This is a genomic window from Streptomyces sp. NC-S4, assembly GCF_054353315.1.
The window spans coordinates 6,166,993-6,282,335 of record NZ_CM135937.1; the positions used below are offsets into that span (position 1 = coordinate 6,166,993).

General features: G+C 71.7%; 86 protein-coding genes, 1 tRNA gene and 3 rRNA genes (2 of these 90 only partly in view). 62 read left to right on the top strand and 28 right to left on the bottom strand.

Annotated elements, in window-relative coordinates:
* From ACXNSR_RS27980 to ACXNSR_RS28030, 11 genes are all read left to right on the top strand, one after another.
* Positions 1–1,861 carry the 3' portion of an ATP/GTP-binding protein gene (locus ACXNSR_RS27980; RefSeq protein WP_458638140.1) on the top strand. Its footprint begins 488 nt before the window's first position, so 1,861 of the gene's 2,349 nt are visible here — the last part of the coding sequence; its start codon lies off the left edge, out of view; its stop codon occupies positions 1,859–1,861.
* 127 nt (positions 1,862–1,988) lie between these two features.
* On the top strand, positions 1,989–3,569 hold the full coding sequence (locus ACXNSR_RS27985) for a PucR family transcriptional regulator (RefSeq protein ID WP_458638141.1): 1,581 nt from the start codon (positions 1,989–1,991) through the stop codon (positions 3,567–3,569).
* A 152-nt stretch (positions 3,570–3,721) separates the two neighbouring features.
* Positions 3,722–5,167 (top strand): aldehyde dehydrogenase family protein, encoded by a 1,446-nt coding sequence (locus ACXNSR_RS27990; protein WP_458638142.1) that lies wholly within the window; start codon positions 3,722–3,724, stop codon positions 5,165–5,167.
* A 339-nt stretch (positions 5,168–5,506) separates the two neighbouring features.
* A complete protein-coding gene (locus ACXNSR_RS27995; RefSeq protein WP_458638143.1) occupies positions 5,507–7,438 on the top strand; it encodes an acyl-CoA dehydrogenase family protein in 1,932 nt (643 codons plus the stop codon).
* Between the two features lie 38 nt (positions 7,439–7,476).
* The gene (locus ACXNSR_RS28000) at positions 7,477–8,859 is read left to right on the top strand and encodes a hypothetical protein (RefSeq protein WP_458638144.1); all 1,383 of its coding nucleotides are present in this window, start codon (positions 7,477–7,479) and stop codon (positions 8,857–8,859) included.
* 21 nt (positions 8,860–8,880) lie between these two features.
* On the top strand, positions 8,881–10,134 hold the full coding sequence (gene dxr / locus ACXNSR_RS28005; RefSeq protein ID WP_458638145.1) for a 1-deoxy-D-xylulose-5-phosphate reductoisomerase: 1,254 nt from the start codon (positions 8,881–8,883) through the stop codon (positions 10,132–10,134).
* On the top strand, positions 10,131–11,432 hold the full coding sequence (locus tag ACXNSR_RS28010; RefSeq protein ID WP_458638146.1) for a M50 family metallopeptidase: 1,302 nt from the start codon (positions 10,131–10,133) through the stop codon (positions 11,430–11,432). The genes dxr and ACXNSR_RS28010 overlap by 4 nt, the downstream gene beginning before the upstream one ends.
* Positions 11,433–11,607: 175 nt before the next feature.
* Positions 11,608–12,765, top strand: a complete 1,158-nt coding sequence (ispG, locus tag ACXNSR_RS28015; RefSeq protein WP_030651122.1) for a flavodoxin-dependent (E)-4-hydroxy-3-methylbut-2-enyl-diphosphate synthase — start codon at positions 11,608–11,610, stop codon at positions 12,763–12,765.
* Positions 12,766–12,966: 201 nt separating this feature from the next.
* Complete coding sequence (locus ACXNSR_RS28020) at positions 12,967–13,809, top strand: GNAT family N-acetyltransferase (protein WP_458643414.1); 843 nt, start codon at positions 12,967–12,969, stop codon at positions 13,807–13,809.
* A 111-nt stretch (positions 13,810–13,920) separates the two neighbouring features.
* Positions 13,921–14,463, top strand: a complete 543-nt coding sequence (locus ACXNSR_RS28025; RefSeq protein WP_458638147.1) for a GNAT family N-acetyltransferase — start codon at positions 13,921–13,923, stop codon at positions 14,461–14,463.
* Positions 14,464–14,505: 42 nt separating this feature from the next.
* The gene (locus ACXNSR_RS28030; protein WP_458638148.1) at positions 14,506–16,209 is read left to right on the top strand and encodes a proline--tRNA ligase; all 1,704 of its coding nucleotides are present in this window, start codon (positions 14,506–14,508) and stop codon (positions 16,207–16,209) included.
* Between the two features lie 208 nt (positions 16,210–16,417).
* On the opposite strand, the gene ACXNSR_RS28035 is transcribed toward ACXNSR_RS28030, so the two are convergent.
* From ACXNSR_RS28035 to ACXNSR_RS28050, 4 genes are read right to left on the bottom strand one after another with little or no spacing between them, the layout of a single operon-like run.
* Positions 16,418–17,377, bottom strand: a complete 960-nt coding sequence (locus ACXNSR_RS28035; RefSeq protein WP_458638149.1) for a slipin family protein — start codon at positions 17,375–17,377, stop codon at positions 16,418–16,420.
* Between the two features lie 42 nt (positions 17,378–17,419).
* Complete coding sequence (locus tag ACXNSR_RS28040; protein ID WP_458638150.1) at positions 17,420–18,322, bottom strand: aminoglycoside phosphotransferase family protein; 903 nt, start codon at positions 18,320–18,322, stop codon at positions 17,420–17,422.
* Positions 18,323–18,338: 16 nt separating this feature from the next.
* On the bottom strand, positions 18,339–18,806 hold the full coding sequence (locus ACXNSR_RS28045) for a ferritin-like domain-containing protein (RefSeq protein WP_458638151.1): 468 nt from the start codon (positions 18,804–18,806) through the stop codon (positions 18,339–18,341).
* Positions 18,803–19,345, bottom strand: coding sequence for a hypothetical protein (locus ACXNSR_RS28050; protein ID WP_458638152.1), 543 nt, complete (start codon positions 19,343–19,345; stop codon positions 18,803–18,805). The genes ACXNSR_RS28045 and ACXNSR_RS28050 overlap by 4 nt, the downstream gene beginning before the upstream one ends.
* Positions 19,346–19,512: 167 nt before the next feature.
* Between ACXNSR_RS28050 and rimP the strand changes: the two genes are divergently transcribed.
* The 10 genes from rimP (at position 19,513) to ACXNSR_RS28100 (ending at position 31,770) form a co-directional block, all read left to right on the top strand.
* Positions 19,513–20,025 (top strand): ribosome maturation factor RimP, encoded by a 513-nt coding sequence (rimP, locus tag ACXNSR_RS28055; RefSeq protein WP_458638153.1) that lies wholly within the window; start codon positions 19,513–19,515, stop codon positions 20,023–20,025.
* Between the two features lie 2 nt (positions 20,026–20,027).
* Positions 20,028–21,038 carry a transcription termination factor NusA gene (gene nusA, locus ACXNSR_RS28060; RefSeq protein ID WP_458638154.1) on the top strand — a complete coding sequence of 337 codons (1,011 nt, stop codon included), beginning with the start codon at positions 20,028–20,030 and terminating at the stop codon, positions 21,036–21,038.
* Between the two features lie 145 nt (positions 21,039–21,183).
* Positions 21,184–21,471 carry a YlxR family protein gene (locus tag ACXNSR_RS28065; protein ID WP_329098775.1) on the top strand — a complete coding sequence of 96 codons (288 nt, stop codon included), beginning with the start codon at positions 21,184–21,186 and terminating at the stop codon, positions 21,469–21,471.
* 149 nt (positions 21,472–21,620) lie between these two features.
* Positions 21,621–24,743: a translation initiation factor IF-2 gene (gene infB, locus ACXNSR_RS28070; RefSeq protein ID WP_458638155.1), complete on the top strand. Its 3,123-nt coding sequence runs from the start codon at positions 21,621–21,623 to the stop codon at positions 24,741–24,743.
* A 160-nt stretch (positions 24,744–24,903) separates the two neighbouring features.
* Positions 24,904–25,197, top strand: a complete 294-nt coding sequence (locus ACXNSR_RS28075; protein WP_030651158.1) for a DUF503 domain-containing protein — start codon at positions 24,904–24,906, stop codon at positions 25,195–25,197.
* Between the two features lie 28 nt (positions 25,198–25,225).
* Positions 25,226–25,672, top strand: a complete 447-nt coding sequence (rbfA, locus tag ACXNSR_RS28080) for a 30S ribosome-binding factor RbfA (protein ID WP_189745718.1) — start codon at positions 25,226–25,228, stop codon at positions 25,670–25,672.
* Positions 25,669–26,574 carry a tRNA pseudouridine(55) synthase TruB gene (gene truB / locus ACXNSR_RS28085; RefSeq protein ID WP_458638156.1) on the top strand — a complete coding sequence of 302 codons (906 nt, stop codon included), beginning with the start codon at positions 25,669–25,671 and terminating at the stop codon, positions 26,572–26,574. Before rbfA ends, truB begins: the two co-directional genes overlap by 4 nt.
* Before the next feature lie 233 nt (positions 26,575–26,807).
* Positions 26,808–29,984 (top strand): hypothetical protein, encoded by a 3,177-nt coding sequence (locus tag ACXNSR_RS28090; RefSeq protein WP_458638157.1) that lies wholly within the window; start codon positions 26,808–26,810, stop codon positions 29,982–29,984.
* On the top strand, positions 29,941–30,687 hold the full coding sequence (locus tag ACXNSR_RS28095; protein WP_458638158.1) for a hypothetical protein: 747 nt from the start codon (positions 29,941–29,943) through the stop codon (positions 30,685–30,687). Before ACXNSR_RS28090 ends, ACXNSR_RS28095 begins: the two co-directional genes overlap by 44 nt.
* A gap of 126 nt (positions 30,688–30,813) precedes the next feature.
* Positions 30,814–31,770, top strand: a complete 957-nt coding sequence (locus ACXNSR_RS28100; RefSeq protein WP_458638159.1) for a bifunctional riboflavin kinase/FAD synthetase — start codon at positions 30,814–30,816, stop codon at positions 31,768–31,770.
* 63 nt (positions 31,771–31,833) lie between these two features.
* Here ACXNSR_RS28100 and ACXNSR_RS28105 read toward each other — a convergent pair whose 3' ends face one another.
* The 3 genes from ACXNSR_RS28105 to eccE all read right to left on the bottom strand — a co-directional run bounded on the left by ACXNSR_RS28105 (position 31,834) and on the right by eccE (position 36,303).
* On the bottom strand, positions 31,834–34,227 hold the full coding sequence (locus tag ACXNSR_RS28105) for an SCO5717 family growth-regulating ATPase (protein ID WP_458638160.1): 2,394 nt from the start codon (positions 34,225–34,227) through the stop codon (positions 31,834–31,836).
* A gap of 106 nt (positions 34,228–34,333) precedes the next feature.
* Positions 34,334–35,032, bottom strand: coding sequence for a hypothetical protein (locus ACXNSR_RS28110; protein ID WP_458638161.1), 699 nt, complete (start codon positions 35,030–35,032; stop codon positions 34,334–34,336).
* Positions 35,029–36,303: a type VII secretion protein EccE gene (gene eccE / locus ACXNSR_RS28115; RefSeq protein ID WP_458638162.1), complete on the bottom strand. Its 1,275-nt coding sequence runs from the start codon at positions 36,301–36,303 to the stop codon at positions 35,029–35,031. The genes ACXNSR_RS28110 and eccE overlap by 4 nt, the downstream gene beginning before the upstream one ends.
* Before the next feature lie 258 nt (positions 36,304–36,561).
* Here eccE and eccB point away from each other — a divergent pair, with 258 nt between their 5' ends.
* From eccB to ACXNSR_RS28135, 4 genes are all read left to right on the top strand, one after another.
* Positions 36,562–38,139, top strand: a complete 1,578-nt coding sequence (gene eccB / locus ACXNSR_RS28120; protein ID WP_458638163.1) for a type VII secretion protein EccB — start codon at positions 36,562–36,564, stop codon at positions 38,137–38,139.
* 11 nt (positions 38,140–38,150) lie between these two features.
* Entirely contained in the window at positions 38,151–39,416 is a 1,266-nt protein-coding gene (gene mycP / locus ACXNSR_RS28125) for a type VII secretion-associated serine protease mycosin (RefSeq protein ID WP_458638164.1), read from the top strand.
* A gap of 218 nt (positions 39,417–39,634) precedes the next feature.
* Positions 39,635–39,955 (top strand): WXG100 family type VII secretion target, encoded by a 321-nt coding sequence (locus ACXNSR_RS28130; protein ID WP_458638165.1) that lies wholly within the window; start codon positions 39,635–39,637, stop codon positions 39,953–39,955.
* 45 nt (positions 39,956–40,000) lie between these two features.
* Positions 40,001–40,309 carry a WXG100 family type VII secretion target gene (locus tag ACXNSR_RS28135; protein WP_458638166.1) on the top strand — a complete coding sequence of 103 codons (309 nt, stop codon included), beginning with the start codon at positions 40,001–40,003 and terminating at the stop codon, positions 40,307–40,309.
* Between the two features lie 88 nt (positions 40,310–40,397).
* On the opposite strand, the gene ACXNSR_RS28140 is transcribed toward ACXNSR_RS28135, so the two are convergent.
* Entirely contained in the window at positions 40,398–40,643 is a 246-nt protein-coding gene (locus tag ACXNSR_RS28140; protein WP_458638167.1) for a DUF397 domain-containing protein, read from the bottom strand.
* Positions 40,644–40,773: 130 nt separating this feature from the next.
* The gene (gene eccCa / locus ACXNSR_RS28145) at positions 40,774–44,730 is read right to left on the bottom strand and encodes a type VII secretion protein EccCa (protein WP_458638168.1); all 3,957 of its coding nucleotides are present in this window, start codon (positions 44,728–44,730) and stop codon (positions 40,774–40,776) included.
* A 196-nt stretch (positions 44,731–44,926) separates the two neighbouring features.
* On the opposite strand from eccCa, the gene eccD reads away from it, so the two are divergent.
* The 6 genes from eccD to ACXNSR_RS28175 all read left to right on the top strand — a co-directional run bounded on the left by eccD (position 44,927) and on the right by ACXNSR_RS28175 (position 52,070).
* A complete protein-coding gene (gene eccD, locus ACXNSR_RS28150) occupies positions 44,927–46,447 on the top strand; it encodes a type VII secretion integral membrane protein EccD (RefSeq protein WP_458638169.1) in 1,521 nt (506 codons plus the stop codon).
* Positions 46,448–46,632: 185 nt separating this feature from the next.
* Positions 46,633–46,920: a 30S ribosomal protein S15 gene (gene rpsO, locus ACXNSR_RS28155; protein WP_030011220.1), complete on the top strand. Its 288-nt coding sequence runs from the start codon at positions 46,633–46,635 to the stop codon at positions 46,918–46,920.
* A 304-nt stretch (positions 46,921–47,224) separates the two neighbouring features.
* Positions 47,225–49,447, top strand: a complete 2,223-nt coding sequence (locus tag ACXNSR_RS28160; protein WP_458643415.1) for a polyribonucleotide nucleotidyltransferase — start codon at positions 47,225–47,227, stop codon at positions 49,445–49,447.
* Positions 49,444–50,823 (top strand): M16 family metallopeptidase, encoded by a 1,380-nt coding sequence (locus ACXNSR_RS28165; RefSeq protein WP_458638170.1) that lies wholly within the window; start codon positions 49,444–49,446, stop codon positions 50,821–50,823. Before ACXNSR_RS28160 ends, ACXNSR_RS28165 begins: the two co-directional genes overlap by 4 nt.
* A 25-nt stretch (positions 50,824–50,848) precedes the next feature.
* Positions 50,849–51,601 (top strand): 4-hydroxy-tetrahydrodipicolinate reductase, encoded by a 753-nt coding sequence (dapB, locus tag ACXNSR_RS28170; RefSeq protein ID WP_458638171.1) that lies wholly within the window; start codon positions 50,849–50,851, stop codon positions 51,599–51,601.
* Between the two features lie 16 nt (positions 51,602–51,617).
* The gene (locus ACXNSR_RS28175) at positions 51,618–52,070 is read left to right on the top strand and encodes a hypothetical protein (RefSeq protein ID WP_458638172.1); all 453 of its coding nucleotides are present in this window, start codon (positions 51,618–51,620) and stop codon (positions 52,068–52,070) included.
* Positions 52,071–52,103: 33 nt separating this feature from the next.
* Here ACXNSR_RS28175 and ACXNSR_RS28180 read toward each other — a convergent pair whose 3' ends face one another.
* Entirely contained in the window at positions 52,104–52,664 is a 561-nt protein-coding gene (locus tag ACXNSR_RS28180; protein ID WP_458638173.1) for a hypothetical protein, read from the bottom strand.
* 48 nt (positions 52,665–52,712) lie between these two features.
* Positions 52,713–52,952, bottom strand: coding sequence for a hypothetical protein (locus ACXNSR_RS28185; protein ID WP_382591080.1), 240 nt, complete (start codon positions 52,950–52,952; stop codon positions 52,713–52,715).
* Positions 52,953–53,197: 245 nt separating this feature from the next.
* Here ACXNSR_RS28185 and thyX point away from each other — a divergent pair, with 245 nt between their 5' ends.
* The 8 genes from thyX to ACXNSR_RS28225 all read left to right on the top strand — a co-directional run bounded on the left by thyX (position 53,198) and on the right by ACXNSR_RS28225 (position 63,466).
* Positions 53,198–53,938: an FAD-dependent thymidylate synthase gene (gene thyX, locus ACXNSR_RS28190; RefSeq protein WP_030011069.1), complete on the top strand. Its 741-nt coding sequence runs from the start codon at positions 53,198–53,200 to the stop codon at positions 53,936–53,938.
* A 200-nt stretch (positions 53,939–54,138) separates the two neighbouring features.
* Entirely contained in the window at positions 54,139–55,038 is a 900-nt protein-coding gene (dapA, locus tag ACXNSR_RS28195; protein WP_458638174.1) for a 4-hydroxy-tetrahydrodipicolinate synthase, read from the top strand.
* 124 nt (positions 55,039–55,162) lie between these two features.
* Positions 55,163–56,848, top strand: coding sequence for a ribonuclease J (locus ACXNSR_RS28200; RefSeq protein WP_458638175.1), 1,686 nt, complete (start codon positions 55,163–55,165; stop codon positions 56,846–56,848).
* A 615-nt stretch (positions 56,849–57,463) separates the two neighbouring features.
* Positions 57,464–58,987, top strand: a 16S ribosomal RNA gene (locus tag ACXNSR_RS28205).
* 282 nt (positions 58,988–59,269) lie between these two features.
* Positions 59,270–62,393 (top strand): 23S ribosomal RNA (locus ACXNSR_RS28210).
* 77 nt (positions 62,394–62,470) lie between these two features.
* Positions 62,471–62,587 (top strand): 5S ribosomal RNA (rrf, locus tag ACXNSR_RS28215).
* Together the 16S, 23S and 5S rRNA genes with 1 tRNA gene alongside form the textbook arrangement of a ribosomal RNA operon.
* A gap of 5 nt (positions 62,588–62,592) precedes the next feature.
* A tRNA-Thr gene (locus ACXNSR_RS28220) sits at positions 62,593–62,668 on the top strand.
* Positions 62,669–62,857: 189 nt separating this feature from the next.
* On the top strand, positions 62,858–63,466 hold the full coding sequence (locus tag ACXNSR_RS28225; protein ID WP_458638176.1) for an HdeD family acid-resistance protein: 609 nt from the start codon (positions 62,858–62,860) through the stop codon (positions 63,464–63,466).
* Positions 63,467–63,592: 126 nt separating this feature from the next.
* Here ACXNSR_RS28225 and ACXNSR_RS28230 read toward each other — a convergent pair whose 3' ends face one another.
* Positions 63,593–66,178, bottom strand: a complete 2,586-nt coding sequence (locus tag ACXNSR_RS28230; RefSeq protein WP_458638177.1) for a SpoIIE family protein phosphatase — start codon at positions 66,176–66,178, stop codon at positions 63,593–63,595.
* Between the two features lie 168 nt (positions 66,179–66,346).
* Here ACXNSR_RS28230 and ACXNSR_RS28235 point away from each other — a divergent pair, with 168 nt between their 5' ends.
* The 8 genes from ACXNSR_RS28235 to ACXNSR_RS28270 all read left to right on the top strand — a co-directional run bounded on the left by ACXNSR_RS28235 (position 66,347) and on the right by ACXNSR_RS28270 (position 80,215).
* The gene (locus tag ACXNSR_RS28235) at positions 66,347–71,884 is read left to right on the top strand and encodes a HAMP domain-containing protein (protein ID WP_458638178.1); all 5,538 of its coding nucleotides are present in this window, start codon (positions 66,347–66,349) and stop codon (positions 71,882–71,884) included.
* Between the two features lie 275 nt (positions 71,885–72,159).
* The gene (locus ACXNSR_RS28240) at positions 72,160–72,843 is read left to right on the top strand and encodes a response regulator (RefSeq protein WP_266605578.1); all 684 of its coding nucleotides are present in this window, start codon (positions 72,160–72,162) and stop codon (positions 72,841–72,843) included.
* Positions 72,844–72,958: 115 nt separating this feature from the next.
* A complete protein-coding gene (locus tag ACXNSR_RS28245) occupies positions 72,959–75,739 on the top strand; it encodes an FtsK/SpoIIIE family DNA translocase (RefSeq protein ID WP_458638179.1) in 2,781 nt (926 codons plus the stop codon).
* Positions 75,740–75,959: 220 nt separating this feature from the next.
* A complete protein-coding gene (locus ACXNSR_RS28250; RefSeq protein ID WP_458638180.1) occupies positions 75,960–76,856 on the top strand; it encodes a helix-turn-helix domain-containing protein in 897 nt (298 codons plus the stop codon).
* Positions 76,857–76,982: 126 nt separating this feature from the next.
* A complete protein-coding gene (rimO, locus tag ACXNSR_RS28255; RefSeq protein WP_458638181.1) occupies positions 76,983–78,485 on the top strand; it encodes a 30S ribosomal protein S12 methylthiotransferase RimO in 1,503 nt (500 codons plus the stop codon).
* Positions 78,482–79,162: a CDP-diacylglycerol--glycerol-3-phosphate 3-phosphatidyltransferase gene (gene pgsA / locus ACXNSR_RS28260; RefSeq protein ID WP_458638182.1), complete on the top strand. Its 681-nt coding sequence runs from the start codon at positions 78,482–78,484 to the stop codon at positions 79,160–79,162. Before rimO ends, pgsA begins: the two co-directional genes overlap by 4 nt.
* A 47-nt stretch (positions 79,163–79,209) precedes the next feature.
* Positions 79,210–79,725 carry a CinA family protein gene (locus ACXNSR_RS28265; RefSeq protein ID WP_458643416.1) on the top strand — a complete coding sequence of 172 codons (516 nt, stop codon included), beginning with the start codon at positions 79,210–79,212 and terminating at the stop codon, positions 79,723–79,725.
* Positions 79,726–79,834: 109 nt separating this feature from the next.
* Entirely contained in the window at positions 79,835–80,215 is a 381-nt protein-coding gene (locus ACXNSR_RS28270) for a helix-turn-helix domain-containing protein (RefSeq protein WP_030012484.1), read from the top strand.
* Between the two features lie 375 nt (positions 80,216–80,590).
* Here the strand turns inward: ACXNSR_RS28270 and ACXNSR_RS28275 are convergent, their stop codons facing one another.
* From ACXNSR_RS28275 to ACXNSR_RS28290, 4 genes are all read right to left on the bottom strand, one after another.
* A complete protein-coding gene (locus tag ACXNSR_RS28275; RefSeq protein WP_458638183.1) occupies positions 80,591–81,361 on the bottom strand; it encodes an SDR family NAD(P)-dependent oxidoreductase in 771 nt (256 codons plus the stop codon).
* A 76-nt stretch (positions 81,362–81,437) separates the two neighbouring features.
* Entirely contained in the window at positions 81,438–82,232 is a 795-nt protein-coding gene (locus ACXNSR_RS28280; protein ID WP_458638184.1) for an Fpg/Nei family DNA glycosylase, read from the bottom strand.
* Positions 82,233–82,967: 735 nt separating this feature from the next.
* Positions 82,968–83,639 carry a hypothetical protein gene (locus ACXNSR_RS28285; RefSeq protein WP_458638185.1) on the bottom strand — a complete coding sequence of 224 codons (672 nt, stop codon included), beginning with the start codon at positions 83,637–83,639 and terminating at the stop codon, positions 82,968–82,970.
* Between the two features lie 155 nt (positions 83,640–83,794).
* Positions 83,795–88,384: an ATP-dependent helicase gene (locus ACXNSR_RS28290; RefSeq protein WP_458638186.1), complete on the bottom strand. Its 4,590-nt coding sequence runs from the start codon at positions 88,382–88,384 to the stop codon at positions 83,795–83,797.
* 80 nt (positions 88,385–88,464) lie between these two features.
* On the opposite strand from ACXNSR_RS28290, the gene ACXNSR_RS28295 reads away from it, so the two are divergent.
* From ACXNSR_RS28295 to ACXNSR_RS28305, 3 genes are all read left to right on the top strand, one after another.
* On the top strand, positions 88,465–89,307 hold the full coding sequence (locus ACXNSR_RS28295) for an AraC family transcriptional regulator (protein WP_458638187.1): 843 nt from the start codon (positions 88,465–88,467) through the stop codon (positions 89,305–89,307).
* 119 nt (positions 89,308–89,426) lie between these two features.
* Entirely contained in the window at positions 89,427–90,116 is a 690-nt protein-coding gene (locus ACXNSR_RS28300) for an AzlC family ABC transporter permease (RefSeq protein WP_458643417.1), read from the top strand.
* Entirely contained in the window at positions 90,113–90,421 is a 309-nt protein-coding gene (locus ACXNSR_RS28305; protein WP_030010743.1) for an AzlD domain-containing protein, read from the top strand. The genes ACXNSR_RS28300 and ACXNSR_RS28305 overlap by 4 nt, the downstream gene beginning before the upstream one ends.
* Here the strand turns inward: ACXNSR_RS28305 and ACXNSR_RS28310 are convergent.
* Positions 90,390–91,436, bottom strand: coding sequence for a hypothetical protein (locus ACXNSR_RS28310; protein ID WP_458638188.1), 1,047 nt, complete (start codon positions 91,434–91,436; stop codon positions 90,390–90,392). The genes ACXNSR_RS28305 and ACXNSR_RS28310 overlap by 32 nt on opposite strands.
* 81 nt (positions 91,437–91,517) lie before the next feature.
* Between ACXNSR_RS28310 and ACXNSR_RS28315 the strand changes: the two genes are divergently transcribed.
* Both ACXNSR_RS28315 and ACXNSR_RS28320 read left to right on the top strand, forming a co-directional pair.
* Positions 91,518–91,712, top strand: coding sequence for a DUF3046 domain-containing protein (locus ACXNSR_RS28315; RefSeq protein ID WP_030729208.1), 195 nt, complete (start codon positions 91,518–91,520; stop codon positions 91,710–91,712).
* A 225-nt stretch (positions 91,713–91,937) separates the two neighbouring features.
* Positions 91,938–93,026 carry an AI-2E family transporter gene (locus tag ACXNSR_RS28320; protein WP_458638189.1) on the top strand — a complete coding sequence of 363 codons (1,089 nt, stop codon included), beginning with the start codon at positions 91,938–91,940 and terminating at the stop codon, positions 93,024–93,026.
* Here the strand turns inward: ACXNSR_RS28320 and ACXNSR_RS28325 are convergent.
* Positions 92,980–93,735, bottom strand: a complete 756-nt coding sequence (locus ACXNSR_RS28325; protein WP_458638190.1) for a Clp protease N-terminal domain-containing protein — start codon at positions 93,733–93,735, stop codon at positions 92,980–92,982. The genes ACXNSR_RS28320 and ACXNSR_RS28325 overlap by 47 nt on opposite strands.
* A gap of 123 nt (positions 93,736–93,858) precedes the next feature.
* Here ACXNSR_RS28325 and ACXNSR_RS28330 point away from each other — a divergent pair, with 123 nt between their 5' ends.
* From ACXNSR_RS28330 to ACXNSR_RS28355, 6 genes are all read left to right on the top strand, one after another.
* Positions 93,859–94,536 (top strand): class I SAM-dependent methyltransferase, encoded by a 678-nt coding sequence (locus ACXNSR_RS28330; protein WP_458638191.1) that lies wholly within the window; start codon positions 93,859–93,861, stop codon positions 94,534–94,536.
* Between the two features lie 39 nt (positions 94,537–94,575).
* Positions 94,576–95,046, top strand: a complete 471-nt coding sequence (locus ACXNSR_RS28335; RefSeq protein WP_458638192.1) for a hypothetical protein — start codon at positions 94,576–94,578, stop codon at positions 95,044–95,046.
* Positions 95,047–95,190: 144 nt separating this feature from the next.
* Positions 95,191–95,907 (top strand): hypothetical protein, encoded by a 717-nt coding sequence (locus tag ACXNSR_RS28340; protein ID WP_458638193.1) that lies wholly within the window; start codon positions 95,191–95,193, stop codon positions 95,905–95,907.
* A 188-nt stretch (positions 95,908–96,095) separates the two neighbouring features.
* A complete protein-coding gene (gene recA / locus ACXNSR_RS28345; RefSeq protein ID WP_458638194.1) occupies positions 96,096–97,211 on the top strand; it encodes a recombinase RecA in 1,116 nt (371 codons plus the stop codon).
* Positions 97,212–97,214: 3 nt separating this feature from the next.
* Entirely contained in the window at positions 97,215–97,781 is a 567-nt protein-coding gene (gene recX, locus ACXNSR_RS28350) for a recombination regulator RecX (RefSeq protein WP_458638195.1), read from the top strand.
* Between the two features lie 90 nt (positions 97,782–97,871).
* Positions 97,872–100,424, top strand: a complete 2,553-nt coding sequence (locus ACXNSR_RS28355; RefSeq protein ID WP_458638196.1) for an ABC transporter permease — start codon at positions 97,872–97,874, stop codon at positions 100,422–100,424.
* Between the two features lie 110 nt (positions 100,425–100,534).
* Here ACXNSR_RS28355 and ACXNSR_RS28360 read toward each other — a convergent pair whose 3' ends face one another.
* The 8 genes from ACXNSR_RS28360 to ACXNSR_RS28395 all read right to left on the bottom strand — a co-directional run bounded on the left by ACXNSR_RS28360 (position 100,535) and on the right by ACXNSR_RS28395 (position 107,176).
* On the bottom strand, positions 100,535–100,924 hold the full coding sequence (locus tag ACXNSR_RS28360) for a rhodanese-like domain-containing protein (RefSeq protein ID WP_458638197.1): 390 nt from the start codon (positions 100,922–100,924) through the stop codon (positions 100,535–100,537).
* Positions 100,921–101,469 carry a cupin domain-containing protein gene (locus ACXNSR_RS28365; protein ID WP_458638198.1) on the bottom strand — a complete coding sequence of 183 codons (549 nt, stop codon included), beginning with the start codon at positions 101,467–101,469 and terminating at the stop codon, positions 100,921–100,923. The genes ACXNSR_RS28360 and ACXNSR_RS28365 overlap by 4 nt, the downstream gene beginning before the upstream one ends.
* A gap of 78 nt (positions 101,470–101,547) precedes the next feature.
* Entirely contained in the window at positions 101,548–101,634 is an 87-nt protein-coding gene (locus ACXNSR_RS28370; RefSeq protein ID WP_311318651.1) for a putative leader peptide, read from the bottom strand.
* Positions 101,635–101,666: 32 nt separating this feature from the next.
* Positions 101,667–103,280: an FAD-dependent monooxygenase gene (locus ACXNSR_RS28375; protein WP_458638199.1), complete on the bottom strand. Its 1,614-nt coding sequence runs from the start codon at positions 103,278–103,280 to the stop codon at positions 101,667–101,669.
* 495 nt (positions 103,281–103,775) lie between these two features.
* The gene (locus ACXNSR_RS28380; protein WP_458638200.1) at positions 103,776–104,666 is read right to left on the bottom strand and encodes an amino acid ABC transporter permease; all 891 of its coding nucleotides are present in this window, start codon (positions 104,664–104,666) and stop codon (positions 103,776–103,778) included.
* Positions 104,663–105,337 carry an amino acid ABC transporter permease gene (locus ACXNSR_RS28385; RefSeq protein WP_458638201.1) on the bottom strand — a complete coding sequence of 225 codons (675 nt, stop codon included), beginning with the start codon at positions 105,335–105,337 and terminating at the stop codon, positions 104,663–104,665. Before ACXNSR_RS28385 ends, ACXNSR_RS28380 begins: the two co-directional genes overlap by 4 nt.
* Positions 105,338–105,420: 83 nt before the next feature.
* The gene (locus ACXNSR_RS28390; RefSeq protein ID WP_458638202.1) at positions 105,421–106,272 is read right to left on the bottom strand and encodes a glutamate ABC transporter substrate-binding protein; all 852 of its coding nucleotides are present in this window, start codon (positions 106,270–106,272) and stop codon (positions 105,421–105,423) included.
* A 118-nt stretch (positions 106,273–106,390) separates the two neighbouring features.
* Complete coding sequence (locus ACXNSR_RS28395; RefSeq protein WP_327737762.1) at positions 106,391–107,176, bottom strand: amino acid ABC transporter ATP-binding protein; 786 nt, start codon at positions 107,174–107,176, stop codon at positions 106,391–106,393.
* Between the two features lie 299 nt (positions 107,177–107,475).
* Between ACXNSR_RS28395 and ACXNSR_RS28400 the strand changes: the two genes are divergently transcribed.
* Together ACXNSR_RS28400 and ACXNSR_RS28405 are read left to right on the top strand one after the other, a co-directional pair.
* Positions 107,476–108,192: a response regulator transcription factor gene (locus ACXNSR_RS28400; RefSeq protein ID WP_458638203.1), complete on the top strand. Its 717-nt coding sequence runs from the start codon at positions 107,476–107,478 to the stop codon at positions 108,190–108,192.
* Between the two features lie 12 nt (positions 108,193–108,204).
* A complete protein-coding gene (locus tag ACXNSR_RS28405; RefSeq protein WP_458638204.1) occupies positions 108,205–109,617 on the top strand; it encodes a sensor histidine kinase in 1,413 nt (470 codons plus the stop codon).
* Positions 109,618–109,640: 23 nt separating this feature from the next.
* Here ACXNSR_RS28405 and ACXNSR_RS28410 read toward each other — a convergent pair whose 3' ends face one another.
* Positions 109,641–111,815 carry an endo-beta-N-acetylglucosaminidase gene (locus ACXNSR_RS28410; protein ID WP_458638205.1) on the bottom strand — a complete coding sequence of 725 codons (2,175 nt, stop codon included), beginning with the start codon at positions 111,813–111,815 and terminating at the stop codon, positions 109,641–109,643.
* A 77-nt stretch (positions 111,816–111,892) separates the two neighbouring features.
* On the bottom strand, positions 111,893–113,146 hold the full coding sequence (locus tag ACXNSR_RS28415; protein ID WP_458638206.1) for a glycoside hydrolase 5 family protein: 1,254 nt from the start codon (positions 113,144–113,146) through the stop codon (positions 111,893–111,895).
* Between the two features lie 386 nt (positions 113,147–113,532).
* Here ACXNSR_RS28415 and ACXNSR_RS28420 point away from each other — a divergent pair, with 386 nt between their 5' ends.
* On the top strand, positions 113,533–114,621 hold the full coding sequence (locus ACXNSR_RS28420) for a LacI family DNA-binding transcriptional regulator (protein ID WP_458638207.1): 1,089 nt from the start codon (positions 113,533–113,535) through the stop codon (positions 114,619–114,621).
* Between the two features lie 33 nt (positions 114,622–114,654).
* On the top strand, positions 114,655–115,343 hold the 5' portion of the coding sequence (locus ACXNSR_RS28425; protein ID WP_458643418.1) for an ROK family protein. 361 nt of this gene lie beyond the right edge of the window; the window shows 689 of its 1,050 coding nt (coding positions 1–689); its start codon is at positions 114,655–114,657; the stop codon falls past the right edge of the window.

The window sequence follows — 115,343 nt, forward strand, 5'->3', positions numbered from 1 at the left end:
CGCGCGCGGGCCCTGGGTTCCGGCCCTCGCCGTCGTGCCGTTGGCCTGGGTCACGCTGCTCCTCGTCGACAACTACCAGCTACCGCTCCGCCAGCTGGTCCTCTCATTCCTGCCGTACGCCACGGACCGCGACAACTTCGCGATGGTCAGTGCGGCGAAGACCGCGATCGACGTGGCCGTCGTCCTGGCCTTCGCCTGGCTCGGCGGCGCAGGCCGCCTGCTGCGCCGCTTCCTGTCGACCTCGACCCCGGCGGGCTCGGACCGCCCCCGGACGACACCGGCCGACGAGCAGGAGGAAGACCCCGCCCGGTGGCCCCAGTTGCGGGACGCCGGGTTGGGGGATGCTGCCGAGCGGTTGGAGGCCGAGGCCGGGGGCGGGCGGATGAACGATGTGGACTACGCCCGGATCCGGCGGGCGTGGGACTCCGTGCGCGTCGACCCCTCGCGGATGCGGGCCTTCGCCGACGCCGTGCGCGACAAGGGCGCCGGGGCCTGTGTGCACCCGTCCGGGGCGCGGGACCTGCCCGTGCGGGCCGCCCGGCACGATCTGCTGGCCCGGCAGGTGCTGCTGGGCACCGTGGACGACGGCGCCCGCAACCCGTACTCCCGCCGCGGTACCGCGCTCGCCCTCGACCCCGACGTGCTCGGCACCTCCCTGCTCGCCGTCGGGCCCTCCGGCACCGGCAAGACCCGGCGGCTGGTGCGGCCCGTCGTCGAGTCGCTCTCGCTCCAGGCCCTCGCCGGACAGGCCGCCGTCGTCGCCGTCGGCGCGGCCGGCGCCCAGCTCGGGCCGGACGACGCCTTCGACGTCGTCGTCCGGGTCGGCGACCCCGCCTCCGTCTACGACCTCGACCTCTACGGCGGCACCACCGACCCCGACGAGGCCGCCACCCTCCTCGCCGAGTCCTTCGTCGGGGACGTCCCCGGGATCGACGTACGCCGGGCCGCGACCGCTCTCGCCCAGCTCCTCGGGCCGTTCCGGGCGGCGTACGACCGCTTCCCGACCGTGCCCGAACTGCGCGAGCTGCTCGACCAGGTCCCCACCGCCTTCGACACGCTGCGCCGCGACCTCGCCGGGCAGCACGCCATGCTCCGCGAGCTCGACGCCCGGGCCCGCCAGCACGGGGCCCACGCGGACCCCGGTCCGGCCCTCGCCGACCGGGTGGCCCTGCTGGACCGGCCCGCCTTCGCCGGCTTCTTCGACACCACCGGCCAGGGCCGGCCGTTCTCGCTGCGCGCCCTGGAGCACCCGATCCGGGTCCGCGTGGACCTGCCCGAACGCGGGCACGCCGACGCCTCCCGGATGCTGGCCCGGCTGCTGCTCGCCCAGTTCAACGCCGCTGCGGCCGCCCGCACCGACCGCTCCCTCTTCGCCTTCCTCGCCTTCGACGACGCCTCCCACACCCTGACCGCCGAGACCGTGCGCGGCGTTCAGCGGCTGCGCTCGGCGCATGCGGGCGTCCTGCTCACGCTGCGCACGCTGGACGACGTACCGGAGGCGCTGCGGACACCGCTGCTCGGGGCGGTCGGCTGCCGGATGGCCTTCTCCGGGGTCACCACCTGGGACGGCAAGCGCTTCGCCGAAGCCTGGGGCACGGAATGGGTGGAAACGCGGGACGTCACCCACCGCACCGTCTTCGCCGACCAGCCGCTCACCCGCCTGATGCACTCCTTCCGCAAGCTCGTCACCGGCAAGGCCGTCACCACGGACGCCGTGACCGTGCGCCAGGTGGAGCGGGAACGGTGGTCCGCCTCGGACCTGGCGCACGCCGTGCCGCCGGGGCACGCGGTGCTGTCGCTGACCTCGGTGCGCGGGGAGCGGGCGGCTCCACTGCTGGTCCGCCTGGCCGGAACGTCCTGACCCGCACCCGGACCCGTACGAGGTGGCAGAATCGAGGGGAGTCGTTCGTACGACACGGCGAAAACCGTCGGCGGTCTGCCTCCTGACCCTTCCCCTCGCCCCCTCCCGCTAAGGCCACTGGTAACCGATGCCGCTCACCCTCGCCTCACTCGTCCAGCACTCGGCGCTCAAGCTCAGCGTCCGGGCCGGGGAGGGCCGCCTCGACACCCCGGTGCGCTGGGCCCACGTCAGCGAGCTCGCCGACCCCGTCCCCTATATGGAGGGCGGGGAGCTGCTCCTGATCACCGCGATGAAGCTCGACGCGGGGGACCCCGAGGAGATGCGCGCCTACGTGCGCCGCCTCGCCGCGGCCGGGGTCGTCGGCATCGGCTTCGCGATCGGCGTCAACTACGAGGAGATCCCCGAGGCGCTGGTCGAGGCCGCGCGCAGCGAGGACATGCCGCTGCTGGAGGTACCCCGGCGGACCCCCTTCCTGGCGATCAGCAAGGCGGTCTCCGCGGCCCTCGCGGCGGACCAGTACCGGGCCGTCACCGCCGGTTTCGAGGCCCAGCGGGAGCTGACGCGCGCCGCGCTCTCCGTCGACGGCCCCACCGAGCTGCTGGTGAAGCTGGCCGCGCACGTGCACGGCTGGGCCGCGCTGTACGACACCTCGGGCGCGGTCGTCGCGGCCGCCCCCGACTGGGCCGCGCGCCGCGCCGCCCGGCTCACCCCCGACGTGGAACGGCTGCGGGAGCGCCCGGCACCCGCGAGCGCCGTGGTCGGCGGCTCCGAGGACCGCGTGGAACTCCAGTCCCTGGGCACGGGCCGGCGGGCGCGCGGCGCGCTCGCCGTCGGCACCGCGGCCCCGCTGGGCACGGCCGAGCGGTACGCCGTCCACTCCGCGGTCGCACTGCTCACCCTCACCACCGAGCGCTCGCGCTCGCTGCACGACGCGGAGTCCCGGCTGGGGGCGGCGGTGCTGCGCATGCTGCTCGCGGGAGAGGCGGACCATGCCCGGTCCGTGGCCGGCGACCTGTACGGGGCCCTGCTGGAGGCACCGTTCCGGATCGTCGTGGCCGAGCCGGCCCTGGCGGGGACCGCCCAGCCGGAAGGCCTGGCGCTGCTGTCCGACACGGTGGAGTCGGCGGCCGCCCGGACCGGGGAGGCGCTGCTCGTCGTCCCGGAGGCGGGCCGGCTCGTGATCCTGGCCTCCGACGGGGGCGCAGCCGTCCAGGCGTGCGTGGACCACGCGGAGGTACTGGAGGCCCGGCGGGGCCGGGACGCGGCCGGGCCCGAGCCGGACGAACTGGTCGTCGGCCTGTCCGCGCCGGCCGGGGCGGGCGGTGTGGCGGCGGCCCTCAAGCAGGCCGACCAGGCCCTGGCCGTGGCCCGGCGCCGCGGCCGGCCGATGGTGGAGCACGAGGACATGGCGGCGGGCTCGGTCCTGCCGCTGCTGGCCGACGACGCCGTACGGGCCTTCGCGGACGGCACCCTGCGCGCCCTGCGGGAGCACGACGCGACCGGGCGCGGCGACCTGGTGGCCTCGCTCCAGGCCTGGCTCTCCCGCCACGGCCAGTGGGACGCGGCCGCCGCCGACCTCGGCGTGCACCGGCACACCCTGCGCTACCGGATGAAGCGGGTCGAGGAGATCCTCGGCCGCTCCCTGGAGGACCCCGACGTCCGCATGGAACTGTGGCTCGCCCTCAAGGCGACCTCGACCCCCGCCTAGGCCAGCAACGCTCACCCGGTCGGCCGGACAGTGACAAAGCGGCGAAGCGCGACGACCCGCCGCTCCATCAGGGACAAACGCCGAAAGGCCGACGGAGTTCTACGGTGGAGGGGTCAGGACCCACCGCACACTTCCGAAGGGCCGGGATTCGCATGACTTCCACCCACGCCTTCTGGCTCGCCGGCCGCCAGGCCACCGGCGAGGACAGCTTCGACGTCCACTCCCCGTGGGACGGCCGCCTGGTCGGCACCGTCAGCGTGCCCACCGACGAGCAGGTCGAAGAGGCCGTGGCCGCGGCGTACGCCGTGACGGCGGAGTTCTCCGCGACCCCCGCCCACGTACGGGCCGCCGCCCTGGACCACGTGTCCAAGCGACTCGTCGAGCGCACCGAGGAGATCGCCCAGCTGATCTCCGCCGAGAACGGCAAGCCCGTCAAGTGGGCCCGCGGTGAGGTCGGCCGTGCGGTGTCCGTGTTCCGCTTCGCCGCCGAAGAGGCCCGCCGCTTCAACGGCGGAGAGGCCCAGCGCCTCGACACCGACGCCGGTGGTGTCGGCCGTCTCGCGCTGACCCGCCGCTTCGTCAAGGGCCCGGTCCTCGGCATCGCGCCGTTCAACTTCCCGCTGAACCTGTGCGCCCACAAGGTGGCCCCGGCCATCGCCGTCGGCGCGCCGATCATCCTCAAGCCGGCCCCGGCCACGCCGCTGTCCGGCCTGATCCTCGGCGAGCTGCTCGCCGAGACCGACCTTCCGGCCGGCTCCTGGTCGGTCCTGCCGGTCGCCAACGACAAGATGCCGGCCCTGGTGAAGGACGAGCGCCTGCCCGTCATCTCCTTCACCGGCTCCGACACCGTCGGCTACGCCATCCAGCAGTCGGTGCCGCACAAGCACTGCACCCTGGAGCTCGGCGGCAACGCCGCGGCCGTCGTCCTGGACGACTGGTCCTCCGAGGCCGACCTCGACTGGGCCGCGACCCGTATCGCGACCTTCTCGAACTACCAGGCCGGCCAGTCCTGCATCTCCGTGCAGCGCGTGATCGCCGACGCCTCCGTCTACGACCGCCTCGTCGAGAAGGTCGTCGAGAAGGTCCAGGCCCAGGTCACCGGTGACCCGTCCGACTCGGCCACCGACGTCGGCCCGCTCGTCTCCGAGGCCGCCGCCCAGCGCGTCGAGTCCTGGGTCGACGAGGCCGTGGCCGGCGGAGCCAAGCTCCTCACCGGTGGCAAGCGTGCGGGTGCCTCGTACGAGCCCACCGTCCTGGCCCACGTGCCGGACGGCGTCAAGCTCGCCACCGAGGAGGTCTTCGGACCGGTCCTGACGCTGAAGAAGGTCGAGAACACCGACGAGGCCTTCGCCGCCGTCAACGACTCGAAGTTCGGTCTGCAGACCGGCGTCTTCACCCGCAACGTCCAGACCGCGTTCCGCGCCCACCGCGAGCTCGAGGTCGGCGGTGTGATCATCGGCGACGCGCCGTCCTACCGCGCCGACCAGATGCCGTACGGCGGCGTCAAGCAGTCCGGTGTGGGCCGCGAGGGCGTCCGCTACGCGATGGACGACTACACGTACGAGCGGGTCCTGGTCCTGACCGGCCTCGACATCTGATCTCGTACGGCCCAGAGCCGACGGCCGGAGCCTACTGTGCGGGGGCTCCGGCCGTCCCCTTTTTTCGGCGGGCTCGGTTCGCCTCCGGGGCGCCGGTGCCGGCTCCAGGGCGCCGTGCGTCCTCGGCACCGCTCGTTCCTCGCGCTTCCTGCGGGCGCCCGCCGTCCTTCGCCGCCGCGCCCCTTCGGCTCACTCGCCCGGCGCAGTCGCGCTGTCGGGCCGGAATTCCCCCGCTCGGCCCGCCCGGCTTTTCCCGGCGGGCAGGAGGGGGTACGACTCACAGGTAGCACCGGCCAGTAGGCCGGTACCACCGACTCCGGCGGCGAGGTGAGTCCCCTCATGTCCGCAACACAGCCCAAGGTGACCGAGCGCGAGGCACGGCAGGTCGCGGAGGCGGCCCGGGAACAGGACTGGCGCAAACCCAGTTTCGCCAAGGAACTGTTCCTCGGACGCTTCCGGCTCGACCTGATCCACCCCCATCCGCTCCCCGCCGACGAGGACGTCCGGCGGGGCGAGGCCTTCCTGGCCCGGCTGCGGGAGTTCTGCGAGACCCGCATCGACGGGGCCCGCATCGAGCGCGAGGCGAAGATCCCCGACGAGACCGTGCGCGGCCTCAAGGAGCTCGGCGCCCTCGGCATGAAGATCGACCCCAAGTACGGCGGCCTCGGTCTCACCCAGGTCTACTACAACAAGGCGCTGGCCCTCGTCGGCTCGGTGAGCCCGGCCATCGGGGCCCTGCTCTCCGCCCACCAGTCGATCGGCGTGCCCCAGCCGCTGAAGATGTTCGGCACCCAGGAGCAGAAGGACGCCTACCTGCCCCGCTGCGCCACCACCGCCATCAGCGCCTTCCTGCTCACCGAGCCCGACGTGGGGTCCGACCCGGCGCGCCTGGCCACCACGGCGGTCCCGGACGGCGACGACTACGTCCTCGACGGAGTGAAGCTGTGGACGACCAACGGGGTCGTCGCGGACCTGCTCGTCGTGATGGCCCGCGTCCCGAAGTCCGACGGCCACCGCGGCGGCATCACCGCCTTCGTGGTGGAGGCCGATTCGCCCGGCATCACCGTCGAGCACCGCAACGCCTTCATGGGCCTGCGCGGCCTGGAGAACGGCGTGACCCGCTTCCACCGGGTACGGGTCCCCGCGGCCCAGCGCATCGGCGCCGAGGGCGCCGGGCTCAAGATCGCCCTGACCACGCTCAACACCGGCCGGCTGTCCCTGCCCGCCATGTGCGTCGGCGCCGGCAAGTGGTGCCTGAAGATCGCCCGCGAGTGGTCCGGCGTCCGCGAGCAGTGGGGCCGGCCGGTCGCGCGGCACGAGGCGGTCGGCGCGAAGATCTCCTTCATCGCAGCCACCACCTTCGCCCTCGAAGCGGTGGTCGACCTCGCCTCCCAGATGGCCGACGAGGACCGCAACGACATCCGCATCGAGGCCGCCCTCGCCAAGCTCTACGGCTCCGAGATGGCCTGCCTGATGGCCGACGAACTGGTCCAGATCCGCGGCGGGCGCGGCTTCGAGACCGCCGAGTCCCTGGCCGCCCGCGGCGAACGCGCCGTCCCCGCCGAGCAGATGCTCCGCGACCTGCGCATCAACCGGATCTTCGAGGGCTCCACCGAGATCATGCACCTGCTGATCGCCCGCGAGGCCGTCGACGCCCACCTCTCGGTGGCGGGCGACCTCATCGACCCCGAGAAGGCACTCGGCGACAAGGCCAAGGCCACGGCCCGCGCCGCCGGGTTCTACGCCCGCTGGCTGCCCAAGCTCGCCACCGGCCCCGGCCAGGTGCCCGGCACCTACCGTGCCTTCCACCCCGGTGGCCATCCCGACCTCTCCACCCACCTGCGCTACGTGGAGCGCAGCGCCCGCAAACTCGCCCGCTCGACCTTCTACGCCATGTCCCGCTGGCAGGGCCGGATGGAGACCAAACAGGGCTTCCTCGGCCGCATCGTCGACATCGGCGCCGAGCTCTTCGCCATGAGCGCGGCCTGCGTCCGCGCCGAGCACCTGCGCGCCACCGGCGCCCACGGCCGCGAGGCCTACCAGCTGGCCGACGCCTTCTGCGAGCAGTCCCGGCTGCGCGTGGAGGAGCTCTTCGGCCGGCTCTGGTCCAACACCGACGGCCTCGACCGCAAGGTGGTCGCGGGCGTCCTGTCCGGCACCTACGCATGGCTGGAGGAGGGCGTCCTCGACCCCTCCGGCGAGGGCCCCTGGATCGCGGACGCGGCGCCCGGACCCTCGACCCGGAAAAACGTGCACCGCCCCATCCGCTGACCTGCGATCATCGCCGGACGTCGGACAGACGTACGAGGATGAGTTACGAGTACGGGTACTCGTACGAGCACAGCGCGAGGCGGACGAGAACGATGCCGACGGCCGAGGAAGACCGCACCAGCCGACGGCTGGCCTGGTGCGTGGCGCACCTGCTGCGCCACGCACCGGACCACGTCGTCACCGACATGATCGGCAGGCTGGACGAGCCCACCCGCAAGTACCTGTGCCGGGACGAGTGGCTGTCCGCCTCGACCGTCACCCTGCTGCTGCGCCACGGCGGCGCGGCCGACCGGACCTTCATCGCGCGCAACCCCCGCGTCGTGGGCCGGCCACTGCCCGGCCTGCCCGGACCGGCCCGCTACGCCCTGCGCCGCACACCGCCCGAACTCCTGCCGGTACTCCGCGCCGAACTCGGCCGGGACCCCGGTGAGGGACCGCTCGACGCGGCCGAACTGGCCGGCCTGCTGCGCCGGCACGGCAGGCGCGGGCCACGGGTCCCGCTGGACGTCCTGGCGCTGCACCACACGCCGGACCCGGAGCCGCTGCTCGCCGAGCACCTGCGCGAGCCGCTGCCGGCCGGCGCGGTCGAGGCCCTGCTGCTCGCCCTGGACCTGCCCCCGCGGACCGTCCACGCGTTCCTGGCCGTCCCCGCCGCGCCGCCGGACGGGCGCCGCTGGTACCGGCCCGCCGTCCGCGCCGTGCGGATGGGGGCGGTCACGCACGAGGAACTCGTCACCCACGTCGCCCCCGCGCACCGCACCCTGGTGCTCGCCCGCCTCCCCGACACCGACGGCCTGCGCTGGACCCTGCCCGAACAGGCCGGCATGCAGACGGCGGTCCTGCGGGCCCTGCGCCCGCTCGGCGACGACCCCCGCCAGTGGGCGGAGCTGCTCAGGCACGCCCCCGGCTACCGGGGCCCGCTGCCCGCGCTGGTCGCCGCCCTGGCCGACGGCACCGTGCCCGAAGCGGCAGACGCCGGTCCGCCCGGCCCCGACCTCGTCCGCGCGGTGCGCCACTTGGCCCCGACGGCCGCCGAGCCCTACGGGGGCGTGGAGCGCGAGCTGGCCCTGGCGAGCCTCGCCGTGCCGATGGACAGCGTCCAGGAGGACATCCGCTGGGTGCGCGACTGCATCGACCGGGGCCTGCTCACCGGACATGACGTGATCCGGCACAAGCTGCCGGCCTGCTGGGCCCTCGACCAGGACCACTGGCTCGGCGACGTGGACCATCCCGACCGGCACGACCGCCCCGCGGCCGTCCTCGCGTCCCACGCCGAGGCCGACCAGCTCCTGGCCCTCGCCCTCGACGAGGACCCCGAGGCCTGGTGGAGCGTCGCCAGGACGCTCCCGGAGTTCGCCGGAACGCTCCCGCACCTGCTCCTGCGGGTAACGGAAGGGGGCTCCGTGTCCGGCCGCTCATGACTTGCGGCAACAATGGGGGGCATGAGCGACCGCCCAGCCCCCCTCGCCGATCCGCACCTCCTCTTCGACCCCGCGGCCGGCCTCCGGGACATCGTCATCCTCGGGTCCACCGGGTCCATCGGGACCCAGGCCATCGACCTCGCCCTGCGCAACCCGGACCGGTTCCGGGTCACCGCCCTGTCCGCCGCCGGCGGGCGGGTGGAGCTGCTGGCCGAGCAGGCCCGGCTGCTGCGGGTCAAGACCGTGGCCGTCGCCCGCGAGGACGTCGTACCGGCCCTGAAAGAGGCGCTGAGCGCCCAGTACGGGCCGTCCGAGCCACTGCCCGAGATCCTGGCCGGTCCGGACGCCGCGGCCGAACTCGCCGCCTCCGAGTGCCACACGGTCCTCAACGGCATCACCGGTTCCATCGGCCTCGCGCCGACCCTCGCCGCACTGCGGGCGGGCCGGACCCTGGCCCTGGCCAACAAGGAGTCGCTGATCGTCGGCGGCCCGCTGGTCAAGGCCCTCGCGAAGCCCGGCCAGATCATTCCCGTGGACTCCGAGCACGCCGCGCTCTTCCAGGCACTGGCCGCCGGCACCCGGGCCGACGTCCGCAAGCTCGTGGTGACCGCCTCCGGCGGGCCCTTCCGCGGCCGCACCCGCGCCGAGCTCGCGACCGTGACCGTCCAGGACGCGCTCGCGCACCCCACCTGGGCCATGGGCCCGGTGATCACCGTGAACTCCGCGACCCTGGTCAACAAGGGGCTGGAGGTCATCGAGGCCCACCTGCTCTACGACATCCCCTTCGACCGCATCGAGGTCGTGGTCCATCCGCAGTCCTACGTGCACTCGATGGTGGAGTTCACCGACGGCTCCACGCTCGCCCAGGCCACCCCGCCGGACATGCGCGGCCCGATCGCGATCGGCCTCGGCTGGCCCGAGCGGATCCCGGACGCCGCCCCCGCCTTCGACTGGTCCAAGGCCTCCACCTGGGAGTTCTTCCCGCTGGACACCGAGGCCTTCCCGTCGGTGGGCCTCGCCCGGCACGTGGGCACCCTCGGCGGAACCGCCCCGGCCGTGTTCAACGCGGCCAACGAGGAGTGCGTGGAAGCATTCCTGGCAGGTCGGCTGCCGTTCACAGCAATCATGGATACGGTCTCTGCCGTGGTCGACGAGCACGGGACGCCTGAGTCGGGAACCTCCCTGACGGTCCAGGACGTCCTTGAAGCAGAGGCCTGGGCCAGGGCCCGGGCGCGGGAGATGGCGGCACGGGCCGCCGTGGAGGCGCGCGCATGACACTACTGATGACGGTGCTCGGGGTCGTGGTCTTCGCGGTCGGCCTGCTGGTCTCCATCGCCTGGCACGAGCTGGGGCACCTCTCCACGGCCAAGATCTTCGGCATTCGCGTGCCGCAGTACATGGTGGGCTTCGGGCCGACCATCTGGTCGCGGAGGAAGGGCGAGACCGAGTACGGGATCAAGGCCATCCCGATGGGCGGCTACATCCGCATGATCGGGATGTTCCCGCCCGGCGAGGACGGCAAGGTCACCGCCCGCTCCACCTCGCCGTTCCGGTCGATGATCGAGGACGCGCGCTCGGCCGCGTACGAGGAGCTCCAGCCCGGGGACGAGAGCCGGCTCTTCTACACGCGCAAGCCGTGGAAGCGCGTGATCGTGATGTTCGCCGGTCCGTTCATGAACCTGATCCTGGCCGTGGCGATCTTCCTCACGACCTTGATGACCTTCGGGCTCAACACCCAGACCACCTCGGTCGCCACCGTCTCGGACTGCGTCATCCAGCAGAGCGAGAAGCGCGACAAGTGCGCCCCCGGCGACCCGGCCGCCCCCGCCAAGGCCGCGGGCCTCAAGGCGGGTGACAAGATCGTCGCCTTCAACGGCCGGTCGGTCGGCGACTGGTCCGCCCTGCAGAAGGACATCCGCGCCACCGTCGGCCCCGCCACGATCACGGTGGAGCGGGCCGGACAGCGCGTGGACCTCAAGGCGAACCTGATCGAGAACAAGGTCGCCAAGACGGACGGCAGCGGCCGGTACGTCAAGGACGAGTATGTCACCGCGGGTTTCCTCGGCTTCGCACCCGCCTCCGGCTACGTCCCGCAGTCCTTCGGCCAGTCCGTCGAGCGCATGGGCGAGATGATGGAGGCCGGCGTGCAGTCGCTGGTCGCCCTGCCCTCCAAGGTCCCGGACCTGTGGAACGCGGCGTTCAACGGGGCCGAGCGCAAGCAGGACAGCCCGATGGGCGTCGTCGGCGCGGCGCGCGTCAGCGGTGAGATCTTCACCCTCGACATCCCCGCCCAGCACCAGCTGGTCTTCTTCCTCAACCTGCTGGCCGGCTTCAACCTCTCGCTGTTCCTCTTCAACATGCTGCCGCTGCTCCCGCTCGACGGCGGGCACATCGCCGGCGCCCTGTGGGAATCGCTCCGGCGCACCGTCGCACGGGTCTTCCGGCGCCCCGACCCCGGCCCGTTCGACGTGGCGAAGCTGATGCCCGTCGCGTACGTGGTCGCGGGCCTGTTCATCTGCTTCACCCTGCTGGTGATGGTCGCGGACGTGGTCAACCCGATCAAGATCACCTAGTTTGCGGGGGCCGTACCCCATGCGTACCGGAGCCGGGCACGGATCGTGCCCGGCTCCCTACGTTCGGGTGCCACACCCCCTCGGATGCACGGCCCGCCCCCGGGTTGGCGTAATCTCGAAGCCTGGAGCCCGCCGATCTCGGGACCTTGATCCACACCTTGGGGTTGCACAGCAGATGACTGCCATCTCTCTCGGAATGCCGGCCGTGCCGACGAAGCTTGCCGACCGCAGGGTCAGCCGCAAGATCCAGGTCGGCAAGGTGGCCGTCGGCGGCGACTCGCAGATCTCCGTCCAGTCGATGACCACCACCAGGACCTCCGACATCGGGGCGACGCTCCAGCAGATCGCCGAGCTCACCGCCTCCGGCTGCGACATCGTCCGCGTGGCGTGCCCGACCCAGGACGACGCCGACGCGCTCGCCGTGATCGCCAAGAAGTCGCAGATTCCGGTCATCGCCGACATCCACTTCCAGCCGAAGTACGTGTTCGCCGCGATCGACGCCGGCTGCGCCGCGGTCCGCGTGAACCCGGGCAACATCAAGCAGTTCGACGACAAGGTCAAGGAGATCGCGAAGGCCGCGAACGAGACCCGCACGCCGATCCGCATCGGTGTGAACGCCGGCTCCCTCGACGCCCGACTGCTGAAGAAGTACGGCAAGGCCACCCCCGAGGCGCTGGTCGAGTCCGCGCTGTGGGAGGCCTCCCTCTTCGAGGAGCACGGCTTCGGCGACATCAAGATCTCGGTCAAGCACAACGACCCGGTCGTCATGGTCAACGCCTACCGCCAGCTCGCCGCCGCCTGCGACTACCCGCTGCACCTGGGCGTCACCGAGGCCGGACCCGCCTTCCAGGGCACCATCAAGTCCGCGGTCGCCTTCGGCGCGCTGCTCTCCGAGGGCATCGGCGACACCATCCGCGTCTCCCTCTCCGCCCCGCCGGCGGAGGAGGTCAAGGTCGGCATCCAGATCCTGGAGTCCCTGAACCTCAAGCCGCGCCGCCTGGAGATCGTCTCCTGCCCGTCCTGCGGCCGCGCCCAGGTCGACGTCTACAAGCTGGCCGAGGAGGTCACGGCGGGCCTGGAGGGCATGGAGGTCCCGCTGCGCGTCGCGGTCATGGGCTGCGTCGTCAACGGCCCCGGCGAGGCCCGTGAGGCCGACCTCGGCGTCGCCTCCGGCAACGGCAAGGGCCAGATCTTCGTGAAGGGCGAGGTCATCAAGACCGTCCCCGAGTCGAAGATCGTGGAGACCCTCATCGAAGAGGCCATGAAGATCGCGGCGCAGATGGAGGCGGACGGCATCACCAGCGGCGAGCCCACCGTCGCCATCGGCGTCTGAGTCTCCGGTCTCGGCTCGCCTCCGGGGCGCCCGTTGCCGGCTCTTCGGCTCGCTCGCCCGGCACGCTCCGTCAGTGGCCCCGGCACCGTTCCCGCAGTTCGGGGGCGGTCCGGGGCCCTTTCGTGACCTCGGACGCGGCATCCCCGGGCCCCGCCGGGTACAGTGCGGAGATCAGTAGACCTGCATGGTGAGGCCCCAGTGTTGACGCAGACCACCACCCGGGTCCTTGAGCCCAGTGATCTCGACGCCGCGATGGAAATCCTCGGACGCGAGCCGGTCGAGAACGCCTTCGTCACCTCCCGGGTCCAGGTCGCCGGGCTCGACCCCTGGCGTCTGGGCGGCGAGATGTGGGGCTGGTACGCCGACGGCGAGCTCCGCTCGCTCTGCTACGCGGGCGCCAACCTGGTCCCCGTCTGCGCCGGACCCGACGCCGTACGCGCCTTCGCCGAGCGGGCCCGCCGCACCGGCCGCCGCTGCTCCTCCATCGTCGGCCCCGCCGAGGCCACCCGGCTGCTGTGGCAGCTCCTGGAGCCCAGCTGGGGTCCGGCCCGCGAGATCCGCTCCCACCAGCCGCTCATGGTCATCGAACGCCCGTCCACCACGGTCGAGGCCGACCCGCGGGTCCGCCGGATCCGCAAGGACGAGATGGACCTGATCATGCCCGCCTGCGTGGCCATGTTCACCGAAGAGGTCGGCATCTCGCCGATGGCCGGGGACGGCGGGCTGCTCTACCAGGCACGCGTCGCCGAGCTCGTCGCCGGCGGCCGTTCCTTCGCCCGCGTCGACGACGGCAAGGTCGTCTTCAAGGCCGAGATCGGCGCCGCCACCCCCCGCGCCTGCCAGATCCAGGGCGTGTGGGTGGACCCCGAGTTCCGCGGCCTCGGCCACTCGGAGACCGGGATGGCCGCCGTCGTCGAGTACGCCCTGAGGGACGTGGCCCCCGTGGTCAGCCTGTACGTCAACGATTTCAACACCGCAGCGCGGGCGGCCTACCGCCGCGTGGGCTTCCGCGAGGTCGGCGCGTTCATGAGCGTCCTCTTCTGACCCGGTTCCGGCGCCCCGTTCCCGCACGCGGCCACACCTGATCCGAAAGGCGGGCCACGGACCCCTGCTGCGGCATTCCGGCAGCCCCGTACCGCGAAGTAAGGTCGCCGCATGCTGCCTTCCGGAGTCCGAATCGGTCCCCTCGACCTCGCCGCCCGCGTGGACGAGGCCCTGCGCGTGCAGGCCGTCGCCTTCGGCCTCAGCGAGGAGGAGGTCGGCATCCGGCGCTACATCGTCCAGCGCCACATGACCTGCCGCGGCGCCCGCGCCCTCGGGGCGTTCGCCGAGGACGGCGCGCTCACCGGATTCGTGTACGGGATGCCGAACGACCGCACCCACTGGTGGTCCACCATCGTCGAGCCCTACCTGCGGGCCGGCGGGTACGACGACTGGCTCGACGGGTCCTTCGTGATCACCGAGCTGCACGTCCACCCCGGCTTCCAGGGCCACGGCGTCGGCCGCGCCCTCATCACCGGCATCACCGACGAGGCCGCCGAGCCCCGCTCGATCCTCTCCGCCATCGACACCGAGAGCCCCGCCCGCGGCCTCTACCGCACCCTCGGTTACACCGACCTCGCCCGCCAGGTCCACTTCCCGAGCGCGAGCATGCCGTACGCCGTCATGGGCGCCACCCTGCCGCTGAACAGGCCCTGAAACCGGTACCGCGGGCCGTCGGGCCCCCGGTAATCTCCCGACATGTCTACGCAACACGTGCAGCGCATGTCCCGCCTCATGGCCAAGACCCTCCGCGAGGACCCGGCCGACGCCGAAACCCTCAGCCACCGGCTCCTGGTCCGCGCCGGCTACGTCCGGCGCAGTTCGGCCGGGGTGTGGACGTGGCTGCCGCTCGGCAAGCGGGTCCTGGACAACGTCTCACGCGTCGTCCGCGAGGAGATGGACGCGATCGGGGCCCAGGAGGTGCTGCTCCCGGCCCTGCTGCCCAAGGAGCCGTACGAGGTCAGCGGGCGCTGGTCGGAGTACGGCGACCTGCTCTTCCGGCTCAAGGACCGCAAGGGCGCGGACTACCTGCTGGGCCCGACGCACGAGGAGATCTTCACCCTCGTGGTGAAGGACCAGTGCACCTCCTACAAGGACCTGCCGGTCATGCTGTACCAGATCCAGACCAAGTACCGCGACGAGGCGCGGCCCCGGTCCGGGGTGCTGCGCGGGCGCGAGTTCCAGATGAAGGACTCGTACTCCTTCGACGTGTCCGAGGAGGGACTGGAGGAGTCCTACCGGCTCCACCGCGAGGCGTACGTCCGCATCTTCGAGCGGCTCGGCCTGGACCACCGGATCGTGTCGGCAGTGTCGGGCGCGATGGGCGGCTCGGCGTCGGAGGAGTTCCTGGCCCCTGCCGGGGCGGGCGAGGACACCTTCGTGGACTGCCCCTCGTGCGACTACGCGGCGAACACGGAGGCCGTGACCTTCGCCCTCGCCCCCGTCCCCGTCTCCGCGGAGCACCCGGCGCTGGAGGAGGTGGACACCCCGGACACCCCGACGATCGAGACCCTGGCCGCCCACCTGGGCGTACCCGCCTCGGCGACGCTGAAGAACCTCCTCGTCAAGGTCGACGGCGAGATCACGGCCGTGGGCGTGCCGGGGGACCGGGAGGTGGACCTCGGCAAGCTGGGCGAGCACCTGGCCCCGGCGGTGGTGGAACTGGTGACGGCCGAGGACTTCGAGGGCCGCCCGGACCTCGTGCGCGGCTACGTCGGCCCGCAGGGTCTGGAGAAGGTCCGCTACCTGGCCGACCCGCGGGTCGCGCCCGGCACCTCGTGGGTGACGGGGGCCAACCGGGCGGACACGCACGCCCGGAACGTGGTCTGCGGGCGGGACTTCGAGGTCGACCGCTACCTGGACGTGGTGGTCGTGGAGCCGGGCGACCCCTGCCCGTCCTGCGGAGCGGGCCTGAAGCTCGACCGGGCCATCGAGATCGGGCACATCTTCCAGCTGGGCCGCAAGTACGCGGACGCCTTCGGGCTGGACGTCCTGGGCCGCGAGGGCAAGCCGGTCCGGGTCACGATGGGCTCCTACGGCATCGGCGTCTCCCGCGCGGTGGCGGCGCTGGCCGAGCAGACGGCGGACGAGCGCGGCCTGTGCTGGCCCGCGGCGGTGGCCCCGGCCGACGTCCACGTGGTGGCGGCGGGCAAGGCGGTGCCGCTCGCGCTCGCGGAGGAGGCGGCGACGGCCCTGGCCGCGGCGGGTCTGCGGGTGCTGCTGGACGACCGTCCCGGCATGTCGCCCGGCGTGAAGCTCACGGACGCGGAACTGATCGGCGTGCCGTGGATCCTGGTGGCGGGCCGCCGCTCCGCCGACGGGATCGTCGAACTCCAGCACCGTGCGTCGGGCACCCGCGAGGAACTTCCGCTGGCGGAAGCCCTCGCCCGCCTGACCCGGTAGCCCGGCGGAGCCCCGGCTTCCCGGGGCTCCGCTCCGGACCCCGTGCCTCGAACGCCGGCGGGGCCGGATATGCCCGGCCGGATCGGCACGGAGCCGGCCGGCTGGGTTGCCCGACCGCAATCCCAGCCCCGCGGGCGATTGAGGCGCGGGTCCGGGCGGAGCCCGGGGAACGGGGGAAGGACGGGTCGGGGACGGCTCCGCGCAGCGGCTACTCGCGCAGCCCGTCCCGCTCCTCCTGCGGCGGCGGCGCGTCCAGCATCAGCCCGTCCACCGGCCCACCGAGCGCGTCCGGCACCGGAGCTCCGTCGAGCGCGTCGGCAGCCGCGTCGGCGACCTCGGCCGGCCCGGGGCCTTCGGAAGCCGGGCCGGCCGGGGCCGGTTCCTCCCGCGCCGAAGCCGCCGCGGGCGGCGGAACCGCGCGCTCGAGGAAGCGCAGCAGCTCCACCGGGAACGGCAGCACCAGCGTGGAGTTCTTCTCGGCGGCGACCGCCACGATCGTGTGCAGCAGGCGCAGCTGCAACGCCGCCGGCTGCTCCGACATGACCTCCGCCGCCTCGGCGAGCTTGTGCGAGGCCTGCAGCTCCGCGTCCGCGTTGATCACACGGGCCCGGCGCTCCCGGTCCGCCTCGGCCTGCCGGGCCATCGACCGCTTCATCGTCTCCGGCAGCGAGACGTCCTTGATCTCGACCCGGTCGATCTGCACGCCCCAGCCCACCGCCGGGCTGTCGATCATCAGCTCCAGGCCCTGGTTGAGCATCTCCCGGTTGGACAGCAGATCGTCCAGGTCGGACTTTCCGATGATCGACCTGAGTGAGGTCTGCGCCATCTGCGACACCGCGAAGCGGTAGTCCTCCACCGCCACGATCGCGCTCGCCGGGTCGACGACCTTGAAGTACACGACCGCGTCCACCCGCACCGTGACGTTGTCCCGGGTGATGCCCTCCTGCGCGGGCACCGGCAGCGTCACGATCTGCATGTTCACCTTGCGGAGCCGTTCCACGAAGGGAACGATCGTCGTGAAACCGGGCTGGCGGATCTCCTCGCGCAGCCTGCCGAAGCGGAAGACCAGGCCCCGCTCGTACTGCTTCACCACCCGGGCCGCGGCGCCCACGTAGACCACGGCGGCCACACCCGTGGCGATGGCCGCTGTCAGCAGTTCTTCGACCATGACGGCCCCCTGCCGGACATACCTCGATATCTACGGTATGCCCTACAACCAGGCCGCGAACTCCAGCAGCAGCTCCGCGTCGCGGCGCCGACCGGCAGCCAGTGCGCGGTTGCCCGACTCCACCGCCCGGAACAGCGTCCAGCCCCGCAGCCGCTCCCGGTCCACGTCCAGCGCGTCCGCCAGCTTGTTCACCCGGCGCCGGGCCCCCGCCGCGCCCGCGGAGGACGCCACCTGGTCCTCCAGCCGGTCCCGGACCAGCCGGGCCAGGTCGTACGCCCGCTCGCCGACCAGCGGGTCGGGGCCCACCGTCAGCCACGGGGCCCGCTCGCCCGCCAGGACCTTGCCCTGCCGGAAGTTCCCGTGCAGCAGCAGTTCCTCCGGGGGCGCCGCCACCAGCTCCGCCCGCATCGCCAGCGCCGTGTCCGCCAGGGCCCGGGCCTCCGCCGGGGCCGCCCGCAGGGCCGCCGACTGCCATTCGGTGCGCTCCGCCACCGTCTCCCACCCGTGCCCGGCCGGCGGCGCCACCCACAGCCTGCGCAGCGTGCCGCTCGCCTCCAGCAGGGCCTTCGCCTCCGGCAGCGACCGCAGCGAGACCTCTGGGTGCAGCCGCTCCAGCAGCAGCGCCCCGTCGTCGTCGTGATGCCGCGTGTCGAGGACCCGTACGGCCCCGAAACCGCCCCAGTGGGCCAGCGCGGCCAGCTCGCGGTCGGGCCGGGCGTGCGGCGGCGCCAGCTTCAGCGCGGCCGGGGTCCCGTCGGCGTACGTGACGAGGACCACCAGGCTGCTGCGGCCGCCCGGGGCCTGCACCCGCCGGGCCTCCACCCCGCGCCGGGACAGCGCGGCCTCGGTGAGTCGGGGCAGCTGCCCCAGCCAGTCCTTGTCCTGCGCCGTCTCCGGCATCTCGCCGAGCGCCCGTACAAGCCGCTGCGGCGGTTCGAAAGCCATGCGTGCGTGGTCCCTTTCAGCTGTGCTGGGCCCGTTGCGCCTCGTCAGCGCGTTCCGTGAGCCCAGGGAAGGCTACGCCGACACCACGCCAGCGTGCCGCGCGCACTGCCGCCGCGCTCAGCGCGTCGGCCGCCTCGCGGCGCAGCGGACCCTCCGCCGCGCGCACCAGATCGGAGTACGCGCCGGCCACCCGGTCCTCGATCTCGGCAGCCAGCCGCTCGGCGTCGGCCTGGGTGCGCACCTCGAACGGCAGGGCGTACGCGGCCTCCGCGGGCCGGGGCGCGCCGCCCAGCTCCCGCACGGTCCGGGCGAGCGCGTCGCGTCGCGCGAGGTGGCCGCCGTACGACTCCCGGGCCTGCGTGGCGCGGGCGCCGGCGGACCGGGCGCCGATCACCCCGTAGCCGTACGCGGCCGCGTGTTCGGCGGCGAGCGCGGCCTGGGCGGCCTCCAGGGCCCGGCCGGCGGAGGAGGGTTCGGGCTTCACGAGGTGGCTCCGGGGTTCGAGGTCAGCAGGTACGCGTGCACGGCGCCGCAGGCGGCCACGGAGGCCAGCAGCCGGGCCAGCTCCCCGGGGGCCCCGGCCAGGTCGATGGTCCGCGATTCGGACAGGCTCCGCTCGGCGTCCGCGAGCGCGGTCAGCGCCTCGTCGGGCTTCGGCGGCACCGGCTCGCCGCTCGCCGCGGGCGCGGCGGCCCCCGTACCGCCGGACCGGGACGGGGAGGGGGACGGCGGGGCCGAAGGAGTGGGGGACAGGGCCGCGGTGTGGGCGGCGACGGCGGCGCGCAGCGGAGCGAGCCGCGAGGCCAGCGCCGGATGGGCGGCCGCCGTGCTGTCGTAACGTTCCAGCAGACGCGCACTGTCACGAACGGCCGCCTCCCGCATCCGCCGTTCGAGTGGAACCGTGAGGGCGGCGTCCGTCGCGGGGCCGTCGGAGCACCCGGTCAGCAGCGCGGCGCCGGCCGCGCCGGCCGCACCGGCGAGCAGGCTCCTGCGCGAGGGTCTCGAAGGCAGAGTCCAGGACACGGCGACGTCCTCCGGGTGATGACGGGGCTGATGGCGGGGCAGGGTGTGATCACGGTACCCGGGGCCTTGTCCACAGGGCGGACGGCAACACCCTCCGACACCGGATACCCTTTGACCTGACACACGACGGAAACCACAACAGCACACGCGGCCGAGGAGTCACCCGGATGAGCACCACCCAGAGCGACAGGCTGCGCGGACTGCTGGAGCCGCTCGTCGCCGCCAGGGGCCTGGACCTCGAAGAGATCGAGATGACGCGGGCGGGCAAGCGCCGGATGCTGCGGATCATCGTGGACTCCGACGAGGGCGTGGAGCTGGACGCGTGTGCCGAGCTGAGTCGCGAGGTCTCCGACAAGCTCGACGAAACCGATGTGATGGGTGAGGACGAGTACGTCCTCGAAGTCAGCTCGCCGGGCGCCGACCGCCCGCTGACCGAGCACCGCCACTACGTACGGGCCGTCGGCCGCCTCGTGAAGTTCCAGCTGTCCGCCGAGGGCGAGAAGGGGACCGGGGAACTGGTCGCCCGGATCCTGGGCGTCGACGACGAGGGCATGGACCTCGAAGTACCGGGCGTGAAGGGCCGCAAGGCGACCGCCCGGCGTATCGCATTCACCGACATCGCCAAGGCGCGTGTCGAGATCGAGTTCAACCGCAAGGACAAGAAGGAAGAGGAGGCGTAGCCGTGGACATCGACATGAGTGCCCTGCGGGGTCTGGTCCGGGAGAAGGAGATCTCCTTCGACCTGCTCGTCGAGGCGATCGAGTCGGCCCTCCTCATCGCGTACCACCGGACCGAGGGGAGCTTCCGCCGCGCTCGCGTCGTGCTGGACCGCACCAATGGTCACGTGGTCGTGTGGGCGACGGAAGACCCGAGGGATCTCGAAGAGGGCCAGGAGCCCAAGGAGTTCGACGACACCCCGTCGGACTTCGGCCGGATCGCCGCGACGACCGCCAAGCAGGTGATCCTCCAGCGTCTGCGCGACGCCGAGGACGACCTGACCTTCGGCGAGTTCGCCGGCCGTGAGGGCGACGTCATCACCGGCGTCGTCCAGCAGGGCAAGGACCCCAAGAACGTCCTCGTCGACATCGGCAAGCTGGAGGCCATCCTGCCCGTGCAGGAGCAGGTCCCCGGTGAGGAGTACACGCACGGTCTGCGTCTGAAGGCGTACGTCGTGCGGGTGGCGAAGGGTGTCCGCGGTCCGTCCGTGACCCTCTCGCGCACCCACCCCAACCTCGTGAAGAAGCTCTTCTCGCTGGAGGTCCCGGAGATCGCCGACGGCAGCGTCGAGATCTCGGCGATCGCCCGTGAGGCCGGTCACCGCACCAAGATCGCCGTCCGGTCCACCCGTTCGGGCCTGAACCCGAAGGGTGCCTGCATCGGCCCGATGGGCAGCCGCGTGCGCAACGTGATGGCCGAACTGCACGGCGAGAAGATCGACATCGTCGACTGGTCGGACGACCCGGCGGAGATGGTCGCGAACGCGCTGTCACCCGCCCGGGTGAGCAAGGTCGAGGTCGTCGACTGGGACTCCCGCTCCGCACGGGTGACCGTGCCGGACTACCAGCTGTCGCTGGCCATCGGCAAGGAGGGCCAGAACGCCCGCCTCGCCGCGCGCCTCACCGGCTGGCGCATCGACATCCGTCCCGACACCGAGGCGTCCCCGGACGCCGACCGGGAGCGGGGCGGGGAATAAACCGGTACCGTCCGGGCTTCCCCGGACGGTAGACAGGGTGCACGACCGCCGCTCGGGCGGCGGATACAAGACAACACGACAACCGTTCGATCTTTCCCCCGTGACTTGTCGGGGGAGAGGTCGGTGCGGGGAGGTAGACTTAGGCGTGTCTGGCCGGACGCAAGCCCGCGCATGCCCCGAACGCACCTGTGTGGGGTGTCGGGAGCGAGCGGCCAAGAACGATCTGCTGCGCGTCGTGGCGGATGGGGACGCATGCGTCCCCGATCCACGCGGTACGCGGCCGGGACGGGGTGCTTATGTGCACCCCGCCGTGGTCTGCCTCGACCAGGCGATCCGCCGCCGTGCGTTCCCCCGGGCCCTTCGGTCCGCCGGAGCGCTCGACACGGAGAACCTGCGCAATGCCGTGGCCCGTGAGGCCGGGGCCACACCGTAAAGAAGTAGTACGGCACGGATACCCCGTGCGGTCAGGTACCTCGCGAGTTGGAAGTAGGTCGAGATTGCGATGAGCACTCGATGAGTACGCGATGAGTACGCCCATGAAGTAGCGACGGTCCGGCGTAACCCGGACCTAAAAGGAGCGAAGTGGCTAAGGTCCGGGTATACGAACTCGCCAAGGAGTTCGGGGTGGAGAGCAAGGTCGTCATGGCCAAGCTCCAAGAACTCGGTGAATTCGTCCGTTCGGCGTCCTCGACGATCGAGGCGCCGGTTGTACGCAAGTTGACTGACGCACTGCAGGGGCCCGGTGGCAACGCCGGCAAGTCCGCTGCAAAGCCCGGCGCGCCCCGCAAGGCCGCGCCCGCCAAGCCCGCAGCGCCCTCCCCGGCCGCTGCGGCACGTCCTGCTGCCCCGAAGCCCGGCGCACCGGCCCCCAAGCCGGCCGCCGCCGAGGCCCCGGCCGCAGCACCCGTGACGCCGGCCGCCCCCGGCCCGCGTCCCGGCCCGAAGGCTCCGGCCGCCCCGAAGCCCGCTCCGGCGGCGCCCGTGGCGACCGAGTTCTCCGCGCCTCCGGCGGCCCCGGCCGCCCCGGCGCGCACCGAGCGTCCCGCCGCGGCTCCCGGCCCCCGTCCGACGCAGCAGCGTCCGGGCCAGGGTCAGGGTGGCCAGGGCGGTGCCCGTCCCGGCGCCCCGCGCCCGGCCGGCGCCACCCCCGGTGCCCAGGCGCCGCGTCCCGCCGGAGCCCCCGGCTCCCAGGCGCCGCGTCCCCAGGGTGCCCGTCCGGCGGGTCCCCGTCCGGGCAACAACCCGTTCACCTCCGGCGGCTCCACCGGCATGGCGCGCCCGCAGGCGCCCCGTCCGGCCGGCGCCCCGCGTCCCGGTGCCCCCGGCGCCGGCGGCGGCCAGGGTGCTCCCCGCCCGCAGGGTGGTCCCGGCGGCGCTCCGCGTCCGCAGGGTCCCGGCGGCGCCCGTCCGACCCCGGGCGGCATGCCGCGTCCGCAGGGCGGCGCCCCGCGTCCCGGTGGTGCTCCCGGCGGTAACCGTCCGAACCCGGGCATGATGCCGCAGCGTCCCGCTGCCGGTGGTCCCGGTCCCCGTCCCGGTGGCGGCCCCGGTGGCCGTGGTCCCGGTGCCGGTGGCCCGCGTCCCGGTGGCGCTGGTCGTCCGGGTGGCGGCGGCTTCGCCGGCCGTCCGGCCGGTCCCGGCTCGCGTCCCGCGGGCGGCGGCGGCTTCGGCGGCCCGCGTCCCGGTGGCGGCGGCTTCGGCGGCGGTCCGGCCGGTGCCGGTGGCGGCGGTCGTCCCGGCTTCGGTGGTCGTCCCGGTGGTCCCGGTGCCCGTGGTGGCACGCAGGGCGCCTTCGGCCGTCCCGGTGGTCCGGCCCGTCGTGGTCGCAAGTCCAAGCGTCAGAGGCGCCAGGAGTACGAGGCCATGCAGGCCCCGTCCGTCGGCGGCGTGATGCTGCCGCGCGGTGGCGGCGAGACCGTGCGCCTGTCGCGCGGTGCCTCCCTCACCGACTTCGCGGAGAAGATCAACGCCAACCCGGCGTCGCTCGTCGCCGTGATGATGAACCTCGGCGAGATGGTCACGGCCACGCAGTCCGTCTCCGACGAGACCCTCCAGCTCCTCGCCGACGAGATGAACTACGTCGTTCAGATCGTCAGCCCGGAGGAGGAGGACCGCGAGCTCCTCGAGGGCTTCGACATCGAGTTCGGCGAGGACGAGGGCGGCGAGGAGTTCCTCCTGCCGCGTCCGCCGGTCGTCACCGTCATGGGTCACGTCGACCACGGTAAGACCCGCCTGCTCGACGCCATCCGCAAGACGAACGTCGTCGCGGGCGAGGCCGGCGGCATCACCCAGGGCATCGGCGCCTACCAGGTGGGCACCGAGGTCAACGGTGAGGACCGCAAGATCACCTTCATCGACACCCCGGGTCACGAGGCGTTCACCGCCATGCGTGCCCGCGGTGCGAAGTCGACCGACATCGCGATCCTCGTGGTCGCGGCCAACGACGGCGTCATGCCGCAGACGATCGAGGCGCTGAACCACGCCAAGGCCGCCGGCGTCCCGATCGTCGTCGCGGTCAACAAGATCGACGTCGAAGGTGCCGACCCGACCAAGGTCCGCGGCCAGCTCACCGAGTTCGGTCTCGTCGCCGAGGAGTACGGCGGCGACACGATGTTCGTCGACATCTCCGCCAAGCAGGGTCTGCACATCGACTCCCTGCTGGAGGCCGTCGTCCTCACCGCCGACGCCTCGCTCGACCTGCGCGCCAACCCCGAGCAGGACGCTCAGGGTATTGCGATCGAGTCCCACCTCGACCGCGGCCGCGGTGCCGTCGCCACCGTCCTCGTCCAGCGCGGTACCCTCCGCGTCGGCGACACGATGGTCGTGGGCGACGCCTACGGCCGAGTGCGCGCCATGCTCGACGACAAGGGCAACAACATCGAGGAAGCGGGTCCGTCGACCCCCGTCCTGGTCCTGGGTCTCACCAACGTCCCCGGCGCCGGCGACAACTTCCTCGTCGTCGACGAGGACCGCACCGCCCGTCAGATCGCCGAGAAGCGTGCTGCGCGCGAGCGCAACGCCAACTTCGCCAAGCGCGTCCGCCGGGTGTCCCTGGAGGACCTCGACTCGGTCCTCAAGGCCGGTCTGGTCCAGGAACTCAACCTCATCATCAAGGGCGACTCGTCCGGTGCGGTCGAGGCCCTCGAGTCCTCGCTGCTCCAGCTCGACGTCGGCGAAGAGGTCGACATCCGCGTCCTGCACCGCGGTGTGGGTGCGGTCACCGAGTCCGACATCTCGCTGGCGATGGGCTCCGACGCCATCGTCATCGGCTACAACGTCCGCGCTGTCGGCCGTGCCGCGCAGATGGCGGACCGCGAGGGCGTCGACGTCCGCTACTACTCGGTGATCTACCAGGCCATCGAGGAGATCGAGGCGGCCCTGAAGGGTCTGCTCAAGCCGGAGTACGAAGAGGTCGAGCTCGGTACGGCGGAGGTCCGCGAGATCTTCCGCTCGTCCAAGCTGGGCAACATCGCGGGTGTCCTCATCCGCTCCGGCGAGGTCAAGCGCAACACGAAGGCGCGGCTCCTGCGCGATGGCAAGGTCATCGCCGAGAACCTCACCATCTCGGGTCTGCGCCGCTTCAAGGACGACGTCACCGAGATCCGCGAGGGCTTCGAGGGTGGTATCAACCTCGGTTCCTTCAACGACATCAAGATCGACGACGTCATCGCGACGTACGAGATGCGCGAGAAGCCGCGCGCGTAAGCGCGAGGCACATCGCACCGTGTCGTAGCTCGTCACACCGGGGCCGGTCGGCGGAATATCCGTCGATCGGCCCCGGCCGTTGCGTGTACGGTTCTGGTGATCCTGCCGAGCGACGGCCGGCAGGCCACCGAACCCGCACCGGCGGGATATCCGGAACTGCATGTACGTGGGGACTCTGTCCTTCGATCTGCTCCTCGGCGACGTCCACTCGCTGAAGGAGAAGCGCTCCGTGGTCCGGCCCATCGTGGCCGAGCTCCAACGCAAGTTCTCCGTGAGCGCGGCTGAAGTGGGCGACCAGGACCTGCACCGCAGGGCCCGTATAGGGGTCGCCCTGGTGAGTGGGGACGCGGGGTTCCTCTCGGACGTACTGGACCGCTGCGAGCGGCTGGTCGCTGCGCGTCCGGAAGTGGAGCTGCTGTCCGTACGACGGCGCCTCCACGGTGATGAAGACTGATAGCAAGACATAAGAAGGAGACGGACCAGTGGCCGACAATGCGCGGGCGAAGAAGCTGGCGGACCTCATCCGGGAGGTGGTGGCCGAGAAGCTGCAGCGCGGAGTCAAGGACCCCCGCCTCGGTACGCACGTGACCATCACGGACACCCGGGTCACCGGCGACCTGCGGGAGGCCACGGTCTTCTACACGGTCTACGGCGACGACGAGGACCGCGCCAGCGCGGCAGCGGGCCTGGAGAGCGCCAAGGGCGTACTGCGCTCCGCGGTCGGCCGGGCGGCGGGCACCAAGTTCACGCCCACCCTGACCTTCGTCGCGGACGCCCTCCCGGAGAACGCCAAGACCATCGAGGACCTCCTCGAGAAGGCTCGGACCTCCGACGCCCAGGTGCGCGAGGTGTCCTCCGGCGCCCAGTACGCCGGCGACGCCGACCCGTACAAGAAGCCGGGCGACGACGAGGACGCAGCTGCCGAATGAGCAACGCAGGGAAGACGCCGGACGGCCTTGTCATCGTCGACAAGCCGTCCGGCTTCACTTCGCACGACGTGGTCGCCAAGATGCGCGGGATGGCCAAGACCCGCCGCGTCGGCCACGCGGGAACACTGGACCCGATGGCGACGGGCGTCCTCGTCCTCGGCGTCGAGAAGGCCACCAAGCTCCTCGGCCACCTCGCGCTCACCGAGAAGGAGTACCTCGGCACTATCCGCCTGGGCCAGGACACCCTGACGGACGACGCCGAAGGCGAGATCACCTCGTCCGCGGACGCCTCCGGGGTCACCCGGGAAGCCGTGGGCGCGGGCATCGCCAAGCTGACCGGCGAGATCATGCAGGTCCCGTCCAAGGTCAGCGCCATCAAGATCAAGGGTGTGCGCTCCTACAAGCGCGCCCGCGACGGCGAGGACTTCGAGATCCCGGCCCGCCCGGTCACGATCTCCTCCTTCCAGGTGTACGACATGCGCGAGGCGGAGGCCGAGGACGGCACGAAGGTCGTCGACCTCGTCGTCTCCGTCGTCTGCTCCAGCGGTACGTACATCCGCGCCCTCGCCCGTGACCTGGGCGCCGACCTCGGCGTCGGCGGGCACCTGACCGCGCTGCGCCGCACCCGGGTGGGCCCGTACAAGCTGGACAAGGCACGGACCCTGGACCAGCTCCAGGAGGAGCTGACCGTCATGCCCATCGGCGAGGCGGCCGCGGCGGCCTTTCCGCGCTGGGACCTGGACGCCCGGCGGGCGTCGCTGCTCGCCAACGGCGTGCGCATCGACATGCCGCAGGAGTACGAGGCCGGTCGCACGGTCGCGGTCTTCGGGCCGCAGGGGCAGCTGCTCGGGCTCGTCGAGAGCAAGAACGGAAAGGCGAAGTCCCTCGCGGTCTTCGTCTGACGAGCGGGGTGTCGACGTGGAGCGGTGAGCGCACTTGGACTGCCGCTCACCGCTCCACGACCCCCCTCGGGTAGGTCTCTATCCACCCCGACCCCCGTATTCACCCGTCCGAGCAGGCGCTCGGAGTGAATGGAGGGAGCGCATGGGGGCGCTTTCGCCTCGCGTGCTTTTCGTGCTGATCTTCGCCTGCCTACCGTCGTGAGTACGGGGCCTTGCGGGGGAGTGGTGCGGTCATGGCGGAGCTCATCAGGATCTGCGATCCCGAGGGGCGGACGCGCGGCAGCGGATTCGTCGCCGACGACTACGGGACGGTGATCACCGGTCACGAGGCCGTCGACGGGCTGACGCGGGTGGTGCTGCACGCGCCGGGCCCCGCCGGGCGGACCTGGCTGGCCGACGCGGCGGACGTGACCGCCCTGCCGGAGCTGGCGCTGGCACTGGTGCGGACCGACGGACTCGGGATGCGGCCGCTCCCGGTGGCGCCGCGCGAGGCGATCGATCCCGGGACCTACGTAGTGCTGCCCGCGCGGGGATGGCGGCAGGCGCGGGTGCTGGGGGCCGCGGAGGTCGACTACCGGGCGGTGGACCGCTCCCACGCGGTGCCCGAGGGCGTGGCCCTGGAGCTGGCGATCGGCACCGACGGCCGGGACGCGCTGCTGCTGGGCGGAGAGGCCTGCGGGGGCCCGGTGCTCGATGCCGGGACGGGAGCGGTGCTCGCGGTGGTGGGCACCGCACTGCGGGCGGAGCACCGCTCCGGAGGCTTCGCGGTGGCCCTGCGGGCGGCGGCCGACGCCGATCCGGACGGCCCGCTGGCCGCACTGCTGGAGCGCAACGCCGCCACCGTGCCGGGCCACGGCGCCGACCTGAACCTCGCCGGGGCGCTGGAACTGACCGCGACCACGCTCGGCGCCCCCTTCCCGGAACCCGTGGAGCGTCCCGGCATCGCCGCCGAACTGGCCGCCTTCACCACCGGGGACCGCCCGGTCCTGGGCCTCGTCGGAGACCCGGGCACGGGCCGCACCACGGCGCTGGCCGCCCTGGCCGTACGCCGCGCACGCGGCGCCCGCCCGGCGCCGACCCTGTGGCTGCGCGGCGCCGACCTGCGCGCGACCGACACCTCCCTGGCCGACGCCGCAACCCGCGCCCTGACCGCAGCCGCCCGCGCCGCCGCCGAGGCCGACCCGCACACTGGTACCGCGGGGGCCGGGTGCGTGCCGGGACGACCCCCGCGCCCCGCCGCCAGGGCCGACGGGGTGTCGGGGCCATTCATCCAGCCCGACGCGGGCCCGCGCCCTGGTTCCGGCGGGGCCGGGTGTGTGCCGGGGCGATCCCCGCAGGGCGCCGAACGCACTGCCGCCGCGCTTTCCGACCCCTCGCCACGTTCGGCGCCCGAGCAGACGCCCCGGCGCGCGCCCGGCCCCGCCGGAACCCCGCCCGAGCGCCGCAGCCAGCCGGAGTCGGGCCCCGGTGGGACGCCCCCGCCCGTGCGGTGCGCGCAGCCGGAGCCGGGTCCCGGCGGAACGACCCCGCGCGTGCGGCGCAGCCAACCGGAGTCGGGCCCCGGTGGGACGCCCCCGCCCGTGCGGTGCGCGCAGCCGGAGCCGGGTCCCGGCGGAACGACCTCGCGCGTGCGGCGCAGCCAACCGGAGTCGGGTCCCGGTGGGACGCCCCCGCCCGTGTGGTGCGCGCAGCCGGAGCCGGGCCCCGGCGGAACGACCCCGCCCGAGCGGCGCAGCCAACCGGCCGCACACCTCGCGCACGTCGTCGCCCGCGTCGGCCGCCGCCTGCTCGTCGTGCTCGACGCCCCGGAGGAGATGCCGCCGGAGCTCGCCCACCGCCTCGGCCCCTGGACCACCGCCACCGCCGAATGGCTGGACGCGACCGGGGCCCGGCTGGTCGTCGCCGCCCGGCCGGAGTACTGGGAAGGGGCCGGCGCCCTCTACCCGCCCGAGGCGCTGCACACCCCGGCCCGCCCCGCCCGGCGGCTGCCGCCCGCCCTCCCGATCGCGGACCTCGACGCCGCCGAGGCCGAGACCGCCCGGGCCCGCCTCGGCATCCCCGCCGACGCCGTCCGCGAGGCCGACGCCCGGCACCCGCTCACCCTGCACCTGCTCGCCGGGATCCGGGCCGCCGGGGTCACCGCCGGCCGCCCCGGCCGCGACGAGGTCTTCGCCGCGCACCTGGACCTGCTGTGCCTGCGCAGCGCCGTCCGCATCGCCGCGGCCTGCGCCGACGCCGGGGGCGCCACGGTGCACGGGCCCGGCGTCAGGCGGCTCGCGGCCCGCGTGGCGGGCCGGGTCCACGAAGCCGCGCGGCGTGCGCTGGGACCCGGGCAGGGACAGCTGGACCGGGCCTCCTTCGAGGAACTGTTCCCCTGGCGCACCGGATGGGCCTCCGCCGTGCTCACCGAGGGACTGCTGGTGCCCGCCGGGCCCGGCTACCGCTTCGCCCACGAGGAGCTGTCCGACTGGATCCAGGCCGGCCACCTGGACGTTCCGACTGCCCTCGGCCTGCTCGTGCACGGCTCCGCCGAGCCCGGGCCGCCCGTGCCCCGGCACCGGATCGGGCCCGTCCTGGAGGCCCTGCGCAGACTCGCCCCCGACCGGCTGCGCGGCGAGCTCACCGGGCTGGTCCACCGGCTCAACCACTTCACCGAGGGGCCGGAGCGGGCCGCCCCGGACGGCGCCTGGTGGGCCGCCCGGCTGCTGCGCGAAACCCTGCTCCGGGTCCCCGACGCCCGGCCCCACCTCCCCGTCCTGCACGCCCTCGCCGAGCACGTGGCCCGCGCCGGCCCGGGGGACTTCGGCGGCCGGTTCTGGAACCGGCTCCGGCTGCCCGAGCCCGACCGCCTCGACCTGTTGCGCCGGCTGCTGCCCGCCGACCCCGCCGAGGCGGTCCCCGGCGACCGCTACCTCGACGCCGCGGCCCGCCGCCTCGCCCGGGACCCGCAGCGCGCGCAGCCGCTGCTCTGCGCCTGGTTCACCGACGGGCGCCGGCTGCGCGGCCGCCCCGGGGCCACCGTCGCCACCGCCGCGCAGGCCCTGCTGCACACGCACCGCGGCCTCGCCGTGGACGACCTCGCCGAGGCGCTCGTCACGGCCGCGCACCCGCGTGCCGACGAGCTGCTCGCCGTACTCGCCGAGGAGGAGCCCTCCGCCCTGTGCCGGGCCGTCGACCGCTGGGCGCGCGACGAACGGCCCGGGCGGCGGGTCGCGGCCGCCGCCTACGGCCTCGCCACCGCCCCGTACGTGCGCGTCCCCGCCGACCGGGAGCTGCTGCGCCGCGCCGCGAGGGCGCTGCTCGCCCGCCCCGCCGACGCCACCCTGCACGGCAGCGCCCTCGCGATCCTGCTCCGCGACCCCGCAGGTGCGCGGCCGCTACCTGCCCGACGCCCTCGCCCGCTTCCGTGATCCCGGGTTCGGCTCCGGGCCGCCCGCGGCGGCGCTGGTCGCGGCCCTGCCGGTGCTGCCCGATCCGGACGAGGTGTTCGCCGCCCTGCGCGCCCGGGCCGACGGGGAAGTGGTGCGCGCCCTGGCCGAGCTGACCACGCCGGGGCTGGCCCGGCGCGCTGCCGACCTCGTACGCGAGCACCTCGCGCGCAGCCCCGCGGACGCGCCGCACGCCGCCTTCTTCGTCGACCGGCGGCTCGACCAGGGCCCGGCCGCCGCCTCGGTGGTGCGGCCCCTGGTCCTGGACCTGCTCCTCGGCGCCCCGGCCGTGGTGCGGGCCGCGCTGGCCGTCGTCCTGGCCGCGCCGGGCGGCGAAGCCTCGTACCCGCTGCGCGGGGAGCTGGCCGACACCCTGCTGCGCGAGGAGGCCGATCCGCAGGTGCTCGACGTGTTCCTGGGGGCCGTCGCGGCCGGGGCCGCCGGACGCCCGGAGGACCGTACGCGGGAGCTGCTGCGGCGCACCGGGCGGCAGCTGCTGCGGGCCCCGGGCGGGGCGGCGGTCTTCGAGCGGCGGACGGTGGAGCTGTCCCGGGCCGAACCGGCCTTCGGGGCGCTGGTGGCCCGCTGGCAGGCGGCGGCGGTGGCGGAGGCCGCTGCCCTGCTCGGGCCGAGCGCCCGGCGGACGGTGGAGACCCTGAGCAGGGCGGCCGCGGATGTGACGTGACGACAGACACGGTGGCGCATCCAGTCAGATGCCGATGCGGGGCACCGGCCACCGGCATGGCAGTCTTAGACCTGCAATCGGCAATCAGTTCAAGGACCAACCGGGTTCGGGCGAGGAGCGGTCACAGTGCAGCGCTGGCGTGGCTTGGAGGACATCCCCCAGGACTGGGGACGCAGCGTCGTCACCATCGGCTCCTACGACGGCGTGCACCGGGGACATCAGCTGATCATCGGCCGGGCGGTGGCCACGGCGCGTGAGCTCGGTGTCCCCTCCGTGGTGGTCACCTTCGACCCGCACCCGAGCGAGGTGGTCCGCCCCGGCAGCCACCCGCCGATCCTGGCCCCGTACGACCGGCGTGCCGAGCTGATGGCCGGGCTGGGCGTGGACGCGCTGCTGATCCTGCCGTTCACGGCGGCGTTCTCCCAGCTGTCCCCGGCCGACTTCATCGTGAAGGTCCTCGTCGACAAGCTGCACGCGCGCGCCGTCATCGAGGGCCCGAACTTCCGCTTCGGCCACCGGGCCGCGGGGAACGTCGACTTCCTGCGCGAGCTGGGCTCCACGTACGACTACGAGGTGGACGTCGTGGACCTGGTCGAGCGGGGCGAGGCGGGCGGCGGGGTGCCGTTCTCCTCGACGCTGGCACGCAGGCTGGTCTCGGAGGGCGACATGGACGGCGCGGCCGAGATCCTGGGGCGTCCGCACCGGGTCGAGGGCGTGGTGGTGCGCGGTGCGCAGCGCGGACGCGAACTCGGTTACCCGACGGCGAACGTCGAGACGCAGCCGCACACCGCGATCCCGGCGGACGGGGTCTACGCGGGCTGGCTGACGGCGGACGGCGAGCGGATGCCGGCGGCGATCTCGGTGGGGACGAACGTGCAGTTCGACGCGACCGAGCGGACCGTGGAGGCGTACGCGATCGACCGCGTGGGGCTGGACCTGTACGGGATGCACGTCGCCGTCGACTTCCTCGCGTACGTGCGGGGCATGGCGAAGTTCGATTCGCTGGACGGGCTGCTGGAAGCGATCGCGGACGACGTGAAGCGGGCGCGGGTGCTGACGGACGCGTACGACCTGAAGCGCTGACGAACGAAGCGGAAGGGCCCGTACCACCCCCGGGGTGGTACGGGCCCTTCGCTGTGCCGCCGGTCAGCCGAGGCGCGGATCGCGCGGGGGCTGCTGGGGCTGGGGCGGCTGCTGCTGCGGGGCCGGCGGCTGCTGCCAGGGCTGGCCGGGCTGGGGGTACGGCTGGCCGTAGGGCTGCGGCTGGGGCTGCGGCGGCTGCTGGTACGGGGGCTGGCCCTGGGGCTGACCGTACGGCTGCGGCTGCTGAGGGGGCTGCTGCCCGTAGGGCTGCTGAGGAGCCTGGGGCTGCTGCGGCGCACCCCAGTGCCCCTGGGGGGCCTGCTGCTGGGCCCGCAGGAAGTCCTCGGCCACGAGCGCGGAGAGGTTGAAGTACGCCTCGCGCGTCTTGGGCCGCATCATGTCGAGATCGACCTCGGCGCCGGCCGCGAGGTGCTCGTCGAACGGCACCACGACGACACCGCGGCAGCGGGTCTCGAAGTGCTGCACGATGTCCTCGATCTTGATCATCTTGCTGGTCTCGCGGACCCCCGAGATGACGGTGAGGGAGCGCGAGACGAGGTCGGCGTACCCGTGCGCGGAGAGCCAGTCGAGAGTGGTGCTGGCGCTGCTGGCGCCGTCCACGGACGGGGTCGAGATGATGATCAGCTGATCGGCCAGGTCCAGGACGCCGCGCATGGCGGAGTAGAGGAGGCCGGTCCCCGAGTCGGTGAGGATGATCGGGTACTGGCGGCCCAGCGTCTCGATGACGCGACGGTAGTCCTCGTCGTTGAAGGTCGTGGAGACGGCCGGGTCCACGTCGTTGGCGATGATCTCCAGACCGGAGGGGGCCTGCGAGGTGAACCGGCGGATGTCCATGTACGAGTGCAGGTACGGGATCGCCTGGACCAGGTCACGGATGGTGGCACCGGTCTCGCGGCGGACCCGGCGGCCGAGCGTACCGGCGTCGGGGTTCGCGTCGATGGCCAGGATCTTGTCCTGGCGCTCGGTGGCGAGGGTGGCGCCGAGGGCGGTGGTGGTGGTGGTCTTGCCGACGCCGCCCTTGAGGCTGATGACGGCGATCCGGTAGCAGGACATGACCGGGGTGCGGATCAGCTCCAGCTTGCGCTGGCGCTCCGCTTCGGCAGCCTTGCCGCCGAAGCGGAACAGGCCGCCGACGCCGTTGTTGTTGTTCTTCGGCTTCTGCTTGCTGCGCAGCAGGCGGTCCGACGACAGCTCGACGGCGGCGGTGTAGCCGAGGGGTGCCCCGCTGCCGGTCTGGCCGGCCGAGTAGCGCGGGTCGTGCGGCTGGGGCTGGGGCTGCGGGTACGGGTGCGGCTGCTGCTGCGGGGGTTGCTGCTGCCCGGGCCCGGCCGACCACTGGCCGGCGGTGCGCGGGTCGTAGGGCTGGGGCTGCTGGGGCTGCGGCGGCGCGGGAGCCGGCGGGGGGAACGGGTAGCCCTCAGGGGTCCCGAAGGCGGGCGGCTGCGAAGGCAGTTCGCCGCCGGCTCCCCCGAACGGGGCCTCCACGGCGGCCGGCGGCGCGGGCGCCGGCGCGGCCGCGGGCTGCTCGGCGGGCGGCAGTACGGGCGTTCCCTCGGCGGGGGTCTGCTGCGGTCCGGACCGGGGCGCGGGCGGATCCTCGGCCACCGGCTCGGCGACCGGCTCGGCGACCGGCTCGGCCACCGGCTCCGCGACCGGGGCCGACGGCAGGGCCGGGTACGGCGTGACCGCATCGACGGGCGGCAGCGCGGGGAAGGGCGTCACGGGCGGGGGGTCGACAGGAGCCGGCTCGGGTGCGACCTCTTCGGCTGCGACCGGGGTTTCGAGCGCCGCCGGGGCGTCCTCGCCGGGAGCCGGCGCCGGCGCCGGTGCCGGTGCCGGAGCCTCGACCGGAGTCGGAGCGTGGGCCGGGGTCGCGTACGGCAGGGCCGGTTCGAAGGGAGCCGGCGCCGCGGCCGCGTCCGGAGCGGGGGCCGGAGGTTCGACGGGGGCGGGAGCGGGGGCCGGGGTCGCGTGCGGCGGGGACGGTTCGAAGGGGGCCGGTGCCGGAGCCTCGACCGGAGCCGGAGGGGTGGCAGGAGCCGGTGCCGGAGCCTCGGCCTGCGCCGGGGCCGGAACCTCGGCAGGAGTCGAGTACGGCAGTGCCGGAGCCCGGTACGCCGGGGCCGCTTCGGCCGGGGCCGCGGGCGCGGGCGGGAACGGAACCGGCAGGCCCGTGCCTTCGGACGGGGTCCGCGGAACCGGCGGAGCGATCCGCCGCGTCGAGGGCGATTCCAGCTCCGACGGGCGGTGGGGCTCGAAGCCGCTGCCCTCGGGGAGTCCCGGTACCTGCGCGGCCGGGGCCCCGCCCTGCATGTACCAGGCAGGCGGGGTGTAGTCGATGGTGAACTCGCCCGTCACTTCGGGCTCCGCGTCGGACTGATCGTCCGTCGGGACGTCCCACGTCCCGCCGCGCCTCTCGTTCCGATCGCCGCTCACTGGTCCTCCTGGTCTGTCGAACACTGGTCCGGCGCCCACCTCGCCGCGCCCGGACCCAGCCTAATCGCGCCCCGATGCCACTGTCCGCCGCCCTCGGAGGGCCGGGTCAGTCGATGCGCCGGGCCCCGCCCAGCAGGCCCGTCTCCGCGTCCGTCCCCTGGGTCATCACGAACTGCCGGTCCCGCGGCGTGCACCACAGGGTCACCCCGTCGCCCAGCGTGGGCAGGGACTCCACCGCCTGCCGCGGGAGCCGCATCAGGCGGCCGATCTGGTCCGCCTCGTCGGGGGACACCCGCTGCACCCCCACCAGGGAAGACTGCTGGAGCAGGCGCGGCGCCGTCGGGCTCAGGTACGGCAGCAGGGTCAGCACCGACTGCCACGGACCGGCCACCACGCGCCCGCGCGGCGGCCGCATCCCGCAGTCGCGGATCACCAGCACCGGGCTGCCCGCCGAGGCTCCCTGCGGCGGGACCCGTCCCACCTCGTGCAGGGTCACGCACTGCTGCCCGCCGCCCGCCGCCTGGGCGAGCCCGGACCACACCTGCCCGCGCCCGGTCTCCACCGCCACGCGCGCACCCGTGGCCGCCGCGCGCAGCGCCAGCACCTGTGCCGTCCAGAGGCCGCCGATCAGCGTCACCTCGTACGGAGTCGGCCGGTTGATGCCGAGCACCGCCGACCGGCCCTCGGCGTCCACACCGATGACGACCCCGTCGTCCCCGACGGGCAGCGCCAGCAGGTCCAGGTCCGCGACGGGTACCACGTGCCGCTCCCGACGCGGGCCGACCAGCCCGAATCCGCCCCTCATCGTGCCCCTCCCAGCGGCAGCGAAGCCAGCAGCCCCGGCACCTGTTCACGGTCGAGCCGGACCAGCCCGGTCTTCACGCCTCGCGCCGTCCTCTCCAACTCCCGTCGCGCCGAGACCAGTTCCTCGTCGCTGCGGCCCGTCACCCGTACGTGTCCGCTCAGGGTGACGCCCTGTCGCTCCGCCGGGGCCATCGTCAGGCTGAAGTTCGTCGCGAGCGCGGGCAGCGAGGTGAGGAGCGCCACGAACTGCGGCAGCGCCGCCGCACCGGCGCCCCCCAACTGCGGCCAGCGTCCTATCCAGTACGTCGTGTGCCGCCGGTCGTCGCAGCGCCAGGTCCGCGAGGTCTCCTCGGTCCGCCGCCCGGTGCTGTTCGACCGGCCGGCCTGGGTGATCGCCATCGGGTTCGCGCACGAGGAGGTGGCCAGTGCCGCCGTCAGCTCCTGCTCCGTCAGTACCGTGGCCGTGAACCCGGCCCCGGCCAGCCGGCTCGCCAACTGGTCGGCCGCACGCACCAGACAGCGCTGTGCACCCGTCAGCCCGCCACCGCGCGCGGTGACCGCCTCCGGGCACAGCTCCGGGTCGAGCTTGAGGGCGATCCACGTCAGCCGGACCGCCGGGGTCCCCGTCCGGGCCTGCAGCGGCGCGTAGTTGCGGGTCGCCATGGACTGGGCGGGCAGGTGCGGGGCCGGCGCCGGCTGGGTGTGCTGCACGAGCTGCGCGGACTCCAGCCGGATGCCGTCCACTTCGAGGACGTCCCGTACGGCGGTCAGCGGCAGCGGCCGCGCCGACCGGTCGGGCCGCAGCGCGGTGGCATCCGTGTCCACCTGGACGACGACGGTCAGGAAGGTCCCGTCGCCGATCATCCCGACCGGGCGCCGGTCACGGTCGCTGAAGGTGAGGGTGCGCAGCGCCGGATCGGCCTCGACCAGCGGGGCGAGTCCCGGCTCCGTACCCGCGGGCACGGTGAAGGACGCGGCCCGGCGTCGGCGTGAACGCAGCGCGAGCGCGCTGCCGATCCACTCCGGCAGGGAGCGCTGGTGGCGGCGTACGACCGCGAGCAGCACCAGGACGAGCGCCAGCACACCGGTGGGAAGCAGCAGCAGCGGTTCGACCACCCAGGCCACCAGCAGGGCGGCTGCGGCGACTTGGAGCAGCACGAGCTGTTGCAGTCGGAACGGGCCGAAGCGGCCGGGGCTCGACTTCGGATGCGGCGTCACCCCGACACGTGCCGGTGCGGGCGCGCCGGTCTGCTGCTCCGTCGCGGTGGCCATCACTCGCGCACTTCCCCTCTCCGGGGCCAGACCCCATGAGTCCCGGCACTGCGCGACGCCTGCCGCACGGCCCCGGAATCTCCCCAATCCACCCCAACAAGCCCTGATCGACCCGGTGCGGAAGGGGCTGGGCGGCAGCCTCACCCTACCCGGCCCCTTCATACCGTCCGTCAAGAGGCATAGTAGGTGCCCGGTCCGACTATCGAGGCCCGGGGACCGTACTCACCGGCCGGGCCGTGCGGGGAGAAGCAGGCGGTCATGGCATCACGACGTGATGAGCTCAACGCGTACACCTTTGCGAAGCGGCGCACGGTGGCCGCGTTCCTCCAGCCATCCGCCACGGGTACCGAGGAAGGCGCGCCGCGCCCGCTGCGCGCGGTCCTTCCCGGGCTGATCGTCGGCGCGCTCGTGCTCGCCGGGTTCGGCGCCTGGGGCATGTTCAAGCCGACGGCCCCCAAGGGCTGGGCGGAACCCGGGACCAGGGTCATCGTCGGCAAGGACTCGACGACCCGGTACGTGGTCCTGACGACGAAGGTGGGCGGCAAGGACCAGACCCGGCTGCACCCGGTGCTGAACCTCGCCTCCGCCCGACTCCTGCTGGATCCGGCGAAGTTCAAGGTGATCCAGGTCCAGGACAAGGTCCTCGACGCGGGCGACCCGCCGCGCGGCCCCATCATCGGCATCCCGTACGCCCCGGACCGGCTCCCCTCCAAGGACGAGGCGGGCAAGGCCAAGCGCTGGGCCGTCTGCCAGCAGCCGGGGGGCAACGGCCGGGGCGTGCAGACCGCCACCTTCGTGCTCGCCGACCGCGAGGCGGCCAAGACGGACGACGCCCGCAGGCTCACCGACACCCAGTCCCTGTACGTGCAGAGCACGGCCGCGGGCCAGGAGCGCTACCTGGTCGACGCCGCCGGTACGAAGTACAAGTTCCCGGAGGGCACCCCGGCCGCCGGGACGATGACCAACGCGATGGTCGGTACCGGCGCCGCCCCCCAGCAGGTCAGCCCCGAATGGCTGGGGACCCTCAACTCCGGCGACGACCTGTCCTTCCCGCCGCTGCCCGGCAAGGCCGGTACCGACGCCGGGGTGAAGGGGCTGGGCACCGCCGACAACAAGGTCGGGATGGTCCTCAAGGCGCAGACCGGCTCCGGCGCTCAGCACTACGTGGTGCTGCCCGGGAAGGTCGCGCCGGTCTCCGACTTCGTCGCCTGGCTGCTGATCTCGGCTCCCGCGACCGACGGCCTCAACATGCACGGCAAGCCCCGCGAGGTCGACCTCCAGTCGATCAACCCGGAGGCCGCCCCGTTCGCGGGCGACATCAAGTGGCCCCAGAAGAAGACCGAGCGGATCAACCAGACGACGCCGCCCGCCGGCACCGCGACCGGCGGGGCCAACAACCGCGACACGGTCTGCAGCGTGCTGCGCTCGGTCGACGGCCAGGGCAACCAGACCCTGAGCACCTGGGCCGGCACCGGCTTCCCGATCGACATCACCGCCAGCGGCACCAGCGCGTACGTCACCCCCGGCTCCGGTCTGCTGTACACCCAGGTCCAGGGCAAGCAGACCACGGCCGGCGGCTCCCTCTTCCTCGTCACCGACACCGGTCTGCGCTACGCCGTCCAGGCCAACGGCGACAGCGACACCGAGCAGTCGAAGATCGGCGCCCCCGACCAGTCGAAGGCCGGTACGGACGGCCGCCCCGAGGCCAGCCAGGCGCAGGTCCGGCTCGGCTACGGCAGCGTCAACCCCGCCATGGTGCCCATCGCCTGGTCGGAGTTCCTCTCCAAGGGGCCGCGCCTGGACACCAACTCCGCCCGCCAGCCCCAGGGTTCGTGAGGAAGCCGCCGATGACCCAGACCCACGCGTCCCGGCGGGCCCTCCTGGCCGCCGTCTTCACCCTCGCCCTGGCCTCGGGCGGCACGGGTACGGCCGCCGCAGCCCCCGCGGCCGCAGCCGCCGCGCCGCAGCCCCCGTACGCGCTGGGCCTCGACGGCGCGGGGGAGTGCACCTTCCCGATGAAGAAGCAGATCGAGGACCGGCCCTGGTCCCTCCAGCGGCTGCTGCTCGACGAACTGTGGGCGCAGACCAAGGGCAAGGACAAGAACGGCAACAGCGTCCGCGTCGCGGTCATCGACACCGGCGTCGACCGGGCGAACCCGCAGCTCAGCGCGGCCATCGACACCGGAGCGGGCAAGGACTTCGTCGACGCCAAGGGCGGCGACGGCACGGTCGACACCGTCGGCCACGGCACCAAGGTCGCCGGGCTGATCGCTGCCCGCCCCCAGCAGGGCACCGGGTTCGTCGGGCTGGCCCCGGACTCCACGATCATCCCGATCCGGCAGAACGACGGGCAGGGCAAGGGCAACGCCGCGAACCTGAGCCAGGCCATCGACCACGCGGTGGCCAAGGGCGCCCAGGTGATCAACATCTCCCAGGACACCGACGCGCAGCTGTCCGCCGACTCCGATCTCGGCAAGTCGGTCCAGAAGGCCGTCGCCGCCAACGTCGTGGTGGTGGCCTCGGCCGGCAACGACGGCCTGAGCGGTCAGAAGCGCAAGACCTACCCGGCGGCCTTCCCCGGCGTACTGGCCGTGGGGGCCTCGGACCGCAACAACGAGCGCGCCGGATTCTCCCAGCCCGGTGACTTCATCGGGGTGGCGGCGCCCGGCGTCGACATGGTCTCCACCGTCCCCGGCTTCGGCCAGTGCATCGACAACGGAACCAGTTTCTCCGCGCCGTACGTCGCAGGCGTCGCCGCCCTGCTGCGCGCCAAGCACCCGGACTGGTCCGCGCAGCAGGTCGTCTGGCAGATCCAGAACACTGCCGAACGCGCGGTCAACGGCCGTGACGACTACGTGGGTTGGGGGGTGGTCGACCCGGTGCGGGCGCTCTCCCACGACCAGCAGGCCCCGAAGGCCCCGGTCCCCGACCCCGGCCCGCCCCCGGCGGCCGCCCCGCAGGCGGCGCCGCTGCGACTCGCCGAGACGGCCCAGGAGCGCGAGGAGCGGCTGGGCACGTACGCTCTCGGCATCGGGGCGATCCTGATCGCCGTCATCGCCGGTACCGCGACGGTCGTCCGTGACGCCCGCAGCCGCAGGCGCCGTTTGCAGTGAACGGTCACAGTTCATCTACGGAAGCGTCCCACCGGTGTTGGGGCACAACGGTGAACTGGCTAGAGTGACACCAGGCTTCACGAGTGTGATCGGGGGATCGCGTGAAGCGGAGGGGGACGACCGGGGGCGCGTGGCTGACAACCGCGCCCGGAAAGGTCCGCCGCTCCGCCCGCGCAATCCGCCGGTTCTGCCGGCGAATTGAGAAGTGAGGAGCTTCGATGAGCACGAACACCTTCGGACTTGCAGACGATCCCGTAGTCCAGGCGAAGAACAAGATTGAAGAGACTGCCGAGGCCGTCACCAAGCAGGCCCGCGAGCTGGCCGACATCCTCGCCACGGTGAGCGCCGGCTGGACCGGTGTCGGTGCCCAGGGGTTCATCGACGCCCAGACGGCGGTGAACACCGACCACGACGAGATCCGTCGCCTGCTCGGCGTCCTGCACAACGCGGTGGCTCAGACCAAGAACCTGACCAACGCCCAGGACGACGAGGTGCGCACGGCGTTCAGGTCCATCCAGTCCGGTCTCAACAACGTCTGACCCACGTCGGTCTCACATAACCCACCCAGCGCGAAGGAGAAGCACATGGCTGCCGACGACGGCCACACCAAGGTCCGGTACGAGAGCGTCCAGCTGATGGCCAACCGCATCCGCCAGGTCTCCAAGAACATCATGGACGACCTGGCCGCGATGGAGCAGGCGGTGAAGGTCGTCACGGACACCTGGGACGGTGAGGCGCACGGCAAGTACGTCGTCCTCCAGGGCCAGTACAAGGGCAAGGCCGAGCACATGAAGGGCGTCCTGGAGAACGTGGCCCAGCTCATCGAGCGCGGCAAGGACGACTACCGCGCCACCGACAAGCGGGCGTCGGCCCTGTTCACCGAGGCCTACTGAGCCCGGTCGCCACTCAGGTCCGTACACGCCGAAGGGGCGTGCCCACACCGGGCACGCCCCTTCGGCGTTGTTTCCCGCGTCCGCCCCGTCAGGGACGGTGGTGGTCGAGGTCGAACTCGCCGTCCCTGGCACCGAGCACGAAGGCCTCCCACTCGGCGGCCGTGTAACGCAGCACCGTGTCGCGGTCCAGCGAGGACCTCATGGCCACCGCCCCCTCGGGAAGGCGGGCGATCTCGACCCGCTCCTCGTCCGGGCTGGTTCCGGGCGGCCCCTCCCACTCGACACCGCTGATGTCGAGCGCGTACAGCTCGTCCTTCTCCTGCTGAGTGCCCATGGGCGGCCTTTCCCTCGGTGGAGCGTCTTCACCGCCGATTATCGGTGCCGCGTCGGCCCGACGGGGAGGTTTCGCCCCGATCCTCCCCGCCGGCCGACCCTGGTCAGGTGTCCGGCCGGCGGGGAGGAGGTCACATACCGCCCGGCATCCGGCCGAGCTGCACCAGCGACGTCCCCCGCCTGCGCGAGACGAAGTTGGCCCGGCCCGGCGGCATCGGACGCGGCCGCACCGTGCCCACCAGATCGCCCTCGGACGGGTCGCCGGACAGGACCAGGCCCTGCGCGCCCAGCTCCTTGATCCGCTGCATGAACGGCTCGTACATGGAACGCGAGGCACCCGCCGAGTTGCGCGCGATGATGAAGCGGACACCCGTGTCACGGGCGAACGGCAAGTACTCCACCAGCGGTGCCAGCGGATTGCCCTGACTCGTGGCGACCAGGTCGAAGTCGTCGATGATGATGAACACGTCCGGGCCCGTCCACCAGCTGCGGTCGCGCAGCTGCTGCGGAGTGACGTCGGTCGGCGGCTGCCGCCGCGAGAACACCCCGCCCAGCGCCTCCATGTGCATCTGCAGGGAGTTGGCCATCGGGGCGTACTCCAGCAGGTGCTCCTCCGGCAGCGCCCCGAGAAGGGTCCGCCGGTAGTCGCCGACGACCAGGCGTGCCTGGTCCGGCGTGTAGCGCTCGGAGATCTGCTTGGCGATGAGCCGCAGCAGGTTCGTCTTGCCCGACTCGCTCTCGCCGAAGACGAGGAGGAAGGGGTCCGACTCGAAGTCGACGAACACCGGCTCCAGGTCGGTCTCGTCGATGCCGATCGCGATCCCGCGGCCGGGGTACTCCCCGCCCTTGGGCAGCTGGTCGGAGTGCAGCAGCCGCGGCAGCAGCCGTACGCCGGGAGCCGCCTGCCCCGCCCAGTGCTGCTTCACCGCTTCCACGAACGAGGCCGTGGCCTGCGACAGGTCGGCCGCCTCGTGCGAACCGTCGATGCGCGGCAGCGCGCCCAGGAAGTGCAGCTTCTCCGCGACCTGGCCGCGGCCGGGCATCCCCGTGGGGACGTTCGCCGCGACCTTGCGGTCGAACTCGGAGTCCATGGTGTCACCGAGCCGCAGCTCCAGACGGCTCAGCATCTGGTCCTTGAGCGCGGCCCGCACCTCCATGTACCGCGCCGCGGTGATCACCACGTGGATGCCGTAGCCCAGACCGCGCGAGGCGATGTCCGTGACGACCTGCTCCAGGCCCTCGTACTCGCCCCGGAAGTTGCCCCAGCCGTCCACGACCAGGAACACGTCGCCCCAGGGCTCGCCCGGCAGGTCACCGGCCGCCCGCCGGCGCCGGTAGGTGCCGATCGAGTCGATGTTGTTCGAGCGGAAGAACTCCTCGCGGCGATTGAGGATGCCCCCCACCTCCGCGACCGTGCGCCGGACCCGCTCCGGGTCCAGGCGCGAGGCGATCCCGCCCACGTGCGGCAGCTCGGCGACCGACGACAGGCTGCCACCACCGAAGTCCAGCCCGTAGAACTGCACCTCGCGCGGGGTGTGGGTGAGCGCGAACGACGAGATCAGCGTCCGCATCAGCGTCGACTTGCCCGACTGCGGACCACCGACCACCATCATGTGGCCCGCCGCACCCGAGAAGTCCCGGTACAGCACCTCGCGCCGCTGCTCGAACGGCTTGTCGATGAGGCCGAGCGGCACGACGAGCCCGCCGAGCCGCGTGTACCCGTCCGCGTGCAGCCCGCGCTCCGCGCTCGGCGCCAGCGCCGGCAGCAGCTGGTCCAGCGGCGGCGCCTGGTCGAGCGGCGGCAGCCACACCTGGTGCGCCGGCACCCCCTGACCCTCCAGCCGGCTCACGATCACGTCCAGCACCGTGTCCGCCAGCGCGTCGTCCTCGCGCACCGACTGCGCCGCCAGGTACGCCGGGTCCGGGGCCGCGTACACCACCGGCACCGGTGCCGCCGTGAACAGCGCGGGCCGCCGCTCCACCGGGAACTGCCCCACCGACAGGTCCGGCCCGCCCGAACGGTAGGTGCCCGAGACGTACGCCGCCTTGAAACGGGTCATCTCGTCCGTACCGAACTTCAGATAGCCCGAACCGGGCACCGACGGCAGGTGGTAGGCGTCCGGCACGCCGATCGCGGTCCGCGACTCCGACGCCGAGAAGGTCCGCAGACCGATCCGGTACGACAGGTACGTGTCCAGACCGCGCAGCTTGCCCTCCTCCAGGCGCTGCGAGGCCAGCAGCAGGTGCACACCCAGCGAACGGCCGATGCGGCCGATCTGGATGAACATGTCGATGAAGTCCGGCTTCGCCGTCAGCAGCTCGCTGAACTCGTCGATGACCAGCACCAGCGAGGCCAGCGGCTCCAGCGGGGCGCCCGCCGCACGGGCCTTCTCGTAGTCGTGGATGTTCGCGTAGTTGCCCGCCGAACGCAGCAGCTCCTGACGGCGCTGCAGCTCACCGCGGATCGAGTCGCCCATGCGGTCCACGAGCGTGAGGTCGTCCGCCAGGTTGGTGATCACCGCCGCCACGTGCGGCATCTGCCCCATACCAGTGAAGGTCGCACCACCCTTGAAGTCGGCCAGTACGAAGTTCAGGGTCTCCGACGTGTGCGTGACCGCCAGACCCAGCACCAGCGTGCGCAGCAGCTCCGACTTGCCGGAACCGGTCGCACCCACGCACAGACCGTGCGGACCCATGCCCTCCTGCGCGGCCTCCTTCAGGTCCAGCATCACCGGAGCGCCGTCCTCACCGACACCGATCGGCACGCGCAGCCGCTCGCCGGCCGACCTCGGCCGCCAGGTACGCGCCACGTCGACCGCGGCCGCGTCGCCCAGGTTCAGCAGGTCGGTGAAGTCCAGATTGGCCAGCAGCGGCTCGTCGTCGTCCCCGCCGCCCGTGCGCATCGGCGCCAGCTGCCGGGCCAGCGCCTCCGCCGCGGGCAGCGACAGCACGTCCGGCACACCCTCGTACGCGACCCCCGCGCCCGACTCCAGACGCAGCCGGCCCGGCCGCACCACGACCGACAGCCCGCCGCGCGGCTCGTCCAGCTCGCCCGCGACCACCTCGACGATGGTGACGCCCTGCAGGCCCTCGGCCGCGGCGAACACCGAGTCCGGCGGCACCATCCCACCGTCCAGCACGACCACCAGGTGCGGCTGGTCCAGCACCGGGGACACCTCGCGGCTGAACCGCGGCCGGCCCTCCAGCCTGGACGCCAGCAGCCCCTCCAGCTCCGCGAGGTCATCGCCGAACAGCCGCTTCGTTCCGGCCCCGTCGACCTGCCCCGGGACCTGCGTGTGCGGCAGCCACTTCGTCCAGTCCCACGAGGGCACCGCACCCGGCGCCGCCACCACGGCCACCATCAGGTCCTCGGGGGAGTGCAGCGTCGCCAGCTGCGCCACCATCGCCCGTGCGGTCCCGCGCGCGGACTCCGGCTCCCCGGACACCGTCACGTGGTAGAAGGCGCGGATCGACAGCGCCATCGGCAGCCCGTCCAGCGAGGAGTGCACCTTCAAGAACCGCTGCATCGCGCCCGCGGTCAACGGCTCCAGCTCGTCCACCGGCGCCGTCTCCGGTGCCACCAGCGGCGTCGCCAGGCGCTGCGCGCCCAGTCCGACCCGGGCCTGCCCGAAGTCCTGGTCGCCGACCCGCCGCTCCCACAGCCGGGAGCCCTCCGCCACCACCGACCACAACTGCTCGGGAGCCGGGTGCAGATACAGCTGCGCGTCACGCTGCGCCCGCGCGGTCCGGCGTACCTGACGACGCGTCTGCGCGAGATATTTGAGGTAGTCCCGGCGCACATCGGCCATTTGCCCCTGCGTACCGCGCCGGTGGCGCACCAACTGCGCGACGACCATGGCCACCGTCGACGCCAGCATCAGCACACCCATGATGCGCATGAAGGGGGCCGCACCCGGCATGAAGAAGAAGACGACGGAGGAGCCCATGCCGAGCATCGGCAGGAGCTGCATCAGCATGCCCTCCTGCTGCCCGCGCGGAAGTTCGGGCGGAGCTTCCAGCCGCAGCTCCTCCGCCGGAACCTCGGGCGGCAGGGACCGCGGCGGGCGTTTGACGACGATCTGGCTCACCGGAGCATCAATCCCTCGAAAACGGACGGGACGTCGCAACCGGCGCCCCCAAGTCCCGGGCGCGAAGGGGGTCTCCCCCACGCGACGGTGATCCTACTTGCCGACAGTCGGTCATAAGCCCGGTAGGGTGGCGCGCGCAGCATGCGCATCCGCGAATCATCCGCCGGTGCGGGCGCCAACCAGGGGGGTCACACAGGTGAGTACGGCCGGGACGACGGGTTTCTGCAGGGTCACCGTCGTGGCCCCCGACAGCCGCATCGACGTCGCCCTCCCCGAGGACATCGCCGTCGCCGACGTCTACCCCGAGCTGCTGCGCCTCACCGGCCAGACCCAGCCGGTGGGCGCCCCGACCGGCTTCCACCTCGTACGCCGCTCCGGCACCGTCCTCGACGGCGCCCGGACCCTCGCCGGCCAGCAGGTCCTCGACGGCGAGGTGCTGAGCCTGCGCCCCTTCGCCGAGTCCCTGCCGCCCGCCGTGTTCGACGACGTGTCCGACGCCGTCGCCTCCGCCGTCGTCCGCGACCGGCACCGCTGGAGCGACGACATGCTGCGCGGCGCGGGCCTGGCCGGCGCCGCCGTGCTGCTCGTCATGCTGGGCTTCGTCCTCTGGTACGCCGACCCGCTGCGCCACGACATGCACGGCCTGCCCGGGATCATCGCGGGCGCCGTCGGCATCCTGCTCACCGCCGTCGCCGGGGTGCGCGCCCGCGTCTACCGCGACCGCCTCTCCGCCGTCGCCCTCGGCCTCGGCGCCCTCCCGCACCTGATGATCGCCGGCTCCGGGATCATCGCCCCGGCCGTCGGCCAGGGACCCGGGCGCCTGCAGTTCCTGCTCGGCTGCGTCTGCGCCCTGATCGCCTCCGTCGCGCTGGTCGCGCTCACCCCCAGCGGCGACGCCCCCTTCGTCGCGGCCACCTTCGTCGCCGCCACCGGAACCATCGCCACCTTCGTGGCCATCGCCACCGAGGCCTCCGCCACCTACACCGCCGCCGTCTGCGCCCCCGTCGCCATCGGCCTCGTCGCCTTCCTCCCCGGCCTCTCCGCCCGCTTCGCCCGCCTGCCCATCGGCTACGCCGCCCCGCAGAGCGCCACCGACGACTACGTCGACTACGCGGTGACCCCGGACCGCTACGAGACCGAGCCGTACGGTGAGCAGTCCGGCTCCGACCAGCACGAGCCGGGCGCCGCCCCGCTGGACGCCGAGGCCATCGCCGCCCAGGCGCGCCGCGGCCACGAGATGCTGCTCGGCCTGGTCGGCGGCTGCGCCGCGGTCGCCGTCGGAGCCGCCGCCGTCCTCGGCTTCTCCGAGAACACCTGGGGCCGCCTGCTGGCGCTCGCCACCGGCCTCGCCATGCTGCTGCGCGCCCGCCTCTTCCGCTACACCTCCCAGGTCGTCTGCGCCCTCGTCGCGGGCCTCGTCGCCATCGCACTGCTGATCCTGGGCATGGCCCTGCACCCGCCGACCGACCTGCTCGAAGCCCTCCTGCGGGAGCACGACAGCAGCGGCCTGGACCTCCGTACGATCTGGCTGACCGCCGCCGTCGCGGCCGGCGCGGCACTCCTCGCCGGAATTGCGCTGGTCATTCCCCGCAAGGGTCTGTCACCCTTCTGGGGGCGGCTGCTCGACCTCACCGAGGCGGCGGTCCTGCTCAGCCTTGTGCCGCTCACCCTGGCCGTGCTGGACGTGTACTCCCGCGCCAGGTCTCTCACCAGCTGAGACGTGGCGCAGCGGCAGCCTGGTACGCTGTGTGACGGCCGTTTGTGTACGCGTCCCCCGGATTCCTCGACGAGAGGGTCTGTGGACTGCGCTCAGCGGACCCCGCCTCCCGAGTAACGGAAGCTCCCCAGAGACTCAGACCTGGGGCACTCGGTGGCAACGAAGACCTAAAACGAGGAGTACGCGTGCCGCTCGACGCCGCTACGAAGAAGCAGATCATCACCGAGTTCGGTGCCAAGGAGGGCGACACCGGCTCCCCCGAGGTCCAGGTTGCGATGCTCTCCCGCCGCATCTCGGACCTGACCGAGCACCTCAAGACGCACAAGCACGACCACCACTCCCGTCGTGGTCTGCTGATCCTGGTCGGCCAGCGTCGCCGCCTGCTGCAGTACCTGGCCAAGAAGGACATCCAGCGCTTCCGTACGCTGGTCGAGCGCCTCGGCATCCGCCGCGGTGCGGCCGGCGCCAAGTAAAGCGCTGTGAAGGGAGCGGTTCCCACATCCGGGGGCCGCTCCCTTTGCTGTACGTGCGGGACGGACCGGACCCTTTGTAGTCTGGAACGGACGCACGTGCGCGTCTGAGGAAGACGCGCACAACTGAAGAGGAGGAGCGCCCTCCCACGCCGCCGGTCCTCGGTAGTGGCACCCGGAATGCCCCCGAGGGCAACGAACCGGGTGCTTCGATCGAAGACCGGCCCGCACGCCAGGAGCGCTTCTCCGCAACCGTCCACCGCCACACGGGCGGCGGACGGAGACGACGAAAATGGAGAAAACGCTAGTGGAGAACGAGACCCACTACGCCGAGGCCGTCATTGACAACGGTTCCTTCGGCACCCGCACCATCCGCTTCGAGACGGGCCGTCTGGCCCGCCAGGCCGCCGGCTCCGCCGTTGCCTACCTGGACGACGACACGATGGTGCTGTCCGCCACCACCGCGTCGAAGAAGCCCAAGGACCAGCTCGACTTCTTCCCCCTGACGGTGGACGTCGAGGAGCGGCAGTACGCGGCCGGCAAGATCCCCGGCTCCTTCTTCCGCCGTGAGGGCCGCCCCTCCGAGGACGCGATCCTCACCTGCCGCCTGATCGACCGCCCGCTGCGCCCGTCCTTCAAGAAGGGCCTGCGCAACGAGATCCAGGTCGTCGCCACGGTCATGGCGCTCAACCCCGACCACCTGTACGACGTCATCGCGATCAACGCCGCGTCCGCGTCCACCCAGCTGGCCGGTCTGCCCTTCTCCGGCCCGATCGGCGGCGTCCGCGTCGCGCTGATCCGCGGCCAGTGGGTGGCGTTCCCGACGCACACCGAGCTCGAGGACGCCGTCTTCGACATGGTCGTGGCGGGTCGCACCCTCGAGGACGGCGACGTCGCGATCATGATGGTCGAGGCCGAGGCCACCGAGAAGACCATCGCCCTCGTCAAGGGCGGCGCCGAGGCGCCGACCGAGGAGATCGTCGCCGCCGGTCTGGACGCCGCGAAGCCCTTCATCAAGGTCCTCTGCAAGGCCCAGTCGGACCTCGCGGCCAAGGCCGCCAAGCCCGAGGGCGAGTTCCCGGTCTTCCTGGACTACCAGGACGACGTGTACGAGGCCCTCGCGGCCGCCGTCAAGGGCGAGCTCTCCCAGGCGCTGACCATCGCGGGCAAGCAGGACCGCGAGGCCGAGCTGGACCGCGTCAAGGAGATCGCCGCCGAGAAGCTCCTCCCGGCCTTCGAAGGCCGCGAGAAGGAGATCTCCGCCGCGTACCGCAGCCTGACCAAGGCCCTGGTCCGCGAGCGCGTCATCAAGGACAAGGTCCGCATCGACGGCCGCGGGATCACGGACATCCGTACCCTCGCCGCCGAGGTCGAGGCCATCCCGCGCGTGCACGGCTCGGCGCTGTTCGAGCGTGGCGAGACCCAGATCCTGGGCGTCACCACCCTCAACATGCTCCGCATGGAGCAGCAGCTGGACACCCTCTCCCCGGTGACCCGCAAGCGCTACATGCACAACTACAACTTCCCGCCGTACTCCGTCGGCGAGACCGGCCGCGTCGGTTCGCCGAAGCGCCGCGAGATCGGCCACGGCGCGCTCGCCGAGCGCGCGATCGTGCCGGTCCTCCCGACCCGCGAGGAGTTCCCCTACGCGATCCGTCAGGTGTCCGAGGCCCTCGGCTCCAACGGTTCGACGTCCATGGGCTCGGTCTGCGCCTCCACCATGTCGCTGCTGAACGCCGGTGTGCCCCTCAAGGCCCCCGTCGCCGGTATCGCCATGGGCCTGATCTCCCAGGAGATCGACGGCAAGACGCACTACGTCGCCCTCACCGACATCCTCGGTGCGGAGGACGCCTTCGGCGACATGGACTTCAAGGTCGCCGGCACCAAGGAGTTCGTCACCGCCCTCCAGCTGGACACCAAGCTGGACGGCATCCCGGCCTCCGTCCTGGCCGCGGCCCTCAAGCAGGCCCGCGACGCCCGCCTCCACATCCTCGACGTGATGATGGAAGCGATCGACACGCCGGACGAGATGTCCCCCAACGCCCCGCGGATCATCACCGTCAAGATCCCGGTGGACAAGATCGGTGAGGTCATCGGGCCCAAGGGCAAGATGATCAACCAGATCCAGGAGGACACCGGCGCCGAGATCACGATCGAGGACGACGGCACCATCTACATCGGTGCCGCCGACGGCCCGGCCGCCGAGGCCGCCCGCGCCACGATCAACGGCATCGCCAACCCGACCATGCCGGAGGTCGGCGAGCGCTACCTGGGTACGGTCGTCAAGACCACCACCTTCGGTGCCTTCGTCTCCCTGCTCCCGGGCAAGGACGGCCTGCTGCACATCTCGCAGATCCGCAAGCTCGCCGGTGGCAAGCGCGTGGAGAACGTCGAGGACGTGCTCGCGGTCGGCACCAAGGTCCAGGTGGAGATCGCCGAGATCGACCAGCGCGGCAAGCTCTCCCTGATCCCCGTGATCGACGGCGAGGCCGCCGGTGACGACGCTGACAAGGACGACTCCGACAAGTGATGTCGCGTAGTTCCCGTGTGACGGCCCGCCCCTCCTCGGAGGGGCGGGCCGTCGCCCGTACCCAAACCCTCCTCAAGGGCAGCAACGGCATCGGCACCGTCCGGCGCACCGTGCTGCCCGGCGGACTGCGCATCGTCACCGAGACGCTGCCCTCCGTCCGCTCCGCCACCTTCGGCATCTGGGCGCACGTCGGCTCCCGTGACGAGACGCCCACGCTGAACGGCGCCACGCACTACCTGGAGCACCTCCTCTTCAAGGGCACGCACCGGCGCAGCGCCCTCGACATCTCCTCCGCGATCGACGCGGTCGGCGGCGAGATGAACGCCTTCACGGCGAAGGAGTACACCTGCTACTACGCCCGGGTGCTCGACACCGACCTGCCGCTGGCCATCGACGTGGTCTGCGACATGCTCACCGGCTCGCTGATCCGCGAGGAGGACGTCGACGCCGAGCGCGGCGTCATCCTCGAAGAGATCGCGATGACCGAGGACGACCCGGGCGACATGGTGCACGACCTGTTCGCGCAGACCATGTACGGGGACACCCCCCTGGGCCGCCCCGTCCTCGGCACCGTCGACACGATCAACGCGCTCGGCGCCGACCGGATCCGCCGCTTCTACAAGAAGCACTACGACCCGACGCACCTGGTCGTGGCCGCCGCCGGCAACGTCGACCACAACAAGGTCGTGCGCCAGGTCCGCGCCGCCTTCGAGAAGGCCGGCGCGCTGACCCGCACCGACGCCGAGCCGATCGGCCCGCGCACCGGCGCCAAGCGCATCCGCACCGCCGGCCGCGTCGACCTCGTGAACCGCAGGACCGAGCAGGCCCACGTGGTCCTCGGCATGCCCGGCCTCGCCCGGACCGACGAGCGCCGCTGGGCACTGGGCGTGCTCAACACCGCTCTCGGCGGCGGCATGTCCTCGCGCCTGTTCCAGGAGGTCCGGGAGAAGCGCGGCCTCGCCTACAGCGTGTACTCGTACACCTCGGGCTTCGCCGACACCGGCCTCTTCGGCGTGTACGCGGGCTGCCGCCCCAACCAGGTGCACGACGTGCTCCGGATCTGCCGCGACGAGCTCGACAAGGTCGCGACTGAGGGCCTCGCGGACGACGAGATCAAGCGGGCCATCGGCCAGCTCTCCGGATCCACCGTCCTCGGCCTGGAGGACACCGGCGCGATCATGAACCGCATCGGCAAGAGCGAGCTGTGCTGGGGCGACCAGATGTCCGTGGACGACATGCTGGCCCGGATCGCGGCCGTGACCCCGGACGACATCCGCTCGGTGGCACAGGATGTACTGGCACAGCGGCCCTCGCTCGCGGTGATCGGCCCGCTGAAGGAGAAGCAGGCCGCCCGTCTCGACGAAGCGGTCGCCTAGTTCCGTACGTGAGTGAGGAAGCAATATGAGCAAGCTGCGCGTGGCAGTCCTCGGCGCCCAGGGCCGCATCGGCGCCGAGGCCGTCAAGGCGGTCGAGGCCGCCGAGGACATGGAACTGGTCGCGGCGCTCGGCCGCGGCGACAAGCTGGAGACGCTGGCCGAGGCCGGCGCCCAGGTCGCGGTCGAGCTGACCACCCCGGGATCGGTGATGGGGAATCTGGACTTCCTCATCCGTCACGGCATCCACGGAGTGGTCGGTACCACCGGCTGGACCGAGGACCGCCTCGCGCAGCTGGGCACCTGGCTCGACGGTTCGCCGGAGACCGGTGTGCTCATCGCCCCGAACTTCTCCATCGGCGCCGTCCTCACCATGAAGTTCGCCGCCCAGGCCGCTCGCTACTTCGAGTCCGTGGAGGTCGTCGAGCTGCACCACCCGAACAAGGTCGACGCCCCCTCCGGCACGGCGACCCGTACGGCGCAGCTCATCGCGGCCGCCCGTGCCGAGGCCGGCCTCGGCGCCCAGCCCGACGCCACCGCCACCGCGCTCGACGGCGCGCGCGGCGCGGACGTCGACGGCGTCCCGGTGCACGCGGTCCGCCTGCGCGGCCTGCTGGCCCACCAGGAAGTACTCCTCGGCGGCGAGGGCGAGACCCTGACCATCCGTCACGATTCCCTGCACCACAGCAGCTTCATGCCGGGCATCCTGCTCGGTGTGCGCCGAGTGGTGCGGACCCCGGGCCTCACCTTCGGCCTGGAACACTTCCTCGACCTGGGCTGACCGGACTGATTTCACGATGCGCGCGAAGATCACCTACTTCATCACGGCCGCCGTTCTGGTGGTCTACTTCGTCCTGGTCGGCAGCCGGGGCCTGATGCTGATCCAGCACGGCACCTGGCTCACCGTCACCTTCGGGGTGGCCGTGCTGATCCTGCCGGTCATCGGTGTCTGGTTCCTCTGGCAGAACACCCGGTTCGTCACGCGGGCCAACCTCCTCGCGACCGAGCTGGAGGCCGAGGGCGGGCTGCCCGTCGACGAGCTGGAGCGGGACGCGTACGGGCGGATCCTGCGGGACTCCGCCGACGAGGTCTTCGCGCGCCGCAAGGCCGAGACCGAGGACGCGCCGGGGGACTGGCGCAGCTGGTTCCGGCTCGCCGTCGCCTACCACGACGCGCGGGACACCCCGCGGGCGCGCAAGGCGATGCAGCGGGCGATCGCCCTGCACGACAAGAAGCCCGTACAGGTCTGACCTGTACGGGCTTCCAGGGGCGGTTCGGGCCGGTCAGGCGGCCACGGGCCGGTACTCGTCGGCCCAGGCGCCCACCGTGTCGGCGGCCCGGTCGAAGGCCTCGGTCCGCGACAGGAAGTCGGCGTTGTGGTCGGTCAGCAGTACCGGCGCCTCCGCACCGTTCCGCGCGCCCATCGTCAGCGCCTGGCCCTGCACGGTCCTCGGCAGCCCGAGCCAGCGCACCGGCTGCTGCACCGTGCGCAGTTCGCCGATCTCGCTCCAGGCGGTGGTGCGGGTCACGAAGAACCCCACCCGGCGCAGTCCCGCGGGGCTCACCCAGACGCCCACGCGCAGGGTCTGCACCGCCGACCCGACGACCGCGAGGGCGGCGATCAGGCAGACGAGCGCTCCGCCCCAGCCGCCCGCGAAGGCGACGATCATCGTCGCCAGCAGCATGAACGCCGACAGCAGGAGCAGCAGCGCGCCGATGCCCACGCGCCAGGGGCCGGGCCGGTAGGGCCGGCGCCAGCGGTCCTGGTCGGCATGGGCCAGGATCTCGTCGCCGTCGTCATCCGCGTCGGATACGCCGTCGGCCGTCAAGAAGGGCAGGGGCACGGCTGGACCTCACTCACATGCACGTTCGGTTGGGCTCTGCCCGTGAGGCTACCGCCCCTGGGACGCCTCCGACTGCTGCGACTTCTCCGGCACCTTGCTCGGCTGCAGTGCGGGCATACCGAGGAGCAGTGAGCCGGCGAGCCCCGCCACCACGGTCAGTCCGACCAGGGTACGGGCGATCAACTGGGTTCTGCCCAGGCGCTCGCGCGGCGGCGGAGTGACGTTGCTTCGGAAACGGTCGGCCTCGGAGACGAAGGCGAACGGGACGGGTTCGCGCCGGAGGAACATCGGAGTGAATCTCCTCGGGGTGGAGGGGAGTGCGTTCTTCTGGGTAGGACGTACGAGCCCGTCAATCGGTGCCGGATTTCGGGACATTAGGAAAAATTCATGGCTGTGCGTCAGCTGTGCGACACGTGGTGCCGACCCCACGCCGAAGCCGCGTCGAAGCCGCGCGCCGGGTGCGTCCGCACAGGCCGTGCGAGGGGCGCCGTAGAGTGGGCGCGCCCCAGGACGCACGTTTGGAAGGACCCCCGGTGAGCGAAACCGCCGCTTCAGATCTGAAACCCAGCTTCCGCAGCGACGTGACGGTGGAGCTGGTGAAGCACTCCGCCGCCGACTCCGACGTACTGTGGGCCGCTCGCGTCTCCACGGCCGGCGAGCAGTCGCTGGAGGAGCTGCAGAAGGACCCGGAGCGCTCCAAGGGCCTCATCAACTACCTGATGCGCGACCGCCACGGCAGCCCGTTCGAGCACAACTCGATGACCTTCTTCATCAGTGCCCCGATCTTCGTCTTCCGCGAGTTCATGCGCCACCGCGTGGGCTGGTCGTACAACGAGGAGTCGGGCCGCTACAGGGAGCTCGAGCCGGTCTTCTACGTCCCGGACGCCGAGCGCAAGCTGGTTCAGGAGGGCCGCCCGGGCAAGTACGTCTTCGTCGAGGGCACCCAGGCGCAGCAGGAACTGACCGGCCGCGTCATGGAGGACTCCTACGTGCAGGCATACGAGGCCTACCGCGAGATGCTCGCCGCGGGCGTGGCCCGGGAGGTCGCCCGTTCGGTCCTGCCGGTCGGTCTTTTCTCCTCGATGTACGCCACCTGCAACGCGCGCTCGCTGATGCACTTCCTCGGTCTGCGTACGCAGCACGAGCTCGCGGCGGTCCCGTCCTTCCCGCAGCGGGAGATCGAGATGGTCGGCGAGAAGATGGAGCAGCACTGGGCGAAGCTCATGCCGCTGACGTACGCCGCCTACAACGGCAACGGGCGCGTTGCCCCGTAGGGGCCGGTACACCCGTCGCGTACAGATGTACGGCGTCAAGTCCGAAGTGTCCGTATTGCGACGTTTCGTAAAGTTCATCTAGGCTGATCAAACGGACCCGGCACTGCTTGAACCCCCGAGCAGGCAGTGCCGGCGTCCAACACCCCGTTGACGTCCCCCGAGGGGACACCGCGAGCATGGCAGCGAGTAGCGTGTTACCCATGGCTCCGATCTCGACTCCGCAGACCCCCTTCGGGCGGGTCCTCACCGCCATGATCACGCCGTTTACGGCGGATGGCGTTCTCGACCTCGACGGCGCGCAGCGGCTCGCCGTCCACCTGGTGGACGCAGGCAACGACGGCCTGATCATCAACGGCACCACCGGTGAGTCGCCCACCACCACCGACGCGGAGAAAAACGACCTCGTACGAGCCGTACTCGAAGCCGTCGGAGACCGCGCCCACGTGGTCGCGGGCATCGGTACCAACGACACCCGCCACACCCTCGAGCTGGCCCGCCAGGCCGAGCGCACCGGCGCACACGGCCTGCTCGCGGTCACGCCGTACTACAGCAAGCCGCCGCAGGAAGGCCTCTTCCGGCACTTCACGGCCATCGCCGACGCCACCGGGCTGCCGGTGATGCTCTACGACATCCCCGGCCGCAGCGGTGTCCCGATCGACACCGAAACCCTGGTCAGGCTGGCCGAGCACCCCCGTATCGTTGCCAACAAGGACGCCAAGAGCGACCTCGGCCGGGCAAGCTGGGCCATCGCGCAGAGCGGCCTGGCCTGGTACTCGGGTGACGACATGCTGAACCTGCCGCTCCTTTCGGTCGGCGCGGTCGGATTCGTCTCCGTGGTCAGCCACGTGGTCACCCCCGAGCTGCGCGCCATGCTGGAGGCCCACCTGGGCGGAGACGTCCAGAAGGCGACCGAGATCCACCAGAAGCTGCTCCCGATCTTCACCGGCATGTTCCGCACCCAGGGTGTAATGACCACCAAGGGCGCACTGAACCTGCAGGGCCTGCCCGCCGGCCCGCTGCGGCTCCCGCTGATCGAGCTGACCGCCGAAGAGACGGCCCAGCTCAAGATCGATCTTGCTGCCGGCGGGGTACAGCTCTGACAACAGACTTCACAACTGAATACGCATGAACAACCACATACAGAACAGACAACAGCAAGTGCACGAATGACATGCGCGCCACGTGCCTTCCGGGGTACGTGGCGTGCGTGGTGAGGAGACACTTTTGAGCCATCCGCATCCGGAACTCGGTCCGCCGCCGAAGCTGCCCAAGGGCGGCCTCAGAGTCACCCCCCTGGGCGGTCTCGGCGAGATCGGCCGCAACATGACCGTCTTCGAGTACGACGGCCGTCTGCTGATCGTCGACTGCGGCGTCCTCTTCCCCGAGGAGGAGCAGCCGGGCATCGACCTGATCCTGCCGGACTTCACGTCCATCCGGGACCGCCTCGACGACATCGACGGCATCGTCCTCACGCACGGCCACGAGGACCACATCGGCGCCGTCCCCTACCTCCTCCGGGAGAAGGCGGACATCCCGCTGATCGGCTCCAAGCTGACGCTGGCCCTCATCGAGGCGAAGCTCCAGGAGCACCGCATCCGCCCCTACACCCTTGAGGTGAAGGAAGGCGAGCGCGAGCACCTCGGCCCCTTCGACTGCGAGTTCATCGCGGTCAACCACTCCATCCCGGACGCCCTGGCCGTGGCCATCCGTACGGGCGCCGGCATGGTCGTCGCCACCGGCGACTTCAAGATGGACCAGCTCCCGCTGGACAAGCGCCTCACCGACCTGCACGCCTTCGCGCGTCTGAGCGAAGAGGGCATCGACCTCCTTCTCTCCGACTCCACGAACGCCGAGGTCCCGGGCTTCGTCCCGCCGGAGCGGGACATCTCCAACGCGATCCGCGGGGTCTTCGCGGGTGCTCAGAAGCGGATCATCGTGGCGTCGTTCGCCAGCCACGTGCACCGCATCCAGCAGATCCTCGACGCCGCCCACGAGTACGGCCGCCGGGTCGCCTTCGTCGGCCGCTCGATGGTCCGCAACATGGGCATCGCCCGTGACCTCGGCTACCTGAAGGTCCCGGCCGGTCTCATCGTCGACGTCAAGACCCTCGACGACCTGCCGGACGACGAGGTCGTGCTGGTCTGTACGGGCTCCCAGGGCGAGCCGATGGCGGCCCTGTCCCGGATGGCCAACCGCGACCACCAGATCCGGATCGTCCCCGGCGACACCGTGATCCTGGCGTCGTCCCTGATCCCGGGCAACGAGAACGCGGTCTACCGCGTGATCAACGGCCTGACCCGCTGGGGCGCCAACGTCGTGCACAAGGGCAACGCCAAGGTGCACGTCTCGGGCCACGCCTCGGCCGGCGAGCTGCTGTACTTCTACAACATCTGCAAGCCGCGGAACCTGATGCCGGTCCACGGCGAATGGCGCCACCTGCGCGCCAACGCCGAGCTCGGTGCCATGACGGGCGTCCCGAAGGACCGCATCGTCATCGCCGAGGACGGCGTGGTCGTCGACCTGATCGACGGCAAGGCCCGGATCTCCGGCAAGGTCCAGGCCGGCTACGTCTACGTGGACGGCCTGTCGGTCGGCGACGTCACGGAGGCCTCCCTCAAGGACCGCCGGATCCTCGGCGACGAGGGCATCATCTCGGTCTACGTCGTGGTGGACAGCACCACCGGCAAGGTCGTCAGCGGCCCGAACATCCAGGCCCGCGGCTCCGGCATCGAGGACTCGGCCTTCTCCTCGGTCATCCCGAAGATCGAGGAAGCCATCGCCCGCGCCGCGGCCGACGGTGTCGCCGAACCGCACCAGATCCAGCAGCTCATCCGTCGCACGATGGGCAAGTGGGTCTCGGACGGCTACCGCCGCCGCCCGATGATCCTGCCGGTCGTCGTCGAGGTCTGACCCTCGCCGTAGCGACCGAACGGGAGCGGGGCAACCGGATTTGCATCCGGGGGCCCCGCTCCAGTACGTTTACGTCTCCACCTCGCACGGCACCCCGGCACACACGTGTGTCCGGACCAGTCATGCGGGCGGGCGGGAATCAAGGCCCAGGGAAACCTGATAAAGTCTGATCCGCCCGAAAGGGAAAGGCCCCTCCAACGGCCACCAATTCAAATCCCACCCGGAAACGGCGCGGAAATGTTCTGGTAAGGTTGGAACCGCCGGAAAGGGAAAGCGCGAAAGCGAAAACCTGGAAAGCGCCGAGGAAGTCGGACACGAAAGAGTCTGATAGAGTCGGAAACGCAAGAACAGAACGAAAGCCCGGAGGAAAGCCCGAGAGGGTGAGTACAAAGGAAGCGTCCGTTCCTTGAGAACTCAACAGCGTGCCAAAAATCAACGCCAGAAGTTGATACCCCATCCACTTCGGTGGATGAGGTTCCTTTGAAAAAGACCTGTGAGGCTTCCTCGTGAAGTGCTTGCAGGCAACAACACAGCGAGGACGTTGTGGCGCGTCGGTCATATTCCGACATGACGTGCCCGCTCTAAGTGATGTGTGCACCCGATTACGGGTAAACATTCATGGAGAGTTTGATCCTGGCTCAGGACGAACGCTGGCGGCGTGCTTAACACATGCAAGTCGAACGATGAAGCCCTTCGGGGTGGATTAGTGGCGAACGGGTGAGTAACACGTGGGCAATCTGCCCTTCACTCTGGGACAAGCCCTGGAAACGGGGTCTAATACCGGATACCACTCCTGCCTGCATGGGCGGGGGTTGAAAGCTCCGGCGGTGAAGGATGAGCCCGCGGCCTATCAGCTTGTTGGTGGGGTAATGGCCCACCAAGGCGACGACGGGTAGCCGGCCTGAGAGGGCGACCGGCCACACTGGGACTGAGACACGGCCCAGACTCCTACGGGAGGCAGCAGTGGGGAATATTGCACAATGGGCGAAAGCCTGATGCAGCGACGCCGCGTGAGGGATGACGGCCTTCGGGTTGTAAACCTCTTTCAGCAGGGAAGAAGCGAAAGTGACGGTACCTGCAGAAGAAGCGCCGGCTAACTACGTGCCAGCAGCCGCGGTAATACGTAGGGCGCAAGCGTTGTCCGGAATTATTGGGCGTAAAGAGCTCGTAGGCGGCTTGTCACGTCGGATGTGAAAGCCCGAGGCTTAACCTCGGGTCTGCATTCGATACGGGCTAGCTAGAGTGTGGTAGGGGAGATCGGAATTCCTGGTGTAGCGGTGAAATGCGCAGATATCAGGAGGAACACCGGTGGCGAAGGCGGATCTCTGGGCCATTACTGACGCTGAGGAGCGAAAGCGTGGGGAGCGAACAGGATTAGATACCCTGGTAGTCCACGCCGTAAACGTTGGGAACTAGGTGTTGGCGACATTCCACGTCGTCGGTGCCGCAGCTAACGCATTAAGTTCCCCGCCTGGGGAGTACGGCCGCAAGGCTAAAACTCAAAGGAATTGACGGGGGCCCGCACAAGCGGCGGAGCATGTGGCTTAATTCGACGCAACGCGAAGAACCTTACCAAGGCTTGACATATACCGGAAAGCATTAGAGATAGTGCCCCCCTTGTGGTCGGTATACAGGTGGTGCATGGCTGTCGTCAGCTCGTGTCGTGAGATGTTGGGTTAAGTCCCGCAACGAGCGCAACCCTTGTCCTGTGTTGCCAGCATGCCCTTCGGGGTGATGGGGACTCACAGGAGACCGCCGGGGTCAACTCGGAGGAAGGTGGGGACGACGTCAAGTCATCATGCCCCTTATGTCTTGGGCTGCACACGTGCTACAATGGCCGGTACAATGAGCTGCGATACCGTGAGGTGGAGCGAATCTCAAAAAGCCGGTCTCAGTTCGGATTGGGGTCTGCAACTCGACCCCATGAAGTCGGAGTCGCTAGTAATCGCAGATCAGCATTGCTGCGGTGAATACGTTCCCGGGCCTTGTACACACCGCCCGTCACGTCACGAAAGTCGGTAACACCCGAAGCCGGTGGCCCAACCCTTGTGGAGGGAGCTGTCGAAGGTGGGACTGGCGATTGGGACGAAGTCGTAACAAGGTAGCCGTACCGGAAGGTGCGGCTGGATCACCTCCTTTCTAAGGAGCACAGTACCGATTGCAGACAAACGTTCTGCACGGTCAGCTCATGGGTGGAACGTTGATTAGTTGGCACGGTTTCCGAAACTCTCTGTAAGTACTGCCTCGGCGTGGAACACAGTGAAGTGGACGGGATCGTGCCTGGCACGTTGTTGGGTCCTGAAGGTACGGCCGTAAGGTCATGTCTTCAGTGTCGGCCCCAGTGAACTCGCCAGCTTGTCTGGTGGGGTGATGGGTGGCTGGTCGTTGTTTGAGAACTACACAGTGGACGCGAGCATCTGTGGCCAAGTTTTTAAGGGCGCACGGTGGATGCCTTGGCACCAGGAACCGATGAAGGACGTGAGAGGCCGCGATAGGCCCCGGGGAGCTGCCAACTGAGCTTTGATCCGGGGGTGTCCGAATGGGGAAACCCGGCAGTCGTCATGGGCTGTCACCCACTGCTGAACACATAGGCAGTGTGGAGGGAACGAGGGGAAGTGAAACATCTCAGTACCCTCAGGAAGAGAAAACAACCGTGATTCCGGGAGTAGTGGCGAGCGAAACCGGATGAGGCCAAACCGTATGCGTGTGATACCCGGCAGGGGTTGCGCATGCGGGGTTGTGGGAATGAGCTTCAGTCGTCTGCCGGCGGCTGGGCGAGTCAGAAACCGTTGATGTAGTCGAAGGACATGCGAAAGGTCCGGCGTAGAGGGTAAGACCCCCGTAGACGAAACATCAGCGGCTTGCTTGCTCATCTCCCAAGTAGCACGGGGCCCGAGAAATCCCGTGTGAATCTGGCGGGACCACCCGCTAAGCCTAAATATTCCCTGGTGACCGATAGCGGATAGTACCGTGAGGGAATGGTGAAAAGTACCGCGGGAGCGGAGTGAAATAGTACCTGAAACCGTGTGCCTACAAGCCGTGGGAGCGTCGCTCATTGGGTTTACCCAATGGGTCGTGACTGCGTGCCTTTTGAAGAATGAGCCTGCGAGTTAGCGGTGTGTAGCGAGGTTAACCCGTGTGGGGAAGCCGTAGCGAAAGCGAGTCCGAACAGGGCGATTGAGTTGCACGCTCTAGACCCGAAGCGGAGTGATCTAGCCATGGGCAGGTTGAAGCGGAGGTAAGACTTCGTGGAGGACCGAACCCACCAGGGTTGAAAACCTGGGGGATGACCTGTGGTTAGGGGTGAAAGGCCAATCAAACTCCGTGATAGCTGGTTCTCCCCGAAATGCATTTAGGTGCAGCGTCGTGTGTTTCTTGCCGGAGGTAGAGCACTGGATAGGCGATGGGCCCTACCGGGTTACTGACCTTAGCCAAACTCCGAATGCCGGTAAGTGAGAGCACGGCAGTGAGACTGTGGGGGATAAGCTCCATGGTCGAGAGGGAAACAGCCCAGAGCATCGACTAAGGCCCCTAAGCGTACGCTAAGTGGGAAAGGATGTGGAGTCGCAGAGACAACCAGGAGGTTGGCTTAGAAGCAGCCACCCTTGAAAGAGTGCGTAATAGCTCACTGGTCAAGTGATTCCGCGCCGACAATGTAGCGGGGCTCAAGCGTACCGCCGAAGTCGTGTCATTGCAGCAATAGGGCCAACGCCCGCTGTGATGGGTAGGGGAGCGTCGTGTGCCGGGTGAAGCAGCAGCGGAAGCTAGTTGTGGACGGTTCACGAGTGAGAATGCAGGCATGAGTAGCGATACACACGTGAGAAACGTGTGCGCCGATTGACTAAGGGTTCCTGGGTCAAGCTGATCTGCCCAGGGTAAGTCGGGACCTAAGGCGAGGCCGACAGGCGTAGTCGATGGACAACCGGTTGATATTCCGGTACCCGCTTTGAAACGCCCAATATCGAATCAGGCGATGCTAAGTCCGTGAAGCCGTTCCGGACCCTTCGGGGAAAGGAAAGTGGTGGAGCCGACGAACCAGACTTGTAGTAGGTAAGCGATGGGGTGACGCAGGAAGGTAGTCCAGCCCGGGCGGTGGTTGTCCCGGGGTAAGGGTGTAGGCCGAGGGGTAGGCAAATCCGTCCCTCATATAAGGCTGAGACCTGATGCCGAGCCGATTGTGGTGAAGTGGATGATCCTATGCTGTCGAGAAAAGCCTCTAGCGAGTTTCATGGCGGCCCGTACCCTAAACCGACTCAGGTGGTCAGGTAGAGAATACCGAGGCGTTCGGGTGAACTATGGTTAAGGAACTCGGCAAAATGCCCCCGTAACTTCGGGAGAAGGGGGGCCATCACTGGTGATCGGACTTGCTCCGTGAGCTGGGGGTGGCCGCAGAGACCAGCGAGAAGCGACTGTTTACTAAAAACACAGGTCCGTGCGAAGCCGTAAGGCGATGTATACGGACTGACGCCTGCCCGGTGCTGGAACGTTAAGGGGACCGGTTAGTGACCTTTCGGGGTTGCGAAGCTGAGAACTTAAGCGCCAGTAAACGGCGGTGGTAACTATAACCATCCTAAGGTAGCGAAATTCCTTGTCGGGTAAGTTCCGACCTGCACGAATGGCGTAACGACTTCTCGACTGTCTCAACCATAGGCCCGGTGAAATTGCACTACGAGTAAAGATGCTCGTTTCGCGCAGCAGGACGGAAAGACCCCGGGACCTTTACTACAGTTTGATATTGGTGTTCGGTTCGGCTTGTGTAGGATAGGTGGGAGACTTTGAAGCAGCCACGCCAGTGGTTGTGGAGTCGCCGTTGAAATACCACTCTGGTCGTGCTGGATGTCTAACCTCGGTCCGTGATCCGGATCAGGGACAGTGTCTGATGGGTAGTTTAACTGGGGCGGTTGCCTCCCAAAGGGTAACGGAGGCGCCCAAAGGTTCCCTCAGCCTGGTTGGCAATCAGGTGTTGAGTGTAAGTGCACAAGGGAGCTTGACTGTGAGACCGACGGGTCGAGCAGGGACGAAAGTCGGGACTAGTGATCCGGCGGTGGCTTGTGGAAGCGCCGTCGCTCAACGGATAAAAGGTACCCCGGGGATAACAGGCTGATCTTCCCCAAGAGTCCATATCGACGGGATGGTTTGGCACCTCGATGTCGGCTCGTCGCATCCTGGGGCTGGAGTCGGTCCCAAGGGTTGGGCTGTTCGCCCATTAAAGCGGTACGCGAGCTGGGTTTAGAACGTCGTGAGACAGTTCGGTCCCTATCCGCTGTGCGCGTAGGAATATTGAGAAGGGCTGTCCCTAGTACGAGAGGACCGGGACGGACGAACCTCTGGTGTGCCAGTTGTCCTGCCAAGGGCATGGCTGGTTGGCTACGTTCGGGAGGGATAACCGCTGAAAGCATCTAAGCGGGAAGCCTGCTTCAAGATGAGTATTCCCACCTCCTTGAGAGGGTAAGGCTCCCAGTAGACGACTGGGTTGATAGGCCAGATGTGGAAGCCCGGTAACGGGTGAAGCTGACTGGTACTAATAGGCCGAGGGCTTGTCCTCAGTTGCTCGCGTCCACTGTGTTAGTTCTGAAATAACGAACAGCTGTGAAAACACCAGCGTTCTAAATTTCATAGTGTTTCGGTGGTCATAGCGTTAGGGAAACGCCCGGTTACATTCCGAACCCGGAAGCTAAGCCTTTCAGCGCCGATGGTACTGCAGGGGGGACCCTGTGGGAGAGTAGGACGCCGCCGAACAACCCGCCCTTTTAGCTCAGTCGGTAGAGCGTCTCCATGGTAAGGAGAAGGTCAACGGTTCGATTCCGTTAAAGGGCTCCAATGAAGAAGGCCCCCGCCACATGGCGGGGGCCTTTTTTGTTTTCCTGCACGGACCTGCTCCTGCCGCACGGCCGGCCGGACGGGCGGGCCGTAGCCGAGCTGCCTACCATGGATGTGAAGGCTAGATAAGGTACGTCCGGCGGCTTCGAGGTGCCCCCAAGGGCCGCTCGGCTGGCCCAGGAGGCGGTGATGACCGTACCCCCCGATGCACCCGACACGGCGGCGCCACAGCACACACAGGGCGATCCCGAGGACGTCCTCAAGCACATCGGAAGCACGTGGCACTGGGCACTGGGCTTCGCCCTCGCGACCCTGATCCCCGGCATCCTGGTGCTCGTCTGGCCCGACGAGACCCTTCACATCCTGGCCGTCATCATCGGTCTGCAGCTCCTGGTGGCGGGCGCCTTCCGGTTCGTCACCGCCTTTTCGCACAGCCGCGACGGCGGTAGCCGGCTGGCGGGTGTCCTGATCGCCATGCTCGCGTTCCTGGCGGGCGTCCTGGTGCTGCGTCATCCGATGCAGACGATCGGCGCGCTGAGTTTGATCATCGGCATGTTCTGGTTGCTGTCCGGAGTGCTCGCGGCGTTCACCGCGATCGCCGACCACACGCTGGTGCACCGGGGCCTGCAGTTCGGCCTCGGCGCTCTCGGCGCCGTCGCCGGAATCGTCGTGCTCTGCTTCCCGGTCGACTCCGCCGTTGCCCTGACCCGGCTGCTGGGACTCTGGCTCGTCCTGCTCGGTGTGTTCGAGCTGGTGATGGCCTTCGCACTGCGGTCGGCCACCCGCCGGGTCACATAGGCAGGTCCGGGGCGAATGCCGGCCCTCGCCGGACCCGCCCTCCCGTGAACCCGACCCCGAACCGAACCCGGACTCGGCGCACGCCGAGCCCGGGTTTCTCGCGGAGGCGGGCGCCGCGAGCGCCGGCTAGGCGCCCGTACGCTGTTCCGGGACGCGGAAGGCGAGGATCGCCATGTCGTCCGACGCGGGTTCCGCGGCGAACCGTTCCACCGCGCGCAGGACGCGGGAGGCGACCGCGCCCGCGGTGAGGCCCGTACACGTGGTGAGGACCTCGGTGAGCCCGTCGTCGCCCAGCATGCGAGTGCCCTCGCGGCGTTCGGTCACGCCGTCGGTGACACAGAGGAGCACATCGCCGGGGTCGAGCGTCAGGGTCTGTTCGTAGAGGTCCAGGTCGTCGATCACGCCCAGCAGAGGTTGCGGGTCCGCGGCCGCGTCGACCTGGCCGTTCGGGCGCAGGCGCAGTGGGAGCGGGTGGCCCGCGCAGACGACCTTCATGAGGGCGCCGCCGTCGGGCTGGGGGTGGAGCTCGCCGTAGAGGAGGGTGAGGAAGCGGCTGCGGGCGCCCTCGTCGAGGATGGCCGCGTTGAGGCGTTCGAGGACCGCCGGGCCGCCGAGGCCCTCGCGGGCCAGCAGGCGCAGGGCGTGCCGGGCGAGGCCCGTGACGGCGGCGGCCTCCGGACCCGTACCGCAGACGTCGCCGATGGCGAAGCCGTACGCGCCGTCGCGGATCGGGAAGACGTCGTAGAAGTCGCCGCCGACCTCGTTGCCCTCGCCGGCCGCGCGGTAGATGACCTCGACCTCCATGCCCGGGATCGCGGGGGAGCCGGGCGGCAGCAGGCTGCGCTGGAGGGAGCGGCTGATCGCGGTGCGCTCCGAGTACAGACGGGCGTTGTCGAGGGCCAGGGCGGCGCGGCGGGAGAGGTCCTCGGCCAGTTCGAGGATCTCCTGGCGGAAGTGCTCCTCGCGCGGCTTGCCGAGGGTCAGCATGCCGATCACGCGGTTGCGGGCGAGGAGGGGCAGGACCACCGTCTCGCCGCCGACCGCGGCGGTCGCCTCGGGCCACGGGCGGGCGCCGGCCTCGCGGACCGGTTCGGGCGGACTGAGCCGGGAGAGCAGGTCCTTGAGGCCGTCGATGCGCTCCTCGTCCTCGTGCAGGACGTAGGAGAGGTACGGGTCGGAGGACTGGTCGGCGATCGTGTAGACGGCGCACCAGGTGGCCAGGGTCGGGACGGTCATCTGGGCCATGAGGGCCAGGGTCTGGTCCCGGTCGAGGGTGCCGGCCAGCAGGTCGGAGGCTTCGACGAGGAAGGAGAGGGAACCGCGGCGCAGGCGCTCCAGCTCGCCGAGGCGGGCGGATTCGACGGCGAGGGCGATGCGGTCGGCGGCGAACTGGAGGTGCAGGGCCTCTTCGTTGGAGTAGCGGCCCGGGGTCTCGGCGGCGACGCCGAGCGAGCCGGTGAGGCGCCCTTCCACCTTGAGGGGGACGGTGACGGCGGAGCGCATGCCGGTGGCCTCCAGGAGCGGCACGGCTCCGGGGGAGGCGATGAGGTCGTCGTGGACGGCGGGCATGCGGGCGGATCCGTAGCGGTTGGTGCCGGCCTCCACGGGGACGCGGGCGAAGCGCTGGCGGGTGGAGGGCAGGCCGGTCGTGGCGCGGACCTCCAGCTCGGTCTCGTCGTCGGTGGCGAGCAGCAGGAAGGCGGAATCGGCGTCGAGCAGGTCGCGGGCGCGCTCGACGGTCCGCTGGAGGAGCCCGTCGAGGTCGTCGGGGGCGGGGGAGCCGATGAAGACCTCGAAGGGGTCCGTGGGGCGGGGCTCGGTGAAGTGGCCGCTGTCGGAGGTGGGCACCCGTACCGGGGTCTGGAGGAGGGCGCGCTCGTCGTCGTGGACGAGGAGGCAGACGATCGACGGTTCGCCGTGGGCGTCGCGGACCCGCAGGTGGGAGGCGAAGACGGGGATGACGCGGCCGTCGGCGCCGCGGACGCCGTAGCTGCCCTCCCAGCGGGACAGGCGCAGGGCCTCGGCGATGCCGGTGCCGGTGCCGGGGGTCTGGGGCCAGGCGGCGAGTTCGGCGAGCGGGCGGCCGAGCGCCTTCTCGGCGGGGTGGCCGAAGATGTGCTCGGCGTCCTCGTTCCAGGCGGAGATGGCGTCGTCCGAGTCGATCTGGAGGACGGCGACGCGGACCCGGCTGTCGGCCAGGGGCAGCAGCTGGTCGGGGACGACGGGGCCCGCGGAGCGGGTACCGACCGGCCGGTCTGGCAGGTCCAGGCGGAACCACACGTGCTTGTGGGTGGCGGTGTACTCGACGCCCCAGCGGGTGGCGAGCGCGGCGCACAGCATCAGGCCGCGGCCGTTCTCGCGGTCGGGGTCGGCGTAGGGGCGCTCGCCGGGGTGCTGGAGGGGGAGCTCGCGCTCCGGGTACCGGTCTGCGACCTCGACCCGTACACCGCCGTCGGCGCGCAGGCACAGGACCTCGGCCCGGGTGCCGGCGTGGACCACGGCGTTGGTGACGAGCTCGCTGGTGAGGACCACCGCGTCGTCGACGATGTCCGCGAAGCCCCAGCCGTGCAGGGTGTCGCGGACGAACCCGCGGGCGGCGGCGACCGAGCGCCCGAGGGGATCGAAGCTGGCAGCCGCCCGTGCCGTGATCACGAGTCTCCTTCGACGCGGTTGGACATCGGGTGCCAGGTTACTTACCTTCACGGGCGGCATGGTGCCGTCGTCGGGGATTCCACCCGCAGGGTACGGCGGGTGTGCGATGGTGCCGAAGTGTTATGGCCGGGTTCGGCCATGGTGAAACACTGGGCGGGCTTGCAGAGCCGGCTCGTGACGAGTCAGGCGTCCGGTGGAAGAGTGGTCGACCCTTTCGGGAGGGACACGGTGGAGTCTGGCGCAGCGGTACGGCGTACGGGAACGAGGCCGAAGGGCGGACGTTCCCGGCGCAGTGGCACGACGGAGGTCGACACCGCCGCTCTCGACCGGCTGCTCACGGCCCTGGTGTCGATGCGGGACGGGAACTTCCGCAAGCGGCTGACGGTGTCGGGCGAGGGCGTGATGGCGGAGATCGCCGCCGTCTACAACGAGGTCGCCGACCGCAATCTCCACCTGACCGGGGAGCTGTCCCGGGTGCGGCGGACGGTGGGCCGCGAGGGCAAGCTGAGCGAACGGCTGGAAACAGGTGCCTGCGAGGGCTCCTGGGCGGCCGCGATCGATGCCTCGAACCAGCTGGTGGACGATCTGGCCCGGCCGGTGTCCGAGGTGGGCCGGGTGCTGTCGGCGGTGGCCGACGGCGATCTGGACCAGCGGATGGATCTGCGGACGCAGGCGGCCGAGGGGGCCGGGCATCCGCTGCGCGGGGAGTTCCTGAAGGTCGGGCGCACGGTCAACAACCTGGTCGACCAGCTGTCCGCGTTCACCGATGAGGTGACGCGCGTGGCGCTGGAGGTGGGTACCGAGGGCAAGCTCGGCGGGCAGGCCCAGGTGCGCGGGATGTCGGGTTCCTGGAAGGACCTGACCGACTCCGTCAACACGATGGCGTACCGGCTCACCGCCCAGGTGCGTGACATCGCTCTCGTCACGACGGCGGTCGCCAAGGGCGATCTGTCGCGCAAGGTCACGGTGCACGTGGCGGGCGAGATGCTCCAGCTGAAGAACACCGTGAACACGATGGTGGACCAGCTGTCGTCCTTCTCCTCCGAGGTGACCCGGGTCGCCCGAGAGGTGGGTACGGAGGGCGAGCTGGGCGGTCAGGCGAAGGTGCCCGGGGTCGCGGGCGTGTGGAAGGACCTGACCGACTCGGTCAACACCATGGCCGGGAACCTGACGGCCCAGGTGCGCGGGATCGCGCAGGTGACCACGGCGGTCGCGAACGGCGACCTGTCGCAGAAGGTACGGGTCAGCGCGCGCGGCGAGGTGGCGCAGCTGGCCGAAACGATCAACCAGATGACCGAGACGCTGCGGACCTTCGCGGACGAGGTCACGCGCGTGGCGAGCGAGGTCGGGGCCAAGGGTCTGCTGGGCGGTCAGGCGCAGGTTCCGGGGGCGGCGGGGACGTGGAAGGACCTCACCGATTCGGTGAACACCGCCTTCCGTAACCTCACCGGGCAGGTGCGGGACATCGCGCAGGTGACGACGGCGGTGGCGAACGGCGACCTGTCGCAGAAGGTCACGGTCGACGTGGCCGGCGAGATGCTGGAGCTGAAGAACACCGTCAACACGATGGTGGACCAGCTCTCGGCCTTCGGCGCGGAAGTGACGCGTGTGGCCCGTGAGGTCGGCGTCGAGGGTGAGCTGGGCGGTCAGGCGCAGGTTCCGGGGGCGGCGGGGACGTGGAAGGACCTCACCGATTCGGTGAACACCGCCTTCCGCAACCTCACCGGGCAGGTGCGCAACATCGCCCAGGTGACGACGGCGGTGGCGAACGGCGACCTGTCGCAGAAGGTCACCGTGGACGTCTCCGGTGAGATGCTCCAGCTGAAGAACACCGTCAACACGATGGTGGACCAGCTGTCCTCCTTCGCCGACCAGGTCACGCGCATGGCCCGGGACGTGGGTACGGAGGGCCGCCTCGGCGGTCAGGCCCGGGTGGAGGGGGTGTCCGGCACCTGGAAGGAGCTCACCGACTCCGTCAACTTCATGGCCGGGAACCTGACCTCGCAGGTGCGCCAGATCGCCCAGGTGACGACGGCGGTGGCGCGGGGCGACCTGTCGCAGAAGATCGACGTGGACGCCCGGGGCGAGATCCTGGAGCTGAAGAACACCATCAACACGATGGTGGACCAGCTCTCGGCCTTCGCGGAGCAGGTGACGCGGGTGGCCCGCGACGTGGGTACGGAGGGCCGCCTGGGCGGTCAGGCGCAGGTGCCCGGGGTGGCCGGCGTATGGCGTGACCTGACGGACTCGGTGAACGGCATGGCCGGGAACCTGACCTCGCAGGTGCGCAACATCGCGCAGGTCGCGACGGCGGTGGCCCGCGGTGACCTGTCGCAGAAGATCGACGTGGACGCGCGCGGCGAGATCCTGGAGCTGAAGAACACCCTCAACACGATGGTCGACCAGCTCTCGAACTTCGCGGAGCAGGTGACGCGGGTGGCCCGGGAGGTGGGCACCGAGGGCATCCTCGGCGGCCAGGCGGAGGTGAAGGGGGTTTCCGGTACCTGGAAGGACCTCACCCAGTCCGTCAACTTCATGGCGAACAACCTGACGTCCCAGGTGCGCAACATCGCCGAGGTGACGACCGCGGTGGCCATGGGCGACCTCTCCAAGAAGATCACCGTCGACGCCAAGGGCGAGATCCTCGAACTGGTCACCACCGTGAACACGATGGTGGACCAGCTGTCGTCGTTCGCGGAGCAGGTGACGCGGGTGGCCCGTGAGGTGGGCTCCGAGGGCATCCTCGGCGGTCAGGCCCGGGTGCGCGGGGTGACGGGCATCTGGAAGGACCTGACCGACAACGTCAACCTGATGGCCAACAACCTGACCTCCCAGGTGCGCAACATCTCCCAGGTCTCGGCGGCGGTCGCCAACGGCGACCTGACGAAGAAGGTCACGGTGGAGGCGCGCGGCGAGGTCGCGCAGCTCGCCGACACCGTCAACACGATGGTGAAGACCCTGTCCTCGTTCGCGGACGAGGTGACCCGGGTGGCCCGCGAGGTGGGTACGGAGGGCCGCCTGGGCGGTCAGGCGCACGTGCCGGGCGTCTCGGGGACGTGGAAGGACCTCACCGACTCGGTGAACTTCATGGCCTCCAACCTCACCGGTCAGGTGCGGCAGATCGCCATGGTCACGACCGCCATCGCCAAGGGCGACATGACCAAGAAGATCGACATCGATGCCCGCGGTGAGATCCTGGAGCTCAAGACGACCATCAACACGATGGTCGACCAGCTGTCCTCCTTCGCCGACCAGGTGACGCGGGTGGCCCGCGAGGTGGGTACCGAGGGCATCCTGGGCGGTCAGGCCCGGGTCCGGGACGTCGACGGGACCTGGCGGGACCTGACGGAGTCCGTGAACGAGATGGCCGGGAACCTCACCCGGCAGGTGCGGGCGATCGCGGCCGTGGCCACCGCGGTGACCCGCGGCGATCTGAACCTGAAGATCGACGTGGACGCCGCCGGCGAGATCCAGGTCCTGCAGGACAACATCAACACGATGATCGCGAACCTGCGCGACACCACCTTGGCCAACAAGGAACAGGACTGGCTCAAGGGCAACCTCGCCCGTATCTCCGCCCTGATGCAGGGCCGTCGGGAGCTCGACGACGTCGCCTCGCTGATCATGAGCGAGCTGACCCCGGTGGTCTCCGCGCAGCACGGTGCCTTCTTCCTGGCGCTGCCGGCCGGCGGCACCACCACGGAGATCGGGACGGACGGGGGCGCGGAGGGCTCGTACGAGCTGCGGATGCGCGGGAGTTACGCGTACGCGGGCGGTCAGATGCCCATGTCGTTCCGGCCGGGGGAGGGGCTGATCGGGGCGGTCGCCGAGGAGAAGCGGATGATCCTCGTCGAGAACACCCCGCCGGGCTACCTGAAGATCTCCTCGGGCCTGGGCGAGGCGCCGCCGGCGCACGTGATCGTGCTGCCGGTGCTCTTCGAGGGGAAGGTGCTCGGCGTCATCGAGCTGGCCTCCTTCACGCCCTTCACACAGATCCAGAAGGACTTCCTCAGCCAGATCGCCGAGATGATCGGTACGAGCGTCAACACCATCAGCGTCAACTCCAAGACGGAGATGCTGCTGAAGCAGTCGCAGGAGATGACCGAGCAGCTGCGCGAGCGTTCCGACGAGCTGGAGAACCGCCAGAAGGCGCTGCAGGCCGCCAACGCGGAGCTGGAGGAGAAGGCCGAGCTGCTGGCCCAGCAGAACCGGGACATCGAGGTGAAGAACACCGAGATCGAGGAGGCCCGGCAGGTCCTGGAGGAGCGCGCCGAGCAGCTCGCGGTCTCGATGCGCTACAAGTCCGAGTTCCTGGCGAACATGTCGCACGAGCTGCGGACCCCGCTCAACTCGCTGCTGATCCTGGCCAAGCTGCTCGCGGACAACGCGGAGGGGAACCTCTCGCCGAAGCAGGTGGAGTTCGCCGAGACCATCCACGGCGCGGGTTCGGACCTGCTGCAGCTGATCAACGACATCCTCGACCTGTCGAAGGTCGAGGCCGGGAAGATGGACGTCTCGCCGACCCGGATCGCGCTGGTCCAGCTCGTGGACTACGTGGAGGCGACCTTCCGGCCGCTGACGGCGGAGAAGGGCCTGGACTTCTCGGTACGGGTCTCCCCGGAGCTGCCGGCCACGCTGCACACCGACGAGCAGCGGCTGCTCCAGGTGCTGCGCAACCTGCTGTCCAACGCGGTGAAGTTCACCGACACCGGGGCGGTGGAGCTGGTGATCCGGCCGGCCGGTGCCGATGTGCCGGCCGCGATCCGCGAGCAGCTGCTGGAGGCCGGTTCGCTGCGGGAGGCGGACGCGGACCTGATCGCCTTCTCGGTCACCGACACCGGGATCGGGATCGCCGAGAGCAAGATGCTGGTGATCTTCGAGGCGTTCAAGCAGGCGGACGGGACGACGAGCCGCAAGTATGGCGGTACCGGGCTGGGGCTGTCCATCAGCCGGGAGATCGCCCGGCTGCTGGGCGGGGAGATCCACGCGGCCAGCGAACCCGGCCGCGGGTCCACCTTCACGCTGTACCTGCCGCTGCACCCGAGCGAACTGCCTCCGCAGGGCTACGCGCCGCCGACGCCCGGCGGCGCCCGCGGCGAGCTGTACCGCAGGTCGCCGGACGGGGGCCGGCCGGTGCTGCCGGGCGTCCAGGCCGGTCCGGGAGCCATGCCGTCGGTGCAGGCGCAGCCGGTGCGGCCCGCGCTGTCGGCTGCCGAGCCGGCCGGGCAGGGGCAGGGCGGCGGGGCCGCGCTGTTCCGGCGGCGGCGCAAAGCGGCGAGCGATCTGGAGCCGCGTACGGCGGTGCCGGGTCAGCCGAACGTCGTGGGGGCCGAGGACGGCTGGGGCAGCGCGCAGGACGAACTCCCGGTGGTGCCCCGGACGTACGACTTCCACGGCGAGAAGGTGCTCATCGTCGACGACGACGTGCGCAACGTCTTCGCGCTGACCAGCGTGCTGGAGCAGCACGGACTGGCCGTGCTGTACGCGGAGAACGGGCGGGAGGGCATCGAAGTCCTGGAGCAGCACGACGATGTGACGGTCGTACTGATGGACATCATGATGCCCGAGATGGACGGGTACGCGACGACCTCGGCGATCCGGCGGATGCCGCAGTTCGCCGGGCTGCCGATCATCGCGCTGACGGCGAAGGCGATGAAGGGGGACCGGGAGAAGGCGATCGATTCGGGTGCTTCCGATTACGTCACCAAGCCGGTCGATCCCGACTACCTGCTGTCGGTGATGGAGCAGTGGATGCGCGGCAAGTGATCGCCGGGAGGGCGGAAGGACACCGATCACCGAACTCACACCGCCCGGGGCGGTGTGGGAAGGCGGTGAACGGGGAACCTTCCGTTCTCCCGCCGCGTTTCCGCTTCGTGCACAGTGACATCTTGGTGACAGGGTGTGGCGATGTCGGGACTGGGGCTACGATGACCGGCACAAGGACGGACGGCGCAAGGATGCCGTCCTCTGGGGCGGGGTCCGGCGCACGGGCCGGGGCCCGGAGCCGGGGAGGCCCCATGCCGGGGCGAGGAGGACAGGGCATGGTGCAGAAGGCCAAGATCCTCCTGGTCGACGACCGGCCGGAGAATCTGCTGGCGCTGGAGGCCATCCTCTCCGCGCTCGATCAGACACTGGTCCGGGCGTCGTCGGGGGAGGAAGCGCTCAAAGCGCTGCTGACGGACGATTTCGCGGTCATCCTGCTGGATGTCCAGATGCCTGGCATGGACGGATTCGAAACGGCCGCGCACATCAAGCGGCGGGAACGGACCCGGGACATCCCGATCATCTTCCTCACCGCGATCAACCACGGTCCGCACCACACGTTCCGCGGCTACGCAGCGGGTGCGGTCGACTACATCTCCAAGCCCTTCGACCCGTGGGTGCTGCGGGCCAAGGTCTCGGTCTTCGTGGAGCTGTACACGAAGAACTGCCAACTGCGGGAGCAGGCGGCCCTGCTCAGGCTCCAGCTGGAGGGCGGCAGCTCCAACGGCGTGGACGCGGGCAAGGAGACGGCCGGACTGCTGGCCGAGCTCTCCGCCCGGCTCGCGGCGGTCGAGGAGCAGGCCGAGGCGCTGACCAAGCAGCTCGGCGAGGACGCGGCCGACGCCGGCGTGGTGGCGACCGCGGCCCACCTGGAGCGCAAACTCACCGGGCTGCGCAGGGCACTCGACGCGCTGGAGCCCGGAACCGCAGGAGGGGCTTCGGTCCTGCCCGCGCAGAACTGACCGTGTGCGGGTCGGGACTGGTGGTGCGTCAAAGCGTCTACGGAGCTGACGACACGAACGGGTGAAGGGGTGGGCACGCGTGTCCACCGGCGCGCGCACCGGTAACCTCGGCCCCATGTCACGTACGTCCGGTAAGGGTTCCCAGAGCACCGCGGGCACCGCGAAGGGCCGCACCGGCCGTACGACGGCGCCGGCCAAGAAGGCCGCGCCCGCGCGCAAGCCCCCGGCGAAGAAGGCCGCGGCCGCCAGGCGCGCCCCGGTCAAGAAGGTCGCGCCCAAGCCCGCGCCCTCCCCGACCGGGGGCGTGGTGCGGCTGGTGCGCGCCGTCTGGCTGGGCTGCGCGCACGCGGTCGGCGCCGTCTTCCGCGGGATCGGCCAGGGGGCCAGGAACCTCGACCCCGCGCACCGCAAGGACGGGGTGGCGCTGCTGCTGCTCGCCCTCGCGCTGATCGTCGCCGCCGGTACCTGGTCGAACCTGAGCGGTCCCGTCGGGGATCTGGTCACGATGCTGATCACCGGCCTCTTCGGCCGGCTGGACCTGCTGGTGCCGATCCTGCTCGGCGTCATGGCGGTGCGGTTCATCCGCCATCCCGAGCAGACCGATGCCAACGGCCGCATCGGCATCGGGCTGTCCGCCCTCGTCATCGGGATCCTGGGCCTGGTCCACATCGCCTGCGGGGCGCCCGGCCGGGACGAGGGCACCACCGCGATGCAGAACGCGGGCGGCCTCATCGGCTGGGGCGCCTCCAAGCCGCTGATCTTCACCATGGGCGCGCCGCTGGCCGTGCCGATGCTGGTGCTGCTCACGATCTTCGGGCTGCTCGTGGTCACGGCGACCCCGGTCAACGCGATCCCGCAGCGGCTGCGCAGGCTCGGAATCCGGCTCGGGATCATCGCCCCGAACGAGTACGACGAGGGCTACGGCGAGGACGCGGGCGCCGTCGGCGAGCGGCACGACCCGGAGCAGTGGCGGGCCCGCGGCGGAGCCGGTGAGGGCTCCGGCGACCCGGCGGACGAGGCCGAAGAGGAGGCGCTCGCCCGGCGGCGCAGGCCGCGCAGGACCCCGGCCCGGCCCGCCGCGGAGCGGGGCATGGACGCCGTGGACGTGGCCGCTGCGGCCGCCGCCGCGCTGGACGGGGTGGTCTACGGCGGAATGCCGCCCTCCCCGCTCGTCGCCGACCTCACGCAGGGGATCACCGTGGAGCGGGAGGGCGCGGAGCCCACCGCTCCGGTGCCGACCGCGCGCGCGGAGCGTCCCGTACCGGACAGCACGCCGCAGAGCGCCTCCGAACCCGCCGCCGGGCAGCCGTACGCCACCACTGCCGCGGCCTCCGGGACGCTGTCGGTGCCCGACCTGACCAAGGCCCCGCCGCAGGCCCAGGCCCTGCCGCCGCGTGCCGAGCAGCTCCAGCTGCGCGGGGACATCACGTATGCGCTGCCCTCGCTCGACCTGCTGGAGAAGGGCGGGCCCGGCAAGACGCGCAGCGCCGCCAACGACGCGGTGGTCGCCTCGCTGCGCAACGTGTTCACCGAGTTCAAGGTCGACGCGGACGTCACCGGCTTCACCCGGGGTCCGACCGTCACCCGGTACGAGGTCACTCTGGGCGCCGCGGTCAAGGTCGAGCGGATCACCGCCCTGACCAAGAACATCGCCTACGCCGTGGCCTCGCCGGACGTCCGGATCATCAGCCCGATCCCGGGCAAGTCCGCGGTGGGCATCGAGATCCCCAACACCGACCGCGAGATGGTCAACCTCGGTGACGTGCTGCGCCTCGCGGACGCGGCCGAGGACGACCACCCGATGCTGGTGGCGCTCGGCAAGGACGTCGAGGGCGGCTACGTGATGGCCAACCTCGCCAAGATGCCGCACGTGCTGGTCGCGGGCGCCACCGGCTCCGGCAAGTCCTCCTGCATCAACTGCCTGATCACCTCGATCATGGTCCGGGCCACTCCGGAGGACGTCCGGATGGTGCTCGTCGACCCCAAGCGGGTGGAACTGACGGCGTACGAGGGCATCCCGCACCTGATCACGCCGATCATCACCAACCCCAAGCGGGCCGCCGAGGCGCTCCAGTGGGTCGTGCGCGAGATGGACCTCCGCTACGACGACCTGGCGGCCTTCGGCTACCGGCACATCGACGACTTCAACCGGGCCATCCGGGACGGCAAGATCAAACTGCCGCCGGGCAGCGAGCGGGAGCTCAGTCCGTACCCGTACCTGCTGGTGATCGTCGACGAGCTCGCCGACCTGATGATGGTGGCCCCGCGCGACGTCGAGGACTCGATCGTCCGCATCACGCAGCTGGCCCGCGCGGCCGGCATCCACCTGGTGCTCGCCACCCAGCGGCCGTCGGTGGACGTGGTCACCGGCCTGATCAAGGCGAACGTGCCCTCGCGCCTGGCCTTCGCCACCTCCTCGCTCGCCGACAGCCGGGTCATCCTCGACCAGCCGGGAGCCGAGAAGCTGATCGGCAAGGGCGACGGGCTGTTCCTGCCGATGGGCGCCAACAAGCCGGTCCGCCTCCAGGGCGCCTTCGTCACCGAGGACGAGATCGCCGGGATCGTCCAGCACTGCAAGGACCAGATGGCGCCCGTCTTCCGGGACGACGTCACCGTCGGGCAGAAGCAGAAGAAGGAGATCGACGAGGACATCGGTGACGACCTGGACCTGCTGTGCCAGGCGGCGGAGCTGGTCGTCTCCACGCAGTTCGGGTCGACCTCGATGCTCCAGCGCAAGCTGCGGGTCGGCTTCGCGAAGGCCGGGCGGCTCATGGACCTGATGGAGTCGCGGGGCATCGTCGGCCCGAGCGAGGGCTCGAAGGCGCGCGACGTCCTGCTGAAGGCCGACGACCTGGACGCGGTGCTCGCCGTGATCCGGGGCGAGGCCCATCCGTAATGAAATCGCGGGCAACCGTTTCCCTTGGGCCCGCGTCAAGTTGAAGAGAGGTGGCGGTAGGCGCACGAGCCCGCTCACAGCGCCGGGCCGCCGCACCTGAGCATGACCTCCCTTCGCCATTCGGATGGCGTAGGGAGTGCACCCTCCGGTTGCCCCACCCTTTCGTCACCCCCCTAGACTGGACTTCCAGCAGGTGGCTACACGCTCGAAAGGCGCCCACGTGTCCATCGGCAACTCCAACTCCCCCGAAGAAGAGCGGCCTTCGACCGACGACCGGTCCGAGGACCGCATCGTCGAACGTCCCGTCGAAGGCCCGTCCATCGGGACGGCCCTCAAGAAGGCCCGGATCGCCGCCGGGCTCACCGTAGACGAGGTCAGTTCCACCACCCGTGTGCGCATCCCGATCGTGCACGCGATCGAAGAGGACGACTTCACGCGGTGCGGCGGCGACGTCTACGCCCGCGGTCACATCCGTACGCTCGCCCGCGCCGTGGGCCTCGATCCGGCACCCCTGGTCGAGAGCTACGACGCGGCCCACGGCGGCCGGCCGGCACCCACGCCCGCCGCGCCCATGTTCGAGGCCGAGCGGATCCGCCCCGAGCGGCAGCGGCCCAACTGGACCGCTGCCATGGTCGCCGCCATCGTCGCCGTGATCGGCTTCGTGGGCTTCACCGCCTTCAGCGGTGGCGACGAGAAGGACAAGCGCCCCGTGGCGGAAGGTTCCGCCTCCCCCAAGCCCGCGCCCAAGCAGACCGGCGCCCAGCCGGTCGCCCAGCCCCCGCAGACCCCGCAGACGCCCAAGCCGGAGCCCTCGGACAGTGCGATCGCCGCCGCGCCCAAGGACCTCGTCACCGTGGTTCTGACGGCCGACACGGGCGAGAGCTGGATCTCCGCGAAGGACTCCACCGGACGGCTGCTCTTCGACGGCACCCTCACTCAGGGTGAGTCCAAGACCTTCACGGACAAGGAGTCCGTCGACCTCGTGCTCGGCGACGCCGGGGCCGTGAAGCTCTTCGTGAACGGCAAGGAGATCAAGGACGACTTCCAGTCGGGTCAGGTGGAGCGTCTGAAATACACGAAGGCCGACCCCGCCCAGGACCAGCCCCAGGCGGGCTGACGCGGGACCGCCCTAGGGCGGAAGGCTTGAATCCGGATCCCCGGGGTGCTGCGCCGCACCCCGGGGATCTTGCTGTACGGGGACTTGCGGCAGGGGCCGACGCCGGGACGAAGTAGTCTTGAGTCCATGCCCGAACGCCGTACCGTCGCCCTTGTCACTCTTGGCTGCGCCCGTAACGAGGTGGACTCGGAGGAGCTCGCAGGCCGCTTGGCGGCGGATGGCTGGGAGCTCGTCGAGGACGCCGCCGATGCGGACGTAGCCGTCGTCAACACCTGCGGCTTCGTCGAAGCCGCCAAGAAGGACTCCGTAGACGCCCTCCTGGAAGCCAACGATCTCAAGGATCACGGCAAGACCCAGGCCGTCGTCGCCGTCGGCTGTATGGCCGAGCGCTACGGCAAGGAACTCGCCGAAGCGCTCCCCGAGGCCGACGGAGTCCTCGGTTTCGACGACTACGCCGACATCTCCGACCGCCTCCAGACCATCCTCAACGGTGGCATCCACGCCTCCCACACCCCGCGCGACCGGCGCAAGCTGCTGCCGATCAGCCCGGCCGCGCGCCAGGCCGCCGAGGTCTCCCTGCCGGGCCACGCCCAGTCGGCGCCCGCCGAGGAGCCGGCCGAGGCCCCCGCCGACCTCCCGGAGGGGCTCGCGCCCGCCTCCGGTCCGCGGGCGCCCCTGCGCCGCCGCCTGGACAAGAGCCCGGTCGCCTCGGTCAAGCTGGCCTCCGGCTGCGACCGCCGCTGCTCCTTCTGCGCCATCCCGTCCTTCCGCGGCTCCTTCATCTCCCGCCGTCCCAGCGACGTGCTGGGCGAGACCCGCTGGCTGGCCGAGCAGGGCGTCAAGGAGATCATGCTGGTCTCCGAGAACAACACCTCGTACGGCAAGGACCTCGGCGACATCCGGCTGCTGGAGACCCTGCTGCCGGAGCTGGCCGAGGTGGACGGCATCGAGCGCGTCCGCGTCAGCTACCTCCAGCCGGCCGAGATGCGGCCCGGCCTGATCGACGTACTCACCTCGACCCCCAAGGTCGTGCCGTACTTCGACCTGTCCTTCCAGCACTCGGCCCCGGACGTTCTGCGCGCCATGCGCCGCTTCGGTGACACCGACCGCTTCCTGGAGCTGCTGGACACCATCCGCTCCAAGGCCCCGACGGCCGGCGTCCGCTCCAACTTCATCGTCGGCTTCCCCGGCGAGAAGGAATCGGACTTCGCCGAGCTGGAGCGTTTCCTCACCCACGCCCGCCTCGACGCCATCGGCGTCTTCGGCTACTCCGACGAGGACGGCACCGAGGCCGTCACCTACGAGAACAAGCTGGACGAGGACACCATCGCCGAGCGGCTCGCGCACATGCAGAGGCTCGCCGAGGAGCTCACCTCGCAGCGTGCCGAGGAGCGCATCGGGGAGACCCTCGAGGTGCTCGTCGAGACCGTGGAAACGGTCGACGAGGACGGCGAGGGCGCCTACGGGCGCGCCGCGCACCAGGCGCCCGAAACGGACGGCCAGGTGGTCTTCACGGACAGCACGGGCCTGGTCCCCGGGCGTATCGTCACGGCAAAGGTGGTCGGCACCCTGGGTGTGGACCTGGTGGCCGAGCCCCTCGGCATGGACCTTGAGGAGGCGGCAGGATGACCGGAGTCCCGGCATCTGCGGCGGGCGGGACCGGCCGTCGGCCGGTACCCGGCGCGAAGCTGGGGGCCGCGGCGGTCAATCAGGCCAGCCTGTGGAACATCGCCAACATTCTGACGATGATCCGGCTCGTGCTCGTGCCGGGCTTCGTCGTCCTGCTCCTCGCCGACGGCGGCTACGACCCGGCCTGGCGGGCCTGGGCCTGGGCCGCGTTCGCCGTCGCCATGATCACGGACATCTTCGACGGGCACCTGGCCCGGACGTACAACCTGGTCACGGACTTCGGCAAGATCGCCGATCCCATCGCCGACAAGGCGATCATGGGATCGGCGCTGATCTGCCTCTCCTGGCTCGGTGACCTCCCCTGGTGGGTGACCGGGGTGATCCTCGGACGGGAGCTCGGCATCACCCTGCTGCGCTTCTGGGTCATCCGCTACGGCGTGATTCCGGCCAGCCGGGGCGGAAAGCTGAAGACCCTGGCCCAGGGCACGGCCGTGGGCATGTACGTCCTCGCGCTGACCGGGGCGCTGGCGACCATGCGCTTCTGGGTGATGGCGATCGCCGTCGTGCTGACCGTCGTCACCGGTTTGGACTACATCCGGCAGGCGATCGTGCTGCGCCGCCAGGGTCTCGCCGAGGAACGGGCCGCGGAACGTGCTGCGGAGCGAGCCGCACGGTGACCCACGCGGCGGGGGATCTTCCGGCGGCGCAAGCCGTTTCGGAAGCGGTGGGTGCGGCCGGAGTGGCCGCGGATGCGTTGCGTCTGCTTGCGGAGAGTGACCAGACCGTCGCCGTGGCGGAATCGCTGACCGGAGGCATGGTGGCCGCCGAGCTCACGGCGGTCCCCGGGGCCTCCAGGTCCTTCCGCGGCTCGGTCACCGCGTACGCGACGGAGATCAAGCACCTGGTCCTCGGGGTGGACGCGGGATTGCTCGAAGCCGAAGGCGCGGTGAACGCGCAGGTCGCGGCGGAGATGGCGGCCGGAGTACGGCGCGTGATGGGCGCTTCGTGGGGGATCTCGACCACCGGGGTGGCCGGTCCGGAGCCGCAGGACGGGCAGCCGGTGGGCACCGTTTTCGTCGCGGTGGACGGTCCGGGGGGCAGGAAAACGGTCCGTCTGAGGTTGAAAGGCTCCCGCGCGGAAATTCGTAGGGAGAGTGCACGCACAGTGCTCAGGCTTCTCTCGGACCAACTCCGTGAGAATGCGCGGGGGCAGGATACGGAACAGAACGGGGGGATTTGATGTTTGCAGCCCTGAGTGAACACGACATCGCTCCCCGCACGGCCGCGGCGCGAGGCGGTACGGTGGGGCGTGAAGGATGCGGCTACACGGTCAGAGGAGGGAGCCACCGATGATTCTGCTCCGTCGCCTGCTGGGTGACGTGCTGCGTCGGCAGCGCCAGCGCCAGGGCCGTACTCTGCGCGAAGTCTCCTCGTCGGCCCGAGTTTCGCTCGGCTATCTCTCCGAGGTGGAGCGGGGGCAGAAGGAGGCATCCTCCGAGCTGCTCTCCGCGATCTGCGACGCGTTGGACGTACGGATGTCCGAGCTGATGCGCGAAGTCAGTGACGAACTGTCGCTGGCCGAGCTGGCACAGTCGGCCGCGGCAAGCGAACCGGTCAGCGTGCCGGTCCGCCCGATGCTCAATTCGGTCTCCATGGCTTCGGTCACGGGTGGACCGGAGCGGGTGACCATCAAGGCGCCTGCGGAAGCGGTGAATGTCGTAGCCGCGTGAGCGAGCACGTGCGTGTTTGAGCGTGGCCGGAGCCCCGGCCGGTGCCTGGTGCACCGGCCGGGGCTCCCGGCCGTTCTGGGTGCGGGGGCGCGGGGGGTGCGGGAGGATGGGCCCGTCCGGGTTCCGGCCCCTGGGAGGCCTTCGTGCGGCGGTTGCTGCGCATACCCGCGGTGTCGGTCCTCGCACTGACGGTGGGGGCACTGTGGTGGTGGGCCGTGCTGCGGCTGGTGCTGGTGCCCGCCGAGTCCGGGGCCGTGGAGGGCGCGGTGGCGGTGGGCGGCTGGGGGCTGGGCCTGCTGCCGGTGCACTGTGTGCCGGGTCCGGTGCGCAGGGCGCGGCGGGTGGCGGACGGCGGGGGTACCGCGGCTACCGGGGCTACCAGGGCATGGACACCCCACCGTTCGGGCGAAGGATCTGACCTGTCATGAAGGACGAGGCGTCCGAGGCCAGGTAGAGCACCGCCCGGGCGATGTCCTCGGGCTCGCCGACCCGGCGCAGCGGGGACATGCGGACCATCGCCGCCTCGGTCCGCTCCTGGGCCTCGGAGCCGTGGCGGCCGGTCATGGGGGTACGGATCCAGCCCGGGGCGACGGCGTTGACCCGGATGCCGTGCGGGCCCGATTCGGTGGCGAGGGTCTTGGTCAGCTGGACGACGGCGGCCTTGGCGGCGCTGTAGCAGAGCAGGCCGGGCTGGGCGGCGTCCACGGCCCCGGAGGCCATGGTGACGACGGAGCCCGGACGACCCGCCGCGATCATGGAACGGACGGCCTCCTGGCAGGTCCGCAGGACCCCCTTGAAATTGACGTCCAGGATCCGGTCGAGGTCCTCGTCGGTGGTCTCCAGGACGCTGCTCGTGTGCATGACCCCGGCGATGGCGGCCGTGATGTCGAGCGGGCCCGCGGCGGTGACGGCGGCCCGGATCGCGGCCCGGTCGGTGACGTCGAGGAGGTGGAGGGTGGCGACGCCGCCGGCTTCGGCGACGAGGGCGGCCGTCTCGGCGAGGCCCTTTTCGTCGCGGTCCGCGCAGTGCACGTGCGCACCCGCCTCGGCGAGCAGGACGGCGGTGGCGCGGCCGATGCCGCTGGCGGCTCCGGTGATCAGGGCGGTGCGGCCGGTGAGGCCGTACGGGGCTGTGGGTGTGGGCATGCGGGGACCGTACGACCGGATCTGACGGACCGTCAATCCGTGTGGCCGGTCGGGTCCGGGAGGCCGAGGGCGGCACTCAGGGTGTCGGGCCCTGCTGGCAGCGGGGGCACCAGTAGGTGGGGCGGCCGTCCTGGGGAGCCTCGCGGACGGGGGTGCCGCAGCGCAGGCAGGGCCGGTGCGCGCGGCCGTAGACGAAGAGGTCCTGGCCGGGGCGGCGGCTGCCGGTCGTGTTGCGCGGGCCCGGCCGCTCGCCGGTGTTCGCGGACAGCAGCCGGTGGGCGGCGGCGGCCAGCCGGGGCAGAGCGGACTCGGGGAGCGCGCCGACCGGGGTCCAGGGGGTGACCTGGGCCAGGAAGCAGAGCTCGGCCTTGTAGATGTTGCCGATGCCGGCGAGGTTGCGCTGATCGAGCAGGGCCTCGCCGAGGGGGCGCTCGGGGGCGGCGAGGAGGTGCGCGGCGGCGAGGGCCGGATCCCAGTCCGGGCCGAGGAGGTCGGGGCCGAGGTGGCCCACGGCGCGGTCCTCCTCGGCGGTCCGGATCAGCTCCAGGACGGGGAGGCGGTAGCCGACGGCGGTGTGGTCGGCCGTGCCGAGGACGGCCCGGATCTCGTGGGCGGGGCCGCCGCGCCACTTCTCGCCGGGGGCGAAGACGTGCCAGGCGCCGTCCATCCGGAGGTGGCTGTGCAGGGTGAGGCCGCCCTCGAATCGGGCGAGGAGGTGTTTGCCGCGGGGGGTGACGTCGAGGGTGACGCGGCCGGTGAGGTCGGCGGTGGCGAAGCGGGGGACGCGCAGGTCGCTGCGGGTGAGTGCGCGGCCCGCGAGGGCGGTGTGGAGCCGGGTCGCCACGCGCCGGACGCTGTCGCCTTCGGGCATGGCTTCATTGTGCGCCCCCTGCCGCCGGGCCCGGGCGCCTCCGCTCCGCGCGGGGCCGTCGGCCGCGGCGCCCCGATCCGGGACCGGGACGGCGGCAGGCCCCCGCGAGCGGCTGCCGGGGGCGCCCGGGGCCGGGCGGGGTGCGCAGGCCCGGCTCTGCCGTGCTCGCGGTCCGCCGGGCTGGCCCGATCCGGACCGGGGGAGTCCGCAGGCCGGCCGGGACGTGGCGGGTACCCCTGCGGGCGGCCTCGGGGGGCGTTCTGGGCCGGGCGGTGCGTAACGGCCCGGCTCTGCCGTCCCCCCATCGTGCTCGCGGTCCGCCGGGCAGGCCCGATCCGGGACGGGGGTCTCCGCAGGCCGGCCGGGACGTGGCGGGTACCCCTGCGGGCGGCCTCGGGGGGCGCTTCGGGCCGGGCGGTGCGTAACGGCCCGGGCCAGCTCTGCCGCCCCCGCCATGCTCGTGGTCCGCCGGGCGCCCTGCGCGCGGGGTTCGCGGGGAGGGGCCCGCCGGGCACGGGCGAGAGTGAGGCGCTCCCGGGCCCCGGCGCGGGCTGCCGCCGGGACCGGACGCCCGCGGTCGGCTGCCGTGGAGGCGGACCCGCGGCTCGGGTCAGGGGCGGGTGCTTGTTCGCGGACGGGTTCGGCGGAGGCGGGCGGAGGCCGGTCTGCGGGAGGCGCGGAGCTCGCGGCCCGCCCCCGGGCGGGTGGCCGGGGGACAGGGCGGCGGCGGTGGGGCTACTTCCAGCTGATGCCCTTGCTGTTGCTCATCGCGTTGTACGGGTTGCCCCAGTACTCGGCGCCGGCGACCTTCACCTGGGCCGACGGGGCCAGGGCTATCGCGCAGCTGGTCTGGGTCTGGCCGTTGGCGAAGCCCTTCGGCATGGACTCCTCCTTGCACTTCTCGAACTTGCCGATGACCGCCAGGCTCTGCGCCTCGGTGCCGTCCCCGAGCAGGCCCCTGACGTGACCGACCGAAGCGTACGACATGTCCGTGGTGCCGATGTTCTTGACGGTGTAGCGGATGTAGTACGGGACCTTGCCGTTCGCCTTGTCGCCGAGCTTCAGCCCTTCCAGGTCGGCGGGCGTGCCCTGCTCGATCGTGGTGACGGTGAGGGCGACCCGGCTGCCCTTGAAGTCCCCGTAGTCGTACGGGATCTCGGCGGCCTCGCCGATCTTGAAGACCTGGCCGGGCTTCGCCGTGCCCGGGGCCCCGGCGGGGGCGGCGCTGCCTCCGGCCGACGGTGCGGCCGAAGTGCCGGCGGTGGGCGAGGTGCCGGCGGGGCTGGACGCGGACGGCTGCGCCGGGAGCTCTTCGTCGCCGTTCTTGCAGCCGGTCAGGACCAGGCTGCCGACGACCGCCAGGCCGACCGCGCCCAGGGTGGTGTTGCGCATGCTGATGGTGCTCACTCTTCTCGTCCCCCATGAATGTGCATTGCCGATGCAATGCCTGTGATCACCTTGATAAAGGATCAATAAGCAGATCGGCCTGCCGAGAAGCGGTCGACGACAGGTTTGTGACATGTTCAGGACGCGAGCGGCACAGTCGGGACCGTGTGCGGCCGTCAGGAACGCAGGCGCAACCCCCTCGGCGTGGCGTGGAAGCCGGCCGCCTCCAGGACCGGGCCCAGGGGCGAGGTCAGGGCCGCCGCCGCGTTGATCCGTTCCACCGTGAGGGCCGGGAGCGTGCCCGCGCGGGAAGCGTCCGCGAGGGCGGCCGTGGCCGCCGCGAGCCGGGGGTCCTCCCCGGCGGGCCAGGCCAGCAGGGTCTTGCCGCCCCGCTCCAGGTACAGCACGAGCTCCCCGTCCACCAGGACCACCAGGGAGCCCGCCTTGCGGCCCGGCTTGTGGGTGGCCCCGGCCGGGGGCTCGGGCCAGGGCAGGGCCGCGCCGTAGGCGTTCGCCGGGTCGGCGGCCGCCAGTACCACCGCCGCCAGCGGGGGCGGTGTCCGCTCGGCGGCCCGCAGCCGGTCCACCGCGCCGTCCATCGCGAACTGGGCCGCGCCCAGCCCCTCGACCACATAGCCCCGGCGGGCCTGGCCGCTGTCCTCGAAGGCCGACAGGACGCGGTACACCGCGCTGAAGCCGCCCTCCACCCCCTCCGCGGCGACCGCCCCGCGGGTGACCACCCCGTGCCGGTCCAGCAGGGTGCGGGCCAGGGCGTGGGCCCGGTGCGTCGGGTCGGGAGCCGCGGCCGGCAGCAGGGACCAGCGCCCGGAGACCGTGGGCGGGCCGGTACGGGACACGGTCGCGCTGAGCGTGCCGTACCGGCCGCGGGGGACGGTGCGCCGGGCCCGGTGCGCCGTCGAGCCGGCCGTGCGGCCCGAACCGAGCAGCGAGCGCAACGGGGCCAGGGTGTCGTTGGTGAGCCGGCCCGACCAGGCCAGATCCCATACGGCCTCGGAGAGGGCGACGTCGGACACCTCGGGGAACTCGCCGCGGATCGACTGCGCGATCTGCCGGAAGAACAGGCCGTACCCGCCCGCCAGCGACGCCAGGACCGCCTGGTGGAGGGGGCTCTGCTCCAGCGGGTGCGGCGGGGGCAGCAGCATCGGGGCCGCCTCCGCCAGGTAGAGGGAGATCCAGCCGTCCTTGCCCGGGAGGGCACCGGCGCCCGCCCACACCACCTCGCCCGCGGTGGTCAGTTCGTCCAGCAGGCCGGGGGAGTACCCGCTCACCCGCGACGGGAGGATCAGGCGTTCCAGCGCGGAGGCCGGAACAGGGGCGCCCTGGAGCTGTTCCACCGCCCGGGCCAGCCCGTCGAGGCCGCGCAGGGCGCCGCCCAGGTGCTGCCACTGGGGGAGGAAGGTGGCCAGCGAGGTCGGCGGCACCGGTTCCAGCTCCTGGCGGAGCGCGGCCAGGGAACGGCGGCGGAGCCGGCGCAGCACCGTCGCGTCGCACCACTCCTGGCCGATGCCCGCCGGGTGGAACTCGCCCTGCACCACCCGGCCGGCCGCCGCCAGCCGGTGCAGGGCGCCCTCGGTCACCGCCGCGCCCAGCCCGAAGCGGGCGGCGACGGCAGCCGTGGTGAAGGGCCCGTGGGTGCGGGCGTACCGGGCCAGCAGGTCCCCGAGCGGGTCCTTGACCGGTTCGGTGAACGCCTCCGGGACACCGACGGGCAGTGCTGTGCCCAGTGCGTCCCGCAGCCGGCCCGCGTCCTCGATCGCCGCCCAGTGGTCCGCGCCGCCGATCCTGACCGCGATGGCGCGGCGGGCCGCGGCGAGCTCCCGGGCCCAGGCCGGATCCGCCCCGCGCTCGGTCAGCTGGTCCTGCGTCAGCGGGCCCAGCAGGCGCAGCAGGTCGGCCACCGACTCGGGATCCTTGGCCCGCCGGTCCTCCGTGAGCCACTGGAGCTCCCGTTCCAGCTCCTCCAGCACCTGCGCGTCGAGGAGTTCGCGCAGCTCCGCCTGGCCGAGCAGCTCGGCCAGCAGTCTGGAGTCCAGGGAGAGCGCGGCCGCCCTGCGCTCGGCCAGCGGCGAGTCGCCCTCGTAGAGGAACTGGGCCACGTACCCGAAGAGGAGCGACCGGGCGAAGGGGGAGGGCTCGGGGGTGGTCACCTCGACCAGCCGGACGCGGCGCGCCTCGATGTCCCCCATCAGCTCGGTCAGGCCGGGCACGTCGAAGACGTCCTGGAGGCACTCCCGTACGGCTTCCAGCACGATCGGGAAGGAGCCGAACTCCGAGGCCACCTGCAGCAGCTGGGAGGCGCGCTGACGCTGCTGCCACAGCGGGGTGCGCCGGCCGGGGCTCCGGCGCGGCAGCAGCAGGGCGCGGGCCGCGCACTCGCGGAACCGGGAGGCGAACAGCGCGGAGCCGCCGACCTGGTCGGTGACGAGCTGGTTGATGTCACCGTGGTCGAAGGCGACATCGGCCGCGCCCAGCGGGGCCTTCTCGTCGTCGAACTCGAACCCGTGCGCGGCGGCCGGGTCGTGGTCCAGCAGGTCCATCGAGAGCAGGTCCAGGTCGGGCAGGCGCAGGACGATCCCGTCGTCGGCGTGCATCACCTGTGCGTCCATGCCGTACTTCTCGGCGAGGCGGGCGCCCAGTGCCAGCGCCCAAGGGGCGTGCACCTGCGCGCCGAAGGGGGAGTGGACCACGACCCGCCAGTCGCCCAGTTCGTCGCGGAACCGCTCGACCACGATGGTCCGGTCGTCGGGGACGTGACCGCAGGCCTCGCGCTGTTCGGCGAGGTACGCCAGGACGTTCTCGGCGGCCCAGGCGTCCAGGCCGGCCGCCAGCAGCCGCAGCCGGGCGTCCTCGTCGCTCAGAGCGCCCAGCTCTCGGAGGAACGCGCCGACCGCGCGGCCCAGTTCCAGCGGACGGCCGAGCTGGTCGCCCTTCCAGAATGGCAGCCGGCCCGGCACTCCGGGGGCGGGGGTGACCAGGACCCGGTCGCGGGTGATGTCCTCGATCCGCCACGAGGTGGTGCCGAGCGTGAACACGTCCCCGACGCGGGACTCGTAGACCATCTCCTCGTCGAGCTCCCCGACCCGGCCGCCGCCCTTCTTCGGGTCGGAGCCCGCCAGGAAGACGCCGAAGAGACCGCGGTCCGGGATCGTGCCGCCCGAGGTGACCGCGAGGCGCTGGGCACCCGGCCGGCCCGTGACCGTCCCCGCCACCCGGTCCCACACCACGCGCGGCCGGAGCTCGGCGAACGCGTCCGACGGATAGCGCCCGGCCAGCATGTCCAGCACCGCCGTGAAGGCCGACTCCGGCAGCGCCGCGAAGGGCGCCGCCCGCCGCACCAGGGCGAGCAGGTCGTCCAGCTGCCAGGTGTCCATGGCGACCATCGCGACCAGTTGCTGCGCCAGTACGTCGAGGGGGTTGGACGGCACCCGCAGCGACTCGATGGCCCCTGTGCGCATCCGCTCGGTGACCACCGCCGCCTGCACCAGGTCGCCGCGGTACTTGGGGAAGACGACCCCGGTGGAGACCGCGCCCACCTGGTGCCCGGCCCGGCCCACCCGCTGCAGTCCGGAGGCCACCGAGGGCGGCGATTCCACCTGCACCACCAGGTCCACCGCGCCCATGTCGATGCCCAGCTCCAGGCTGGAGGTGGCGACCACGGCGGGCAGCCGGCCCGCCTTCAGGTCCTCCTCCACCAGCGCCCGCTGCTCCTTGGACACCGAGCCGTGGTGCGCGCGGGCCAGCAGCGGCGGGGCGCCCAGGGCGGCGCCCGACTGGGCCATGACCTCGGCCGGCGACGCGTGCTCGGGCAGCTTCTCGCCCACGGCGCGCTCGTACGCGATCTCGTTCAGCCGGTTGCACAGCCGCTCCGCGAGCCGGCGGGAGTTGGCGAACACGATCGTCGAGCGGTGCGCCTGCACCAGGTCGGCGATCCGCTCCTCCACGTGCGGCCAGATCGACGGCTTGTCCCCGCCCTCCTTGCCCTCGGTCGCGGGGGAGCCGCCCAACTCGCCCATGTCCTGGACCGGGACGACCACCGACAGGTCGAACTCCTTGGCCGACGGCGGCTGGACGATCTCCACCTTGCCGCGCGGCGCCAGGTACCGGGCCACCTCGTCCACCGGCCGCACGGTCGCCGACAGCCCGATCCGGCGTGCCGGGCGGGGCAGCAGCTCGTCCAGCCGCTCCAGGGAGAGGGCGAGATGGGCGCCGCGCTTGGTCCCCGCGACCGCGTGCACCTCGTCCAGGATCACCGTCTCGATCCCCGTCAGGGCCTCGCGGGCGGACGAGGTCAGCATCAGGAACAGCGACTCGGGCGTGGTGATGAGGATGTCGGGCGGGCGGGTGGCCAGCGCTCGCCGTTCGGCGGGCGGGGTGTCGCCGGAGCGGATCCCGACCCGGATGTCGGGCTCGGGCAGGCCCAGGCGGACCGACTCCTGGCGGATCCCGGTCAGCGGGCTGCGCAGATTGCGCTCCACGTCGACGGCCAGGGCCTTCAGGGGCGATACGTACAGCACGCGGCAGCGCTTCTTCGACTCGGCGGGCGGCGGGGTCGAGGCGAGCCGGTCGAGGGCGGCGAGGAACGCGGCCAGGGTCTTGCCGGAGCCGGTGGGGGCCACCACCAGCACGTCCGAGCCCTCCCCGATCGCCCGCCAGGCGCCCTCCTGCGCGTCGGTGGGCGTGACGAAGGCCCCCGTGAACCACGAGCGGGTCGCGGGGGAGAACGAGTCGAGCGCAGCGCCTGCCATGCCCCCATCGTGCACCCCGCCACTGACAACGGGCCGGACCTGGGCAAACGTGAGTCGGTGCGGGGGCGCAGAATGGGGGGATGGGGACGGACGAGGGCGCCGGGGGCCGCCGGGAGTGGGCACGGCACTGGCAGTACGCGGAACTGCCGGGGCTCGATCTGCTGCGCGCCCACTACGTGCGCCACACCTTCCCGCGCCACGCGCACGACGGGTACGTCATCGCGGCCGTCACCGGGGGCATCGAGGAGATCGGGCTCCCCGGCCACGTCGTGCGCGCAGGGCCGGGCAGCGTGGTCCTGATCAACCCCGAGGTGCCGCACACCGCGCGCGCCGGCGCGCCCGAGGGCTGGGCGTACGCCACGCTCTACCCCTCCAGCGAGCTGATCGCCGAGGTCGCCGACGACCTCGGCACCCTGCGCGGCACCCCCGGCTTCACCACCGACATGGTCGCCGACCCCCAGGGCGCGCGGGCCATCACCGAGATCCACCGGGCCGCCGAGGCGGGGAACGCGCTGGCCGCCGACACCCTGCTGCGCGGCGTGGTGGCGCGGATGCTGACCCGGCACGCCGGACCGCTGCCCGCCCGTACCGTCCGCGGCGCGGGCGGCGCCGACGCCGCGGCGGCCCGGGCCGTACTGCAGGAGCGGATGGCCGACCCGCCGTCGCTGGAGCAGCTCGCCGCGGAGCTGGGCACGAGCCCCTTCGCCCTGCTGCGGGCCTTCCGCGATCGGTACGGCATGCCGCCGCACACGTGGCTCACCGACGCCCGCGTCCGGCAGGCGCGCCGGCTCCTCGACGCGGGCACGGCGCCCGCGGAGGCGGCCGTCACGGTGGGCTTCACCGACCAGCCGCACCTGAACCGGCACTTCACCCGGATCGTGGGCGTCCCGCCGGGCGCGTACCGCCGGGAGCGGGCCCTCTGAAGGCCCCTCCCGGCGGCGGGGCCGGCGCCCCGGCGCGCGCAAGAACGTACAAGACCCGCCCGGCGGGCCCCGCGTAGTTTCGGGGTGTGGGAGAGAACCAGCTGGTCACAGAGCCAGAGATACGTGAGGCACCGACACCCGACGAGCGGCCGCGCGCCGCCGTCGTACGGGACGCGCTCGGGGTCGGGGTGGCCGTCGGACTGTCCGGGTTCGCCTTCGGGGTGACCGCCGCCGGGGCCGGCATCAGCACCCTCCAGGCCTGTGTGCTCAGCCTGCTCGTCTTCACCGGAGCCTCGCAGTTCGCCCTGGTCGGGGCGCTCGCGGCGGGCGGGAACCCGTTCACCGCCGCCGCCGGGGCCTTCTTCCTGGGGACCCGGAACGCCTTCTACGGGCTGCGGCTGTCCCAGCTGCTCAAGCTGCCCCGCCCGGTGCGGCCCCTCGCCGCGCACTGGGTGATCGACGAGACCACCGCCGTCGCGCTGGCCCAGCCCGACCGGAAGTCGGCCCGGCTCGGCTTCACCGTCACCGGGCTCACCCTCTACGTGCTGTGGAACCTCACCACGCTGCTCGGCGCGCTCGGCGCCGAGGCCATCGGGGACACCAGGGCGTGGGGTCTGGACGCCGCCGGCCCCGCCGTCTTCCTGGCGCTGCTGGCGCCGATGCTGAAGACCTCCACCGAGCGGGCCGTCGCCGCCCTCGCGCTCGTCCTCGGGCTCGGCTTCCTGCCCGTACTGCCCGCCGGGGTGCCCGTGCTGATCGCGGCCCTGGCCGCCCCCGTCGTGCTGTGGATGAAGGGACGCCGTCCGTGAACGTCTGGATCGCCATCGGCCTCACCGTCGTCGGCTGCTACGCCGTCAAGCTGGCCGGGCTGCTCGTCCCCGCCGGGGCCCTGGAACGGCCGCTCGTGCGCCGGCTGGCCGCCCTGCTGCCGGTCGCCCTGCTCGCCGCGCTCACCGCGCAGCAGACCTTCAGCACCGGGTCCGCCCTCGTCGTCGACGCCCGCGCCGCCGGACTCGCGGCCGCCGGGCTGGCACTGCTGCTGCGCGCCCCGTTCCTGGTCGTGGTCGCGGCCGCCGTCGTCGTCACCGCGGGGGTACGGGCCCTGGGTGGCTGACCCTGGCGGGCAGGCGCCCGTACGCCCGCAGGGTGAGCAGCGCCTCCAGGGTGGCGATCGGCCGCCGCTCCAGCGAGCTCCCCGGCGCCCAGGCCCGCCGGCGCACCGGCCAGCCGCCGTCCGGCTGCTGCTCGGAGACCAGGAAGTCCAGCGAGCGGCGCAGCTCCGCGTCGGTGAACCAGCCGCGGGCCAGCGACTCCGGGCGCCGGGCGAAGTCGTGCGGGTACAGCCGCTCGCCCGGGGCGTAGCCGGGGGCCTCCGGGTACTCCGCCCGCCGCACCGGATCGAGCACCACGAGCCGCTGCTCGCGCACCAGCCGGCCCAGACGGTCCGCGGCCGCCGCGGCGCGCGCCCGGTCGGGGATGCCGTCGAGGAAGGCCACCGCGCTCTGGATCTCGTACGGGTGCGAGCGGTGCAGGTTCTCGATGCGGTCCCAGCAGAAGTCCGTGGCCCGGAAGAGCCAGGCGTGCCAGACCCGGTTGCGGTGCAGGACGCCGACGACCGGGCCCGTGGTGAGCAGCTCGCCCGGCGGGTCGTCGTGCATCGGGTGGTAGGGGGCCGCGGGATAGTCGCGGGAGGACGGGAAGACCACCGGAAGCGCGCCGTCCGCGGTGGAGACCCCGGTCAGGTGGCGGCAGAGCCGCTCGACGCGCTGCCCGGCGCAGCGGCCCAGGCTGTCGAGCACGCGCAGCGCGTGCGCGGTGTGCAGGGGCTGGCTGAGCGGACCGCGAAGATCCGGATCGAGCGCGTGACCGTAGCCGCCGTCCGCGTTGAGGTACGAACCGAGGGCCGCGTCCACCGGGTCGGCGTCCCCGCCGAGGAAGTGGAAGGCGAACCGGCGCTGCTCCAGCACGCGGGCCGTGAGCCAGATGAACCCCTCGGCGCGGGCCAGCGGGGTCTGCGGGGTCTGCGCCGTCTGCGGGGGCCGTGCGTCCTGTGCCGGCCGGGGGATCCGGGGGGACGGCCGGGTGTGCGGGGGCTGGGGGGTCTGCGGGGAAGCTTCGTCTCCGGGCATGCGTGCAACGTAGGACGCGGCGGTGCGGCGGGGAGGGCCTAACGCGGGCGGTGCACTCTCCCGGGGCGGGATACTGGGGGCATGCGGTTGACGATTTTCTGGGAACGGATGGCGGAGCACTTCGGTGCGGCCTATGCCGACTCCTTCGCGCGGGACCACGTCATGACGGAGCTGGGCGGGCGTACCGTCCACCAGGCGCTCGACGCGGGCTGGGAGACGAAGGACGTGTGGCGCGCGGTGTGTTCGGCGATGGACGTGCCGGCGTCACTGCGCTGACGAGCGCGCTGTTTTCGCGGTGGCGGGCGCGCGTGGGACAGACTTGGCGCCGTGGCAGCCAGCGAAGAGACGACCGATCAGTCCGCCGAGGCACGGGGAGTGACACCGCCGGTGCAGGCGGAGGAGCCGACATCGCCGGATCGGCCGGGCAGGCCGGGACCGCCCGCGCCGCCGGCTCCACCGCCGTCCGGTGCGGCCCCGGCCCCGTCCCCGGACGATGCGCGCATGCCGCGCTGGCTGCCGCGCGCCGTGGTCCTCGTACTGGCCCTCGTGGCCTGCTTCCAGCTCGGCAGCTGGGCCTTCCACCAGCTGATAGGCCTCCTCGTCAACATCCTGATCGCGTTCTTCCTCGCGCTCGCGATCGAACCGGCGGTGGCCAGGATGGCGGCAGGCGGCATGCGCCGGGGAGTCGCCACCTTCGTGATGTTCCTCGCGGTGCTCATCGTGACCGCGGGCTTCCTCGCACTGCTCGGCTCGCTGCTCGCCGGGCAGATCGTCGCCATGGTCGAGGGCTTCCCGGGCTATCTCGACTCGGTGATCAAGGCGATCAACTCCACCTTCCACACCGAACTGTCCCGGCTGGAGATCCAGGAGAGCGTGCTGCGCTCCGACTGGCTGCGCAAGTACGTGCAGAACAGCGCGTCCGGCGTGCTCGACGTCTCCGCCACCGTGCTCGGCGGACTCTTCAAGCTGCTGACGATCGGACTGTTCTCCTTCTACTTCGCCGCCGACGGACCGCGGCTGCGGCGCGCGCTGTGCTCGGTCCTGCCGCCCGCGAAGCAGGCCGAGGTGCTGCGCGCCTGGGAGATCGCCGTCGCCAAGACGGGCGGGTACCTCTACTCGCGCGGGCTGATGGCGCTGATCTCCGGTGTCGCGACCTACATCGTGCTGGCGGTCCTCGGGGTGCCGTACGCGCCCGCGCTCGCCGTGTGGGTGGGACTGGTCTCCCAGTTCGTGCCCACCATCGGCACCTATCTCGCGGGCGCGCTGCCGGTCCTGCTGGCCTTCACCGTGGATCCCTGGTACGCGCTGTACGTACTCGGCTTCGTGGTGATCTACCAGCAGTTCGAGAACTACGTCCTCCAGCCGAAGCTGACCTCGAAGACCGTGGACATCCATCCGGCGGTGGCCTTCGGATCGGTCATCGCGGGCACCGCCCTGCTGGGCGCGGTCGGGGCGCTGATCGCGATCCCGGCCGTCGCCACGCTCCAGGCCTTCCTCGGCGCGTACGTCAAGCGCTACGAGCTGACGAGCGACGCGGACTCCTCTACTTCTCGTCCGCGCCGCCGAGTACGGCTGCCAAGGCTTCGTTGACGGTCGCCTCGGCGGCGGCCTTGTCCAGGCCGAGGCCGCTCAGCAGGCCCTCGCCGTTCTCCAGCTCCAGGAGCGCGAGCAGGATGTGCTCGGTGCCGACGAAGTCGTGTCCCAGGCGCAGGGCCTCACGGAAGGTCAGCTCCAGGGCCTTCTTCGCCGAGGCGTCGAAGGGCACGAGGGCCGGCAGGTCGTCCTGGGCCGGCGGGAGCGCGGCGGCCGCGGCGGCCCGTACGTCGTCCGGCGAGACCTCCTGCGCGCGCAGGACGAGCCCCGCGAGGCCGTCGGCCTCGGCCATCAGGCCCAGGACCAGGTGCTCGGTGCGGATCTCGGTGTTGCCGGCGGCGCGGGCCTCGTTCTGTGCCGTCACGACCACGTTGCGGGCGCGCGGGGTGAAGCGGCCGAAGCCGGCGCTCGGGTCCATGCCGTCCGCGCCCTCCTTGTCCGCCTTGGGGACGAAGCGCTTCTGGGCCGCCTGGCGGGTGACGCCCATGCTGCGGCCGATGTCGGTCCAGGAGGCGCCGGAGCGGCGGGCCTGGTCGACGAAGTGACCGATGAGATGGTCCGCGACGTCCCCGAGGGCCTCTGCCGCGACGACGGCGCCGCTGAGCTGCTCCAGGGGGTCGGCGTGGACCTTGTTGATGGCCTCGATCAGGTCGTCGAGGCGTACCGGATTGGTCATGCGAACGGGTTCCACCGAAGGGTTCGTCATAGGTGCAACCCTAGGTTGACACTTCGAGGGGTGTCAACCCTGGGTTGTCACTCGCGTGGGGTGTTCGTGGGCGCCGGGCCGCGGTGTCATCCTGGGGAGGGAGCGCGAGACGCGGAGGCCGTCATGGGGTTCTACGCCGAGCAGGCAGTGCCGCGGATCCTCAATGTCGCCTGCGGGGCCAGGATGGCCCGGCCGCTGCGCCGTCGGGTCTGCGCGGGGCTCGCGGGCGAGGTCGTGGAGATCGGCTTCGGCGCGGGGCACAACGCCCCCTTCTATCCGCGGGCCGTCACGGGTGTATCGGCGGTCGAACCGTCCGACGTCGCGTGGCGGCTGGCCGCCAAGCGCGTGCGCGGCGCCCCCGTACCGGTCCGGCGGTCCGGCCTGGACGGCCAGTCGCTGCCCTTCGAGGACGGCCGTTTCGACTCCGCGCTGTCCACCTGGACGCTCTGCACCATCCCGGACGCCATGGCCGCCCTGCGCGAGCTGCGCCGCGTGCTCAAGCCCGGCGGCACCCTGCACTTCGTCGAACACGGGCTCGCCCCGGAAGGCGACTGGCGCGTGCGCCGCCTGCAGCGACGGCTCGAACCGATGAACATGCGGCTGCTGGGCGGCTGCCACCTCACCCGCTCCGCCCCGGACCTGCTGACGGCGGCGGGATTCACGATCACCGCCCTCGACGTCTTCTACGAGGAGGGCGCGCCGAAGTTCCTGTGCGCCGAGTCCCTCGGGACGGCGATCTCCCTGCGGCCGACGACCCGTCACGAAACCATCACGAGGGGCACGGGCCCGGAGCCCGCCTGACAGCATCGGTCGGACCGATCCAGGGGGGTTCCAGGTTCCATGAGATTCCGTGTGCGTGTCCCCGCGGCGACCCGCGCCGCCGTCGCCGTCGTGACCGTCGCAGCCGTCGCCTCGTTGCTCGGAGGCTGTTCCCGGTCCCCGGCCGAGCGGCTGGAGGAGTGGTACGGCTCGGGAGGCGAGGAGCAGATCAGGAAGCTGAGCGAGGACGCCGGCCGGGTCAACGAGGTGAGCATGCGCACGATCGACGTCCAAGGACCGGCCTGTCAGGACCTGTTGGCCCGGACCGCCGAGGCCGAGAAGCTCGACCCGATCCCGGACGAAGCCGCCCAGCGGTACTGGAAGGAGGCCCTCGGAGGGTTCCGGCGGGGAGCGGGCGAATGCGCCGACGGGGCCGCGAAGAAGGACGGGAGCCAGGTCTCCCGGGGCATCAGGGCGGTCCAGACGGAAGGCCTGCCCAAGCTGGTGAGCACCGTCTCGATGATCAAGGCGGGCCTGGCGGCGACCAAGTGACCTGACCTGACCGGGCCGGGCCGGGCCCGGTGCCGGTGGCGCCGCGGCCGGGTCGCCTTCGCGGCCGCCGCCCGGGCCCGTGCCGCGGACCCCGCGCGACCTGCCGTGACCGTCGTACCGGCGGCCGGGGCTTACAGTCGGATCATGCTCGATGGCCGGTGGTTCGTGGACGACCATGACGACGACTCGGACCTGGACGCGACCGAGGCCGCCTTCGTGTCCGCCCTGCGGGACCGTGCCGCTGCCTGGCGGGTGCCGCCGGCCTACAGCTGCGTGAGCCGCACGGAAGACGAATCCGCCCTGCTGGTGTGCGTCTCCTTCACGGACGAGGGCGAACGGAACGTGCGGCTCGGCGAGTGGGCGGTCCATTTCCGGGGTGCGGACGTGTCGGCCGGCCGGGTCTGCGACCAGCTCTTCAACCTCCACGAGTCGCCGGAGAGCGGCTTCTTCCGTGCGACCGGAACACCGGAGGCCCTGGCGGAACGGTGCGCGGCCTGGTTCGAGGCCGTGCTCAGCAGGCCGGTCGGGCGCATGCAGTGGCTGCACGAGGACAAGGTGTACGCGACCCAGTGGATGTTCGCGGACACGGGGGAGGGGCTGGTCGGCGGCTACGACAACAGGCTCGCCCCGTCGCCGCTCGAGGGATGGGGGGCGTACCCGAGCAGCCCTCACGCGCTCTGCACCCTGGTCCGCGGCGGCAGCGGTCCGCAGCACGGTCCCCACGCGCCCGAGTGCCGGGAGGCCTCGCGCGCCGGGACCTCCACCGCTCATGCCGCTGCTGCTCCCGCGGCGTCCGAACCGCCCCCTCGGCGGTGGGGCGCGAGGCTGACCGGCCGGCGCCTGCCCTGGCGTCGGGGCTGATTCCCCGGCGCGCTCGGCCGCAGCGGTGCAGGTGGGGGCGGGGCGGGCGTGGTGCGCTTGACAGGAAAATCGAACATCCATTCTGATGGGTTATCCACAGCCGAAACGCTCGTGGAGGCGCATTGTCAGTGGCAGGCATTAGCGTCAGTGACGTGAAGCGATCGACTCAAGCAAACCGGGTGGAACCCATGGCAGGCACCGACCGCGAGAAGGCTCTCGACGCCGCTCTCGCACAGATTGAACGGCAATTCGGCAAGGGTGCGGTCATGCGCCTCGGCGACAAGCCGAACGACCCCATCGAGGTCATCCCCACCGGGTCGACCGCGCTGGACATCGCCCTCGGCGTCGGCGGGCTGCCCCGCGGCCGTGTGATCGAGGTGTACGGCCCGGAGTCCTCCGGTAAGACGACCCTGACCCTGCACGCCGTGGCCAACGCGCAGAAGGCCGGCGGCACCGTCGCCTTCGTGGACGCCGAGCACGCGCTCGACCCCGAGTACGCCAAGGCTCTCGGCGTCGACACCGACAACCTCATCCTGTCGCAGCCGGACACCGGCGAGCAGGCGCTGGAGATCGTGGACATGCTGGTCCGCTCCGGTGCCCTCGACCTGATCGTCATCGACTCCGTGGCGGCCCTCGTGCCGCGCGCGGAGATCGAGGGTGAGATGGGCGACTCGCACGTCGGCCTCCAGGCCCGACTGATGAGCCAGGCGCTCCGGAAGATCACCGGTGCGCTCAACCAGTCCAAGACCACCGCGATCTTCATCAACCAGCTCCGCGAGAAGATCGGTGTCATGTTCGGCTCGCCCGAGACCACCACCGGCGGTCGCGCGCTGAAGTTCTACGCCTCGGTGCGCATCGACATCCGCCGTATCGAGACCCTGAAGGACGGCACGGAGGCGGTCGGTAACCGCACCCGCTGCAAGGTCGTCAAGAACAAGGTCGCGCCCCCGTTCAAGCAGGCCGAGTTCGACATCCTCTACGGCCAGGGCATCAGCCGCGAGGGCGGCCTGATCGACATGGGTGTGGAGCACGGCTTCATCCGCAAGGCCGGCGCCTGGTACACGTACGAGGGCGACCAGCTCGGCCAGGGCAAGGAGAACGCCCGCAACTTCCTGAAGGACAACCCCGACCTCGCCAACGAGATCGAGCGGAAGATCAAGGAGAAGCTGGGCGTGGGTGTCCGCAAGGACGCCGCCGAGGCCGGTGCCGAGACGGCGGACGCCGCCGACGCCACGGCCACCGCCGTGCCCGCCCCGGCGTCGAAGGCCAAGACGACGGCCAAGGCCGCCGCGGCCAAGAGCTGATCCGTGCGGGAGCAGGAAGGGGGCGGCGAGCGCCGGCGCGGTCGTGAGGACCGTCCGGAGCTGCCGCCCCAGAGCCCGGAGGAGCAGGCGCGGGCGATCTGCCTGCGCCTGCTCACCGGGAGCCCGCGGACCCGGCGCCAGCTCGCGGACGCACTGCACAAGCGGGGCATTCCCGAGGAGGTGTCGCAGCAGGTCCTCTCCCGGTACGAGGAGGTGGGCCTGATCGACGACGCGGCCTTCGCCGGAGCCTGGGTCGAGTCCCGGCACCGCGGCCGGGGCCTGGCCCGCCGGGCGCTGGCCCAGGAGCTCCGGACCAAGGGGGTGCACGCCACCCTCGTGGAGGAGGCTCTGGAGCTGCTGGACTCCGACCAGGAGGAGCAGACCGCCCGGGAGCTCGTGGAACGCAAGCTCCGCTCCACCCGGGGCCTGGAGCGGGACAAGCGGATCCGGCGCCTCGCCGGGATGCTCGCCCGCAAGGGATACCCGGAGGGCATGGCCCTGCGGGTGGTGCGCCGCGCGCTGGAGACGGAGGGCGAGGACGCCGACGACCTCGGGTACCCGGGGGAGTGAGCCGGTGGGCCCGGGGTGGGGGTAGCCCCCGGGACCGGACGCCGGGGCACGCCAGTGTCACGCGCCGGGCGCGGCGGCAGAGTTGGCCGCATGATGCTGCGTTACGCCCTCCAGACCGTCAGGGACCGCAAGGCCGGTTTCCTCGGCGCCTTCGTCGCACTGCTGTGCGCGGCCGCCCTCATCACCGCCTGCGGGACGCTTCTGGAAACGGGCCTCCGCGGAAAGATCGGCACCGAGCGCTACGCGGCCACGCCGGTCCTCGTCTCCGCCGACCAGAACGTCCACGAGACCACGGTCAAGGAGAAGAAGGGCGGACGGACCAAGACCAAGCACAAGGCCAAGCCCGTCGCCGAGCGGGCCTGGCTCCCCGCCGCCACCGTGGACGCGGTCCGTGCCGTGCCCGGCGTCGAACGGGCCGTCCCCGAGCTCACCTTCCAGGCCGTCCCCCTGGTCGGGACCCCCGGCGCGCCGGTGCCCTCGTACGGGCACGCCTGGACCTCCGCCTCGCTGACCCCCTTCACCCTCGCCGAGGGCCGCGCCCCGCAGAGCGGCGGCGAGATCGTCGTCGACCGTGCGCTGGCCGCCCGCGCCCGGCTGAGGCCCGGCTCCGAACTCGCCGTGCAGTCCACCGGCGAACCCAGGACGTACCGGGTCAGCGGCGTCGCGACGACGGACCGGGGCGACCTCGTGCAGCAGAGCGCGCTCTTCTTCAGCGACGACGAGGCCCGGCGTCTCGCCGCCCGCGAGGGCCAGGTCAGCGCCATCGGAGTGCTGCCCGCGCCGGGCGTCGGCGCAACCGAGCTCGCCGCCCGCGTCGAGCGGGCGCTGCGGGGCACCACCGCGCAGGTCGCCACGGGCGACGAACGCGGCCCCGTCGAATTCCTCGACGCCGCCGGCGCCCGCGTCAAACTGGTGTCCATGGGCGGCGCGATGGGCGGCACCTCGCTGCTCGTCGCGATCCTCGTGGTGGTCGGCACCTTCGCACTCTCCGTCCAGCAGCGCTACCGCGAACTCGCCCTGCTGCGGGCCATCGCCGCCACCCCCGGGCAGCTGCGCCGCATGATCGGCAGGGAAGCGCTGCTCGTCGGCCTGGCCGCCGGCGTCACCGGAGCGCTCGCCGGGCTGCCCCTCGCCGCCTGGCTGCACGGCCGGTTCGTCGACAGCGGGGTCGTTCCCGTGACCCTGGAGCGCACCGCCGGCATCTTCCCGATGTTCGCGGCCGTCGCCGCCAGCCTGCTCGGTGCCTGGGCCGCCGCCCGGATCACCGGCCGCCGGATCGCCCGGATCCGCCCGGCCGAGGCGCTCGCCGAAGCCGCCGTCGAGCGGGGGAGGCCCGGCTGGATCCGCAGCGGGCTCGGGGTGCTGCTGCTGGCGGGCGGGGCGGTGCTGGTCGTCGTACTCGGCTCGCTGCGCACCGAGCCGGCCTCCACCCCGGTCACCTTCCTCGCCGTGGTGGTACTGGCCGGGGCGGTCTCGCTGCTCGGCCCGCTGCTCGTACGGGGTGCCACCGCGCTGCTCGCCGGACCGCTGCGGCTGGCCGGCCCGGGCGGCCACCTGGCCACCGCCAACCTGCGCGGGAACGCCACGCGCATGGCCTCCGCCGTCACCCCGCTCGCGCTGCTGATCGGCATGACCTGCACCGTGCTCTTCATCACCCCGACCCTCGGGGACGCCGCCCGGACCCAGGCCCGCGACGGGATCCGGGCCCAGTGGGTCCTGGCGGCGCAGGGCCCCGGAGTCACGCGGGAGGCCGCCGAGAGGGTCCGGCGTACTCCGGGGGTCACGGCGGCCACCGAGATCGTGCACACATCGGTACGGGTGGGGCTGACGAAGTACGCCGCGCAGGGCGTGACCCCGGCCGGGCTGACGCGGACCTGGGACCCGGAGGTCACGGGCGGCAGCCTGGACGGCTTCGGCGAGGGGAGCGCGGCGGTGAGTGAACTCGCCGCCGACCCGCTGGGGCTGAAGCCGGGGAGCCCACTGAAGCTGACGCTGGGGGACGGAGCCCCGGTCACGCTGACGGTCTCGGCCGTGTACGCGCGGGGGCTCGGCTTCGGCGATCTGACGCTGCCGCACGGCCTGGTGGCCGCGCACGCGGACAATCCACTGGCCGCAGGGGTGCTGGTGGCGGCCGAACCGGGTTCGGGGACCGGACGGGAGCAACTGGCCGCGGCGGTGCGAACGTTCCCCGGGGTACAGCTGCTGTCCGCGGCGGACGCCGACGCGGCGCGGGCCGAGCGGCAGGACGCCGGGGCGGAGATCAACCTGCTGGCGATGGGGCTGGTGCTGGCCTTCACCGCGATCGCGGTGGTGAACACGCTCGCGATGTCGACCGCCGAGCGGTTCCGGGAGTTCGCGATGCTGCGGCTGGCCGGGGCGAAGCGCCGGCAGGTACTGCGGATGCTGAGGACGGAGGCGCTGGCGGTGGCCTTGATCGGGACGGCGCTGGGGTCGGGGATCGCGCTGGCCGTACTGACCGCGTTCAGCGTGGGCATGACGGGGGTGGCGGCGCCCGCTGTGTTGCCGGTGGCCTACGCGATGGTGGTGGGGGTGGCCGGAGTACTGGCCCTGGCGGCCACCGCCCTCCCGGGGCGGGTGGCGTTGCGGGTGGCGCCGGTGGAAGTGGCCACGGCCAAGGGGTAGTACGGCGCCTTTGCCGGGGGCGCTGCCCCGGACCCCGCGCCTCGAACCCCGGACGGACTGGAAGATCCAGCTTGGTCGGTGTTCGAGGCGCGGGGTCCGGGCGGAGGGCGTCAGGCGGGTTCGACCGGGAGGCCCGCCGATTTCCAGGCCTGGAAGCCGCCGATCAGATCCGTTGCGCGGTGCAGGCCCAGGGCGTGGAGCGAGGCCGCGGCGAGGCTGGACGCGTACCCCTCGTTGCAGATCACCACCACCCGGAGGTCGTGGCTCGTGGCTTCGGGGAGGCGGTGACTGCCCCGGGGGTCCAGGCGCCACTCCAGCTCGTTGCGCTCGACCACCAGCGCGCCCGGGATCAGCCCGTCCCGCTCGCGCAGGGCCTGGTAGCGGATGTCCACCAGGACGGCCCCGGCACGCGAGGCGGCGTGCGCCGCCCGCGCGTCCACGCGGGTGTAGCCCGCACGGACCCGTTCCAGCAGATCGTCGATGCCGATCGGGGCGCTCACTGCCAGTCCGCCGGACGCTCGACGTGCTCCAGGCTGAGCACCGGACCGCTGCGGCTGTAGCGGCGGATCAGCGGGAGCGGCGGGTAGTAGGCGTGCACGGAGATCGCGTGCTCGGTCTGCGATTCGTTGAGGACCTCGTGGACGTGGTGTTCCCGGAAGGCGCGTCCCGAGCCCGCGGCCAGTGAGCGGAGGCGGTCGACGCCAGGGGCCAGTTCGAGGGACTTCCAGCCCTCGGAGGGCAGGCGCACGGCCAGGGAGTGCTCGGTGAGCCGGCCCCGGGCGGTGGCGAACGCGCCCCGCGACTCGGCGTGGTCGTGCCAGCCGGTGCCGGTGCCCGGCGGCCAGCCGATCAGCCAGGCCTCGCTGCCGCCGGGCCCGTCCAGCCGGATCCAGGTGCGGCCCTCGGGGTCGAGCGGCAGCGAGGCCACGATCGTGGGGTCGGCCGCAGTGCGCAGGGCGAAGTCGAGGAGTTCGGCGGCGGTGGGGCCCCCGGCCGCCGGCGAGGACTCCGGGGCGTACGGGGGTGCGGATGCGGATGCAGACATGGAAGGGGACCGTTCCTGGGTTCGCGGAGGTGCGCGCAGGCCGGTGGACGGCACGGGGCGCGCGGAGGGAAGGGCGAATCAGCAGGAAGGGCGACACACGCAGCCCGCGTAGCGGAGCAGGTCCATATGGACCCTCCGCCACAGGCGTACGTCGTTGCCGGTCATTCCGCGAGTGAACCACGGAGTCCCGGAGACGGTCAATCGATCACCACGGTCGGTGCGGGTGTCGGCGACGGCGTCGGCGACACCGTCGGTGTCTTCGCGGACGGCGCCGGCACCCGGGACGCGGGCGCGCCCGCCCGGAGCGTGTCCGCCGCCTCGTACAGCTCCGCCGGGCGGACCCCCGCGAAGGTCGCCGCCAGGTGGCCGTCCGGCCGCACCAGCAGCACGGTGTGCGCCGGAGCTCCCGGGTAGCCGTCCGCGACCAGCAGGTCGGTGCGGACCGGGAGGGCGCTCACCGCCGCCGCGAGGCGGGGCATCAGCCCGGCGCCGAGCCAGTGGCGCCGGTCCCAGACCCCGGTGCCGGGCGCCACCAGGACCACCAGCGGCCGGCCCTGCCCGAGCAGGTCCCGCAGGGGCACGGTCGCGCCGTCCGGCGCGGTCACCGGGACGTTCGCCACCGGGCCGCCCGGCTCCGTGGCCGTCGGTACCTCGCGGACGGCGACCGGCGGGGCGTAGGTCGGTTCCGCGCCCAGCGGCCCGCGCCCCAGGTGGCCGTCGGTGAGCAGGGACTCGGCGGAACGAGCGGCGCCGGGGAGGTAGGTGCGCAGGCCGCCCCCGGCCCGCAGCGAAGGCATCGCCTGGTCGGCCGCGCGCAGCCGGGAGGCCACCGCGGTGCGCCGCTCGCCCTCGTAGCTGTCGAGCAGGGCCTCGGACGCGCCTTGGTGCCAGGCCAGGGAGAGCTTCCACGCCAGGTTCTCGGCGTCCCGGAGCCCCTCCTCGACACCCTGGGTGCCGAGCGCGCCCAGCAGGTGCGCGGCGTCTCCGGCGAGGAAGGCGCGGCCGTCGCGCCAGCGCCGGGCGAGGCGGTGGTGCAGGGTGTGGACCCCGGTGTCGATGAGGTCGTACGGGGGTGTCGTGCCGCCGGACCACACCGCGAGGGTGTCGCGGATCATGGTCACCAGCGCGTCGGGAGTCACGAGGTCCCCGCGGGGCGGGAGCAGCCAGTCCAGCCGCCACACGCCGTCGGGCAGCGGCCGCGAGGTGACCTCGTGCGGCGGGCTGCGGTGCAGCAGGGCCTCGCCGGGCCAGGGCAGTTCGGTGCGCAGCGCGGCCACGGCGTGCCGTTCCACGGCGGTGCGGCCGGGGAAGCGGATGCCCAGCAGCTTGCGCACGGTGGAGCGGGCGCCGTCGCAGCCGACCAGGTAACTCCCGCGCCACCAGGTGGTCTCGGCGCCCCGGGTGTGCGCGGTGACGCCCCGGCCGTCCTGCTCCAGGGAGTCCAGCTTGCTGTCGGTGACCAGCTGGACGAGCGGGTGGGCCGCGGCGGCGCCGCGCAGTCCGCGCTTCAGCGCGTGCTGCGGCAGGTGCAGCGGGGCTTGCCGGTCCTCGAAGGTGATCCGCCGGTCGGTCTGGCGCCGGCGCATCGTGCGCCAGGCGGCGAAGTACGCCCCCTCGTCGCGCAGCGTCGTACAGCCCAGCCGGTGCACCATGGCCGCCGTTTCGGCGTGCAGGACGACGGTACGGGCCGGGCGGACCTCCTCCTTGCCGGGCCCTTCGTCGAGCACGACGGAGGGCACGCCCGCACCCGCGAGGGCGAGCGCCAGGGACAGCCCGACGGGTCCCGCGCCGACGACGATCACCGGGTCCATGGCGCGGCTCCCGATGTCCGGTATGTGATCACAGAACGTATGCAACCCACTGTAGGTGCCCGCGTCAAGTGACCCTGGTCGGCGCAACGGTAACTGGAATCAGAAATTCCGAAGCAGCCGTCACTTCCGTGGCACCGGCGCCGTCGCGGACCGCCGAGTTGCGGCACGGCCCGGCTGTTCCGAGTGGCCGGCGCGGTGCGGCCTGAATTCACCCGTGCTGTATTCGGCCGACTTTCCGGAACCCCTTCCCCCATTTTCCTGGGGGCCGCGGCGTCGCCGTCCATTCGGCGAATGGGAGGGGCAGGCGTCGCGAGGTCCGCTCGGCGGACCGGGCCGCTCGGCTCTCTGCCGGTGCGGGCACCGCCGAAACCGGGAGCCGCACGGGTCGCTGCAACGCAGTGTGGTGCGGCGGATGAATTCCGCCGCACCACACAGGCCGTGCCGTATGAATGACCTCGGGTCAGAGCCCGAAGGGTTCCCGGCCGGGGAGGATCGTCACGCCCCGCCGGAGTTCGCCCCGGTCGCCATGTCGTTCACGTCATCGGCGCCGACCACCGCACCGGTGCTCTTCTTCGACTTCCGCAGCCGGCCTTCCAGCACGGAGGCAAACGAGGTGAGGGCGAAGTTCACGGCGATGTAGATCAGCGCGATCACCGTGAGGGTCGCGATGGTGTTGCTGTAGTTGGCCGAGATCTGCCGGTTCGTGGAGAGCAGTTCCGCGAAGCCCAGCAGGGCGCCGCCGATCGCCGTGTCCTTGAGGATCACCACGAGCTGGCTGACCAGGGCCGGCAGCATCGCCGTCACGGCCTGCGGGATCAGCACGTAGACCATCGTCTGGCCCTTGCGCATCCCGATCGCCTTTGCGGCGTCGGACTGGCCGTGGGGCAGGGAGAGCACACCCGCGCGGACGATCTCGGCGATGACGGCCGAGTTGTAGAGGACCAGGCCCACGACCACGGCCCAGAAGGGCCGGGTGTCGGAGGGCACGTCCAGGAACCGCGGCGCCATCAGCGCGTTGCCGAACAGCATCAGCATCAGCACCGGGATGGCACGGAAGAACTCGACCCACGCGCCGACCGGACCCCGTACCCACGCGTGGTCCGACAGCCGGCCGATGCCCAGCAGCGCGCCGAACGGGAGGGCGATCACCATGGCGAGGGCGCCGGCCTTGAGGGTCTCCATCAGGCCGGGGAGCAGGTACGTGGTCCAGACCCGGCTGTCGGTGACGAAGGGGGACCACTTGTCGGCGTCGAGCTGGCCCTTCTCGCCCATGAGGGACAGGGCCCACCACAGGACGAGCCCGAACAGCACGACGAAGATCCCGCTGTAGATCCAGTTGCGCACCTTGGCCTTGGGGCCGGGGGTGTCGTACAGCACGGAGCTCATCGCTTCACCGCCACTCGCTTGGCGACCCAGCCCAGCAGAAGACCGGTGGGCAGGGTCAGCAGGACGAAACCGAGGGCGAAGACCGCGAAGACCGCGAAGGTCGCCTGCGCCTCGTTCTCGAGCATTTCCTTCATCAGCAGGGCCGCCTCGGCCACGCCGATGGTCGCCGCCACCGTGGTGTTCTTGGTGAGCGCGATCAGTACGTTGGCGAGCGGCGCGATGACCGCCCGGAAGGCCTGGGGGAGCACGATCAGGGTGAGCACCTGGAAGAAGCTCAGTCCCAGCGCGCGGGCCGCCTCGGCCTGGCCGACGGGCACGGTGTTGATGCCGGAGCGCAGGGCCTCGCAGACGAAGGTGCCGGTGTAGGCGATCAGTCCGAGGACCGCGAGCCGGAAACCGGTCTCCTTGAAGGTGCTGCCGCCCAGATCGATGCCGAGGGTCTGGCTGAGACCCAGCGAGCAAGCGATGATCAACACGGTCAGCGGGGTGTTGCGCACCAGGTTGACGTACGCGGTGCCGAAGCCCCGCAGCAGCGGGACCGGGCTGACCCGCATCCCGGCCAGGGCGGTGCCCCAGATCAGGGATCCGGCCGCCGAGTAGAGGGTGAGCTGAACCGTCACCCAGAAGGCTCCGAGCACGTCGTACTGCCCGGAATCAAGAAAATCGAACACGATGCCCTGCGCTCTCCCCAGGATGGCCGGTGAGGCGCGCCGCCGCCCGCGGCAGGCGGGCGGCGACGCTCCTCACCGATGAATCAGCTGCCTTCGGTGATCTGCGGGGCAGGCTCGCTCTTGAAGTTGGCCGGGCCGAGGTTCGCGTCCACGGCCTTCTGCCAGCTGCCGTCCTCGACCATCTTCTTGAGCGCGGCGTTGATCTTGGTCTGGAGCTCCTTGTCGCCCTTCTTCAGACCGATGCCGTAGTTCTCGTTGCTCAGGCTCAGCCCGGCCAGCTTGAACTTGCCCTTGTTCTTCTCCTGCGCCGCGTAGCCGGCCAGGATCGAGTTGTCCGTGGTGAGGGCGTCGACCTTCTTGTTCTCCAGGCCGGTCAGGCACTCGGAGTAGCCGCCCAGCTCCAGCAGGTCGGCCTCGGGGGCCAGCTTGGTCTTGACGTTCTGCGCCGAGGTGGAGCCGGTGACCGAGCAGAGCTTCTTCTTGTTCAGGTCCTCGGCCTTGGTGATGCTCGTGTCGTCGGCGCGGACCAGCAGGTCCTGGTGCGCGAGGAAGTACGGGCCGGCGAAGTCGACCTTCTCCTTGCGCTTGTCGTTGATCGAGTAGGTCGCGACGACGAACTTCACGTCACCGTTCGCGATCAGGTTCTCGCGCTCGGCGCTGACGGCCTGCTTGAACTCGATCTGGTCGGGCTGGTAGCCGAGCTCCTTGGCGACGTAGGTCGCGACGTCGACGTCGAAGCCGGTGAACTTGCCGTCCGGGGTCTTCAGGCCCAGGCCGGGCTGGTCGTACTTGATGCCGACGACGAGCTTGTCCTTGGCGCCACCGGACGCCCCGCCGTCACTGGCGGCGTCCTGCTTGCTGCCGCCACAGGCGGTCGCGGTCAGGGACAGGGCTACGGCGACGGCCGCGGCCGCAGCGGCCTTGGAGATCTTCATGGTGAACTTCCCTCGGATGAGACGTGGTTGAACGACGAGCGACGTTTACGGCGCACGCGCGGAAGGCAGGGACCGGTCCAGTGGCTATCCGCATACGGATGACTACCAGACGGAAACCTCAGTGGTGCAGGATCTTCGACAGGAAGTCCTTGGCGCGGTCACTGCGCGGGTTGCTGAAGAACTGCTCGGGGGTGGCCTCTTCGACGATCTTGCCGTCGGCCATGAAGACGACCCGGTTGGCCGCCGAGCGGGCGAAGCCCATCTCGTGCGTGACGACCACCATGGTCATCCCCTCACGGGCGAGCTGCTGCATGACCTCCAGCACCTCGTTGATCATCTCCGGGTCCAGGGCCGAGGTCGGCTCGTCGAAGAGCATCACCTTCGGCTCCATGGCCAGCGCCCGGGCGATCGCCACGCGCTGCTGCTGGCCACCGGAGAGCTGCGCCGGGTACTTGTCGGCCTGCGTGCCGACGCCCACCCGCTCCAGCAGGGACAGCGCCTTCGCCTTGGCCGCCGCCTGGTCGGTCTTGCGGACCTTGAGCTGGCCCAGCATGACGTTCTGCAGCACCGTCTTGTGCGCGAAGAGGTTGAACGACTGGAAGACCATGCCGACGTCGGCACGCAGCCGGGCCAGTTCCCTGCCCTCGGAGGGCAGCTCCTTGCCGTCGAGCGTGATGGTGCCCGAGTCGATGGTCTCCAGGCGGTTGATGGTCCGGCACAGCGTGGACTTGCCCGATCCCGAAGGACCGATCACCACGACTACCTCACCGCGGGCAATGCTCAGATCGATGTCCTGAAGCACGTGCAGCGCGCCGAAGTGCTTGTTGACGTTGCTCAGTACGACCAGGTCGTCTGCGGCACCGGCCGCGTCCTGCACGTCCTTGGTCACTGATACTCCGCTCATCGGCTTCTTGCTCCGTCCTCCTCGGTTGGGAGGACAGTAGTGACGTGACGCGCACAACGTCATTACATCTGAGGGAGAATTGAGGATAACGATCCGGCCTCTCCCGGATACGCTCCGTGCGCGGCACCCGTGTGGTCGATCATGTCCGCGTACCGGGTGCATAACGGAAGCCGCGCCGCGGCGGGACCCCCTTGACGTGGGACTCCGCATGGGCGTGGATGCATGGTGGCCCTACGTGCGGCCCCGCGTGTGACCATGCGTGGTGAAGCCAGAGTGAGAGAAGAGGAGAGGGGGACGGCATGAGACTGCTGCTCGTCGAGGACGACGATCACGTCGCGGCAGCCCTGTCCGCGATCCTCGCCCGCCACGGCTTCCAGGTCACCCACGCCCGCAACGGCGAGGAGGCCCTGCAGGCACTCCTGCCGGCCGGCGCCCCGAACTGCCCCCAGCCCTTCGGCGTGATCCTCCTCGACCTCGGTCTGCCCGACCAGGACGGCTACGAGGTCTGCGGCAAGATCCGCAAGCGCACCTCCACCCCCGTGATCATGGTGACCGCGCGGGCCGACGTACGCTCCCGCATCCACGGCCTGAACATGGGCGCCGACGACTACGTCGTCAAGCCCTACGACACCGGCGAGCTCCTCGCCCGCATCCACGCCGTCGCCCGGCGCACCGGCGCCGCCGAGGAGACCACCGCCCCCGGCACCGGCACCCCCGCCACGGTCCGCCTCGGCCCCGTCAGCATCGAGCTGCCCAACCGCCGGGTCAGCGTGGACGGTGCCGACGTACCCCTCACCCGCAAGGAGTTCGACCTGCTGGCCCTGCTCGCGCAGCGGCCCGGCGTCGTCTTCCGCCGCGAGCAGATCATCAGCGAGGTGTGGCGCACCAGCTGGGAGGGGACCGGGCGCACCCTGGAGGTCCACGTCGCCTCGCTGCGCTCCAAGCTGCGCATGCCCGCCCTGATCGAGACCGTCCGAGGGGTGGGCTACCGGCTCGTCGCCCCGGCCGCTCCCTAGGGGCCCTCTGCCGTGCGTGCCCGTCTGCTCCCGCTGCTCGTCATCCTGATGGCGGGCACGCTGCTCGCCCTCGGCTTCCCGCTCGCCGTGAGCCTGGCCGCCGGGCAGCAGCAGCGGGTGGTGGTCGACCGGATCGACGACAGCGCCCGCTTCGCCGCCCTCGCGCAGTTCTTCATCGACGCCGAGGGCTCCGGGTCCAACGGCGCCGCCGAGCGCCGCGAGACCCTCGGGCTCGAACTCGCCCGCTACCAGACCCTGTACGGAATCCGCGCCGGCATCTTCTACCGCGACGACAACGCCCTCGTCCGGTCGCCGAGCTGGTGGGAGCTCCCGGACTCCCGCGAGGGACGACGGGCCCTGGAGGAGGCGCTGGCCGGCCGGCGCAGCCACGATCCGCCGCAGGTGTGGCCCTGGCAGACCGACGGCAAGCTGCTCGTCATCTCCCCGGTCGTGCTCGACGGCGACGTGGTCGCGGTCGTCGCCACCGAATCGCCGACCGATCAGATGCGCGCCCGCATCCTGAAGGGCTGGCTGCTGATCGCGGGCGGACTCGCCGCCGCCATGCTGGTCGCCTTCGGCGCCGCCCTCAAGCTCACCAGCTGGGTGCTCAAGCCCGTCCAGACCCTGGACGCGGCCGCCCACGGCATCGCCACCGGACGGATGAACTCGCGCGTCGCGGCTGCCGGCGGGCCCCCGGAACTCCAGCGCCTGGCCCACTCGTTCAACGAGATGGCCGACAACGTCGAAGAGGTCCTGGAACAGCAGCGGGCGTTCGTCGCAGACGCCTCCCACCAGCTGCGCAACCCGCTCGCGGCGCTGCTCCTGCGGATCGAGCTGCTCGCCCTCGAACTGCCCGAGGGCAACGCGGAGATCGCCTCCGTGCGCGCCGAGGGCAAGCGCCTGACCCAGGTCCTGGACGACCTGCTGGACCTGGCGCTGGCCGAGCACGCCTCCGCCGAGATCAGCCTCACCGACATCGGGGCCCTGGCTGCCGAGCGGGTCGCCGCGTGGCGCCCCTACGCCGAGGAGAAGGGCGTCCACCTCAAGGGCACGGGCCGGACCGCCATCACCGGCTGGGCCGACCCCATCGCCCTGTCCAGCGCCCTCGACGCGGTCATCGACAACGCCCTCAAGTTCACCCCCACGGGTGAGGAGGTCGAGGTCTCCGTCTCCACCGAGGGGCGCTCCGTCCGCGTGGTCGTCGCCGACCGCGGCCCCGGCCTCACCGAGGACGAGCTGCTGCGCGTCGGCGACCGGTTCTGGCGCAGCGGCCGCCACCAGAACGTCAAGGGCTCCGGGCTCGGCCTGTCGATCTCCCGTGCCCTGCTCGCCGCAGGCGGCGGGTCCCTCTCCTACGCGAAGAACCCGCCGCACGGGCTGCGGGTGACGGTGGCCGTCCCGCGCACCGACCCCCAGGGCACCTGAGCCCCGGCTGTTGGGCGGGCCGGCTACCAGACGAGGGTGGTGCGGGCCGGCTCCGACACCGCGTACAGCTCGTCGACGGCCCGGACCTCGAAGACCGCCGCCCGCTCCCGCCCGGCGCGCGGGACGGCGGGCAGGTACAGGGCGGTGCCGCAGGTGCCCCCGAGGAAGCGCCGGGTGCCGCCGGGCAGGACCCGCCACACCTCGTAGTGGCGCGGCCGCCCGCCGCGGCCCGCCGCCGCCCGCCAGGACAGGCGTACCCGGGCCATGCCGTCCTGCCGGGACGAGGCGTCCACGACCGGTGCGGTGGGCGGGGCCGGGCGCCGGGTGCGGGCCCCGTCGCGCACCGACACGGCGCCGATCCGCCACGCCACCGGCTTCTTCCCGGGCGCGGTGATCCGTACCGCCAGGCCGTACGCGGTGCTGCCCGCCAGTGACGCCAGCCCGGCCCGCGTCGTGCGCCAGCCCTGCCCGCTGTCCCGGGTCGTGGCCGGCAGCCAGGTGTACGGGACCGGCTCGCCGGGGCCGGACGGCTCGCGGACGGCCACGCCGACCTCCACCGTGATCTCCGCCGTACTCTCTGCCGTGACCTCCGTCGCGGCCGGCTCCGGCCCGGTGGCGTGCACCAGCTCCAGGACCGACCCGCGGGTCAGCGGCAGCCGGGTGGAGTGCAGCCCGATGGTCACGGGGGCGGTCGGCGCGCCCTCGACCAGCAGGCTGGAGCCGCCCCGCCAGGCGCTCGCGAAGTCCAGGGTGACCGAGGGGCGCGCCCCGGCGGTGTCCACCGCCCAGCGGCGGCCCGGCAGCCGGTCCTGCAGCCCCAGGTGGTTCCAGGGCGTGTCGGAGACGACCTCGCCGTCCTCGTACCAGCGCAGCCCGTGCCCGGTGTTGAAGGAGCAGGCGAAGGGGAGCCCGGTGACGGTGGACCGGTCGGCGACGGCCGTCGCGGGTGCCCGCCAGCGGGCCCCGGGCGCGGGCCGGGCCGGGTCCAGGGACTCGCCGGTCCAGAACCTGTCGTCGGCGCGGTGGAAGGCCCCGGGGGAACGGTCGGTGAGATGGTTACGGGTCCACTCGGGCCGGTAGAAGCCGTAGCTGACGACGTGGTCCCGCCCGCGCGGGACGATCGCGTCCCAGTCGACGACCGAGTCCCAGCCGCGCGACTCGGTGTCCACGGCGGCCCACAGGTCGTGGCGGGAGCGGCCGAGGCGGTCGGCGAGCGCGCCCGAGGCGGCCAGGGTGTCCGGGGTCCAGCGGAAGTCCACGAACATCGTGTCCGAGACCGTCCCGGCCCGGTCCTCGAAGAACTCCTGGTTGAGCGGGTTGAGGGCGCCCTGCCAGCCCACCCGGCCGGTGCTGTTCATGGCGTCGTACCAGGTGATGCGCAGCCCGTGCGGCTCGCCGGCCGCCCGCAGGGCACGCAGGAACTCCCGCATCCGGGTGGCGAGCGCGCTGTCCCCGCCGTCGGTCTCGGCGTTCACGAACCAGCCGTCGAAGCCGTAGGTCCGCGCCACCCGGACGAGTTGGTCCGCGATCGGGAAGCGGCCGAGGGAGTCCCGCTGCACCAGGTCGCGGGTCCACCGCAGGTCGCCGCCGTAGGCGACGGGCGGCAGGAACACGTTGCCCAGCACCCTGACCCCGTTGCGGTGGGCGGCGTCGACCACGGGCGCGTTCGGCGCGAGCACGATGCCCTCGCCCGCGGAGCCGCCCCAGAAGACCAGCTCGTCGATGTACGCCCAGTGCGTGAGCGCGTAGTGGTCGGCGGTCGGGGAGCCCTGGGACGGGTTCCCGGCCGTGGGCCCGAAGGAGACCAGGGCGGCGATACGGGCCTGGCCGGCGCGCGCGTCCCGGTTCGCCGGGACGGGTGTGAACCGCTGCGCCAGGGGCACGGTCGAGGTGTTGTGGGCCAGATCGGGGTCGCTCCCGGGGGTCCACCGGCTGAGCGAGCGCCACACGATCCCGGGGCCCGGGGTTCCCGGAGGGAGGGAGTCCGGGAACCAGTACGAGGCGTACGGGGCCAGGTCGGCCGGGGCCGCAGCCGACGCCCCCACGGGTAAGGGGCCGGGCGCGGCGGTGGCCCGGGCGCGGCCCGCCAGACCCAGCAGCGCGGCGGCCCCGGCCCCGGTGACCAGCACCCTGCGCCGGGTCGGCCGTGGCGCGGCGGGCGGCGTACGCGGATGGGCGGCGTCGTCGGTCTCGGGCATGCGGGGCTCCTCACGAAGGGATCGGGGGACCGGGAGACCGGCCGGCCGGGTCATCGGCCGGTCGGGTCATCGGCCGGTCAGGTCACGTCGTGCACGCGCAGCACCTCGGTGATGCCGCGCGCGGCCAGATGTGCGGGGTCCGCGGCGCGCTCCGCGAGGACCACCGCCGGGCGCACCCCCTGGGCCGTCAGCGAGACCCAGGCTTCGAAGAACGCGCCGCCGGGGGCGCACACCGAGCGCCCCGGAGCGTGTGCCGCCGCACCGACGTCGACGGCGAGCGCGGTGGACCGCGGGGCCGGGCGGTGCGCGCGGCCCCGCCACCGCGCGGCGATCCGGGCGACGGCGGCGCCGGCCGGCTTGGTCCGGCGGTCGTTGCTGAGCAGCCCGAGGCCGTACTCCAGCTCCGGGAAGTCCGCGAGCTCCCGGGACACGTCGTGCGAGCACCACCAGGTCACGCCCCACAGGTCCGCGCAGTCCAGGGCGTTGGCGACGGTGGCCTCGGCGAACCGCGCCGCGTGCTCGGGCGGGATCAGCGGCGCCGGGGCGCCGACCTCCTGGAGCCACACCGGGCGGTGCGGGTCCAGGGCCCAGGCCTTGGAGAGCTCGATCAGGTAGGCGGCATGGTGCTCGGTCGCCGTCCCGCTGCGGCCGTGGCGCTGCGCGGTGCCGTTGAACACCCAGGAGTGCACGGCGGTGGCGCCGCCCAACCGGGCCGCCTGGGCCGCGGTGAAGGGGTGCCCGTCCTGGTACCAGGCCGCGTCGTACTCGGCGTGCAGATGCAGCCGCCCCGGCGCTCCCGCCTCGCAGGCGGCGAGCATCCGCTCCAGCCAGCGGGCGGCCTGGTCCGGGGTGATCCGGTCGGGGTCGGGGTGCGGGGCGCCGGAGAACTGGTTGATCTCGTTGCCGACCGTCATGCCCAGGAAGTTCGGCCGGTCGGCGAGGGCCGCGGCCAGCGTGCGCAGGTACTCCTCCTGCCCGGCGACCACGTCCGGGTCGGTGAAGATGCTGCGCCGGTGCCAGGTCCGGGTCCAGGCGGGCAGGAAGTCGAAGCTCGACAAGTGCCCCTGCAGGCCGTCCACGTTGACGTCGAGCCCGCGCTCGGCGGCGGCGTCGGCGAGTGCGACGAGCTGCTCCACGGCACGCGGCCGGATCAGCGTCCGGTTCGGCTGGAAGACCGGCCACAGCGGGAAGACACGGATGTGGTCCAGCCCGAGCGCGGCGATCGAGTCGAGGTCGGCCCGCACCTCGCCGAGGTCGAAGTCCAGCCAGTGGTGGAACCAGCCGCTGGCCGGCGTGTAGTTGGCGCCGAAGCGGAGCGCGTCATCGGGCACGGGGCGTCCTGGAGTTCTGGAGGAATTCACCGGATGCGCCACAACCTGCCGGTGCGGATGAGGAAAGTCAACAGGGCCCCCGACCGTGTACTTATGCGCTTCAGCCCAGTTGACACAAGGGTTCTGCGCGAAGACCCTGAGGGAACTAATGCGCTTTAGTTCTGTCCGGCTGCGAGGAACTGCGCGGAAATGGACAGCGGTATTTCGGTCACGCCGGCCATCGCTGCTGCCCGCCCGCCCGGACATGCCGCCGTGGCAGGCACCCCTCCCTGAAGCCGCTGCTTCGTCATGGAAGCGGCCTGTCGGGGCAGGATCGCGTACGGTCCGGCCATTGCCGTCCGTATTCCGCCACGTGTGACGCACCCGAAGGACGAATGAGGCAGGCCATGGCCCGCAGACCCACGATCAAGGACATCGCCCGGCAGGCCGGTGTGTCGGAGAGCGCCGTCTCCTTCGCGCTCAACGACCGGCCGGGCGTCTCGCAGGACACCCGGGCCCGGATCCGGCGCGTCGCCGAGGAACTCGGCTGGCAGCCCAACAGCGCTGCCCGGGCCCTGTCCGGCGAACGCTCCGGGGCCGTCGGCCTGGTCCTCGCCCGGCCCGCGCACACGCTCGGTGTCGAGTCCTTCTTCCTCCAGCTCGTCTCCGGCATCCAGGAGGTCCTCTCCGCCGCCCGGACCGCCCTGCTGTTCCAGGTCGTCGAGGACATCGACGCCGAATGCGCCGTCTACCGCCGCTGGTGGGCCGAGCGGCGGGTCGACGGCGTCCTCGTCGTCGACCCGCGTACGAGCGACCCGCGACCGGCGCTCCTGGAGGGACTCGCCCTGCCCGCGGTCACCATCGGCGAAGCCCTGGTCCCGGACGGCGGCGCGGACGGCGGCCGCGGTGACGGGGGAGGCCCTTTCCCGGCCCCCTCGGTGACCCTGTCCTCGGTCCGGGCCGACGACGCCGGCGCCATGGCCCAGGTCCTGGAGCATCTGTACGGTCTGGGCCACCGCCGGATCGTGCACGTCGCCGGACTTCCCGGCCTCGCCCACACGGTCCGCCGGATGGAGTCCCTGCGGACGGAGGCCGCGCGCCGCGGCCTCGGCCCGGACCAGGTGCGCTCCGTGGTCACCGACTACTCCGACGCCGAGGGCGCGGCGGCCACCCGACGGGTGCTCGGCGAGCCGGACCCGCCCACGGCGCTCGTCTACGACAACGACGTGATGGCCGTCGCCGGGAGCGGGGTCGCCGCCGAGCTGGGCATCCCCGTCCCGGGCCGGCTCTCGATCGTGGCCTGGGACGATTCCGCGCTCTGCCGGGTCACCCATCCACGGCTCACCGCTCTCGTACGGGACACCGCCGGCTTCGGCCGACTGGCCGCCGAGGAGCTCCTGGCCGTCCTCGCGGGCGGCCCGCCCGGGGTGCGGATCAGCGAGCGGCCGAGGCTGGAACCTCGCGAAAGCACGGCGCCGCCCCCGGCGCATACTTAATCCTGAAACCTTCCTGGAGCCGCCACCGTGACCATTCCCAGCGCCCCGTTCCCCGCACCGCGGGCCGCCGCAGCGGCCTCCGGGCCGACCGTGGCGATCGACATCGGCGGTACGAAGATCGCCGGTGCGCTGGTGCACCCGGACGGCACGATGACGGCCACCACCCGCCGCCCGACGCCGCGCGGGGCGGACGCCGACGGGGTCATGGCAGCGGTCGGCGAGGTCGTCGCCGACCTCGCCGAGTCGCCGCTGTGGGCCTCGGCGGTGCGCTGCGGGATCGGCAGCGCCGGCCCGGTGGACGCCTCCCGGGGCACGGTCAGCCCGGTCAACATCGGGGCCTGGCGGGAGTTCCCGGTCCAGGAACGCGTCGTGGCCGAGCTCGCGGCGCGCGGGGCCGACCTGCCGACCGTGCTGGCCGGTGACGGGGTGGCCATGACCGCCGCCGAGCACTGGCTGGGCGCGGCCCGGGGCCACGCGAACGCCCTGTGCATGGTGGTCTCCACGGGCGTGGGCGGCGGCCTGATCCTGAACAACCAGCTTCACCCCGGCCCCACGGGCAACGCGGGACACATCGGCCACATCAGTGTGGCCTTCGACGGTGAACCGTGCGTGTGCGGCGGCCACGGGTGCGTCGAGTCGATCGCCTCCGGTACGGCGATCGCCCGCTGGGCCCTGGACCAGGGCTGGACGCCGTCGGGCACGGCCGGGGGCGGCGCGGGCGC

What these genes read in the sequence shown, in the direction of transcription:
- ACXNSR_RS27985 (WP_458638141.1), top strand. Translation starts at nt 1,989, where the DNA reads ATGCCGCTCACCCTCGCCTCACTCGTCCAGCACTCGGCGCTCAAGCTC.
- ACXNSR_RS27990 (WP_458638142.1), top strand. Translation starts at nt 3,722, where the DNA reads ATGACTTCCACCCACGCCTTCTGGCTCGCCGGCCGCCAGGCCACCGGC.
- ACXNSR_RS27995 (WP_458638143.1), top strand. Translation starts at nt 5,507, where the DNA reads ATGTCCGCAACACAGCCCAAGGTGACCGAGCGCGAGGCACGGCAGGTC.
- ACXNSR_RS28000 (WP_458638144.1), top strand. Translation starts at nt 7,477, where the DNA reads ATGAGTTACGAGTACGGGTACTCGTACGAGCACAGCGCGAGGCGGACG.
- dxr (WP_458638145.1), top strand. Translation starts at nt 8,881, where the DNA reads ATGAGCGACCGCCCAGCCCCCCTCGCCGATCCGCACCTCCTCTTCGAC.
- ACXNSR_RS28010 (WP_458638146.1), top strand. Translation starts at nt 10,131, where the DNA reads ATGACACTACTGATGACGGTGCTCGGGGTCGTGGTCTTCGCGGTCGGC.
- ispG (WP_030651122.1), top strand. Translation starts at nt 11,608, where the DNA reads ATGACTGCCATCTCTCTCGGAATGCCGGCCGTGCCGACGAAGCTTGCC.
- ACXNSR_RS28025 (WP_458638147.1), top strand. Translation starts at nt 13,921, where the DNA reads ATGCTGCCTTCCGGAGTCCGAATCGGTCCCCTCGACCTCGCCGCCCGC.
- ACXNSR_RS28030 (WP_458638148.1), top strand. Translation starts at nt 14,506, where the DNA reads ATGTCTACGCAACACGTGCAGCGCATGTCCCGCCTCATGGCCAAGACC.
- ACXNSR_RS28035 (WP_458638149.1), bottom strand. Translation starts at nt 17,377, where the DNA reads ATGGTCGAAGAACTGCTGACAGCGGCCATCGCCACGGGTGTGGCCGCC.
- ACXNSR_RS28040 (WP_458638150.1), bottom strand. Translation starts at nt 18,322, where the DNA reads ATGGCTTTCGAACCGCCGCAGCGGCTTGTACGGGCGCTCGGCGAGATG.
- rimP (WP_458638153.1), top strand. Translation starts at nt 19,513, where the DNA reads ATGAGCACCACCCAGAGCGACAGGCTGCGCGGACTGCTGGAGCCGCTC.
- ACXNSR_RS28075 (WP_030651158.1), top strand. Translation starts at nt 24,904, where the DNA reads ATGTACGTGGGGACTCTGTCCTTCGATCTGCTCCTCGGCGACGTCCAC.
- truB (WP_458638156.1), top strand. Translation starts at nt 25,669, where the DNA reads ATGAGCAACGCAGGGAAGACGCCGGACGGCCTTGTCATCGTCGACAAG.
- ACXNSR_RS28090 (WP_458638157.1), top strand. Translation starts at nt 26,808, where the DNA reads ATGGCGGAGCTCATCAGGATCTGCGATCCCGAGGGGCGGACGCGCGGC.
- ACXNSR_RS28110 (WP_458638161.1), bottom strand. Translation starts at nt 35,032, where the DNA reads ATGAGGGGCGGATTCGGGCTGGTCGGCCCGCGTCGGGAGCGGCACGTG.
- eccE (WP_458638162.1), bottom strand. Translation starts at nt 36,303, where the DNA reads ATGGCCACCGCGACGGAGCAGCAGACCGGCGCGCCCGCACCGGCACGT.
- eccB (WP_458638163.1), top strand. Translation starts at nt 36,562, where the DNA reads ATGGCATCACGACGTGATGAGCTCAACGCGTACACCTTTGCGAAGCGG.
- mycP (WP_458638164.1), top strand. Translation starts at nt 38,151, where the DNA reads ATGACCCAGACCCACGCGTCCCGGCGGGCCCTCCTGGCCGCCGTCTTC.
- ACXNSR_RS28130 (WP_458638165.1), top strand. Translation starts at nt 39,635, where the DNA reads ATGAGCACGAACACCTTCGGACTTGCAGACGATCCCGTAGTCCAGGCG.
- ACXNSR_RS28135 (WP_458638166.1), top strand. Translation starts at nt 40,001, where the DNA reads ATGGCTGCCGACGACGGCCACACCAAGGTCCGGTACGAGAGCGTCCAG.
- ACXNSR_RS28140 (WP_458638167.1), bottom strand. Translation starts at nt 40,643, where the DNA reads ATGGGCACTCAGCAGGAGAAGGACGAGCTGTACGCGCTCGACATCAGC.
- dapB (WP_458638171.1), top strand. Translation starts at nt 50,849, where the DNA reads ATGAGCAAGCTGCGCGTGGCAGTCCTCGGCGCCCAGGGCCGCATCGGC.
- ACXNSR_RS28175 (WP_458638172.1), top strand. Translation starts at nt 51,618, where the DNA reads ATGCGCGCGAAGATCACCTACTTCATCACGGCCGCCGTTCTGGTGGTC.
- ACXNSR_RS28185 (WP_382591080.1), bottom strand. Translation starts at nt 52,952, where the DNA reads ATGTTCCTCCGGCGCGAACCCGTCCCGTTCGCCTTCGTCTCCGAGGCC.
- dapA (WP_458638174.1), top strand. Translation starts at nt 54,139, where the DNA reads ATGGCTCCGATCTCGACTCCGCAGACCCCCTTCGGGCGGGTCCTCACC.
- ACXNSR_RS28225 (WP_458638176.1), top strand. Translation starts at nt 62,858, where the DNA reads ATGACCGTACCCCCCGATGCACCCGACACGGCGGCGCCACAGCACACA.
- ACXNSR_RS28230 (WP_458638177.1), bottom strand. Translation starts at nt 66,178, where the DNA reads ATGCCGCCCGTGAAGGTAAGTAACCTGGCACCCGATGTCCAACCGCGT.
- ACXNSR_RS28240 (WP_266605578.1), top strand. Translation starts at nt 72,160, where the DNA reads ATGGTGCAGAAGGCCAAGATCCTCCTGGTCGACGACCGGCCGGAGAAT.
- ACXNSR_RS28245 (WP_458638179.1), top strand. Translation starts at nt 72,959, where the DNA reads ATGTCACGTACGTCCGGTAAGGGTTCCCAGAGCACCGCGGGCACCGCG.
- rimO (WP_458638181.1), top strand. Translation starts at nt 76,983, where the DNA reads ATGCCCGAACGCCGTACCGTCGCCCTTGTCACTCTTGGCTGCGCCCGT.
- pgsA (WP_458638182.1), top strand. Translation starts at nt 78,482, where the DNA reads ATGACCGGAGTCCCGGCATCTGCGGCGGGCGGGACCGGCCGTCGGCCG.
- ACXNSR_RS28270 (WP_030012484.1), top strand. Translation starts at nt 79,835, where the DNA reads ATGATTCTGCTCCGTCGCCTGCTGGGTGACGTGCTGCGTCGGCAGCGC.
- ACXNSR_RS28275 (WP_458638183.1), bottom strand. Translation starts at nt 81,361, where the DNA reads ATGCCCACACCCACAGCCCCGTACGGCCTCACCGGCCGCACCGCCCTG.
- ACXNSR_RS28280 (WP_458638184.1), bottom strand. Translation starts at nt 82,232, where the DNA reads ATGCCCGAAGGCGACAGCGTCCGGCGCGTGGCGACCCGGCTCCACACC.
- ACXNSR_RS28290 (WP_458638186.1), bottom strand. Translation starts at nt 88,384, where the DNA reads ATGGCAGGCGCTGCGCTCGACTCGTTCTCCCCCGCGACCCGCTCGTGG.
- ACXNSR_RS28295 (WP_458638187.1), top strand. Translation starts at nt 88,465, where the DNA reads ATGGGGACGGACGAGGGCGCCGGGGGCCGCCGGGAGTGGGCACGGCAC.
- ACXNSR_RS28310 (WP_458638188.1), bottom strand. Translation starts at nt 91,436, where the DNA reads ATGCCCGGAGACGAAGCTTCCCCGCAGACCCCCCAGCCCCCGCACACC.
- ACXNSR_RS28315 (WP_030729208.1), top strand. Translation starts at nt 91,518, where the DNA reads ATGCGGTTGACGATTTTCTGGGAACGGATGGCGGAGCACTTCGGTGCG.
- ACXNSR_RS28320 (WP_458638189.1), top strand. Translation starts at nt 91,938, where the DNA reads ATGCCGCGCTGGCTGCCGCGCGCCGTGGTCCTCGTACTGGCCCTCGTG.
- ACXNSR_RS28325 (WP_458638190.1), bottom strand. Translation starts at nt 93,735, where the DNA reads ATGACGAACCCTTCGGTGGAACCCGTTCGCATGACCAATCCGGTACGC.
- ACXNSR_RS28330 (WP_458638191.1), top strand. Translation starts at nt 93,859, where the DNA reads ATGGGGTTCTACGCCGAGCAGGCAGTGCCGCGGATCCTCAATGTCGCC.
- ACXNSR_RS28335 (WP_458638192.1), top strand. Translation starts at nt 94,576, where the DNA reads ATGAGATTCCGTGTGCGTGTCCCCGCGGCGACCCGCGCCGCCGTCGCC.
- ACXNSR_RS28340 (WP_458638193.1), top strand. Translation starts at nt 95,191, where the DNA reads ATGCTCGATGGCCGGTGGTTCGTGGACGACCATGACGACGACTCGGAC.
- recA (WP_458638194.1), top strand. Translation starts at nt 96,096, where the DNA reads ATGGCAGGCACCGACCGCGAGAAGGCTCTCGACGCCGCTCTCGCACAG.
- ACXNSR_RS28355 (WP_458638196.1), top strand. Translation starts at nt 97,872, where the DNA reads ATGATGCTGCGTTACGCCCTCCAGACCGTCAGGGACCGCAAGGCCGGT.
- ACXNSR_RS28365 (WP_458638198.1), bottom strand. Translation starts at nt 101,469, where the DNA reads ATGTCTGCATCCGCATCCGCACCCCCGTACGCCCCGGAGTCCTCGCCG.
- ACXNSR_RS28370 (WP_311318651.1), bottom strand. Translation starts at nt 101,634, where the DNA reads ATGACCGGCAACGACGTACGCCTGTGGCGGAGGGTCCATATGGACCTG.
- ACXNSR_RS28375 (WP_458638199.1), bottom strand. Translation starts at nt 103,280, where the DNA reads ATGGACCCGGTGATCGTCGTCGGCGCGGGACCCGTCGGGCTGTCCCTG.
- ACXNSR_RS28380 (WP_458638200.1), bottom strand. Translation starts at nt 104,666, where the DNA reads ATGAGCTCCGTGCTGTACGACACCCCCGGCCCCAAGGCCAAGGTGCGC.
- ACXNSR_RS28390 (WP_458638202.1), bottom strand. Translation starts at nt 106,272, where the DNA reads ATGAAGATCTCCAAGGCCGCTGCGGCCGCGGCCGTCGCCGTAGCCCTG.
- ACXNSR_RS28395 (WP_327737762.1), bottom strand. Translation starts at nt 107,176, where the DNA reads ATGAGCGGAGTATCAGTGACCAAGGACGTGCAGGACGCGGCCGGTGCC.
- ACXNSR_RS28400 (WP_458638203.1), top strand. Translation starts at nt 107,476, where the DNA reads ATGAGACTGCTGCTCGTCGAGGACGACGATCACGTCGCGGCAGCCCTG.
- ACXNSR_RS28410 (WP_458638205.1), bottom strand. Translation starts at nt 111,815, where the DNA reads ATGCCCGAGACCGACGACGCCGCCCATCCGCGTACGCCGCCCGCCGCG.
- ACXNSR_RS28420 (WP_458638207.1), top strand. Translation starts at nt 113,533, where the DNA reads ATGGCCCGCAGACCCACGATCAAGGACATCGCCCGGCAGGCCGGTGTG.